The sequence below is a fragment of the Jhaorihella thermophila genome (assembly GCF_900108275.1).
GTDB lineage: Bacteria > Pseudomonadota > Alphaproteobacteria > Rhodobacterales > Rhodobacteraceae > Jhaorihella > Jhaorihella thermophila.
Window position 1 is genome coordinate 1 of sequence record NZ_FNVD01000008.1, and the last position, 110,303, is coordinate 110,303.

The 110,303-nt window shown below is 66.3% G+C and carries 113 protein-coding genes, 2 tRNA genes and 2 pseudogenes (1 of these 117 running past the window's edge); 45 read left to right on the forward strand and 72 right to left on the reverse strand.

Going from position 1 to position 110,303, the window contains the following annotated elements:
- Together C4S70_RS10605 and C4S70_RS19115 are read right to left on the reverse strand one after the other, a co-directional pair.
- A partial coding sequence (locus tag C4S70_RS10605; RefSeq protein WP_160114869.1) for an IS3 family transposase occupies window positions 1–257 on the reverse strand: 257 nt, incomplete at its 3' end.
- Window positions 258–265: 8 nt separating this feature from the next.
- Complete coding sequence (locus tag C4S70_RS19115; protein ID WP_160114870.1) at window positions 266–559, reverse strand: transposase; 294 nt, start codon at window positions 557–559, stop codon at window positions 266–268.
- A 208-nt stretch (window positions 560–767) separates the two neighbouring features.
- On the opposite strand from C4S70_RS19115, the pseudogene C4S70_RS19530 reads away from it, so the two are divergent.
- A pseudogene (locus C4S70_RS19530) lies at window positions 768–923 on the forward strand (IS256 family transposase); the annotation flags it as partial.
- Between the two features lie 317 nt (window positions 924–1,240).
- Here the strand turns inward: C4S70_RS19530 and C4S70_RS10615 are convergent.
- Window positions 1,241–1,317 (reverse strand) — tRNA-Pro (locus tag C4S70_RS10615).
- Window positions 1,318–1,447: 130 nt separating this feature from the next.
- On the opposite strand from C4S70_RS10615, the gene C4S70_RS10620 reads away from it, so the two are divergent.
- On the forward strand, window positions 1,448–3,058 hold the full coding sequence (locus tag C4S70_RS10620; protein WP_104008094.1) for a Na/Pi cotransporter family protein: 1,611 nt from the start codon (window positions 1,448–1,450) through the stop codon (window positions 3,056–3,058).
- Window positions 3,059–3,095: 37 nt separating this feature from the next.
- On the opposite strand, the gene leuB is transcribed toward C4S70_RS10620, so the two are convergent.
- From leuB to C4S70_RS18830, 9 genes are all read right to left on the reverse strand, one after another.
- Window positions 3,096–4,202 (reverse strand): 3-isopropylmalate dehydrogenase, encoded by a 1,107-nt coding sequence (leuB, locus tag C4S70_RS10625; protein ID WP_104008095.1) that lies wholly within the window; start codon window positions 4,200–4,202, stop codon window positions 3,096–3,098.
- Window positions 4,203–4,451: 249 nt separating this feature from the next.
- Window positions 4,452–4,925 carry an Hsp20 family protein gene (locus C4S70_RS10630; RefSeq protein WP_104008241.1) on the reverse strand — a complete coding sequence of 158 codons (474 nt, stop codon included), beginning with the start codon at window positions 4,923–4,925 and terminating at the stop codon, window positions 4,452–4,454.
- A 121-nt stretch (window positions 4,926–5,046) separates the two neighbouring features.
- Window positions 5,047–5,880 carry a trypsin-like serine peptidase gene (locus C4S70_RS10635; protein ID WP_104008096.1) on the reverse strand — a complete coding sequence of 278 codons (834 nt, stop codon included), beginning with the start codon at window positions 5,878–5,880 and terminating at the stop codon, window positions 5,047–5,049.
- A 72-nt stretch (window positions 5,881–5,952) separates the two neighbouring features.
- Window positions 5,953–7,263 (reverse strand): glycolate oxidase subunit GlcF, encoded by a 1,311-nt coding sequence (gene glcF, locus C4S70_RS10640; protein ID WP_104008097.1) that lies wholly within the window; start codon window positions 7,261–7,263, stop codon window positions 5,953–5,955.
- 5 nt (window positions 7,264–7,268) lie between these two features.
- On the reverse strand, window positions 7,269–8,402 hold the full coding sequence (locus C4S70_RS10645) for an FAD-binding protein (protein ID WP_104008242.1): 1,134 nt from the start codon (window positions 8,400–8,402) through the stop codon (window positions 7,269–7,271).
- Window positions 8,403–8,484: 82 nt separating this feature from the next.
- Entirely contained in the window at window positions 8,485–9,933 is a 1,449-nt protein-coding gene (locus C4S70_RS10650; RefSeq protein WP_104008098.1) for an FAD-linked oxidase C-terminal domain-containing protein, read from the reverse strand.
- A gap of 272 nt (window positions 9,934–10,205) precedes the next feature.
- The gene (rlmH, locus tag C4S70_RS10655; RefSeq protein WP_104008099.1) at window positions 10,206–10,676 is read right to left on the reverse strand and encodes a 23S rRNA (pseudouridine(1915)-N(3))-methyltransferase RlmH; all 471 of its coding nucleotides are present in this window, start codon (window positions 10,674–10,676) and stop codon (window positions 10,206–10,208) included.
- A gap of 47 nt (window positions 10,677–10,723) precedes the next feature.
- Complete coding sequence (rsfS, locus tag C4S70_RS10660) at window positions 10,724–11,086, reverse strand: ribosome silencing factor (protein ID WP_104008243.1); 363 nt, start codon at window positions 11,084–11,086, stop codon at window positions 10,724–10,726.
- 315 nt (window positions 11,087–11,401) lie between these two features.
- Window positions 11,402–11,629 (reverse strand): hypothetical protein, encoded by a 228-nt coding sequence (locus C4S70_RS18830; RefSeq protein ID WP_200822753.1) that lies wholly within the window; start codon window positions 11,627–11,629, stop codon window positions 11,402–11,404.
- Window positions 11,630–11,748: 119 nt separating this feature from the next.
- Here C4S70_RS18830 and leuC point away from each other — a divergent pair, with 119 nt between their 5' ends.
- The 5 genes from leuC (at window position 11,749) to C4S70_RS10685 (ending at window position 16,035) form a co-directional block, all read left to right on the forward strand.
- Window positions 11,749–13,155, forward strand: a complete 1,407-nt coding sequence (gene leuC / locus C4S70_RS10665) for a 3-isopropylmalate dehydratase large subunit (RefSeq protein WP_104008100.1) — start codon at window positions 11,749–11,751, stop codon at window positions 13,153–13,155.
- A gap of 37 nt (window positions 13,156–13,192) precedes the next feature.
- Window positions 13,193–13,714, forward strand: coding sequence for an HdeD family acid-resistance protein (locus tag C4S70_RS10670; RefSeq protein ID WP_104008101.1), 522 nt, complete (start codon window positions 13,193–13,195; stop codon window positions 13,712–13,714).
- A gap of 41 nt (window positions 13,715–13,755) precedes the next feature.
- On the forward strand, window positions 13,756–14,361 hold the full coding sequence (gene leuD, locus C4S70_RS10675) for a 3-isopropylmalate dehydratase small subunit (protein ID WP_104008102.1): 606 nt from the start codon (window positions 13,756–13,758) through the stop codon (window positions 14,359–14,361).
- A gap of 173 nt (window positions 14,362–14,534) precedes the next feature.
- Complete coding sequence (locus C4S70_RS18505; protein ID WP_146064201.1) at window positions 14,535–15,041, forward strand: hypothetical protein; 507 nt, start codon at window positions 14,535–14,537, stop codon at window positions 15,039–15,041.
- A 208-nt stretch (window positions 15,042–15,249) separates the two neighbouring features.
- Window positions 15,250–16,035 (forward strand): hypothetical protein, encoded by a 786-nt coding sequence (locus C4S70_RS10685; RefSeq protein ID WP_235003805.1) that lies wholly within the window; start codon window positions 15,250–15,252, stop codon window positions 16,033–16,035.
- A gap of 42 nt (window positions 16,036–16,077) precedes the next feature.
- Here C4S70_RS10685 and C4S70_RS10690 read toward each other — a convergent pair whose 3' ends face one another.
- The 15 genes from C4S70_RS10690 to pyrC all read right to left on the reverse strand — a co-directional run bounded on the left by C4S70_RS10690 (window position 16,078) and on the right by pyrC (window position 30,257).
- Window positions 16,078–17,235, reverse strand: a complete 1,158-nt coding sequence (locus tag C4S70_RS10690) for a peptidoglycan DD-metalloendopeptidase family protein (protein ID WP_104008105.1) — start codon at window positions 17,233–17,235, stop codon at window positions 16,078–16,080.
- 59 nt (window positions 17,236–17,294) lie between these two features.
- A complete protein-coding gene (locus C4S70_RS10695; protein WP_104008106.1) occupies window positions 17,295–17,942 on the reverse strand; it encodes a protein-L-isoaspartate(D-aspartate) O-methyltransferase in 648 nt (215 codons plus the stop codon).
- Window positions 17,939–18,721, reverse strand: coding sequence for a 5'/3'-nucleotidase SurE (gene surE / locus C4S70_RS10700; RefSeq protein WP_104008244.1), 783 nt, complete (start codon window positions 18,719–18,721; stop codon window positions 17,939–17,941). Before surE ends, C4S70_RS10695 begins: the two co-directional genes overlap by 4 nt.
- A 114-nt stretch (window positions 18,722–18,835) precedes the next feature.
- On the reverse strand, window positions 18,836–19,471 hold the full coding sequence (locus C4S70_RS10705; protein ID WP_104008107.1) for an SDR family NAD(P)-dependent oxidoreductase: 636 nt from the start codon (window positions 19,469–19,471) through the stop codon (window positions 18,836–18,838).
- 42 nt (window positions 19,472–19,513) lie between these two features.
- Entirely contained in the window at window positions 19,514–19,786 is a 273-nt protein-coding gene (locus C4S70_RS10710) for a hypothetical protein (protein ID WP_104008108.1), read from the reverse strand.
- Between the two features lie 160 nt (window positions 19,787–19,946).
- Complete coding sequence (purF, locus tag C4S70_RS10715; RefSeq protein WP_104008245.1) at window positions 19,947–21,404, reverse strand: amidophosphoribosyltransferase; 1,458 nt, start codon at window positions 21,402–21,404, stop codon at window positions 19,947–19,949.
- Window positions 21,405–21,554: 150 nt separating this feature from the next.
- A complete protein-coding gene (locus C4S70_RS10720) occupies window positions 21,555–22,112 on the reverse strand; it encodes a CvpA family protein (protein WP_104008109.1) in 558 nt (185 codons plus the stop codon).
- A 46-nt stretch (window positions 22,113–22,158) separates the two neighbouring features.
- Entirely contained in the window at window positions 22,159–23,523 is a 1,365-nt protein-coding gene (radA, locus tag C4S70_RS10725; protein ID WP_104008110.1) for a DNA repair protein RadA, read from the reverse strand.
- The gene (locus C4S70_RS10730) at window positions 23,520–23,951 is read right to left on the reverse strand and encodes a paraquat-inducible protein A (RefSeq protein ID WP_104008246.1); all 432 of its coding nucleotides are present in this window, start codon (window positions 23,949–23,951) and stop codon (window positions 23,520–23,522) included. Before C4S70_RS10730 ends, radA begins: the two co-directional genes overlap by 4 nt.
- 109 nt (window positions 23,952–24,060) lie before the next feature.
- On the reverse strand, window positions 24,061–24,807 hold the full coding sequence (locus C4S70_RS10735; RefSeq protein ID WP_104008111.1) for an ABC transporter ATP-binding protein: 747 nt from the start codon (window positions 24,805–24,807) through the stop codon (window positions 24,061–24,063).
- Window positions 24,804–25,586 (reverse strand): MlaE family ABC transporter permease, encoded by a 783-nt coding sequence (locus tag C4S70_RS10740; protein ID WP_104008112.1) that lies wholly within the window; start codon window positions 25,584–25,586, stop codon window positions 24,804–24,806. Before C4S70_RS10740 ends, C4S70_RS10735 begins: the two co-directional genes overlap by 4 nt.
- A complete protein-coding gene (gene alr / locus C4S70_RS10745) occupies window positions 25,583–26,617 on the reverse strand; it encodes an alanine racemase (RefSeq protein WP_104008113.1) in 1,035 nt (344 codons plus the stop codon). Before alr ends, C4S70_RS10740 begins: the two co-directional genes overlap by 4 nt.
- Window positions 26,618–26,720: 103 nt before the next feature.
- On the reverse strand, window positions 26,721–28,214 hold the full coding sequence (locus C4S70_RS10750) for a replicative DNA helicase (protein ID WP_104008114.1): 1,494 nt from the start codon (window positions 28,212–28,214) through the stop codon (window positions 26,721–26,723).
- A 251-nt stretch (window positions 28,215–28,465) separates the two neighbouring features.
- Window positions 28,466–29,143 carry an orotate phosphoribosyltransferase gene (locus C4S70_RS10755; RefSeq protein WP_104008115.1) on the reverse strand — a complete coding sequence of 226 codons (678 nt, stop codon included), beginning with the start codon at window positions 29,141–29,143 and terminating at the stop codon, window positions 28,466–28,468.
- 76 nt (window positions 29,144–29,219) lie between these two features.
- Window positions 29,220–30,257: a dihydroorotase gene (pyrC, locus tag C4S70_RS10760; protein ID WP_104008116.1), complete on the reverse strand. Its 1,038-nt coding sequence runs from the start codon at window positions 30,255–30,257 to the stop codon at window positions 29,220–29,222.
- Window positions 30,258–30,371: 114 nt separating this feature from the next.
- Here pyrC and C4S70_RS10765 point away from each other — a divergent pair, with 114 nt between their 5' ends.
- Complete coding sequence (locus C4S70_RS10765; RefSeq protein WP_104008117.1) at window positions 30,372–30,818, forward strand: SRPBCC family protein; 447 nt, start codon at window positions 30,372–30,374, stop codon at window positions 30,816–30,818.
- A 3-nt stretch (window positions 30,819–30,821) separates the two neighbouring features.
- Here the strand turns inward: C4S70_RS10765 and C4S70_RS10770 are convergent, their stop codons facing one another.
- The 4 genes from C4S70_RS10770 to C4S70_RS10785 all read right to left on the reverse strand — a co-directional run bounded on the left by C4S70_RS10770 (window position 30,822) and on the right by C4S70_RS10785 (window position 36,379).
- Complete coding sequence (locus C4S70_RS10770; RefSeq protein WP_104008118.1) at window positions 30,822–31,781, reverse strand: phosphoadenosine phosphosulfate reductase; 960 nt, start codon at window positions 31,779–31,781, stop codon at window positions 30,822–30,824.
- A 131-nt stretch (window positions 31,782–31,912) separates the two neighbouring features.
- On the reverse strand, window positions 31,913–32,977 hold the full coding sequence (locus C4S70_RS10775) for a glycosyltransferase family 2 protein (RefSeq protein ID WP_104008119.1): 1,065 nt from the start codon (window positions 32,975–32,977) through the stop codon (window positions 31,913–31,915).
- A gap of 4 nt (window positions 32,978–32,981) precedes the next feature.
- A complete protein-coding gene (locus C4S70_RS10780) occupies window positions 32,982–35,342 on the reverse strand; it encodes a glycosyltransferase family 2 protein (protein WP_104008120.1) in 2,361 nt (786 codons plus the stop codon).
- On the reverse strand, window positions 35,339–36,379 hold the full coding sequence (locus C4S70_RS10785) for a glycosyltransferase family 2 protein (protein WP_104008247.1): 1,041 nt from the start codon (window positions 36,377–36,379) through the stop codon (window positions 35,339–35,341). The genes C4S70_RS10780 and C4S70_RS10785 overlap by 4 nt, the downstream gene beginning before the upstream one ends.
- A 224-nt stretch (window positions 36,380–36,603) precedes the next feature.
- Here C4S70_RS10785 and C4S70_RS10790 point away from each other — a divergent pair, with 224 nt between their 5' ends.
- Both C4S70_RS10790 and C4S70_RS10795 read left to right on the forward strand, forming a co-directional pair.
- Window positions 36,604–37,512 (forward strand): AAA family ATPase, encoded by a 909-nt coding sequence (locus C4S70_RS10790; RefSeq protein WP_104008121.1) that lies wholly within the window; start codon window positions 36,604–36,606, stop codon window positions 37,510–37,512.
- Between the two features lie 68 nt (window positions 37,513–37,580).
- On the forward strand, window positions 37,581–38,840 hold the full coding sequence (locus C4S70_RS10795; protein ID WP_104008122.1) for a vWA domain-containing protein: 1,260 nt from the start codon (window positions 37,581–37,583) through the stop codon (window positions 38,838–38,840).
- A 123-nt stretch (window positions 38,841–38,963) separates the two neighbouring features.
- Here the strand turns inward: C4S70_RS10795 and C4S70_RS10800 are convergent, their stop codons facing one another.
- On the reverse strand, window positions 38,964–39,791 hold the full coding sequence (locus tag C4S70_RS10800) for a ferritin-like domain-containing protein (protein WP_104008123.1): 828 nt from the start codon (window positions 39,789–39,791) through the stop codon (window positions 38,964–38,966).
- Entirely contained in the window at window positions 39,788–40,249 is a 462-nt protein-coding gene (locus C4S70_RS10805) for a peroxiredoxin (protein WP_104008124.1), read from the reverse strand. Before C4S70_RS10805 ends, C4S70_RS10800 begins: the two co-directional genes overlap by 4 nt.
- 81 nt (window positions 40,250–40,330) lie before the next feature.
- Here C4S70_RS10805 and C4S70_RS10810 point away from each other — a divergent pair, with 81 nt between their 5' ends.
- The 4 genes from C4S70_RS10810 to C4S70_RS10825 all read left to right on the forward strand — a co-directional run bounded on the left by C4S70_RS10810 (window position 40,331) and on the right by C4S70_RS10825 (window position 46,899).
- The gene (locus C4S70_RS10810; RefSeq protein ID WP_104008125.1) at window positions 40,331–43,681 is read left to right on the forward strand and encodes a YhdP family protein; all 3,351 of its coding nucleotides are present in this window, start codon (window positions 40,331–40,333) and stop codon (window positions 43,679–43,681) included.
- 46 nt (window positions 43,682–43,727) lie between these two features.
- Window positions 43,728–44,774 (forward strand): tRNA preQ1(34) S-adenosylmethionine ribosyltransferase-isomerase QueA, encoded by a 1,047-nt coding sequence (queA, locus tag C4S70_RS10815; RefSeq protein ID WP_104008126.1) that lies wholly within the window; start codon window positions 43,728–43,730, stop codon window positions 44,772–44,774.
- Between the two features lie 121 nt (window positions 44,775–44,895).
- Window positions 44,896–46,164, forward strand: a complete 1,269-nt coding sequence (locus C4S70_RS10820) for an MFS transporter (protein ID WP_104008248.1) — start codon at window positions 44,896–44,898, stop codon at window positions 46,162–46,164.
- 156 nt (window positions 46,165–46,320) lie between these two features.
- Window positions 46,321–46,899, forward strand: a complete 579-nt coding sequence (locus tag C4S70_RS10825) for a DUF924 family protein (protein ID WP_104008127.1) — start codon at window positions 46,321–46,323, stop codon at window positions 46,897–46,899.
- Between the two features lie 19 nt (window positions 46,900–46,918).
- Here C4S70_RS10825 and C4S70_RS10830 read toward each other — a convergent pair whose 3' ends face one another.
- The 3 genes from C4S70_RS10830 to hpt form a co-directional block, all read right to left on the reverse strand.
- Complete coding sequence (locus tag C4S70_RS10830) at window positions 46,919–47,188, reverse strand: hypothetical protein (RefSeq protein WP_146064202.1); 270 nt, start codon at window positions 47,186–47,188, stop codon at window positions 46,919–46,921.
- Between the two features lie 204 nt (window positions 47,189–47,392).
- Complete coding sequence (locus C4S70_RS18835) at window positions 47,393–47,557, reverse strand: hypothetical protein (protein WP_200822754.1); 165 nt, start codon at window positions 47,555–47,557, stop codon at window positions 47,393–47,395.
- A complete protein-coding gene (hpt, locus tag C4S70_RS10835) occupies window positions 47,554–48,093 on the reverse strand; it encodes a hypoxanthine phosphoribosyltransferase (protein ID WP_104008249.1) in 540 nt (179 codons plus the stop codon). Before hpt ends, C4S70_RS18835 begins: the two co-directional genes overlap by 4 nt.
- Window positions 48,094–48,165: 72 nt before the next feature.
- Here hpt and C4S70_RS10840 point away from each other — a divergent pair, with 72 nt between their 5' ends.
- From C4S70_RS10840 to C4S70_RS10855, 4 genes are all read left to right on the forward strand, one after another.
- Window positions 48,166–48,621, forward strand: a complete 456-nt coding sequence (locus tag C4S70_RS10840) for a type II toxin-antitoxin system RatA family toxin (RefSeq protein WP_104008129.1) — start codon at window positions 48,166–48,168, stop codon at window positions 48,619–48,621.
- A 31-nt stretch (window positions 48,622–48,652) separates the two neighbouring features.
- Window positions 48,653–49,210: a DUF4453 domain-containing protein gene (locus C4S70_RS10845; RefSeq protein WP_104008130.1), complete on the forward strand. Its 558-nt coding sequence runs from the start codon at window positions 48,653–48,655 to the stop codon at window positions 49,208–49,210.
- Window positions 49,211–49,265: 55 nt separating this feature from the next.
- The gene (locus C4S70_RS10850) at window positions 49,266–50,558 is read left to right on the forward strand and encodes an MmgE/PrpD family protein (RefSeq protein WP_104008131.1); all 1,293 of its coding nucleotides are present in this window, start codon (window positions 49,266–49,268) and stop codon (window positions 50,556–50,558) included.
- Window positions 50,559–50,752: 194 nt separating this feature from the next.
- A complete protein-coding gene (locus C4S70_RS10855) occupies window positions 50,753–50,941 on the forward strand; it encodes a hypothetical protein (RefSeq protein ID WP_146064203.1) in 189 nt (62 codons plus the stop codon).
- On the opposite strand, the gene C4S70_RS10860 is transcribed toward C4S70_RS10855, so the two are convergent.
- From C4S70_RS10860 to C4S70_RS10875, 4 genes are all read right to left on the reverse strand, one after another.
- Window positions 50,938–51,639, reverse strand: a complete 702-nt coding sequence (locus C4S70_RS10860) for an RlmE family RNA methyltransferase (RefSeq protein ID WP_200822755.1) — start codon at window positions 51,637–51,639, stop codon at window positions 50,938–50,940. The two genes, C4S70_RS10855 and C4S70_RS10860, sit on opposite strands and share 4 nt — an antisense overlap.
- Before the next feature lie 652 nt (window positions 51,640–52,291).
- Window positions 52,292–53,482, reverse strand: coding sequence for a phosphoglycerate kinase (locus tag C4S70_RS10865; protein WP_104008134.1), 1,191 nt, complete (start codon window positions 53,480–53,482; stop codon window positions 52,292–52,294).
- Window positions 53,483–53,614: 132 nt separating this feature from the next.
- A complete protein-coding gene (locus C4S70_RS10870; protein ID WP_104008135.1) occupies window positions 53,615–54,739 on the reverse strand; it encodes a carboxylate-amine ligase in 1,125 nt (374 codons plus the stop codon).
- Between the two features lie 135 nt (window positions 54,740–54,874).
- Window positions 54,875–55,216, reverse strand: coding sequence for a TfoX/Sxy family protein (locus C4S70_RS10875; RefSeq protein ID WP_104008136.1), 342 nt, complete (start codon window positions 55,214–55,216; stop codon window positions 54,875–54,877).
- An 83-nt stretch (window positions 55,217–55,299) separates the two neighbouring features.
- On the opposite strand from C4S70_RS10875, the gene C4S70_RS10880 reads away from it, so the two are divergent.
- A complete protein-coding gene (locus tag C4S70_RS10880) occupies window positions 55,300–55,731 on the forward strand; it encodes a DUF6314 family protein (protein WP_104008137.1) in 432 nt (143 codons plus the stop codon).
- Window positions 55,732–55,735: 4 nt separating this feature from the next.
- Here C4S70_RS10880 and C4S70_RS10885 read toward each other — a convergent pair whose 3' ends face one another.
- Entirely contained in the window at window positions 55,736–55,993 is a 258-nt protein-coding gene (locus C4S70_RS10885) for a DUF6455 family protein (protein WP_104008138.1), read from the reverse strand.
- 194 nt (window positions 55,994–56,187) lie between these two features.
- On the opposite strand from C4S70_RS10885, the gene C4S70_RS10890 reads away from it, so the two are divergent.
- The 3 genes from C4S70_RS10890 (at window position 56,188) to C4S70_RS10900 (ending at window position 57,788) form a co-directional block, all read left to right on the forward strand.
- Entirely contained in the window at window positions 56,188–56,787 is a 600-nt protein-coding gene (locus C4S70_RS10890) for a biotin transporter BioY (protein WP_104008139.1), read from the forward strand.
- A gap of 285 nt (window positions 56,788–57,072) precedes the next feature.
- Window positions 57,073–57,507: a hypothetical protein gene (locus C4S70_RS10895; RefSeq protein ID WP_104008140.1), complete on the forward strand. Its 435-nt coding sequence runs from the start codon at window positions 57,073–57,075 to the stop codon at window positions 57,505–57,507.
- Between the two features lie 14 nt (window positions 57,508–57,521).
- Window positions 57,522–57,788, forward strand: a complete 267-nt coding sequence (locus C4S70_RS10900) for a hypothetical protein (RefSeq protein ID WP_146064204.1) — start codon at window positions 57,522–57,524, stop codon at window positions 57,786–57,788.
- A gap of 6 nt (window positions 57,789–57,794) precedes the next feature.
- On the opposite strand, the gene C4S70_RS10905 is transcribed toward C4S70_RS10900, so the two are convergent.
- Complete coding sequence (locus C4S70_RS10905; protein WP_104008142.1) at window positions 57,795–59,009, reverse strand: bifunctional alpha/beta hydrolase/OsmC family protein; 1,215 nt, start codon at window positions 59,007–59,009, stop codon at window positions 57,795–57,797.
- A gap of 224 nt (window positions 59,010–59,233) precedes the next feature.
- Between C4S70_RS10905 and C4S70_RS10910 the strand changes: the two genes are divergently transcribed.
- Complete coding sequence (locus C4S70_RS10910; RefSeq protein WP_146064205.1) at window positions 59,234–59,683, forward strand: cupredoxin domain-containing protein; 450 nt, start codon at window positions 59,234–59,236, stop codon at window positions 59,681–59,683.
- A gap of 81 nt (window positions 59,684–59,764) precedes the next feature.
- On the opposite strand, the gene dddP is transcribed toward C4S70_RS10910, so the two are convergent.
- Window positions 59,765–61,111 (reverse strand): dimethylsulfonioproprionate lyase DddP, encoded by a 1,347-nt coding sequence (gene dddP, locus C4S70_RS10915; RefSeq protein WP_104008144.1) that lies wholly within the window; start codon window positions 61,109–61,111, stop codon window positions 59,765–59,767.
- Between the two features lie 113 nt (window positions 61,112–61,224).
- Here dddP and C4S70_RS10920 point away from each other — a divergent pair, with 113 nt between their 5' ends.
- From C4S70_RS10920 to ccmD, 5 genes are all read left to right on the forward strand, one after another.
- Entirely contained in the window at window positions 61,225–61,983 is a 759-nt protein-coding gene (locus C4S70_RS10920) for a heme-dependent oxidative N-demethylase family protein (RefSeq protein WP_104008145.1), read from the forward strand.
- Window positions 61,984–62,144: 161 nt separating this feature from the next.
- Complete coding sequence (gene ccmA / locus C4S70_RS10925) at window positions 62,145–62,759, forward strand: heme ABC exporter ATP-binding protein CcmA (RefSeq protein WP_104008146.1); 615 nt, start codon at window positions 62,145–62,147, stop codon at window positions 62,757–62,759.
- A complete protein-coding gene (gene ccmB / locus C4S70_RS10930; RefSeq protein ID WP_104008147.1) occupies window positions 62,756–63,412 on the forward strand; it encodes a heme exporter protein CcmB in 657 nt (218 codons plus the stop codon). Before ccmA ends, ccmB begins: the two co-directional genes overlap by 4 nt.
- A 47-nt stretch (window positions 63,413–63,459) precedes the next feature.
- Entirely contained in the window at window positions 63,460–64,212 is a 753-nt protein-coding gene (locus C4S70_RS10935; protein ID WP_104008148.1) for a heme ABC transporter permease, read from the forward strand.
- A gap of 2 nt (window positions 64,213–64,214) precedes the next feature.
- Window positions 64,215–64,373, forward strand: a complete 159-nt coding sequence (gene ccmD, locus C4S70_RS10940) for a heme exporter protein CcmD (protein ID WP_200822756.1) — start codon at window positions 64,215–64,217, stop codon at window positions 64,371–64,373.
- A gap of 128 nt (window positions 64,374–64,501) precedes the next feature.
- Here the strand turns inward: ccmD and C4S70_RS10945 are convergent, their stop codons facing one another.
- From C4S70_RS10945 to C4S70_RS10965, 5 genes are all read right to left on the reverse strand, one after another.
- Window positions 64,502–65,818 (reverse strand): pyruvate dehydrogenase complex dihydrolipoamide acetyltransferase, encoded by a 1,317-nt coding sequence (locus tag C4S70_RS10945; protein ID WP_104008149.1) that lies wholly within the window; start codon window positions 65,816–65,818, stop codon window positions 64,502–64,504.
- 95 nt (window positions 65,819–65,913) lie between these two features.
- A complete protein-coding gene (locus C4S70_RS10950) occupies window positions 65,914–67,320 on the reverse strand; it encodes a pyruvate dehydrogenase complex E1 component subunit beta (protein WP_104008150.1) in 1,407 nt (468 codons plus the stop codon).
- 3 nt (window positions 67,321–67,323) lie between these two features.
- Window positions 67,324–67,713 carry a VOC family protein gene (locus tag C4S70_RS10955; protein ID WP_104008151.1) on the reverse strand — a complete coding sequence of 130 codons (390 nt, stop codon included), beginning with the start codon at window positions 67,711–67,713 and terminating at the stop codon, window positions 67,324–67,326.
- Between the two features lie 8 nt (window positions 67,714–67,721).
- Window positions 67,722–68,711 (reverse strand): pyruvate dehydrogenase (acetyl-transferring) E1 component subunit alpha, encoded by a 990-nt coding sequence (gene pdhA, locus C4S70_RS10960; RefSeq protein WP_104008152.1) that lies wholly within the window; start codon window positions 68,709–68,711, stop codon window positions 67,722–67,724.
- A gap of 143 nt (window positions 68,712–68,854) precedes the next feature.
- Window positions 68,855–69,154: an FtsB family cell division protein gene (locus C4S70_RS10965; protein WP_104008153.1), complete on the reverse strand. Its 300-nt coding sequence runs from the start codon at window positions 69,152–69,154 to the stop codon at window positions 68,855–68,857.
- 200 nt (window positions 69,155–69,354) lie between these two features.
- Here C4S70_RS10965 and C4S70_RS10970 point away from each other — a divergent pair, with 200 nt between their 5' ends.
- Window positions 69,355–70,977: an acyl-CoA dehydrogenase family protein gene (locus C4S70_RS10970; RefSeq protein WP_104008154.1), complete on the forward strand. Its 1,623-nt coding sequence runs from the start codon at window positions 69,355–69,357 to the stop codon at window positions 70,975–70,977.
- Window positions 70,978–71,130: 153 nt separating this feature from the next.
- On the opposite strand, the gene C4S70_RS10975 is transcribed toward C4S70_RS10970, so the two are convergent.
- The 10 genes from C4S70_RS10975 to C4S70_RS11020 form a co-directional block, all read right to left on the reverse strand.
- Window positions 71,131–72,051 (reverse strand): manganese-dependent inorganic pyrophosphatase, encoded by a 921-nt coding sequence (locus C4S70_RS10975; protein ID WP_104008155.1) that lies wholly within the window; start codon window positions 72,049–72,051, stop codon window positions 71,131–71,133.
- Between the two features lie 113 nt (window positions 72,052–72,164).
- Window positions 72,165–73,481: a glycosyltransferase family 4 protein gene (locus C4S70_RS10980; RefSeq protein WP_104008251.1), complete on the reverse strand. Its 1,317-nt coding sequence runs from the start codon at window positions 73,479–73,481 to the stop codon at window positions 72,165–72,167.
- 107 nt (window positions 73,482–73,588) lie between these two features.
- Window positions 73,589–74,395, reverse strand: a complete 807-nt coding sequence (locus C4S70_RS10985) for a glycosyltransferase family 25 protein (RefSeq protein WP_104008156.1) — start codon at window positions 74,393–74,395, stop codon at window positions 73,589–73,591.
- Window positions 74,392–75,468 (reverse strand): glycosyltransferase, encoded by a 1,077-nt coding sequence (locus C4S70_RS10990; protein WP_160114871.1) that lies wholly within the window; start codon window positions 75,466–75,468, stop codon window positions 74,392–74,394. The genes C4S70_RS10985 and C4S70_RS10990 overlap by 4 nt, the downstream gene beginning before the upstream one ends.
- Window positions 75,465–76,229: a glycosyltransferase family 25 protein gene (locus C4S70_RS10995; RefSeq protein ID WP_104008158.1), complete on the reverse strand. Its 765-nt coding sequence runs from the start codon at window positions 76,227–76,229 to the stop codon at window positions 75,465–75,467. Before C4S70_RS10995 ends, C4S70_RS10990 begins: the two co-directional genes overlap by 4 nt.
- 10 nt (window positions 76,230–76,239) lie before the next feature.
- Entirely contained in the window at window positions 76,240–76,920 is a 681-nt protein-coding gene (locus C4S70_RS11000; protein ID WP_104008159.1) for an FkbM family methyltransferase, read from the reverse strand.
- Window positions 76,921–77,026: 106 nt separating this feature from the next.
- Window positions 77,027–77,728: a class I SAM-dependent methyltransferase gene (locus C4S70_RS11005; protein ID WP_104008160.1), complete on the reverse strand. Its 702-nt coding sequence runs from the start codon at window positions 77,726–77,728 to the stop codon at window positions 77,027–77,029.
- A 30-nt stretch (window positions 77,729–77,758) separates the two neighbouring features.
- Complete coding sequence (locus C4S70_RS11010) at window positions 77,759–78,493, reverse strand: hypothetical protein (protein WP_104008161.1); 735 nt, start codon at window positions 78,491–78,493, stop codon at window positions 77,759–77,761.
- A gap of 30 nt (window positions 78,494–78,523) precedes the next feature.
- On the reverse strand, window positions 78,524–79,594 hold the full coding sequence (locus C4S70_RS11015; protein WP_104008162.1) for a glycosyltransferase family 4 protein: 1,071 nt from the start codon (window positions 79,592–79,594) through the stop codon (window positions 78,524–78,526).
- 88 nt (window positions 79,595–79,682) lie between these two features.
- Window positions 79,683–80,468 carry a crotonase/enoyl-CoA hydratase family protein gene (locus C4S70_RS11020; protein ID WP_104008163.1) on the reverse strand — a complete coding sequence of 262 codons (786 nt, stop codon included), beginning with the start codon at window positions 80,466–80,468 and terminating at the stop codon, window positions 79,683–79,685.
- Between the two features lie 109 nt (window positions 80,469–80,577).
- Between C4S70_RS11020 and C4S70_RS11025 the strand changes: the two genes are divergently transcribed.
- On the forward strand, window positions 80,578–81,687 hold the full coding sequence (locus tag C4S70_RS11025; protein WP_104008164.1) for a pyridoxal phosphate-dependent aminotransferase: 1,110 nt from the start codon (window positions 80,578–80,580) through the stop codon (window positions 81,685–81,687).
- Window positions 81,688–81,756: 69 nt separating this feature from the next.
- Here the strand turns inward: C4S70_RS11025 and C4S70_RS11030 are convergent, their stop codons facing one another.
- The 4 genes from C4S70_RS11030 to hemB all read right to left on the reverse strand — a co-directional run bounded on the left by C4S70_RS11030 (window position 81,757) and on the right by hemB (window position 86,604).
- Window positions 81,757–81,948 (reverse strand): CTP synthetase, encoded by a 192-nt coding sequence (locus C4S70_RS11030; RefSeq protein ID WP_104008165.1) that lies wholly within the window; start codon window positions 81,946–81,948, stop codon window positions 81,757–81,759.
- Between the two features lie 210 nt (window positions 81,949–82,158).
- A complete protein-coding gene (locus tag C4S70_RS11035; protein WP_104008166.1) occupies window positions 82,159–84,624 on the reverse strand; it encodes a penicillin acylase family protein in 2,466 nt (821 codons plus the stop codon).
- Between the two features lie 276 nt (window positions 84,625–84,900).
- Window positions 84,901–85,473 carry a lipid-binding SYLF domain-containing protein gene (locus C4S70_RS11040; protein ID WP_104008167.1) on the reverse strand — a complete coding sequence of 191 codons (573 nt, stop codon included), beginning with the start codon at window positions 85,471–85,473 and terminating at the stop codon, window positions 84,901–84,903.
- Window positions 85,474–85,605: 132 nt separating this feature from the next.
- The gene (hemB, locus tag C4S70_RS11045; protein WP_104008168.1) at window positions 85,606–86,604 is read right to left on the reverse strand and encodes a porphobilinogen synthase; all 999 of its coding nucleotides are present in this window, start codon (window positions 86,602–86,604) and stop codon (window positions 85,606–85,608) included.
- A 140-nt stretch (window positions 86,605–86,744) separates the two neighbouring features.
- On the opposite strand from hemB, the gene C4S70_RS11050 reads away from it, so the two are divergent.
- The 5 genes and pseudogenes from C4S70_RS11050 to C4S70_RS11070 form a co-directional block, all read left to right on the forward strand.
- Window positions 86,745–87,269: a component of SufBCD complex gene (locus tag C4S70_RS11050; RefSeq protein ID WP_104008169.1), complete on the forward strand. Its 525-nt coding sequence runs from the start codon at window positions 86,745–86,747 to the stop codon at window positions 87,267–87,269.
- Between the two features lie 21 nt (window positions 87,270–87,290).
- The gene (gene mfd, locus C4S70_RS11055) at window positions 87,291–90,752 is read left to right on the forward strand and encodes a transcription-repair coupling factor (RefSeq protein WP_104008170.1); all 3,462 of its coding nucleotides are present in this window, start codon (window positions 87,291–87,293) and stop codon (window positions 90,750–90,752) included.
- A 236-nt stretch (window positions 90,753–90,988) separates the two neighbouring features.
- Complete coding sequence (locus C4S70_RS11060; RefSeq protein WP_104008252.1) at window positions 90,989–91,333, forward strand: hypothetical protein; 345 nt, start codon at window positions 90,989–90,991, stop codon at window positions 91,331–91,333.
- Complete coding sequence (locus C4S70_RS11065; RefSeq protein WP_104008171.1) at window positions 91,242–92,612, forward strand: DNA-packaging protein; 1,371 nt, start codon at window positions 91,242–91,244, stop codon at window positions 92,610–92,612. The genes C4S70_RS11060 and C4S70_RS11065 overlap by 92 nt, the downstream gene beginning before the upstream one ends.
- A 124-nt stretch (window positions 92,613–92,736) precedes the next feature.
- Window positions 92,737–93,014 (forward strand): annotated as a pseudogene (locus C4S70_RS11070) (RuBisCO large subunit C-terminal-like domain-containing protein); the annotation flags it as partial.
- Here the strand turns inward: C4S70_RS11070 and C4S70_RS18510 are convergent.
- The gene (locus C4S70_RS18510; RefSeq protein ID WP_146064206.1) at window positions 92,989–93,402 is read right to left on the reverse strand and encodes a hypothetical protein; all 414 of its coding nucleotides are present in this window, start codon (window positions 93,400–93,402) and stop codon (window positions 92,989–92,991) included. The pseudogene C4S70_RS11070 and the gene C4S70_RS18510 overlap by 26 nt on opposite strands.
- Between C4S70_RS18510 and C4S70_RS11075 the strand changes: the two genes are divergently transcribed.
- Window positions 93,401–93,598, forward strand: a complete 198-nt coding sequence (locus C4S70_RS11075; protein WP_146064207.1) for a hypothetical protein — start codon at window positions 93,401–93,403, stop codon at window positions 93,596–93,598. The genes C4S70_RS18510 and C4S70_RS11075 overlap by 2 nt on opposite strands.
- 155 nt (window positions 93,599–93,753) lie before the next feature.
- Here C4S70_RS11075 and C4S70_RS11080 read toward each other — a convergent pair.
- Window positions 93,754–93,829: transfer RNA gene (locus tag C4S70_RS11080), tRNA-Ile, on the reverse strand.
- Window positions 93,830–93,938: 109 nt separating this feature from the next.
- On the opposite strand from C4S70_RS11080, the gene purM reads away from it, so the two are divergent.
- From purM to rnd, 3 genes are all read left to right on the forward strand, one after another.
- Complete coding sequence (gene purM / locus C4S70_RS11085) at window positions 93,939–94,985, forward strand: phosphoribosylformylglycinamidine cyclo-ligase (protein WP_104008173.1); 1,047 nt, start codon at window positions 93,939–93,941, stop codon at window positions 94,983–94,985.
- Window positions 94,982–95,578, forward strand: coding sequence for a phosphoribosylglycinamide formyltransferase (gene purN / locus C4S70_RS11090; protein WP_104008174.1), 597 nt, complete (start codon window positions 94,982–94,984; stop codon window positions 95,576–95,578). Before purM ends, purN begins: the two co-directional genes overlap by 4 nt.
- Before the next feature lie 94 nt (window positions 95,579–95,672).
- The gene (gene rnd / locus C4S70_RS11095; RefSeq protein ID WP_104008253.1) at window positions 95,673–96,830 is read left to right on the forward strand and encodes a ribonuclease D; all 1,158 of its coding nucleotides are present in this window, start codon (window positions 95,673–95,675) and stop codon (window positions 96,828–96,830) included.
- Window positions 96,831–96,840: 10 nt separating this feature from the next.
- Here rnd and C4S70_RS11100 read toward each other — a convergent pair whose 3' ends face one another.
- Window positions 96,841–97,347, reverse strand: coding sequence for a hypothetical protein (locus C4S70_RS11100; RefSeq protein ID WP_104008254.1), 507 nt, complete (start codon window positions 97,345–97,347; stop codon window positions 96,841–96,843).
- A 149-nt stretch (window positions 97,348–97,496) separates the two neighbouring features.
- On the opposite strand from C4S70_RS11100, the gene C4S70_RS11105 reads away from it, so the two are divergent.
- Complete coding sequence (locus C4S70_RS11105; RefSeq protein ID WP_104008175.1) at window positions 97,497–97,907, forward strand: SufE family protein; 411 nt, start codon at window positions 97,497–97,499, stop codon at window positions 97,905–97,907.
- Window positions 97,908–98,031: 124 nt separating this feature from the next.
- Here the strand turns inward: C4S70_RS11105 and trpS are convergent, their stop codons facing one another.
- On the reverse strand, window positions 98,032–99,063 hold the full coding sequence (trpS, locus tag C4S70_RS11110) for a tryptophan--tRNA ligase (protein WP_104008176.1): 1,032 nt from the start codon (window positions 99,061–99,063) through the stop codon (window positions 98,032–98,034).
- Between the two features lie 111 nt (window positions 99,064–99,174).
- Here trpS and C4S70_RS11115 point away from each other — a divergent pair, with 111 nt between their 5' ends.
- Window positions 99,175–99,864, forward strand: a complete 690-nt coding sequence (locus C4S70_RS11115) for a rhomboid family intramembrane serine protease (RefSeq protein WP_104008177.1) — start codon at window positions 99,175–99,177, stop codon at window positions 99,862–99,864.
- Window positions 99,865–99,904: 40 nt separating this feature from the next.
- Here C4S70_RS11115 and C4S70_RS11120 read toward each other — a convergent pair whose 3' ends face one another.
- The 5 genes from C4S70_RS11120 to C4S70_RS11140 all read right to left on the reverse strand — a co-directional run bounded on the left by C4S70_RS11120 (window position 99,905) and on the right by C4S70_RS11140 (window position 106,541).
- On the reverse strand, window positions 99,905–100,102 hold the full coding sequence (locus C4S70_RS11120) for a YgaP family membrane protein (protein ID WP_104008178.1): 198 nt from the start codon (window positions 100,100–100,102) through the stop codon (window positions 99,905–99,907).
- Window positions 100,103–100,198: 96 nt separating this feature from the next.
- Window positions 100,199–100,798 carry a Crp/Fnr family transcriptional regulator gene (locus C4S70_RS11125; RefSeq protein WP_104008179.1) on the reverse strand — a complete coding sequence of 200 codons (600 nt, stop codon included), beginning with the start codon at window positions 100,796–100,798 and terminating at the stop codon, window positions 100,199–100,201.
- Window positions 100,795–102,345: a murein biosynthesis integral membrane protein MurJ gene (gene murJ / locus C4S70_RS11130; protein ID WP_104008180.1), complete on the reverse strand. Its 1,551-nt coding sequence runs from the start codon at window positions 102,343–102,345 to the stop codon at window positions 100,795–100,797. The genes C4S70_RS11125 and murJ overlap by 4 nt, the downstream gene beginning before the upstream one ends.
- Window positions 102,346–102,583: 238 nt before the next feature.
- The gene (locus C4S70_RS11135; RefSeq protein WP_104008181.1) at window positions 102,584–105,412 is read right to left on the reverse strand and encodes a [protein-PII] uridylyltransferase; all 2,829 of its coding nucleotides are present in this window, start codon (window positions 105,410–105,412) and stop codon (window positions 102,584–102,586) included.
- Window positions 105,372–106,541 carry a penicillin-binding protein activator gene (locus C4S70_RS11140; RefSeq protein WP_104008182.1) on the reverse strand — a complete coding sequence of 390 codons (1,170 nt, stop codon included), beginning with the start codon at window positions 106,539–106,541 and terminating at the stop codon, window positions 105,372–105,374. The genes C4S70_RS11135 and C4S70_RS11140 overlap by 41 nt, the downstream gene beginning before the upstream one ends.
- Window positions 106,542–106,648: 107 nt before the next feature.
- Here C4S70_RS11140 and rsmI point away from each other — a divergent pair, with 107 nt between their 5' ends.
- The 4 genes from rsmI to C4S70_RS11160 all read left to right on the forward strand — a co-directional run bounded on the left by rsmI (window position 106,649) and on the right by C4S70_RS11160 (window position 109,778).
- Complete coding sequence (gene rsmI / locus C4S70_RS11145; protein WP_407656730.1) at window positions 106,649–107,485, forward strand: 16S rRNA (cytidine(1402)-2'-O)-methyltransferase; 837 nt, start codon at window positions 106,649–106,651, stop codon at window positions 107,483–107,485.
- Between the two features lie 3 nt (window positions 107,486–107,488).
- Window positions 107,489–107,857 carry a YraN family protein gene (locus C4S70_RS11150; RefSeq protein WP_104008184.1) on the forward strand — a complete coding sequence of 123 codons (369 nt, stop codon included), beginning with the start codon at window positions 107,489–107,491 and terminating at the stop codon, window positions 107,855–107,857.
- Between the two features lie 74 nt (window positions 107,858–107,931).
- Complete coding sequence (gshB, locus tag C4S70_RS11155) at window positions 107,932–108,867, forward strand: glutathione synthase (RefSeq protein WP_104008255.1); 936 nt, start codon at window positions 107,932–107,934, stop codon at window positions 108,865–108,867.
- 5 nt (window positions 108,868–108,872) lie between these two features.
- Complete coding sequence (locus tag C4S70_RS11160) at window positions 108,873–109,778, forward strand: alpha/beta hydrolase (RefSeq protein WP_327315462.1); 906 nt, start codon at window positions 108,873–108,875, stop codon at window positions 109,776–109,778.
- Here C4S70_RS11160 and C4S70_RS11165 read toward each other — a convergent pair.
- Window positions 109,744–110,303, reverse strand: the final stretch of a protein-coding gene (locus C4S70_RS11165; protein WP_104008186.1) for a YifB family Mg chelatase-like AAA ATPase. 955 nt of this gene lie beyond the right edge of the window; 560 of the gene's 1,515 nt are visible here — the last part of the coding sequence; the start codon falls outside the window, past its right edge; the stop codon is at window positions 109,744–109,746. The genes C4S70_RS11160 and C4S70_RS11165 overlap by 35 nt on opposite strands.

Sequence of the window (110,303 nt, forward strand, 5' to 3'; positions counted from 1 at the left end):
ATCGGCATCAGGCCCATCAGCCGCATAAGCCGGCGGATGCGCTTCTCGTTGACCAGATGGCCCTCGTTGCGCAAATGCCAGGTCATCTGCCGCACTCCGAAGAACGGCGTTTCCAGGAACTGTTCGTCGATCTGGCGCATCAGCGTCAGGTTCAGCGCCGTCTCGCCCTTGGGCTGGTAGTAAAACGACGACCGCGAGATCGACAGCAGCTTGCACTGTTTGCCAATCGACAGCTCGGGGTTGGCGGGCTCAACCATCTTCCGTCTCACTTGCCGGTCCATGGCTTGAGCTTTCTGGACAAAAAATCATTGGCCACAGCCAGCTCCCCGATCTTGGCATGCAGTTCCTTCACGTGTTCCTCGTCAACCTCGGGCTTCTTCGCGCCACCGCGCTCGAACACACCGGACGCCCCTTCCAGCAGCGCCCGCTTCCAGCTGTGGATCATCGTCGGGTGAACCCCGAACCGGCTCGCCAGCTCAGCGACCGTCTGCTCACCCTTCAGCGCCTCAAGCGCTACCTTCGCCTTGAACTCCGGCGAATGCTGCTTCCGTTTCGACATCTCTGATCTCATCTTCGTCGAAGATCAGCAGACAGCAATTTGTAGCCTACGTCAGCGTCCGATTTTCGGGGAGTAGCTCAGAACAAGCACTGGCCACCGCCGGCCTCCGCCGAGAAATAGCCGAAAGCTGGTGATGGCCCGTGAGGGGCGGCATATCATGGCGGTTTTCACGCGCCGTCAATTCTTTGGAGATAAAGGGATATGCCACATGAGGAAGCCTGCCATCACGTCGATGCCCGATCCATCGGGATTTTCGCCCGATCCGTTGACGGAGATCCTGCGCTCCAGCGCGCGTCGGCTGATCGAGCAGGCCGAGGAAGCGGAACTGGCCGCTCTGCTTGCCGCCCGTGCCGATGAGAGGACCGCAGCTACCGGTTGCTCAACCTGCGCCAATCGGCGTATCAAACCAGAGGACTCAAGTTCCGGCTGGATGAAACTTCAGTGGCAGGTCAGAAGCAGTGAACCGCGGCGGGCGAATCTCTGCCTGATGGTATACGGGGGTCACGATTTTCTTCCCGTCGCCTCGCAAGGGCGGAGGAGTTGCCTTTTTGCGGGGGGAGAATCAGCCGGAACACAGCTTGTGCAGTCGGGACGTCATGCTTTCACGGGGTATTTCTGGGATGGGCCCCGAAAATACCGACCGACTCGATACGCCAAAAGGGCCCGAGAACCCTTTTTCATTGGTCGGAGTGAGAGGATTCGAACCTCCGGCCCCTGCCTCCCGAAGACAGTGCTCTACCAGGCTGAGCTACACTCCGACCGTGCGGCGTGGATTATACGCAGGCTCCGGGATTTGCAAGGGGGTTCGAAAGAGGGGTGGCGGATTTCTTTAAGGGCTTGCCCCGGGGCTCTGGAGCGGCCAATCTGGGGTCCGGACAAGACCTCGGAATGACCCAGCAAGCCTTCATTCTCATCGGTGGCGTCGGCATGTTCCTTCTGGGCATGGACGTGATGACGCGCGCCCTCAAGGAAGCCGCCGGCGGCAACCTGCGCCGCATCCTGGCGCGATTCACCGCGACGCCGCTGCAGGGGGTGCTGACCGGGGCGGCGGCGACGGCGGTGATCCAGTCCTCCAGCGCGACAACGGTGATGACGGTCGGGTTCGTCGGCGCCGGGCTGATGAGCCTGATGCAGGCGCTGGGCGTGATGTTCGGCGCCAATATCGGCACCACCGTCACCGGCTGGCTGGTGGCGATTCTGGGCTTCAAGATGCATCTGGAAGAGGTGGCGATGCTGGTGCTGCTGCCGGCGAGCCTGAGCATCCTGCTTCTGTCCGGCGCGGCGGCGCGTGCGGGGCGGGTGGTGGCGGGACTGTGCGTGATACTGATCGGGCTGGACCTCATGCAGTCGGCCACCGGAAACGCTACCGAATGGCTGACACCCGACAGATTGCCCGATACCGGCGCGTTGGGGATCCTTTTGCTGGCGGCCAGCGGGCTGGTCCTGACCGTGGCGATCCAGTCCTCCAGCGCGGCTGTGGCGCTGGCGCTGGTGATGCTGCAGGGCGGGGCGATCTCGGTGCCGCAGGGGGCGGCGATGGTGGTGGGGATGAATATCGGCACCACCTTTACCGCGCTTCTGGCTTCGGTCGGGGGGTCGCGGCCGATGCGGCAGGCCGCGGTTGCGAATCTGCTGTTCAACCTCGGCACGGCCGCAATCGCCTTTCCCTTTCTTCTGTATGGCGGGGGCACGCTCGAGGCGATTCGCGCGGCCTCTGGCGACCTCACGGCGCTGCTGCTTTTTCACACGGGTTTCAACGTGGTGGGCACGGCGGTGTTTCTGCCCTTTGCCGAACGGTTCGCGCAGCTGGTGGCCCGGCTCGTGCCCGAACGCGAGGCGGACCGCCTGATCTGCCTTGATCGCGGGCTTCTGTCCAACCCCGACGCGGCTCTGATGGCGGCACATGCGGCGGCGGTGGCTATCGTGCAGCGGGTCGAGGGCGCGCTGGCGCGGGCGCTGCGCGAGCCGCAGGATTTGCGCGCGATCGCCGCGCTGGAGCCGGCGACCAGCGCCGCGCTGGATGATCTGAGCGATTTCCTCGCCGCGATCCGGCTTCCCGCCGATCGAAAGGGGGACAACCAGCTCTACAGCGCGCTTCTGCACATGGCGGATCATGCGCGGCGTCTGCTGTGGCGGACGCGGCAGAAGGCGCGCATGGGGACGCTGATGGAGGATTGGGCGCTGCGGCGGCCGGCGCTGGTGATGGGCGCAATCTTCGCGCGATCGGCGCAGAAGGGGGCGCCGGGTTTCGACCCGGAGAGGCTGGAAAGGCTGCAAGAGATCGTCGCCCATCGGGTCGGGCGGCACCGAAGGGCGCTGCTGCTGGGCGAGCACGCGGGGCTCTATTCCGTGCAGGAGGTGTTCGCGCACACCGACGCGATGCGCTGGCTGACGCGGGTTCTGCATCACGCCGAGCGCATCGCCCATTACGACGCGCTGGCCCGGCAGGTGCTGCGGCAGGGCCGCAAGGTGGCAAAGGAAAACCCCGACGCGGCCTGAGCGCGCCGGGGTTCGGCAGAGTCGGTTTGCGAGGGGCTTACAGGCCGGCGTCCAGCGCCGCCAAGATGGCATCGCCCATCTGCGCGGTCGAGACGGGCTCCACCCCTTCCTGGGCCAGCAGGTCGGCGGTGCGCACGCCATCGGCCAGCACCTTGTTCACGGCCGCCTCCAGCCGGTCGGCCTCGCCCCCCTGGTCGAAGGAATAGCGCAGCGCCATGGCAAAGCTCAGGATGCAGGCGATCGGGTTGGCCTTGCCCTGGCCGGCGATATCGGGAGCCGAGCCATGCACGGGTTCATAGAGCGCCTTGGGCCGGCCGTTCTCCATCGGCGCGCCGAGGCTGGCGGACGGCAGCATGCCCAGCGAGCCGGTCAGCATCGCCGCGGCGTCCGACAGGATGTCGCCAAAGAGGTTGTCGGTCACGATCACGTCGAACTGTTTGGGATTGCGCACCAGCTGCATCGCGCCGTTGTCGGCATACATGTGGCTGAGCTCGACATCCGGGTAATCTTCGTCATGCACCTTCTGGACGACTTCGCGCCACAGGATGCCCGATTCCATGACATTCGCCTTTTCCATCGAGCAGACCTTGTTCCCACGCTTGCGCGCAAGCTCGAAAGCCGCCCGCGCCACGCGGTCGATTTCGGATTCGGTGTAACGCTGGGTGTTGATGCCGACCCGTTCGTTGCCTTCCTCGAAGATGCCGCGCGGTTCACCGAAATAGATGCCGCTGGTCAGTTCGCGCACGATGATGATGTCGAGTCCGGCGACCACCTCGCGCTTCAGCGAGGAGAAATCGGCCAGCGCGTCGAAGCAGACCGCCGGGCGCAGGTTGGCAAAGAGGTCCATTTCCTTGCGCAGGCGCAGCAGGCCGCGTTCGGGTTTGACGCTGAAATCCAGATCGTCGTATTTCGGTCCGCCCACCGCGCCCAGCAGCACCGCGTCCACCTCTTGCGCGCGCGCCATGGTTTCGTCGGCCAGCGGCGTGCCGTGCCTGTCATAGGCCGCGCCGCCGACAAGGTCTTCCTCCACGTCGAAGGCCAGGCCGCGTTTGGCGCCGAACCAGTCGATGATCTTGCGCACCTCGGCCATGACTTCGGGGCCGATCCCGTCACCGGGCAGGATGAGAAGCGATGGGTTGGACATGGACGTCTCCTTGCTGACAGCTCAGGCGCGGGGTAGCGCGCGGGGGCTGCAGCGTCAACGTCGGCTCATGGGTATTTTTTGACCAGAAAGAAGCAGGAATGGCGCCGAACATCGCGGAGGAGCCGCGCGGGGCTGCGGGGGGATGCGGCGGCATCGGGCCTGCGGTCCGGCCCTGCGAGGGATGCAGCCGGGCATCAAAAAGCCCGCGACGGGATGTCGCGGGCCAGGCGGAATTGACGGCTTGGCCGATCAGTTGACCGGCTTGGCCTCGACAAGCTCGGGCTGATCCTTCGACAGCGCCTTGATCTCGATCCGGCGCGGTTTCAGCGCCTCGGGGATCTCGCGCTTGAGGTCGATATGGAGCATGCCGTTTTCATAGGTCGCCCCCGTCACCACGATGTGGTCGGCCAGCGTGAAGCGGCGTTCGAACGCACGGGTCGCGATCCCGCGATAGAGATAGGTGCGTTCCTTGTCCTCCTCCTCGGCCTTTCGGCCCGAGACGATCAGGTTGTTCTCTTTCACTTCGACGGTCAGGTCGCTTTCGGAGAAGCCGGCGACCGCGAAGGAGATGCGATACGCGTCCTGCCCGACCTTTTCGATGTTGTAGGGCGGGTAGGTGGGCTGTTCGACATCGGAACTGAGAACCCGATCCAGAAGGTCCGCGAACTGGTCAAAGCCGATCGCTGCCCGGTGAAGCGGGGTAAAGTCAAAGCTGGTACGCATTTTCGTCATCCTCATCTTGAGCGATTCACGATTTGGTGCCCTCCATGCGGACGGGCGAGTGTTACGGGTTCCAAAACAGGCAACCCGGCACCGATTCAGATGGGTTAGGGATTTTCGGGTTTCAACCCCCCGAACCGGCGGGTTTGACGCGGATGAAGCGGGCTCCGGTGCGGTTGCGCGCGCCGTTCACCCTGACGCGGTTTGCGCCGGGCGCGGCAATGACGGCGTGGCTGCGGCCCGAGCTCAGTTGCGCCTGCAGAAGCGCGATCTGCCCCTCGATCTCGGACCCCAGCGCGACCCGGGCGCCGCGCATCTCGGCCTTGGCCGAGACCACCGACACGATCCGCGGCACGCCGCCGTCGAAGGAAAAGACCGGCGCGCCGGACGATCCGAAATCCACGTCGCAGGACATCACGACCACGCCCTGCTGTCGGGCCATCACGTCGCAGACGCGCTGCAGCGACGGGGCCTCGGCTCGGCCCTTGGCGTAGGAGACGACGCCCACCCGCGCACCCCGGCGCGGCTGGCCGGCGATGGTAAAGGGCAGGACGGTCGTGTTGCGCACCGGGCGATCCAGTTCCAGAAGCGCCACGTCGTGCCGCACCCGGTCGGCCGAGACCGCCCCGTCATAGACGTAACCGGGATGCGCCACCGCCTGCCGCACCCGGCGATAGGCCGAGGCGCGCCCGTTGCGCCAGCCGGCGCGGAACTCCATCGCCGCCGGGTCGATCCTGCGGCCCGTTCTCTTGTCGTAAAGACAATGCGCGGCGGTCAGCACCAGGTCGGGCGCGATCAGCGTGCCGGTGCAGAACCCCGCGCCGTTGATGTCGAGCCGCCCGACCGCCTCCCACGCGCGGCCGGTATCGGTGGTGTCGAGGCTTTGCAGACGCGAGTTTTCCGCCGCCCCGAGAACCGGGAGCAGCGCAATCGCCAGTCCTGCCAGAAATGCCCTCATGGATCGGCCCCTGTTGCCCTTTCGTCCCGGCCTAACAGCCGGTTGGGGCGAAACTGGGGCGCCCCGGTGGCATCAGCGCAGCGCCGGCGGCGCATCCATGTTGAACAGGGCAGGGGGCTTCGGTCCCCCCGTGGCCCAGTCCAGCAACTCGACGGTATGCACCACCGGCACAGCGGTGCCCGACCCGATCTGCACCATGCAGCCGATATTGCCCGCGGCAATGACGTCCGGGCGCTTCGCCTCGAGCGTGCGCACCTTGCGCTCCTTCAGCCGGGCCGAGATCTCGGGTTGCATCAGGTTGTAGGTGCCCGCGCTGCCACAGCACAGGTGGCTGTCGGCGGGTTCCACCACCTCGAAGCCCGCGCGTTTCAGCAACGTCTTGGGGTGGGTCTTGATCTTCTGCCCGTGCTGCAACGAGCATGCCGCGTGATAGGCCACCTTCAGTCCCTTGTCGTCGCCTTGCGGCAGATCGAGCTTCATCAGGACTTCGCTCACGTCCATCGCGATGGCGGCAACTCGCGCGGCGTCGTCGGCCAGCGGGTCGTTTTGGAACATGTGGCCGTAATCCTTGACCGTGGTGCCGCAGCCGGAGGTGTTGATGACGATCGCATCCAGCCCCGCGCCGTCCATCTCGCGCGTCCAGGCGCGGATGTTCCGCGCCGCCGTTGCGTGACTTTCCGCGGTCTTTCCCATGTGATGGGTCAACGCCCCGCAGCAGCCGGCACCCTCGGCCACCACGACCTCGCAGCCCAGCCGGGTCAGCAGCCGAATCGTGGCGTCGTTGATGTCGGTGTTCAATGCCTTCTGGGCGCAGCCGGTCATCAGCGCCACGCGCATCCGGCGCGCGTCTTGCGGCGCAAAGCTCTGCGGGTCGTCGTTGCGGGAAACCGGCGGGATCCGCTTCGGCGCCATCTCCAGCATCGCCCGCAGCCGGGCGTCGGGCATCAGCCTCCGGAACGGGCGGCCGATCTTCGCGCCCAGCAGGGCCAGCCGGAACCGCCCCGGATATGGCAGGATCTGCGCCAGAACCCAGCGCAGGGCGCGGTCCATGAACGGCCGACGATGGTGCCGTTCGACATAATCCCGCGCGTAATCGATCAGGTGCATGTAATGCACACCCGACGGACAGGTGGTCATGCAGGCAAGACAGCTCAGGCAGCGGTCGATGTGGCGAACGGTCTTTTCGTCCGGGACGCGTTCGTTTTCCAGCATGTCCTTGATGAGGTAGATCCGCCCGCGCGGGGAATCCAGTTCATCCCCCAGCACCTGATAGGTGGGGCAGGTCGCGGTGCAAAATCCGCAATGCACGCAGGCGCGCAGGATCTCGTTGGCCCGCGCGATCCCTGGATCCTCCAGTTGTTCCTCGGTGAAATTGGTCTGCATGGCGCTCAGGCCTCCACGGGGGCGTCCATGAGCCCGGGGTTGAAAATGCCGCGCGGGTCGAATTTCGCCCGCAGCCCGCGGGAGAGCGCCGCGACCGTTGCCGGTTCGGGCTGAAACATGCCCAGACGCGAACACGTGTCCACGCTGGCGCGGATGATCGTGGCATGGCCATCGAACGCCCCCGCCCGCGCCCGCAGGTTGGTGCCCTCGGGCACACGCGCCCAGATCAGCCCGCCGCCCCAGTCGAACAGCAGTGCATCCGCCTGCAGCCGCTCGGCGATCTCCGGCGCCTCCGACGGCTTCACGGACAGCCGCCAGACATCGCCAGGCTTGCCGTGGAACGCGGCCACATCCCGGATGTCCCGCCAGATCACGGCCGACGCATCGGGATCGTCCAGAACCGACACGTCGCCAAAAATCCTCAAAACCTCCGTCAGTCGCGCGCAGCGATAGGCGACCGAGGCCTCGAACCCCTCGATTCGCACCATCACGACCGGCCCTTCGGCCGCAGCCGGATCATGGGCCGCCCCGGTCACCTCGAAGGGCGACCCCAGCGCCGCCGCCATCGCCTTCACGGCCACTTTCACATCGACCCCATGCAGCCGCACCGTCGCCTGGGTCTCGGCTCGCGGCAGAACCTTCAGCGACACTTCGCTCAGCACCCCCAGCGTGCCCCAGCTGCCCGCCATCAGCTTGACCAGGTCATAGCCGGTGACGTTTTTCATCACGCGTCCGCCATTGCGGATTACCCTGCCCCCCCCGTCCACATATCGCACACCCAGCAGGAAATCCCGCGCAGCCCCCGCCTGCACCCGGCGCGGCCCGCTGACATTGGCCGCGAACACGCCCCCGATGGTCGGTTCTCCTTTCGTGCCCAGCAAGCCACGAAGATCCATCGGCTCGAAAGCCAGCCGCTGGTTTTCCCCGGCCAGCAATTGTTCCACCTCCGCCAGCGGCGTTCCCGCCTTCACCACCAGGGTCAACGCCCCCGGCTCATACAGTTCCACGCCGCGCAATCCGGCCACGCTCAGTATGTCGCCCACGACCGGCACGCCACGCGTGTTCCCGCCCCGCGGCGCGAGCGGGCCATATGCCCCGGCCACCAGTTCGGCCAGTTCGGCTTCCGTCGCAGGTGTCATGATCTTCATCTTGCCTCAAATACTCCGGGGGTGAATTGGCCGTCAGGCCAAGAGGGGGCTGGCCCCCTCATCCACACGACCACTATTCCGCGGCCACCGCCATTGCGCGCCGCTCTTCGGTCAACGAGAGGGGAAATACCTTGGCCGGGTTCAGCAACCATGCCGGATCGAACACGTCCTTGACCGCCATCTGCGCCTCGAGATCCTCGCGCGAATACTGGTGCAGCATCAATTCACGCTTCTCCACGCCCACGCCATGCTCCCCGGTCAGGCATCCGCCAACCTCGACGCAGAGCTTCAGAATTTCCGCCCCGAACGCCTCGCAGGTTTCCAGATCGCCGGGCTTGTTGGCGTCGAACAGGATCAGCGGATGCATGTTGCCATCGCCGGCGTGGAACACGTTGGCCACCTCCAGTCCGAATTTCTTGCTCATTTCGCCGATGCGCCTCAGCACTTGGGGCAGGGCGGTCACCGGAATCGTCCCGTCAAGGCACATGTAGTCGTTGATCTGCCCCATCGCGCCAAAGGCCGACTTGCGCCCCAGCCAGATCCGCGCCGCCTCGTCCTCGTCGGCAGCCTCGCGCAGCTCGACCGGGTCATGCCTGCGGGCAATCTCCTTGATCTTCGCCAACTGAAAGTCGATCTCCGCCTCGCTGCCCTCGACCTCGACGATCAGCAGCGCCTCGCACATCGGATAGCCGGCATGGGCAAAGGCCTCGGTCGCCTCGATGCAGGGGCGGTCCATGAACTCGATCGCCACCGGCAGGACGCCGGCCTTGATGATGTCGCTCACGCAGGCGCCGGCCACCTCGTTGCTGTCGAACCCCATCAGCACCGGCCGCGCGCCCTCGGGCTTGTGCAGGATCCGCAGCGTGGCCTCGGTCACCACGCCCAGCTGCCCCTCCGAGCCGCAGATCACTCCCAGCAGATCCAGCCCGCCGGCATCCAGATGCGCCCCGCCGATCTCGACCACGGTGCCATCCATCAACACCATCGTCACGCCCAGCAGATTGTTCGTGGTGACCCCGTATTTCAGGCAATGCGCCCCGCCTGAATTCATCGCGATGTTGCCCGCGATCGCACAGGCCAGCTGGCTCGACGGATCGGGGGCATAAAAAAACCCCTCTTCCTCCACCGCGCCGGTGACCGACAGATTGGTGCGCCCGCTCTGCACGCGGATGAACCGGTTCTCGTAATCGACCTCCAGCACGTCGTTCATCCGCGCCACACCCAGGATCACGCTGTCGGCGGTGGGCAGCGCCCCGCCGGCCAGCGACGTGCCCGACCCGCGCGGCACCACCGGGACGCCCTCCTCGTGGCAGATCCGCAAAACATCTGAAACCTCCTGCGTCGAGCCGGGCAGAACCGCCAGCATCGGCGGACACTTGTAGGCGGTCAGCGCGTCGCATTCATAAACGCGCGTTTCGCTGTCGTCATCGATCACGGCATCCGGCGGCAAGACCTCCCGCAAGCGTTGCGCCACACGCGCCTTTCTGGCAAGGATCGCGGGATCGGGACGGGGCATTTCCATTGGCAGAACTCCTTTGGTAAATTGATATTACCAATTCGCCGGATTGGCAATGGCGAACACTCTGGTAAAGGCCGCCCCTTTCAAATCACCGACGAGCCCCGCTGCAACGCCGACAAAGGGTCAGGCGCAGGCCATCCGGCGCACATCCTCAAATCATCTTCATCTTGCCGCAAATACTCACAAGCTCCGGTTTTCCGGCCCCGGAAAACCGGAGAGAATAGCCTTGGCGGGAGCAGCCCGCCGCATTTAAAAAACCCGCCTCCAGGTTCCGATCAGGCCCGATGATAGGGCGCGCCCGTCAGGATCGTCGCCGCACGATACAGCTGTTCGGCCAGCATCACCCGCACCAGCATGTGCGGCCAGACCATCCGCCCCAGCGACACGCTGAAATCCGCCTCGGCGCGCAGGGCGGGGTCGATGCCGTCGGCGCCGCCGATCACCAATGCCAGATCCGACCGCCCCGCATCCCGCCAGCGCTCCAGCTTGCCCGCAAATTCGGGCGAACTCAGAACCTTTCCCCGCTCATCCAGGGCGCACATCAAGGCGCCGCGGGGCAGGGCCTTGCGCAACAGCGCCGCCTCGGCGGCCATGCCGCCCCCTCTGCGGTCCTCGACCTCGACCACCGAAGCCGGACCAAGGCCCAAGGCCCGACCGGTCCGGTCAAACCGGGTCAGATAGTCGTCGATCAGGGTCTTTTCCGGGCCCGAGCGCAACCGCCCGACCGCACAGATCGTCACGCGCATGTCCGCTCAGCCGGGTGTTCCCGCCGTCAGGCGGCGCCGGGCGCTGCTCACGCCGTCGGGGTGGCGCCGGCCGGCATCCACATCTTTTCCAGCTGGTAGAATTCGCGCACCTCGGGGCGGAAAATGTGAACGATCACATCGCCGGTGTCGATCAACACCCAGTCGCCCGCCTCCTTGCCCTCGACGCGACTGGAAAAGCCGAACGCCTGCTTGAGCCGGTCGATCAGCTTGTCCGCCATCGACGACACCTGCCGGGTCGACCGGCCCGAGGCGATCACCATGTAGTCGCCGATCGCCGTCTTGCCGCGCAGGTCGATCTGCACGACGTCTTCGGCCTTGTCGTCTTCGAGCGAGGAAAGAACACGCGCCAGCACGTCTTCGCTGGCGGGGTGTGGCAGGCCGGGTATCATGCCGGCCGTTTCATCAGCGGCCCTTGCCGCTTCTGGTTGGGGTGACAGGACCAGGTCCTCCATTCTGCACGCCGCCAATCCCCGGCGCCGGGATATTTCAAAGGTAACAACGAGGCGGCTCCATTTCAACGAATCCGCCGCCGCGTCAAGATCACACGATTGCGTCAGTGACCCTCTTGCCGCACCTCGACCGCGAGAACCGGCATCAAGTGCCCGGGATCCTGATGGCATCGGATTGCTGTGGCGGCGGCCCGAACCGGGCCGGCCAGTCTTGCGGGAACATGCGGTCCTCTGTGGGGAGGGGGCCGTGTCGTTTCAATGATCGCCGTCCCCTTTTTTCGCTTCCTGTACGGCCTGATCGGCCGCTGCCTTTCCGACCTTGCCTTGCTGCGCCATGCCGGTTCCGCCCTCGGATTTGCGCAGCAGGCGGGGGCGGCGGCGTGTCAGGGCAATCAAGGAATGCTTCGCGGCTTGAATGCAACGGGTCTCGGCTGTATCTGAACATCCATGAAACCGGTTCCGCCCCTGCGTCTGGATCTGCAAGACCGCGCCCGCCTGCGCGAGCGGTTCTTTGGCGCGGCCCGCACGGTTCTGGCCCGGCCATAGGCCGCGCCCCTCTGACGCCCTGCCAATTTTCACCTGCAAACGGGAGAGGACCACCCATGTCCCCCAAGACGCTCTACGACAAGATCTGGGATGCCCATGTCGCCCACGAGGCCGAGGACGGCACCTGCCTTCTGTATATCGACCGCCATCTGGTGCACGAGGTGACCAGCCCGCAGGCCTTTGAGGGGCTGCGCATGGCCGGCCGCAAGGTGCATGCGCCGGACAAGACCATTGCCGTGCCGGACCACAACGTGCCCACCACCGAGGGGCGCGAGGATCCCGCCCAGATGACCGAGGACAGCCGCATCCAGGTCGAGGCACTGGACCGCAACGCGCGCGACTTCGGCATCCACTACTACCCGGTGACCGACATCCGCCAGGGCATCGTGCATATCGTCGGCCCCGAACAGGGCTGGACCCTGCCGGGCATGACCGTGGTCTGCGGCGACAGCCACACCGCGACCCACGGCGCGTTCGGTGCGCTGGCCCATGGCATCGGCACGTCAGAGGTGGAGCATGTGCTCGCCACCCAGACGCTGATCCAGAAGAAGTCCAAGAACATGAAGGTCGAGATCACCGGCAAGCTGCGCCCCGGCGTGACGCCCAAAGACGTGACGCTGGCCGTGATCGGCGCGACCGGAACCGCCGGCGGCACAGGCCATGTGATCGAATATTGCGGCGAAGTGATCGAGAACATGTCGATGGAAGGCCGCATGACCGTCTGCAACATGGCGATCGAAGGCGGCGCACGCGCCGGGCTGATCGCCCCGGACGAGACGACCTTTGAATACCTCAAGGGCCGTCCGCACGCCCCCAAGGGCGCGCTGTGGGAACAGGCGGTCGAATACTGGAAGACGCTCTATACCGACGAAGGCGCCCATTTCGACAAGGTCGTCACCATCCGCGGCGAAGACATCGAACCGGTGGTGACCTGGGGCACCAGCCCCGAGGACGTGCTGCCGATCACCGCGACCGTGCCCAACCCCGAGGATTTCGAGGGCGGCAAGGTCGAGGCCGCGCGCCGGTCGCTGGAATACATGGGGCTGGAGCCCGGCACGCCGCTGACCGAGATCAGGATCGACACGGTATTCATCGGCTCCTGCACCAACGGCCGGATCGAGGACCTGCGCGCCGCGGCCGCGATCCTCAAGGGCCGCAAGATCGCCGAAGGCGTGCGCGCGCTGGTCGTGCCCGGATCGGGGCTCGTGCGCGAACAGGCCGAGGAAGAGGGGCTTGCCGACATCTTCCGCGAGGCGGGCGCCGAATGGCGGCTGGCGGGCTGTTCCATGTGCCTGGCGATGAACCCCGACCAGCTGGCGCCGGGCGAACGCTGCGCCTCGACCAGCAACCGCAACTTCGAAGGCCGTCAGGGCCGGGGCGGGCGCACCCACTTGGTCAGCCCGGCGATGGCCGCGGCGGCGGCGGTGACGGGAAAGCTGACGGATGTGAGGGAGTTGATGTAGGCTCCGCTCATTGAATGTTCGTCAGGGAGTTTTTCAAATGAGCGAATGGCTGAAGTGGTTCCTTCTGGGCCTTTTGTCGGTGGTGTTCGGCGTGATCGTCCTTGGCGCTCCGGTCGTGGCGTCGGTGTCGGTTACCCTGCTGACCGGCGTCCTGCTGCTGGCAAGCGGCGTGTTGCAGGTGATCGGCGGTTTCACCACCACCGGCGCCGGCAACCGGCTGCTGGCGTGGCTCATGGGTCTGCTGATGATCCTTCTCGGCTGGTCGTTCCTGAAAAACCCCCTCGCGGGCCTGCTGGCCCTGTCGACCGTGGTGCTGATCCTGCTGGCCGCCAGCGGCATCGTCCGCATCATCCTGGCGCTACAGATGCGCGGCACCCAGTTCTTCTGGCCGACGCTGTTTTCCGGCGTCGTGTCGCTGGGCCTGGCGATCTTCGTCTGGGGCAGCCCGGGCGCGACGCTTGCGCTTCTGGGCGTGCTGCTGGGCGTGGAAATGCTGGTCAACGGGTTCGGCCTGATCTTCCTGGCGTTCTTCCTCAAGGACGTCGAAACCAAAGCCTGACATGCGGGGCAGGGCGTCCGCCCGCCTCGCCGGAGAAAGACATGGAAAAGTTCACCAAACTCACCGGGGTCGCCGCGCCGCTTCCCCTGATCAACGTCGATACCGACATGATCATCCCCAAGCAGTTCCTCAAGACCATCAAGCGGTCGGGACTGGGAAAGAACCTGTTCGACGAGATGCGCTACGATGCCGACGGCAACGAAATCCCCGATTTCGTGCTGAATCAGCCGGCCTATCGCAACGCGCAGATTCTGGTCGCGGGCGACAATTTCGGCTGTGGTTCGTCGCGCGAACACGCGCCTTGGGCGCTGCTGGACTTCGGCATCCGCTGCGTGATCTCCACCAGCTTCGCCGACATCTTCTACAACAACTGCTTCAAGAACGGCATTCTGCCGATCGTGGTCAAGCCGGAAGAACTGGAAAAGCTCATGGACGACGCCAGCCGCGGCGCGAATGCCGTTCTGACCGTGGACCTGGAAGAGCAGACCATCACTGGCCCGGATGGCGGGACGATCCATTTCGACATCGACCCGTTCAAGAAGCACTGCCTGCTGAACGGGCTCGACGATATCGGGCTGACGCTGGAAAAGGCCGACGCGATCGCCGCCTATGAAGCCCGCGCCGCGGTCGAGCGTCCCTGGGTCTGAACCGGGCGAAACGATTCGGCAATCTACGATCATTCGGGCGCCGGTTCCTGCGGACCGGCGCCGTTTTCATGCCTCGGCGCCGGCCAGCAGGCGGCTTGCGGCTCCAAAGGCCAGCGCCCGCGCCCCGACCGGGAAACGATGCGTCGGTTGCACCGCCAGGGCGAGAGGTCGGCATGTCCCGCAATCAGATCCGCAAGTATCTCGCAGATGAAATATTCCGAAATCGTCGGTTGCGGCAGCAAAACCTCGTGACAGGGGCGCGCATGGCCTTCCTCGACCCGCGGGATCATGGCGCGCGCGATGTTCGCGCTCCGCGGAACGCAGTTGACGGTGTCATCGGTGGCAAAACCGGAATCCACGGGGATGCGCGGGCAACGCGCCGCCGCCTGATTCCATCCGCGGTGCGGGTCTCCGGCGGGTCGGGCTGGTCGGCAGACCCAGGTTTTCGGGCTCGTTCCCGGTCGTCATGGAAATGTCACCTGCCCGTTGTTGCGGCTGCGGGATTTGAAGGGGTCGACGCCAATTCAACCTGCCTTGCGGTATCCTGTGCGATCCGGGGCTTGGCTTCTTGTGGTCGGCCGCTGGTGCGCCACAAGATGTTGCAATCTTTGGGGCGGCGACGAAATTTGGCCACGGTGATGATGCAACTTCGCACCAGTCTTTCCATTTTTCTGCCTTGAATCAGCGATTTCGTGGTCGGGCCGCTTGAGCGCATGGCCGAAGGTCGGCACAAATGAGGCCAAATTGAGGCAGTCCGCCGACCGAGGCGGGTTCAAGTTGGCACAAAGGTTCGGCAATGCACCGGCCTGTCCAGTTTGAAGGGATCGGACAGTGTTTGCACGCATGACAGGCGCGGCCCTGCGCGGGGCATTGGTTGCGGCGATGGTGATGACACCATCCTTCATCCTGCCCGAATACACCTCGGACGCGCCCGAAGTCTCGATGCTGATGGCACTGCTCGCGGCGTTGCTGACATTTTCGGAATACAGATCCGACTCTCCCAGCTTCGTGGAGTTCCGCGACGCGCCCCCCTACAACAGGATCCGTTTCGTGGCGCTGTTCGCGATGGTTCTGGTGACGTCGCTGATCGTCCTGCATCGCTATGAGCCCGCCGGTCTGAACCTGATCGTGTCCGGGCTGTCCGCCGTTGTCTCCGGATGGTTGGATTTCCCGTATTCGCCGGTCAGGCTTCTGGTCCTTGTGGTCGGGGAAGGCAACCGCGGACTCGGCGTCGAGACGATCCGCGCAGCGGCGGGTATCACCTATGTGATCGGCATGGCCGGCGTGCTGGCGTTGCTGATGGCGATCCGGCTGCATGGTTGGCCGGCCGGCAAGGGGGCGTTCAATGTCTGGGTGAACCTGCCGCTCTTTGACCCGACCGTCGGAGGAGACGTGGTGGCCCGGCTGCGCCGCGATGGCCGGATCAACGTCGCGCTGGGCCTCGTGCTGCCCTTCCTGCTGCCGGGGGTCTTGGTTCTGTTCGGCGATCGCGTGGGGCCGATCCGGTTCTCGGATCCGCACACGATCATCTGGATGATCGTTGCATGGGCCTTTCTGCCGGCCAGCACGGTGATGCGAGGGATTGCCACGATTCAGGTGGCGCGCCTGATCGAGATGAAGCGGCGCCGCGCCTATGCCAGCGCCATGGCCGAAGAGGCGATCCAGGCGGCGTGAGGCCAACGGGGCGCTTTCCGGCACGGCTGCCTTTGTTTCGGCCTACTTGAGATAAGGCATCGGATCGACGCTGTCGAAGCCCTTGCGGACCTCGAAATGCACATAGGCCTCGGAACCGCCCCGCAGGCTCGCCAGCCTGTCGCCGCGCTTCACCCTGTCGCCCTTGCCGACGCTGATCTTGTCCAGATTGGCGTAGACGGTCAGCAGGTTGTCGCCGTGGTCTATGACGATGATCGGCACCTTGTCGGCATCCGCCGTCACGGCCCGGACCGTCCCGTCCGCCGCGGCGACGACCGGCGCACCGGGATCGCCGGCGATGTCGATTCCGTCGTTTTCATTCCTGGCATAACCGCGGATGATCTTGCCCTGAACCGGCATCGTCATGCGGGAATCGTTGCGGGTCGGCTCGCCGAGCGATACCGGCGGCGGGGGCGGCGCGGCGGCCTCGATCTTCTCGTCCGGCAGCGGCTCGGCCGCGCTGGGCGGCGGCGGCGTCGGCGATCCCTGGCCCGGTGCGGTCACAGCGGCCGGGGCGGTGCTGGCTGGCGCCTCGCCGGTCTTGATCGGGATCAGCAGATACTGCCCTTCGCGGATCGTGAAGTCAGGCCCCAGCCCGTTCCATTCCGCCAGAGCCTCCACCGGCACTTGATAGAGGCGCGAGATCGTATAGGCGGTTTCGCCCCGCTTTACCTTGTGCCGGACCGGCTCCTGTGGTTTGGGGGCGGGCTTTTGCGCAGGCGGCAGCGGCTGGCTGCTGACCGACGTATCCGGCGCGCTGTCGATCGCGCTGCCGGCCAGCGCGGCGATGTCCACGCCACCGGGCGCGCCGGTCGCGGCCGATGGCTCGGCCACGCGGCGGGGCAGGGCGAGAATCTCGTCCTCGCGCAGGGTGTCGCCCGGGTGCAGGCCGTTGAAACGGGCCAGATCCGCCGCAGGCAAACCGACCCGCGCCGCGACATCGGCCACCGTGTCGCCGCGGCGTGCCACCGCGACCTGATAGTGAGGATATGAAATGACCCCGCGGTTGTCCGGTGCGGGCCGGTCCGCCGTCTGCACCGAGCGCGCGGCATCCTCGGTGCTGAACCCGCCGATGGTGCCGCGCAGGTCGAAATCCACCCCGTCGCTGCAGCCGGACAGGGCGACGGCCCCAATCAGCGCGGCGCTCAGGCGCAACTGGATCGAAAACCGGGATGTGCTCATGTCTCTGTCCTCGTTGCGTCCCCCCCCTTGTGGTCCGGGGGGTGGCGTGTGTCGTTTGCTCAGCCGTCCTTGCCCAGCCCCTCGACCAGCGGCACGAACCGCACCGGGTTCAGTTCGTCATAATCGAACCCGTCCTCGGTGCGCCGCACGCGGATCAGGCGCTGCACCGTGTCCGACTGGCCGACCGGCAGAACCATGATACCGCCGATCCGCAACTGCGCCAAGAGAGGCCCCGGCGGATCCTCGGCGGCCGCCGTCACCAGGATCCGGTCAAAGGGCGCCTGATCGGGCAGGCCGAAGGACCCGTCCGCCAGGATCGCGGTGATGTTGACCAGACCGAGCGTTTCAAACAGCTCGCGCGCCTCGCGCACCAGCCGACGATAGCGGTCCACCGTATAGACCCGCCGCGCCAGCCGCGACAGAATCGCGGCCTGATAGCCGGACCCGGTGCCCACCTCCAGCACCTTGTCGCGCGGAGTGATCTCAAGCGCCTGCGTCATCAGCCCCACGACGGATGGCTGGCTGATCGTCTGCCCGCAGGCGATCGGCAGCGGCATGTCCTCATAGGCCCGTTCGGCGAACAACCCGCGTACGAAGCGCCCCCGGTCGATCGCCTCCATCGCCTCGAGCACGCGCGTGTCCGTCACGCCCTTGGATCGCAGCGCGAACAGGAACTGCATCTTGGTTTCGGCCGAGAGCTCCGTCATTCGATCGCCTTCATGGCCTCCAGCGCGTCATGCGCGGTCAAATCCGCCCGCATCGGAGTGACCGAGATGTAACCGTCCAGATTGGCCGCCGCATCGCTGCCGGGCGCGGTTTCGACATGCTGGTTGCCACCCTTGATCCACAGAAACCGCCGCCCCGAAGGCGAGGTATGCGGCTCGACCGCGAAACAGGTGTCCGGCCGCCAACCCTGCCGGGTGACGCGGATGCCCTTGACCTCATTCGCCGGCACCGGCGGAAAGTTGATGTTGAAAAACAGCCGGTATTCGGCGTCTTCCGCCGGCATCGCCTCCAGAACCTTGCGCACCACATCCGCGCCATGCCCGATCGCGGCATCGAAAGGATTGTCCAGCCCCAGATTGCGCGGCCCGAAATACTGCGACAGCGCCATTGCCGGGATGCCCTGCAGCGCCGCCTCCATCGCCCCGCCCAGAGTCCCGGAATAAAGCGCGTTCTCGGCCGAGTTGTTGCCGCGATTGACCCCGGACAGCACAAGGTCGGGCGGCGCATCGCGCATCACGTCATGCAGCCCCGCCAGCACGCAGTCGGCCGGGCTGCCCTCGGCGGCATGGCGGCGGTGACCAAGCCGGGTGACCATCATCGGATGGGTATAGCTGATCGCATGCGCCACGCCCGACTGTTCAAAGGCGGGTGCCACGACCCAGACCTCGCCGTCCGGTCCTGCGACCTCGGCCGCGATCGCCTCCAGCACCTGAAGCCCCGGCGCGTTGATCCCGTCATCGTTGGTCAGAAGTATGCGCATGCCGTCCTGCCTCGTTTCGGTCTTGATAGACCCCGCGGCGATGGCGGGCAAGAATCGCCGCTTCATCTTGCGAAAAATACTCCCGCCGGAGGCATGGCCCGGAGGGCCATTCCCTCACAGCATCGCCAGCAGGCGCTTCGCCTCGTCGGCGGGCGGGGTCAGAGCCGACCGATCCTCGCCCGGAAAGAACCGCGCCCGGGTGGCGGTCGGCATCGGATCGGGTTGCAGAACGTGCACCTTCGGCCCGGTATTGGCCGTTTCCGCCGCCCAGCTGTGGGCAAGCGCGATCTGCGCGGCCTTGGTCGCACCGTAGATGCCAAAGAATTTATGCCCCGCGCGCGGGTCGTCGAAAAACACCGCCCGTCCGTCCTGCCGCAACAGCGGCGCGACATAGGGGATCAGCACCGAAACCGCCGTGACGTTGATCGCCACCGCTTTCTCCCAGTCCTTAGGGTCGATCGACGGCACCGGGCACAACAGGGGCGCGTGAATCGCCGTGTGCATCCACAGATCCAGATGGCCCCAGCGGTCGTGGATGCCGCGGCAGAGCGTGGCCATCGCCTCTTTCACGGTGATGTCCATCGGCGCAAGCGTGGCGCTGCCGCCGCGTTCGCGGATGCGGTCGTCCAGATCCTCCAGCCCGCCGGTGGTGCGGGCCACGGCGACGACGTGATGGGTGGGGGCAAGCGCTTCGGCCAGCGCGAATCCCAGTCCGCGCGAGGCTCCGGTGATGAGAGCTACCTTGGTCATGGGCGCGGTTTGAACCGGCCCCGCCCCGCCGTCAAGAGCGGATCACCCGCCGGGGAGGCCAAGGCGCCGGGTCGTGCCGCCTCTCTCCACAACGATCCCCTTCCGGTCGATGCCGGCGACCCGACCGACCGGTAACCGGCTGCCGGGCCTGACCCGCTTGATCCGGCCGCCCGGCGCGCGCACCAGCGCCTCGAACCGATCGCCCCGGCCGACCAGACCGATCACGACCGTCTCCTCGTGCTTCAAGGCACCGGGGATCGTGGCGGCACGCGCCACGGTTTCGGGCGTCGCGCCCGCGCGTTTCAGAAACCCCATGACGTTACCCGCGCCTCTGGCCGGCGCGCCTCGTGTTACTGCTTGCGTGTCGGGGCGTCGCGCTATCAGCCGGCACGGTAAAGGAAAAGGACGTTTTCTGCGCTGCGGCATGATCCTGCCGCCCGCCCTTGCGACATGGGCGGGAAATGGCCGGGACGCGCTATTCGGCCGCCGTCTTCAGCCGAAAACCCTTTTCGATCATGTCGGCGGGTTCCACCGGATAATCGCCGGAAAAACAGGCATCGCAATATTGCGGGCAGGCGTTGTCGCGGCCCTGCGCCTCGCCCACCGCGCGATAGAGGCCGTCAAGCGAGATGAACTTTAGACTGTCCACGGCAAGATGGTCGCGCATCTCTTCCTCGGTCATGGTCGCGGCCAGCAGCTTTTCGCGCTGCGGCGTGTCCACGCCGTAGAAACAGGGCCAGGCCGTGGGGGGGGAAGCGATGCGGAAATGCACCTCTTTCGCGCCGGCATCCAGGATCATTTCCTTGATCTTGCGGCTGGTGGTGCCGCGCACCACCGAATCGTCCACCAGGATCACCCGCTTGCCCCGGATCAGGGCGCGGTTGACGTTCAGCTTCAGCCGCACGCCCATGTTGCGGATCTGCTCGGTGGGTTCGATGAAGGTCCGCCCCATGTATTGATTGCGGATGATCCCCATAGCGTAGGGGATGCCCGATTCCAGCGAATACCCGATCGCCGCGGGCGTGCCGCTGTCGGGCACCGGGCAGACGATATCGGCCTCCACCGGCGCTTCCTTGGCCAGTTCGCGCCCGATCGCCTCGCGCGTTTCATAGACCGACCGGCCGCCGAGGATCGAATCGGGGCGCGAGAAATAGACATGTTCAAAGATGCAGAAACGCGGCCGCCGGGCGCGGAACGGGTGGCGGCTTTCCACGCCGCTTTCGTCGATCACGACCATTTCTCCCGGTTCGATCTCGCGCTGGAACTCGGCGCCGATGATGTCCAGCGCGCAGGTCTCCGAGGCCAGCACCCAGGCCTCTCCCAGCCGGCCCAGCACCAGCGGCCGCACGCCCAGCGGGTCGCGCACGCCGATCAGCTGGTTTGCGGTCATGGCGACGACCGAAAACGCCCCCTCGACCCGGCGCAGCGCGTCCTCCATCCGTTCGGGGATGTCGCGTTGCAGCGACCGGGCCATCAGATGGATGATGCATTCGCTGTCCGACGAGGACTGGAAGATCGAGCCGCGCTCGATCAACTCGCGCCGCAGCGCCTCGGCATTGGTGATGTTGCCGTTATGCGCGATCGCCGCGCCGCCCATGGAGAACTCGCCAAAGAACGGCTGCACGTCGCGCATCGCCGTCTGTCCCTTGGATCCGGCGGTGGAATAGCGCACATGGCCGATCGCGATCGGACCGGGCAGAGCCTCCATCACCTTCGCGCTGGTAAAATTGTCGCGGACATAGCCGAACCGGCGGACGCTGTTGAACCCCTGTTCGGGATCGTGGGCGACGATACCGCCGGCCTCCTGCCCCCTGTGTTGCAGCGCGTGCAGGCCCAGCGCCACGAAATTGGCGGCGTCGGCAACGCCGATGATGCCGAATATGCCGCACTCCTCTTTCAGTTTGTCGTCATCGAAAGGGTGGGCGGGGGGCATCTGGCGCATGACGGGCGGCTCCGAATCCCGGCAGTTGGTGTCGCCCCCTATTAACGCCTGATCCGCGGGCTGTCACGAAACTATCATGAAATGATTGCCGCAGGGACAGCCGATGCCCCGCGCCATGCTCGGCGCGTTGAGCAACGGCGGTTATTGCTGGTCGCAGATGCCGACCAGCTGATCATATTGAGTGGTGATCCAACCCAGCGCCTGTTCGGGGTCCTGCTCGGCAATCTTCTGGTTCATCTGGGAAAACACCCGGGCCGAACGGCTTTCATCGACGATCGTGTAGGACTGGCCCGGCATCACGTTGTCATAGACGAAAAAGGCGATGGCCACGAGGATCACCCCGCGCGCCACGCCGAACAGGAAGCCCAGTCCCTGATCGATCCCGCCCAGGGCCGAGCGTTGCACCACCGACGAAAAGAGCGGCGTCAAGAACGACATCACGATCAGCGCCACGGCAAAGACCGCGGCGAAGGCACCGATGACGCTGAGCTCGCAGCTGTCGCCGATGAATTCGCCCACCACCGGGATCTCGCGGATCAGCGGTTCCACTTTCGGGGCAAAGATGAAGGCCAGCACCGCCGCGACGACCCAGCCGGCAATGGCAAGGATTTCCCGAACGATGCCGCGCGAATAGGCCAGAATCGCCGACAGCACGACGATCAGCGCAACCACGCCGTCTATGATGGTAAAGCCTTCCATGTCCCCTGCCTGTCTTTGCGTTTCAGCTCTGCCCCGCGCGGCGATCTTAACCGGCTCCGAAGGTTTCGCCAACAAAGCGCGTCAAATCCGGCATTTTCGTCAGCGTCAGACCGCCGGCCGTGACCGGTTTGCCACCCGCGGGCGCGATTGCCCGCGTGAAACCAAGTTTCTCTGCCTCTTTCAACCTGTTTTCCGTCTGCGACGCGGGCCGCAGGGCGCCCGAGAGGCTGATTTCGCCGAAAATCACCGTCTCTCCGGGCAAGGCGGCATCTTCCCGCGCACTCAGCAGCGCCGCCGCGGCGGCAAGGTCGGCGGCCGGTTCGGTGACCTTCATGCCCCCGGCCACGTTCAGATAGACGTCGAGCCCGGCAAAGGGGATGCCGCAGCGCGCCTCGAGCACGGCGAGAATCATTGCCAGCCGGCCGGAATCCCAGCCCACCACCGACCGGCGCGGCTGGCTGAGCGACGACGGCGCAACCAGCGCCTGAAACTCGACCAGAACCGGCCGGGTGCCCTCGATCCCGGCAAAGACCACCGATCCGGCGCTGGGCTCGCCGCGTTCGCTGAGAAACAGCGCCGAAGGGTTGGCGACTTCGGCCAGCCCGCCACCGGTCATCTCGAATACGCCGATTTCGTCGGCCGGGCCGAACCGGTTTTTCACCGCGCGAAGGATGCGGAACTGGTGGCCGCGCTCGCCTTCGAAGTAGAGCACCGTGTCCACCATGTGTTCGACCACGCGGGGGCCGGCGATTTGGCCGTCCTTGGTGACGTGCCCCACCATCACCACCGACACGCCGCGCCGTTTGGCGAAGGTGGTCAGTTCATGCGCGGCGGCGCGGACCTGAGAGACGCTGCCCGGCGCGCTGTCCACGGTGTCGGCCCACATGGTCTGGATCGAATCGATCACGACAAGCTGCGGCTTTTCGGATTCCAGCGTGGTGAGGATGTCGCGCAGGTTGGTTTCGGCGGCCAGTTGCACGGGCGCGTCGGAAAGCCCCAGCCGGCGGGCGCGCATCCGCACCTGGGCGCTGGCCTCTTCGCCCGAGACGTAGAGGGTCTTCAGCCCGGCCCGGGCGAACCGGGCGGCGGCTTGGAGCAGCAGGGTGGATTTGCCGATGCCCGGATCGCCGCCCACCAGGATGGCCGAGGCCGGCACCAGTCCGCCGCCCAGCACCCGGTCAAGCTCGGCCAGCCCGCTTTGCGTGCGGGGCGGGGGGGCTTCGTCGGTGGCCAGATCCGTGAGTGCGATCGAGCGGCCGCGCCTAGCGCCCAGCGATTTCGAACCCGCGCCGGTGGACAGGCCCGCGTCCTCGGTGATCGTGTTCCATTCGCCGCAGGCGTCGCAGCGGCCGGACCACTTGTTGTAGCTGGCACCGCAGGCGGTGCAGGTGAAGCCGGCGGGTTTCTTCATCTGACGGACCTTGCGCTGAGGATCGACAGGAGCAGCGAGGCGAGGATGCAGCCGGTGAAGAACCACAGGCCCCAGGCGACCTCGACCGTGGCGTAGCCGATGCCGCGCACCACGACGATGTAGAGCGCGATCAGGAACACGTCGGCCATGGCGAGCTTGCCCAGCCATGTGAGCGCGGGAAGCGTGCGGGGCGAGAGCAGGCCGAAATGGATGAGCGCGAGGCCGATGGTTTTCAGGTAGGGGGCGAAGATCGCGAAGAAGGTGACGAAAAGAGCCAGTGCCACGTCGGCATCCCACAGCGCCTGCAAGCCGGAGATCACCGAAATCTCGCTGAGGCCGAAGAGAGGAAGGAGACCCGCGCGCATCAGCGGCACGAACCAGGCCAACGGGAACAGCACTAGAAGCGCCGCGTTGGCGAGGGTGAGTATCGGTTTCAGCATCGGCGCGCGGCCTGGGGGCGGGCAGGGGGGCTGTCTGCCCCCCGCCGCCTGCGGCGGCTCCCCCCGAGGATATTTCGGGCAAGAGGAAGGGGCGGGGTCATCGCACGGCCTCGATCGGGCCCTCGGCGCGGCCGTGGATGAACTGGTCCACGTAAGGATCGCCGGAATGGTCGAGTTCGGAGACCGGGCCGGTCCATTTGATGACGCCGTCATGCAGCATGGCGACAGTGTCAGCGATGGCGCGGACGCTGGTCATGTCATGGGTGATGGTCATGGCGGTCGCGCCCATTTCCACCACGATTTCGCGGATCAGGTCGTTGATGACCCCGGCCATGATCGGGTCGAGCCCCGTTGTGGGTTCGTCGAAGAAGATGATTTCGGGTTCGGCGGCGATGGCGCGGGCGAGGCCTACGCGTTTCTGCATGCCGCCCGAAAGCTCGGCGGGGTAGCGGTCGGCCACGTCCGGTTTCAGCCCGACCCGGCGCAGTTTTTCCAGAGCGATGGCACGGGCTTCGTCTGCGGGGCGTTTCAGCGAGCCGCGCAGCAGGCGGAAGGCCACGTTCTGCCAGACGGTGAGCGAATCGAACAGCGCGCCGCCCTGGAACAACATGCCGAAGCGCGACAGGAAGGCGTCGCGGTCGGCGGTTTCGGCGTCCTGGCCATCGACGTAGATCTTGCCGGAATCGGGCTTGATGAGGCCGAGGATGCATTTCAGCGCCACCGACTTGCCCGTGCCCGAGCCGCCGATGATCACCATCGACGTGCCCTTTTCGACGGTCAGCGTCATGCCGCGCAGAACGTGGTTGTCGCCGAAGCTCTTGCAGACGTTCTCCATCCGGATCATAGCGAGAAGAACACCCCCGTGAGGACGAAATTGGCGGCAAGGATCATCACTGCGGCGGCTTCGACGCTGCTCTTGGTGGCGCGGCCGACCCCTTGGGCGCCACGGCCGGAGTTCATGCCGTAGTAGCATCCCATCGTGGCGGCGATCACGCCGAAGGCGGCCCCCTTGGCCAGCGAAGAGACGATGTCGCGCATCTCGAGGAAATCGACGGTGTTCTTGAGATAGGCCGCAGGGTTGAAGCCGAGGTTCTGCACGCCCACTGCATAGCCTCCGGCGATGCCGATCACGTCGCCCACCGCGACCAGCGCCGGCACCACCAGAAGCGCGGCCAGAACGCGCGGGGTGACGAGGTATTTCGTCGGGTTGGTGGAGAGCGTGACAAGCGCGTCGATCTGTTCGGTCACCTTCATCGTGGCGATTTCGGCCGCGATCGAAGAGGTGACGCGGGCCGCGATCATCAGCCCCACCATGACGGGGCCCAGTTCGCGCACCATGCCGATGGCGACGATCTGCGGCACGATCGCCTCGGCATTGAAGCGGGCGCCGCCGGAATAGGTTTGCAGCGCCAGCGCGCCACCGGTGAAGATCGTGGTCAGCCCCACCACCGGCAGCGACAGCCAGCCGATATTCATCAGCGCCATCCCGAATTCGCGCAGATAGAAGGGGGGCCGGAACACATGGGACAGCGACAGAATCGCGAACAGCGTCATCCGGCCGATCGTGCCGAGCGTGTTCAGAACCGCGTTGCCGAGCCGTTCAAGCGCCGTGACCGGGTTCATTTCAGATAGGTCCGTTCATAGCGGTCGCCCAGCGAGGTGAGGATTTCATAGCCGATGGTGCCGGCCGCCTGTGCCAGATCGTCCACGCCCTGCTGCGGCCCGAGGATCGTCAGGCTCTCGGGGTCATGGGCGAGGCCGGTGACATCGACGGTGATGAGATCCATCGAAACGCGCCCGGCCACCGGGCAGGCCGTGTCGCCGTGATAGAGCCACCCGTTCGGCCCCATCGCCCGGATCAGCCCGTCGGCATAGCCCGCCGCGACGGTGGCGATGCGGGTATGGCGGCGCGCGGTGAAGGCGTTGCCGTAACCCACCGTTTCGCCCGGCCGCAGGTCGCGGACCTGAATCACCGGCAGATCGAGCGCGACGACGCGTTGTGCATCCACATAGGGCAGCCCGCCGTAAAGGCCGATGCCGGGACGCGTGAGGTCAAAGTGGTAGTCTGGACCCAGCAGAATGCCGCCCGTGGCGGCAAGCGAACGCGGCACGTCAATTCCGGCGGTCAACTCGTTGAAAAGTTTGAGTTGCTTGGCGTTCATCGGATGATCGGGCTCGTCCGCGCAGGCCAGGTGCGACATGATCAGCACCGGCATCTGGCCGATCGCGATGTCGCGCAGGGCGGCCCACTCCTCGGGCTCGATCCCCAGCCGGTTCATGCCGGTATCGAGCTGGATCCCGAAACCCTGCCGCGGGGTATTCTCGACATGGCGCAGCATCTGGTCCACCGAATTGATCATGGGCGTGAGATCATGATCGCGGATCAAGTCGCTGTCGCCCTCCATATGGCCCGAGAACACAGCGATAGTCGGGCCGGTCCCGACGGCCTTGCGGACGTCGGCCCCTTCCTCGGCGACGGCCACGAAAAATTTGCGCGCGCCGGCGCGGGCCAGCGCATGGGCGACCTCGCCCGCACCCAGCCCGTAGGCGTTTGCCTTGACGACGGCGCCGGTTTCGCAATCCGTCATTGCATCAAGCGCGTGCCAGTTGGCGACAATGGCGGAAAGGTCGATGGTCAGCTTGCCCGTGCTCATGCGGCGTTTTTGACAGGATAGGGGCCAAGGTCAAGGGCGGCGGCGCGGCAAGGCGCGTTGCCGCGCGCGAAAAATTGCGTGCCGCAGCGGAGAGCGGGCGGGTTCAGAACCCGTCGTCGTGCCCCTGTTGCCACGGTTTCACGAGGTTGCCGAAGCGGGTGAACTTGCCCTCGAAGGACAACTCCACCGTGCCGATCGGACCGTGGCGCTGCTTGCCGATGATGACCTCGGCCTTGCCGTGCAGGCGCTCCATCCGTTCCTGCCAGGCGGCGATCTCGTCCAAGCGATCGTCCGAGGGCTTTTCCCGTTCGACATAGTATTCTTCGCGGAACACGAACATCACCACGTCGGCGTCTTGCTCGATCGAGCCCGATTCGCGCAGGTCCGACAGTTGCGGCCGCTTGTCCTCGCGCGCCTCGACTTGGCGCGACAGCTGCGACAGGGCGATCACGGGGATGTCCAGTTCCTTGGCGATGGCCTTCAGACCTTGCGTGATCTCGCTGACCTCGTTCACGCGGCTGTCCTTGGCGGTCGCGGGACGGACCAGCTGCAGATAGTCCACGATCAACAGGTCCAGCCCGTGGGTGCGCTTCAGCCGGCGCGCCCGCGCGGCCAGCTGGCTGATCGGCAGGGCCGGCGTGTCGTCGATATAGAGCGGGCAGGATTCCAGCGCCTTGGCGGCATCGACGAAGCGGCGGAACTCGGCCTCGGTCATGTCGCCGCGACGGATGTTTTCAGATGGAATTTCAGCGGCTTCCGAAAGGATCCTCGCAGCCAGCTGCTCGGCGCTCATCTCCAGCGAGTAGAAACCGACCACGCCGCCTTCGACCGCGCCCTCGGTGCCGTCGGGCAGTGTCCCGCGCTTGTAGGCCTTGGCCACGTTGAAGGCGATGTTGGTGGCCAGCGAGGTCTTGCCCATCGACGGCCGACCGGCAAGGATCAGAAGGTCCGACCGGTGCAGGCCGCCCAGCTTCTTGTCCATGTCGATCAGGCCGGTCGAGATCCCGGCCAGCCCTCCATCGCGTTGATAGGCGGCGTTGGCGACATTAACGGCATCCGTTACTGCCTTGAGAAAGCTCTGAAAACCGCCTTCGGCCTTGCCCTGTTCGCTGAGCTTGTAGAGCTTCTGTTCGGCCTCGACGATCTGTTCGCGCGGCTCGCTGGAGATGTCCACCCGCGCCGCCTTGTCGGCGATGTCGTGACCCAGCCGGATCAGTTCGCGCCTGATCGCGAGGTCATAGATCAACTGGGCATAGTCGCGCACCGCGAAAGAGCTGATCGCCGCGCCGGCCAGCCGCGCCAGATAGGCCGGGCCGCCCAGTTCCTTGAGCCCCTCGTCGTCCTCCATGAACGCCTTGAGCGTCACAGGCGAGGCCAGCGCGTTCTTGGCGATCCGCGCAGCGGCGATTTCGTAGATGCGGGCGTGGACGGGGTCGTAGAAATGCTGCGGCCCGATGATGCTGGCCACGCGGTCATAGACGTCGTTGTTGGTCAGGATCGCGCCCAGCAACTGCTGTTCGGCCTCCACCGAGTGGGGCATCGTGTCCGCGTCCTGAATCTCGGTCTTGCCTGCCTCGAAATTCGCAATCTCGTTCATCTGCTGTCCCATCCCCTGGCGCCCTTGGTCTGTGACAGACCCTGCGGCGGGGTTCCATCGGGAAATCTCTGTGGATTACCCTGTGTATCGGCATGTGGATGCGTGTTGCCTGTGGCAGATAGAGTAGCACGTCCTGCGCAGGCGACAAGATGTAGGTTCGATACACGATTCGCTGGAAGGTTGCGCACAGCTTGTCCCGTGCCGCGCCGATCAGATGATCGCGCGGTGTTGCAGCAATGTCGCGGCCGGGGTCAGCGCCTGTGCGCCTCCTGCCATTCGCGGGGGGCATTGAGGAAGTTTTCCACCTCGGCCAGCGTTTCCGCGTCGAAGGCCCCGGCGGCGCGCGCCTCGGCCAGAACGTCCCACCAGGTGCAGAGATGGTGCAGGCGCACGCCGTGGTCGCCCAGCGTCTTTTCGGTTTCCGGAAAGATGCCGTAATAGAAGATCACCGCCGTATGGGCGCAGGTGGCACCGGTCTGCCGGATCGCGTCCACGAAGGACAGTTTCGAGCCGCCGTCGGTCGTCAGATCCTCGACCAGCAGCACGCGTTGGCCCTCGCTCATGGCGCCTTCGATCCGGGCGTTGCGACCGTAATCTTTGGGTTTCTTGCGCACATAGGTCATCGGCAGGCCCATGCGCTCGGCCACAAGCGCGGCGAAGGGGATGCCGGCGGTTTCGCCGCCGGCGATGTTGTCGAAGGCCTCGAAACCTGCGTCGCGCATCACGGTGACGGTCAGGAAATCCATCAGCGTCGAGCGGATGCGGGGATAGGAGATCAGCTTGCGGCAGTCGATGTAGCTGGGCGAGGGCAGGCCCGAAGCCAGCGTGTAGGGCTCGCGCGTGTTGAAGTTCACCGCGCCGATTTCCAGCAGCATGCGCGCGGTCAGGCGGGCGATCTCTTCGCGGGGGGGAAAGGAGGTGGGGATCATGCGGCAACCTTTCGGACGTTGGAGCGCGCGGAGAGTGCGGGAGCCTCCGGCGGGAGTATTTGGAGCAAGATGAAGATCAGGTGACGGACCAGTGCAGCGGGAAGCCGGGATCGAACACGGTCACCGGGCCATCGCCGGTTTCGATTTTCGCCGGGTAGGTGACCGGGGCGCCCTTGGTCAGGGTGACCTTGTCGTCGTTGGGGGGCAGGCGGTAGAAGGCGGGGCCGTTCAGCGAGGCGAAGGCCTCGAGCCGGTCGAGCGCGCCTTGGCGGTCGAAGACCTCGGCCAGCACCGACAGGGTGTTGGTGGCGGTGAAGCAGCCGGCGCAGCCGCAGGCGCTTTCCTTGTTGGCGTCCGTGTGCGGAGCGCTGTCGGTGCCGAGAAAGAAACGCGCATCGCCTGAAGTGGCGGCCTCGACCAGCGCCTTGCGGTGGGTTTCGCGCTTGGCCACCGGCAGGCAGTAATAGTGCGGCTTGATCCCGCCCACGAGAATGTGGTTGCGGTTGATGACGAGGTGATGCGCGGTAATGGTGGCGCCGAGGTCGTTTTCGGCCGATCGCACATAGGCCACCGCGTCGGCGGTGGTGACGTGTTCCATCACCACGCGCAGCCCCGGCGTGGCGCGGCGGATCGGGTCGAGCACGCGGTCGATGAACGCGGCCTCTCGGTCGAAGATGTCGATCTCGGGGTCGGTGACCTCGCCATGCACGCAGAGTGGCAGGCCGATCTCGGCCATCTTTTCCAGCACGTCGCGCACCCGGTCGAAATCGCGCACGCCCGAGGCCGAATTGGTCGTGGCGCCGGCCGGGTAGAGCTTGACCGCGCGCACCAGCCCGCTGGCGGCGGCCTGCGCCACGTCCTGCGGGTCGGTGTCTTCGGTCAGATAGAGCGTCATCAGCGGCTCGAAGCTCATGCCGTCGGGCAGGGCGGCGAGGATGCGGTCGCGATAGGCGGCGGCCTGGGCACCCGTCACCACCGGCGGCACGAGGTTCGGCATGATGATGGCGCGGGCGAAATGGCGGGCGGTTTCCGGCAGCACGGCGGCCAGCATCGCGCCGTCGCGCAGATGCAGGTGCCAGTCGTCGGGGCGGCGGATCGTGAGCTTTGTCGTCATGCGCCCCCGCTAGCACAAGTGCGACGATCCGGCCAGAGGGGCGAGACACTTTGCGCGGTTCCTTTATGCAAGGCTGCGCGGCAGGTTGGTTGCGTTGACGAGCGACGGAAACGCATGAGCCGAACGCTGACATTCGAACACCGCTATGCCGCGGATCCCGACCGGGTTTTCGCGCTGGCCACCGATCTGGACACGCTCGAGGCGGTGACGCGGCCCTGGGTGCAGATCCACCACCTGCCGTCCGGGCCAGTGCGGCCGGGGCAGGTGATCGACGTGGGTCTTTCGCTGTTCAGCCTGTTGCCGGTGCGGCCCTATACGATTCGGATCGAGGCCTGCGATGCGCGGGCGCGCCGGATGCGGTCGGTCGAAGAGGGCGCGGGCGTGCGGCGTCTGGTGCATGATCTTGAGGTGCGCTCCGACGGCTCCGGGGCCTGCCTGATCGACCGGGTCGAGGTGGAGGCGGGGTGGATGACACCGCTTGCGGCTCTGTTCGCCCGCTTCATCTATCGCTGGCGCCACCATGTGCGCCAACGGCTGCTGCACGAGGGCGTGGCGTCCTGAGCCTCAGTCGCCGTTGGGCGGCATGGTGAATTCGCCGGCATCGGCGCGTTTCTGCAACCCGCGCAGGCGGCGGCGGAAGTGGCGGGCGTTGATCCGCGAGATCACGTTCTTGCACAGAACCGCCGTCAGGTATGGGCGGTCGCGCGACTCGAGCAGATCGGCCAGCCCGCGCAGATAGGCGATGTTGTCGCGCCGGGCGCGGTAGAGCTGGTAGAAACTGCGTTCGTTCAGGCGGTTCTTTCCGGCCATCACGATGGTGCGGTAGAGGATCCGCATCTCCAGCATGCTGGTCTGCAGGGCCGACCCCATGTGGCGCATCCGCAGGCGGGTCACGTTGGGGCGCTCAAACAGGGTGGCGTGCATCGCGTCCAGCTCCTGCGCTGGGTCGTAGAGGATGAAGGCCTGACCGGCGGCGTCCAGCATGTCGGGGGCATAGCCGTAGCGGTCGGTGAACGAGGTACGGCGCATTTCGGGGAAACGGTCATCCCATTCGGTCATGCGCGGATCCAGCGTCGCCTGCGGCTGGATCGCGACCACCGTCGCGCCGGGGGCGGCCACCGAAAACGCCGCCGCGGCATAGCCGCAGGGGCCCGCGCCGTAGAAGATCACGCGGTCGAAATCCTCGAAGAACCCGTCATCGACGAGCTGGTCGAAGAAGCCATAGACCCGGTGGTCGCGGAACCAAGTGTCGCCGTCGGAGATCAGGCACAGATGCGACCAGCCCTGCGCCTCAACCATCTGAAAGCCGAAGGGCTGGGCGGTTTCCGACAGCGCCCGGATGCCCTGCACGGTCTCGAAGGTCACCAGCAGCGTGCTGTTCTGGTCGATGAACGTGGCAAAGTGCCGGTCGCCCAGCAGCTGCGACATGCCGTTGGCATCCGCCTGGGCGATCAGGCGCTGTTTCCACTCGGCCTTGGAAAGCCCGTCCAGCGACGTCTCCAGACTGTTTTCCGCGTCCTGCATTGCACTGTTCCTCGATCCCGGCCGCGTTTCGTGCCGGTTGCCTCGGAGATAGGACTAGATGGGGATTCAGGCCAAAATTGGAAGAAGCCGGGGCCGTTTCGCGCAAGCGCGGGGACGGGCGCGGAAAGGCGTCAGGACTTTGCCTTCATTCGGCCCAGATTGGCGAAATGCATCAGCGTCCGCGCCGTCTGCTGGTCCACCGGCCGCGAGGGCGGGGTCATCAGGAGCCGGGCGAACAGGGCGCGGAAGGGTTCCTGCTCCATCAGCTCCAGAAAGCGCGACTTGCGCCACAGCACCGCCTGGCGGTGCAGCTTGTCCAGCACCGGGTCGGCGTGCAACTCGTCGCGCAGCGGCGTGCTGAGCGGGGACATGCGGGCGATGGTGGTGTCGGTGTCGGTGCAGAAGTTGCGCTCGACCCAGTAATCCACGTCCAGCATGTGGTCGGAATGCACCGCGCGGCCCCGGTCGGCCTTGACCACGAAGCTTTCCATCGCGCCCAGCGGATAGTGGTTCAGCTGCGCCAGCCCGTAATTTGGACGGCCATAGTTTGAAAAGATCCGGCGGGTCTTGAACTGGTCGTCCAGCTCGCGCCCTTCGCCGTCGAACCAGCGCGCCTGCGCCAGCCGGTCGGGATCGGGGCTGCGGGGGCGGTGCACGCCCAGTTTGCGATAGGTGCCGTCATTGCGGTAGAGCGTCTTGAACATGGCCGCCCGCCACGGCCAATACATGACCTCGGGGGCGCAGCGGGTGAAGGTTTCGGTCACCGGGGCGTCCGCGTAGCGCACCACGCCACCATTGCCGAAGAGCCGCCAGGTCAGGGTGATCGCGGTGGCCTGCGGCAGCGCCTCCAGCAGATCCGTCAGCGTGCCGTCGCCGGCATGGATGTTGACGAATTCGTCCACGTCCAGCGGCAGGATCCAGTCGGCCCGGGCGACGATCTCCATCCGGTCGGCGCGTTTCAGTGCGGTGAACTGGATGCCGCCCTTGTCATGGGGGCCGTCATTGCGGACATGGGTGAGCCAGCCCAGTTCGGCCAGCCGGTCCAGCATCGCGTCGGTGCCGTCCTGGCAGTCGTTCGAAAAGACCAGAAAATCGGTGAACCCCACGGCGCGGTGATGGGCCAGCCATTCCAGCAGAAAGGCGCCTTCGTTGCGGACCGTCAGAACCGCGAGGAACCTGCGGGGACCGCCGCCCACTGGCTCAGCTTTCCATGTCGAGCGCCAGTGCCCAGGCCGCGCGCTCGGTTTCGTTGAGACGCAGTTTCAGGGCCTGCTGGTAGAGCTCTTCGAATTCGGGGATGCGGTGCAATTCGTCGGCCTTGGCCCTGTGCCAGTCCAGCCCCTGCCGGTGCAGGTCGCGCAGCCGGTCGTCGGCCATCAGCCGATCGTATTCGGCGCGCAGGCGGGGAATGTTGCGCTGGATCGTGATGTCGCGGTGATCCGACCAGTCCATGCGGATCCAGTAGTTCAGCCCGATCGACCGGTCCACGTGCAGCGCCCGGCCGCGCTGGCGCTTGATGAGGAAGCTTTCCGCGCTGCGCAGGGCATAGTGGTTCAGCTGCAAAAGGTCGTAGCCGATCGATTTCTTCGAATTGCGCCAGCCGTTCCTTGCCACCTCGCGCGTCATGTCCTGCCCCGAGCCGTTGACCCAGCGCACCTTGTCCTCGAATTCGGGCGCCAGCTTGTTGGGGCGGTGGCAACTGATCTTGGCATAGGCGCCGATATTGCGGAACATGGTCTTGAAGCCCCAGACCGTGTGCGGTTTGGGGCAAAACCGCGGGGCGCAGCGGTCGAACTGGGCGATCACGAATTCGTCGCGCAGCTCGCGCACGCCGTTGTTGCCGAAAAGCCGCCAGGTCATCGCGATATTCGTCGCATTCGGCACCCGGTCCAGGAAATCCTGCACCGTGCCGTTGCCGCAGCGCACGTTTATGAATTCGTCCACGTCGATATGGGCGATCCATTCGGCGTTGCGGATCACATCTTCTTTCAGCGACCGGTTCAGCGCGTGTTGCTGGGGCGAGTTGCCTTTCCAGTCGTCATTGTTGCGGTGTTGCAGGACGCCCATTTCCTGCAGCCGGTCGAGGATCGCGTCGGTGCCGTCCTCGCAGCCATTGGTGTAGATCAGGAAATTGTCCACGCCGATGGCGCGGTGAGAGGCGACCCATTCCACGATATAGGGCGCTTCGTTCTTCATGCAGCCCACGATCACCGTGCCGGTGGAGCCCGGCGGCAATTCGCGGCGCGGCATTTCGGGGTAGGGCGGCGCGGGCAGGTCTTCGTCGGTGCGGCCGATGCCGTTGTGGGGGACATAGCTGCTGCGGATGAGATCGCGGAACTTCTCCTGCGCCAGCGGCGGCAGGATCGCGGCGGCCTCGGGCGACAGCTCCGCCACCTTCGCCAGCCGGCCATTCGCGGCCCGCGCGGTCAGCGCCGCGATCGCCTCGGCCTTGCTTTCGCGCTCTTCGCTTGTGGCCGCGTCGATCCGCGGCAGGAAGGCGGCGAAATACTGCGTGGCGCGGAACCCGTAGCCGGGATCCGGCTCGGCCCAGTCGCCGACGGGCGCGGGCGCCTCCAGGATCGGCGCCAGCGCCGGGTATCGGTCGGCCAGCCGGGCATTCGCCGTGGCAAAGCGGTCGCTGACCGGGGTCAGCTGGCCCGGATCCACGGGCGCGCCGTTCACGTCGAGATGTCCCAGCAGCCGCCGCCGCAGCTGGCGGGGGATGATGCGGCCGGCGTGCAGCGCGCGTTCCATCAGCGCGTTCATCTGCCGCGCGCGGGCGAGGAAGGCGGCAGAGGGCTCCGCTGTGGCTTCGGCCTCGGGCACGCGGCCCGGCGCGCGCTCCAGATCGAAGGCTTCGATCAGTTCGGCCCGGATCGCGTCGCCCGCGAATGTTTGCGGATCAAAGGCGCGTGGACGCACCGCCTCGTCTCCGAACACTGCCCGCCAGTCCTCCAGCAGTGCAGCGTAATCCAGCCAGAAGGGCGGCGCCTGCACCTCGGGCATGGCGTTCAGCATCGGATTCGGCGGAGGCACGTCAGCAAGGATTGTCGCGCGCCAGTCCTTGCCCGAGCGCGCAAGATCAAGCTCGGCCCGCAGATCCGCCGTGCGCCCTTCGAGCACCTGTTCGGCATAGTGCCGGGCCAGAACGCGCGCCGGTTCGTCCAGATGCACCACCACGCGGATGCCCCGCGCAAATTCCGCCAGCAGGTCGCGCAGCCGTTCCAGCTCGGACCGGCGCGAGAGCGTCGCAAGCTGCATCGCCGACAGGATCGCGCGGTCGGCGCCGTGCTTGTCCAACTCGGCGGCAAGCCGTGTCCGCACCTCCTCGCGCAGCCGCGCCTGCGCCTGCGCCGTCGCATGGCCCCGGTTCCAGCGCAGCGGGTCCACATGGTCGGGATCGGTCACCGCCATATACAGCCGCGTGTGATTGCGTCGCCCCGAGGACCTGGGCAGCAGAACCCCGTCGCGCAACAGCGGCTCGCGCCAGGCGTCCAGCACCTGCTGAATGCGCTCCGCTCCGCAGCCGGGCAGGCCGATATGCAGGTCGATCCGTCTCATGCCGGCTCCAGCCCCCGATCCAGCCGCGCGATCAGCTCTTCCTCGGCGCGTGGGATGCGCGGCAGGTTCAGCAGGCGGTTGCGCAACGCGGCAAAGGCGGGATCGGCCTTCAGCCGCTCGATCTTGGCCCTGTGCAGGCGCACGCAGGTGTCATGCGCCTCCGCCACGCCCGACAGCGCCTTGAGCGCGGCGATCTCCTCGCGCAGCGCGGGCAGATAGCGCCGGATCGAAAGATCCTCCCACGCGTCGTCGTTGCGGTCCTGCCAGTAGCCGTCATCGAAGAAGCGGTGCTCGCGGTTCACGTCGCCGCGATCGTTCTTGACCAGATAGCTGTCGAGCGACCGCAGCGCATAGTGATTGAGCGTCGCCAGATCGCGCGCGCCGCGGGCGGGAAACTTGCGGATGAACCTGGGATCGGCCGCCACCAGAAAGCGATGCGGCACCTTGCGGCCGGAGCCGTCGGTCCAGTCCGGCCGCTTCCGGGGCGGCAGGGTTTTCCTGAAGAACGGCCGGTGGGCGCCGAAATATTGCAGGGGAAAATCGCGCCGGACCAGCGTCTTGACCTCGGCCGACAGATCGTCGCACCAGATGTCGGGATTGTGCGACCGGGTGAACTGGGCGATCACCGGTTCGTCTTCGAAGGTCTTGATCCCGCAATTGGCGAAGAACTGGAAACTGACCGAAATCGCCTGCGGATTGCCGCAGGCCGCGATCAGCGCGGGGATGGTGTGATCGCCGACATGGATGTTGAGAAACTCGTCCACATCCGCCACCCAGACCCAGTCGGCTTGCCGCACGACATCCTGATGCGCGGCGTCCTTCAGCGCCTCCATCTGATAGTTGCGCCCCTTGGCCGGGTTCGGCAGATGGTGAACGATGCCGTGATCGCGCAACAGGTCCAGCAGCTCGTCCGACCCGTCATCGCAGTCGTTGGAATAGAACAGGAAATCGGTCACGCCGATCAGACGGTTGAAGGCGATCCATTCCAGAAGAAAGGGGCCTTCGTTCTTGATGCAGGTCACCGCGGTGATCCGCATGGGTGCCGTCCCCGCGCCGCCGTCCGTCCCGCTCATGTCGCCTGTCCCGCTCTGCCCCGCGCGTTGGCGGATGATGCCGCTCGATTGTTTCCCGATTAATGACACCGGGGCGAGTCTCCGTCAACGCCGCCGCCCGCTTCCGCGACAACTCCGACCTAAGTCCACCCCAAGGCGCGCTTGACCTCGGCCGCGCGACGTGACCTGTTGGGTGCGGGAGAGTTCACATGCAGATACCACAATCCATCGACGGCGTTCAGTCGCTCCTGGCTGGCCAGGGCTATGTCTGCGGCCGGGCCTTGGCCACGGTCGTGTTCCTCGCGCTGAAACTGGGCCGGCCGCTCTTTCTCGAAGGCGAGGCCGGCGTCGGCAAGACCGAGATCGCCAAGGCGCTCAGCGCCGCGCTGGGCCGTCGTCTGATCCGCCTGCAATGCTACGAGGGGCTGGATGCGGCCTCCGCCGTCTACGAATGGAACTTCCCCGCGCAGATGGTGGCGATCCGTACCGCCGAGGCCGCCGGTGGATCCGACCGCAAATCGCTGCAAGAGGAACTCTTCAGCGGCGACTTTCTGATCCGCAGGCCGCTGCTCGAGGCGATGGAGCCCGACCCCGCCGGCCCGCCTGTGCTGCTGATCGACGAGATCGACCGCACCGACGAGCCGTTCGAGGCCTTCCTGCTCGAGGCGCTGTCGGACTTTCAGGTCACGATCCCCGAGATCGGCACGATCAAGGCGCCCGAGCCGCCGATCGCGATTCTCACCTCCAATCGCACGCGCGAAGTGCATGATGCGCTGAAACGCCGCTGCCTCTATCACTGGGTCGACTACCCCAGTTTCGACCGCGAGGTGGAAATCCTCCACGCCCGCGCGCCGGAGGCCACCGAACGGCTCAGCCGCGAGGTGGTCGCCTTCGTGCAACGCTTGCGCACCGAGGATCTGTTCAAGAAACCCGGCGTCGCCGAAACCATCGACTGGGCCAAATGCCTTCTGGCGCTGGACGTGCTCGAACTCAGCCCCGAGGTGATCGCCGACACGCTGGGCGCGATCCTGAAGTATCAGGACGATATCCAGAAACTTCAGGGTTCCGAGGCCAAGCGCATCCTCGACGAAGCCCGCGCCAACCTGGAGCCGGCCTGATGCCCCTTCATCTTGCCGCAAATACTCTCGGGGGGTGCGGGGGGCAGACAGCCCCCCGCTGACCGCATATGCCCGAATACGCTCCGCTTGAACTCCCCGACAATCCGCGGCTCGCGCAGAACATCATCCATTTTGCGCGCGCGCTCAGAAAGGCAGGCCTGCCGATCGGACCGGGCCGGGTGATCGACGCGATCCGCGCCGTGGCGGCGGCGGGGTTCACCTCGCGCACCGATTTCTACTGGACGCTGCACGCCTGTTTCGTGAACCGGCCCGAACATCGCGTCATCTTCGCCCAGGTGTTCCGGCTTTACTGGCGCGATCCGCGGTATCTGGAACACATGATGGCGATGATGCTGCCGGCGATCCGCGGCGTGCAGGAGGAGCGCACCGCCAAGGCGGGCGAGAAGCGCGCGGCCGAGGCGCTTCTGCAAGGCGTGGAACGCGACCTGCCCGAGATGCCGCAGGACGAACCCGACGGCACCGAAATCGAGATCGACGCGTCGCTGACCATGTCCTCCGAGGAACGACTGCGCACCCTCGACTTCGAACAGATGAGCACCGACGAGATGGCCCAGGCCAGGCGGATGCTGGCGCGGCTGGAACTGCCGGTGGACCCGATCCCCTCGCGCCGTCGCCGGGCAAGCCATGTCGGCCGCCGGTATGATCTGCGCCGAGCGCTCCGCAGCGCCATGCGCACGGGCGGCGAGATGAACAAGTTGCACCGGCAGGAGCCGCGCCCGCGCTGGCCCAACCTGGTGGTGCTTTGCGACATTTCCGGATCTATGAGCCAATACAGCCGCGTGATACTGCATTTCCTGCATACGGTCATGAACGCCAAGGGGCAGGGCTGGGCGAAGGTCCATGCGTTTACCTTCGGTACCCGGTTGACCAACATCACGCGCCACCTGAACCAGCGCGACGTGGATGCGGCGCTGGCCGCGGCCGGGGCGGAGGCGCAGGACTGGGAAGGCGGCACGCGCATCGGCGCCTGTCTGCACGAGTTCAACCGCGACTGGTCGCGGCGCGTGATGGGGCAGGGTGCGGTCGTTCTGCTCATCACGGACGGGCTGGACCGCGACGATCCCGGCCAGCTTGCCCGCGAGATAGAGCGGCTGCATCTTTCGGCGCGGCGGTTGGTGTGGCTCAATCCGCTGTTGCGCTGGGACGGGTTTGCGCCCAAGGCTCAGGGCATCCGTGCAATGTTGCCACATGTGGACAGCTTCCGTGCGGGACATTCGATTGCATCGCTGGAAGACCTGGCCCGCGTGATTTCGCGCCCCGACGACTGTGGCGAAAAGGCGCGATTGATGGCCATGCTGGAGGCCTGATGGAAACGTGGATTTTCGGATTGGCTGCGCCAATCCGACCGGTGCGAGGGGGCGCTGCCCCCTCGCGCTCCCCCGGAGTATTTTCGGCAAGATGAAGAAGTCGATGCGCGGCTTGTCCCGCGCTCACTCCCGGATGTTGCTTCCCTCGGCCAGCGGCCAGTAGAAGTCCGGCGGCAGGCCGGCCTCGGCGCGCTTCGCTTCGTTGAAGGGCGGCTTCAGCGCCCCCTTGAAATAGCGTCGCACAAGTTCGTGGAACCGTTCCTTGGGGTCGGCGTTTTCGCGTCCGCAAAGGAAGTTGAACCATTTGGAGCCGTAGGCGACGTGGCCGACTTCCTCGGCATAGATCACTTCGAGCGCGGCGACCACGTCGGGCAGGTCCGCCTTGCGGAAGATCTCGATCATGCCGGGCGTCACGTCGAGGCCGCGCGCCTCGAGAACCATGGGCACCACCGCCAGCCGGCCCATGATGTCGTCGGCCGTGCCCTCGGCTGCCCGCCACATCCCGGCATGGGCGGGCAGGGCGCCGTAGTGGCTGCCCAGGCCTTCCAGGCAGTCGCAGACCAGGTTGAAATGCTTCGATTCCTCATCCGCCGCCTTGACCCAGTCGTCGTAGAAACCCGCGGGCATCGGGATGTGGCCAAAGCGCGCGACGATGTCCCAGTGCAGATCCACCGCGTTCAGTTCGATATGCGCTACCGCGTGCAGCAGTGCGATGCGTCCCGCGGGCGAGCCGGGTTTCCGCTTGGGCACGTCGCGGGGATTCAGCAGTTCCGGCTTGGCCGGGCGGGCCGGGCGCAGCGGCGGGTCGGCGGTGCCAACAGGGATCGGATCCGCCCGGCCCGCGCGCGCGGCGAACCAGGCGGCCGCGTGGCGGCGCGACAGCGCGGTCTTTTCGCGACCGTCCGCGGTGGTCAGCACCTCCACCGCCATCTGCGTCAGCGTCCGGGTCATAGCGCGCGCACCGCTTGCAGCACCTCTTCGACATGGCCGGGCACGCGGACCTTGCGCCAGACCCGCGCGATCCGCCCGTCGCCGTCGATCAGGAAGGTGGACCGTTCGATCCCCATGTAGCGCTTGCCGTAGTTCACCTTTTCTTTCCACACGCCGTAATCTTCGCAGACATGGGATTCGGCGTCCGACAGAAGCGGCACGGCGAGCCCGTGCTTGGCGGCGAATTTCTCGTGCCGGGCCAGCGTGTCCTTGGAAATGCCGAAGACCTGCGCGCCGGCCTCGGCAAAGGATTGCAGATGTTCGGAAAACCCGATGGATTCCTTCGTGCAGCCCGGCGTATCATCGCGTGGGTAGAAGAACAGCACGACCGGCCTGCCGCGCAGCGCCGAGAGGGTGACATCGCCGCCCCCCGCGCGGGGCAGCGTGAAATCGGGGGCGATATCGTTGACATCAGGCATGGCACATTTCCTTTCAGGCTCTGGCGGTTCAGTTCCATATCGGGCCGGAACAGGCAAGTTTGAAGCGGCGGATGGCGCGGGATGGGCGACGAGAACACCAACGACAAGCCGCGCCTGACCCCGGCACAGGTGGCCCACAGGACGCTGCTGCATGCCCGGCGCGTCAGCATCTGGTCCATGCGCATCACCGTGGTGCTGGCGTCCACGGTTCTGGTCGCCGTCATCATGCTGCTTGGGCAGAAGCTGCACATGCCGGAATATGTGCGCGCGCGGCTGGAGGAACGGGTGGAGCAGGCCGTCGCCGGGCTGCAAGCGACGTTCGGAGACATGCAGTTCGTGCTCGACGAGGACTGGCACCCGCGGCTGCAACTGCTGGATTTCGAGATGCGCGACGCCGAGGGCCGATCCCTTCTGAGGGTCGCCGACGTGCAGGTCAGCCTGGCGCTCGCGTCGATCCTGCAGGGGCGGATCGAACCGGATGACATTGCGTTCAGCGGCGTGCAGGCCACATTGCGCCGCAATCGGGACGGCAAGGTGGAGCTCAGCCTTGGCGGCGGTATCCCCCTGGGGCAGGCGGCAAGCGTCCCCGATCTGATTCGGTCCTTCGAGAGCAACTGGGACAGGCCGCAGCTTGCGGCGCTGGACGAGATCACCATGGACAGCCTGACCCTGCGGTATGAGGATCTGCGCCAGGGGCGGGCCTGGACGCTCGACGGCGGGGTCGTGCGCGTGTTGCGGGAAGGGCGCGATATCGGCATATCCGCAGCCTTTTCTCTTCTCAGCGGCCGCGATTCCGCGGGTTCCGTGGAATTGAGCTATTCCAGCACGATTGGCGAATTGGGGGCGCGGTTCGGCGCCTCGGTCAGCGACATCCTGGCCCAGGACATTGCCGCGCAAAGCCCGGCGCTGGCCTGGCTGGGGGTGCTTCGGGCGCCGATTTCGGGCGCGTTGCGAAGCGGGCTGGACGAAACCGGCGCGCTGGCGCCCCTCTCGGCCACCCTTCAGATCGGCGCGGGCGTGATCCAGCCCACCGAACGGACCCGCCCGATCCCGTTTCATGGCGCGCGCAGCTACTTTACCTATGATCCGGAGGAGCAGACGCTCACCTTTGACGAGCTGGCGGTAGAGAGCGCCTGGGCCTCCGGCGCGGCGGTGGGGCGAGCCTTTCTGAACACCGGCCCTGACGGGGCGCTGGTGGACATGGAAGCGCAGTTTTCAGTCAGCAGGCTGAGGCTCGATCCCGAGGGGCAGCTCGCGCAGCCGCTGGAATTCCGGGAGGTGGGCCTCGACTTCCGGCTCGTCCCCGCGCCGTTTCGGTTCACGCTGGGGGAGCTGCGCGTGAACGATGGCGACAACACCTTTCGGGTCGGCGGGGATCTGACGGCCGAACTGGAGGGATGGCGTCTGCTGTTGCAGGGGCAGGCGGAGAGGCTGACGCCGGAACGCGCAGTGGACCTCTGGCCGCTTCGGCTTGCGCCGAAGCCGCGGAAGTGGGTTTCCGAAAATCTTTGGGGCGGGCGCCTTGTGGATCTCGACTTTGCCCTGCGCCGCCTGCCGGGAAAAAAGCCCGAGATCGCCGCGGATTTCGATTTTGATGGGGTTTCGGTCCGGTTTCTGAAAACCATGCCGCCCATCGCGGGCGCGCGAGGCCACGCTTCGCTGGTCGGCAAGCGGTTTTCGGTGACGGCGACCGGCGGGCGGATCCCCGCCGACAAGGGCGGCGCGATAGAGATCGCGGGCACGTCCTTCATCATCCCCGACGTGTCGATCAAGAAGGCCGCGCCTGCGCGGGTTCGCCTGGCCGGAAGCGGCTCGGTCACTGCGGTGATGTCGCTTTTGAACCGGCCGCCGCTGAACGTCCTGAAGGGCACGCCGCTGCCGGTGGACCTTGCCGACGGGCTGGTGCGGGCAACCGGCACGCTGGATCTGCCATTGAAGAAGGGCGCGCAGTTCGAGGAAATGGACCTGCGGGTCGAGGGCGACATCGTCGCTCCGCGCAGCACGGTTCTGGTTCCCGGCCACGTCCTCGCGGCCCCGGTGATGTCGGTCCGGATCGCTGATCGGGAGGTGTCGATTTCGGGCGGGGCGCGAATCGACGAGGTTCCGGTTCGCGCGGTCTGGCGGCAGCGGATCGGCAAGGGCGTGCCCAAGAAGAGCCGGCTTGAAGGCGAGATCGAACTGTCGCCCAGGCTGTTGCAGACCTTTGCCGTGGGGCTGCCGCCCGGCAGCGTGTCGGGCAAGGGCAAGGGGAGGTTCCAGCTGGATTTCGCGCCGGGCCAGCCGCCCGCCCTGTCGCTGAGCTCCGATCTGGTGGGCGTCGGGCTGCGGATCCCGCAGGTGAACTGGTCCAAGCCGAAAACCACGCCAGGGCGGCTGGAACTGCGCGGCGTGCTGGGAGAGCGGACCCGTATCGACAGGCTGGAATTGCAGGCGCCGGGGCTCAACGCCACCGGCACGGTTCTGAACCGGCCCGGCGGGGGGCTGGAGCAGGCGCAGTTCGATCGGGTGCGTCTGGGGGGATGGCTGGATTCGCCGATTACCATGATCGGACGCGGCGACCGCACGCCCGAGATCCGCATCGAAGGTGGCACCGTGGACTTGCGCCGCGCCACCTTTGGCGGCGGGGAAAACGGCGAAGACGTGCCGTTGACCATCCGGCTGTCCCGGCTGCAGGTAACCGACAGCATCGCCTTGACCGATTTCGCGGGCACGTTTTCGACTGGGGGCGGGTTCAATGGCATTTTCGAGGGCCTGCTGAACGGACAGGTCAAGGTGGAGGGCACCGTCGTGCCCCGCAACGGGCGCAGCGCGGTGCGGGTGCGGTCCGGCGACGGCGGTGCGGTCATGCGCGCGGCCGGCATTTTGAAAAAGGCCTGGGGCGGGCAGTTCACGATGACCCTGATCCCCGTGGAATCCGAGGGCACCTATGAGGGCACGCTGAAGATCGAGAACACCCGGATCAAGGACGCGCCGGCCATCGCCGCGCTGCTGAACGCGATCAGCGTGGTGGGCCTGATCAACGAACTCGCCGGGCAGGGGATCCTGTTCTCGACCGTCGAAGCGCGGTTCCGGCTCGATCCGCAGCGGCTGACGCTCTATCAGGGCAGCGCCGAAGGCGCATCGATGGGGCTGTCGATGGACGGCACCTATGACTTTGAAGCCGAAAACTTGGACATGCGCGGAGTCGTCTCCCCGGTCTACGTCCTGAATGCGCTCGGCAGTATCCTGACACGGCGAGGCGAAGGTCTTCTGGGCTTCAGCTATCGGCTGACGGGGCCGGCCGAATCGCCCCGTGTCCAGGTGAACCCGTTGTCGGCGCTGGCACCGGGCATGTTCCGCGATATCTTCCGCGGCGCGCCGCCCGCCGACCCCAACAGGCCACGGCCCGACAGGGGGGACGGGACACAAGGCCCGGCGGGCGGGGACCGATGAGGCGCCCTGTGGTCAATCCGCCGCCAAGCGGCTATATCGCGACGCCATGAAACTCAGTGACTTCGATTTCGACCTGCCCGAGGACCTGATCGCCACGCGGCCCGTGACGCCGCGCAGTTCGGCGCGGCTCTTGGTGGCCGAAGGCGACGCCATCACCGACGCGATCGTGCGCGATCTTGGCAACTGGCTGCGCCCCGGCGACCGGCTGGTGCTGAACGACACCCGCGTGATCCCGGCCCGCCTGAGTGGCCGGCGTCACCGCGCCACGCCGCAAGGCGAGGTTTCGGCGCGGATCGAGGTGACGCTGCTCGAGCCGCGGGCAGGCGGCGGCTGGGCGGCGCTGCTGAAGCCGCTGAAGAAGGTGAAGCCGGGCGAGGAGATCGCCTTTGAAGGCGGGCTTTCGGCGCGGCTCGGGTCGGTCGAGGGCGGACAGGGTATTCTGCGCTTCAATCTGGAGGGCGACGATTTCGATGCGGCGCTGGCGCGGGCGGGCCAGATGCCGCTGCCGCCCTACATCGCCGCGCGCCGCCCCGCGGACGAGCGCGACCGCGAGGATTACCAGACCGTGTTCGCGCGTCATTCCGGTTCCGTGGCCGCCCCCACCGCTTCGCTGCATTTCGACGAACCGCTGCTGGCGCGGCTGCGCGGGATGGGTGTGCAGTTCACTCATGTCACGCTGCATGTGGGGGCGGGCACCTTTCTGCCGGTCAAGGTCGAGGACGTGACCACCCACAAGATGCACGCCGAATGGGGCAGGGTCACCGAACAGGCCGCCGCCGAGATCACAGCCACCCGCGCCAGCGGCGGCCGGATCATCCCGGTCGGCACCACCGCGCTGCGCCTGATCGAAAGCGCTGCCCGCGACGGCGTGATCCGGCCGTGGGAGGGCAAGACCGACATCTTCATCTATCCCGGTTTCCGGTTCCAGGTGACCGACGCGCTGATGACCAACTTCCACCTGCCGAAATCCACGCTGATGATGCTGGTGTCGGCGCTGATGGGGCAGGAACGGATCCGCCGAATCTACGACCACGCGATCCGCGAAAGGTATCGGTTCTTTTCCTATGGGGACGCGTCGCTTCTGATCCCCTGATTCGGCGGCCCGGAAACAGTGGCGGAAAACGGCATGAGATTGTCGTGGACAGGCCGCCTGGGGCCGCATCGCATCGGATAGGATGATCGGAACAGAAATCGGCGGCGACGGAGGCGCGCGGATGCTACAGGTTCTGGCGGGCGCCTGGGCGCTGCTGTTGGGCGTGGGGCTGCTGATGGTCGGCAACGGCCTTCAGGGCACGCTGCTGGGTGTGCGCGGGCAGATCGAGGGGTTTTCCACGCTCGAGATGTCCACGGTCATGTCGGCCTATTTCATCGGCTTCCTGGGCGGGTCGCGCATGGCCCCCGACATGATCCGGCGGGTGGGGCACGTCCGGGTGTTCGCGGCGCTGGCGTCCTTCATCTCGGCGGTGATGATCCTCTATCCGATGTTTGCCACGCCGGTGACCTGGTTTCTCGGCCGCGTCATCATCGGGTTCTGTTTCTCCGGCGTCTATGTCACCGCCGAAAGCTGGCTGAACAATGCCGCCAGCAATGAAAACCGCGGCAAGGCGCTGTCGCTTTACATGATCGTTCAGATGCTGGGCATCGTGTCGGCGCAGGCGCTGCTGCTGGTGGGCGACCCGGCGGGATACGAAACCTTCGTGATCGCGTCCGTGCTGATCTCGATCTCGTTCGGACCGATCCTTCTGTCGATCAGCCCGACGCCGGCCTTTGAGACCGTCAAGCCGCTGAGCCTGAAGGAACTGATGGCGATTTCGCCCCTGGGCTGTGTCGGTATGTTCTTGCTGGGCGGCGTTTTTTCCGCCCAGTTCGGGATGAGCGCGGTCTATGGCGCGGCCGCCGGACTGACGCTGGCACAGATCTCGACCTTTGTGGCGGCCTTCTATGTGGGGGCGCTGATCCTGCAATATCCGCTGGGCTGGGTCAGCGACCGGATGGACCGGCGCGCCCTGGTCCTGATCGTGTCGGGCCTGGGTGGTGCAGGGGCGCTGATCGCGATGACGATGGGGGACCGGTTTCCCGTCCTTCTGGGCACGGCTTTCCTGATCGGGGGGATGACGAACCCGCTCTATTCGCTGCTGATTGCCTATACCAATGATTATCTCGAACCGGACGACATGGCCGCGGCGTCGGGCGGGCTGGTCTTCATCAACGGGCTGGGCGCGATTGCGGGGCCGCTGATTACCGGCTGGGTGATGGACGATGCCGTGTTCGGGCCGGCGGGCTTTTTCATGTTCATGGCTGCACTGCTGTTCGGGCTGGTGGCCTATGGTCTCTACCGGACCACCCAGCGCGCGCCAACCCCGGTCGAGGAAACCAGCTCCTTTGCGCCGGTCTATCCGACGGCATCGCCGGTGGCCGTCGAACTGGCCCAGGAATACGCCGCCGAGGCGCAGCTGGAAGACGAAGCCGAAGCGACCGGATAGGGGAAAATGTTCACGAAAGGCGACAAGGCGACAGCTGCGACATGTCGCATTCTTGCAATATTTCCGCGGCGTCACAAATTTTTACTATCAGGCGCATCAAATCGGCGCTTAACGTTTTTTCATGATCCTGGGGCATGAAGGACTGGAGAAGGGCAGATGGTTGGTCCCGAAGAGGTATTGAGTTTCTGGTTGGATGAGGTCGGAGAGTCCGGCTGGTATGTATCGGACCCGGCGCTGGATGCGCAGGTGCGCGAACGGTTTCTTGAGACGTGGGAAGGGGCGTGCGAAGGGCGGTTTTCGCTGTGGCTGACCTATCCCAGCGGCACCTTGGCTTACATCATTCTGATGGATCAGTTCCCGCGCAACATGTTCCGCGGCGAGGGGCGCGCCTTTGCCTCGGACCGGGCGGCGCTGGCGGCGGCCAAGGCGGCGATCGACAAGGGCTGGGACATGCGCATCGACGAACCGGCGCGGCAGTTCTTCTATCTGCCGCTGATGCATTCGGAAAACCTGTGCGATCAGGACCGGTGCGTGCGGCTGTTGTGCGAACGGATGCCGCTGACCGGCGAGAGCAACCTGCTACACGCTCGCGCCCACCGCGAGGTGATCCGTCAATTCGGCCGCTTCCCCTATCGGAACGAGGCCCTGCATCGCGCGACGACCGGGGCCGAGGCAGAATACGTCGAACTCGGCGGCTATGGCGCAACCCTGCGCAGGTTGCAGGCGGCCGGCTGAGCCGTCGTAGCCCCGCGCGTCAGCCCTCTGCGGGCACGCAGGTGCGGATGTCGTTGACGGCCGCGGAAAACGCTCTGGCGGCGGATTGCATCGACGTTTCGATCGCCTGATCGACCAGTTCGCGCGGCGCCGCTTTCAGCGCGTCGATCCTGTCGCCGGCCTGGACCACGCGCGCCTCCATCTTCGCCACCCGCGCCTGCACCGCCTGCAACGCGGCCGAGTTGACCTCCCCCGTTTGCGACTTGAGCGCGACCAGATCGGTCCGCAGCGCGGCCAGTTCCGTGGTCATGGCCTGCACATCCTGACGCAGAGGGGCGACCACCTGCAAGTTGGAGGCAAACGTTCCCACCATCCCGTCGACGGTTGCGGTCAGCCGTCATGCGAAGAACAGGCAAAGCGCCGCCAGCAGCAGGGTCGCGTTCACCAGCGCCAGCGCGAGATCCTTCAGCAGTTTGGCCATGTAATAATCCTTCTCTGTCCCGACGCCCTGGCATCACGGGCGCATCTTGCCGGTCTTCGCCCAGTCCGGCCACAGCCCCAGCCATTCGATCCCGTAGATGATCAGGACAATGGCGATGATCGCCAGCACCAGCTTGACCCGCGCCTCGGACGGCGGACGGTGCGCCCATTTCGCCATGCGCAGGAACCATCGGGTCATTCGACAAAGCTCACCTTGCCGATGAAGGGCAGGTTGCGGTTGCGCTGGGCAAAGTCGATCCCATAGCCCACGACGAATTCGTCGGGGATCTCAAAGCCGATCCAGTCGGCCACGAATTCGACCTCGCGCCGGCTGGGCTTGTTCAACAGCGCGATGGTCTTGAGCCGCGCAGGTTCGCGGCTGAGCAGCAGGTTGGTGACGTGGTTCAGCGTGTGCCCGGTGTCGATGATGTCCTCGACCACCAGCACGTCGCGGCCCTCGATCGCGCCGCGCAGATCCTTGAGGATGCGCACTTCGCGGCTCGATTCCATCGAATCGCCATAGGAGGAGGCCTCGATGAAATCGACCTCGATCGGCAGGTCCAGTTCGCGCACCAGATCGGCGATGAACACGAAGCTGCCACGCAGGAGCCCCACGACCACCAGCTTGTCGGTGTCCTCGAATTCCTCGGCGATTTCCCGGCTCAGTTCCTCGATCCGCGCCGCGATCGCCTTGGCCGAGATCATTTCCTCTATGACATAAGGCCGCTTCGGCATGATGCCCCCCTTGATCTTCGCGCCCAACCATACGACATGGGGCGCCACTGTCACCACTCAAACGGTTGCCAGATGCCGCGCCATTCGGAAACACGACGCCTGCCTTATACCGCCCGCCAGATGTATGACCTTGTGGCCGATGTGGCGTCCTATCCGAAATTCCTGCCCTGGTGCGCGGCGGCCCGGATCCGTCGGCGCGTGCCGCAGGACGACCACGAACTGATGGAGGCCGATCTGGTGATCAGCTTCAAGGTGTTCCGCGAACGATTCGGCAGCCGGGTGACGCTGTGGCCAGCGCAATTGAAGATCGACACCGAATATCTCGATGGCCCGTTCCGGTATCTCAAGTCGAACTGGACCTTTCGCGATTGCGATGAGGGCGGGTGCGAGGTGTCGTTTTACGTCGATTTCGAGTTCCGCAACGCCATTCTGCAAAAGGTGATCGGCGCGGTGTTCAACGAGGCAATGCAGCGCATCGTCCGCGCGTTCGAGACCCGCGCGGCCGAGCTTTACCCGCGGGGCGCTTGACGAACCCTTCTTTCGCCCTCATCATCGGGACATGCTGCGTGCGATGTTCCTGTTCGCCTGGCTGGCGGGGTCGGCCGCCGCCGGTACCGGCTGCAAGGAATTGTGGTTCACCCGAAACCTGATCATGGACCGCGCCGGTCATTGCTTTTCCACGCCGCTGGGGCAGGCGCTGTTCGACAATGCCGACTGCACCGGGGTGCAGCCCCGGCTCGCGTCGCCGGAGGCGGCGCTGGTGGCCCGGATCCGGCAGATCGAGGCGCGCCACGGCTGCCGGGTCGATACCTCGCGCCGCTGGCTCGATCTGCCCGACATCGCGTTCCGCCGGGTGCTTCAGGATCTGCCGATCCCGGACGAGCTGGGCTGGGGCTGTCTCGGCTGGACCGGCCCGGTCACCCCGCTCTATTCCGGCCATCGCGGGCCGTTCCACGCGATCGGCCAGGTGACAGCGGGCGACTACGTGTCCTTTTCCCACCTTCCCGTCGGCGACTGGGCATATGTCCAGGTCCACGCACCGGTATGGGGCCCGTTCAAGAGCGCGGGCTGGCTCTACTGGCCGGGCCCGGTGCCTTGCGCCGCCGAGGCCGGCTGAGCGCGCCTGCCGTATCGGCGCTTTCATTGCGGCGCGCTTGCGCTAATGTCGGCGCATGATGCTTGCGACGTCACTTGCCGAATTCGCGACCGCCCCGGTTCGGGCCAGCGACGCCGCGCGCGTCGTGATCCGGCTCTCGGCGCTCGACTGGCTCGCCGTCGGGAGGGCCGGCGCGGACGAGCCGGTGTCCCGCATCCTGCGCGCCCAGGCCGAAGAGGAGGGCGGCGCGCGGCAGGCGCATCTTTTTGGTGGCGGCATGGCCCCGGCGCGGATGGCGGCGCTGGTCAACGGCACCATCTCGCACGCCCTCGACTATGACGACACGCATTTCGCGCATATCGGCCACCCGTCCGTCGCGGTATTCCCCGCGGCGCTGGCCGTGGCCGAGCTGTTCGACCGGTCGCTGTCCGAGCTGCTCGAGGCCGCGCTGGTCGGTGCGGAACTGTCGATCCGGGTCGGCCTGTGGCTGGGGCGCGATCACTACCAGCGAGGGTTTCACCAGACCGCCACCGCAGGCGCCTTCGGCGCGACTGCGGCGGCGGGGCGGCTGGCCGGGCTGGATGCGGGTGGGATGGCCCATGCGCTGGGCCTGACCGCCACCCGCGCGGCGGGGCTCAAGGCGCAGTTCGGCACCATGGGCAAGCCGTTCAACGCGGGCCTTGCCGCATCGGCCGGGGTCGAGGCCGCGCTTCTGGTGCGCCGCGGCCTGATCGCCAACCCGGAGGCGCTGGACGGCGCGCAGGGCTTCGGCGCGACCCATCACGGAGCGGGGGACAGCGTCGCCGCCACCGGGGGGCTGGGCGAACGCTGGCTGTTCGAAGACGTCAGCCACAAGTTTCACGCCTGCTGCCACGGGCTGCATGCGGCGCTCGAGGCGGCGCGGGAACTGGACATTGCGGGTCGGGACGTGGCGGCGATCCATGTCCGCACCCATCCCCGCTGGATGAGCGTCTGCAACCAGCCCGCACCCACCACGGGACTGGGGGCCAAGTTCAGCTATCGCACGGTTCTGGCCATGGCGGCGGCGGGCATGGACACGGCGCGGCTGGACAGCTTCTCGGACGCCATCTGCGCCGACCCGCGCGTCGTTGCGCTGCGCGACCGGGTCACGGTCGAGTCCGACGATGCGCTTTCCGAAACGGCGGCCGAACTGGAACTCACCCTGCGCGACGGCCGCCGCCTGACTGCGCGCCGCGACCTTCTGCACCCGATCCACCTGTCCGAAAGGCAGACGCGCGTTCGCGCCAAGGCCGCGGCGCTGATCGGCCCGGACAGGGCCGACGCCGTCTGGGCCTGTCTGCATGCAAATGCCGGCGCCGGAGACTTCGCCACATTTCTCCGGCCCTGATTCTGCACATATTGCCGCATTGATCCGATCATGCGTAGCTGGTGGAAGAAAAACTGCAAAGCTCGCCCGGGACCATTCTCCGGGCTGCGCCCGCGCCAAAATGCTGACACGGAGTGGCCGCGTTTTGCGCAAAATTTCCTGCGAGGCTTTCGTTCCGCTGCCAATAGACGGAAATTCGCAAGATGGATACGCGCATGCCTCGCCAGGATCCGCGCCACGCAGTTCTCTTCGAACTGCTGCGCCAGCAAAGCCTGTCCGCCCGGATCACCGACCGCCAGCGGTGGCGGGCCCGGATCGACCGGCGCGACACGGCGTTCGCTCGTCTCAAGGATCAGGCCGAACGCTCCTGGCGTCGCCCGCCTGAGCCGCCGCGAGCCGGCTAACCCCGGAACCCCGTCGCCACCACGAATTTCTCGGAACTGTCGGCCCGCGATGCCGGCGGCTTCACGTTCTGAACCTTGGCGAATTTCTGTTTCAGCAGCTTCTGCAACTCGCCTTCGGCCCCGCCGGCCAGAACCTTGGCCACGAAGGTGCCGCCCTCGTCCAGCACGTCAAAGGCAAAATACGCCGCAGCCTCGCACAGCGCGATGATGCGCAGATGATCGGTCTGCTTGTGCCCCGAGGAGGCCGCCGCCATGTCCGACATCACCACGTCGGCCTTGCCACCCAGCCATTCCTTGACCTTGTCGTCGGCGCCTTCGGACATGAAATCCAGCTGGTGGATCTCGGCGCCTGGGATCGGCTCGACCTCCTGCAAATCCACACCCAGAACCGAGCCCACGGCCTTGCCCTTCTTCTCGCCCAGCGCGTTGACCCGCTTCACCGCCACCTGACACCACCCGCCCGGCGCGCAGCCCAGATCCACCACCCGCGCCCCCGGCACCAGAAAGCGGAACTTGTCGTCCAGCTCCAGGATCTTGAACGCAGCGCGGCCGCGATAGCCTTCGGCCTTGGCGCGCTTGACATATGGGTCGTTCAGCTGCCGCTGCAGCCAGCGGGTCGAACTCAGCTTGCGCCCCCGCGCGGTCTTCACCTTGACCTTCAGATCGCGCTGTCCGCGCCCGGAAGTATTCTTGGCCATGGCCCCGGTCTCCATTCAGACCAAGGGAGATACGCGTTCGATGCGCGGCCGGCAAGGGTTCTCATGCCATGGCCCATCGTTCAGCTTTCCCTCGCTTCTTCAGCTTGTCTGAAATACCCCCGGGAGGCCTCGGCGAAAGGCGCCGTTTTCGGGAGTTCCGACTGTGCGCGGGCATTTGCGGTTGTTTTCGAATGGGCGGACGCGCCGGGTTGGGCGGGGTGTCGCCACGGTTCGACGCGAAGAGAACGGCTCGGGGGGGCGATCAGCCGAACTTGCCATGAGGCGCGCGTCTTTGGCGAGGTTCCAGGCGATCGCGGCCGGTTGCCGCTGGCAGCGGCTAGCATCAGCGTCAGCGCCGGATAGCCGGGCCGGCCCTTCTCCTTTGCCGCTTGAGGCAGAAGCGGTTCGATCCGCGACCAGTGGGTCGCCGCCTCGATCCCGTCAAGGGCGTGACCGCAAGGGCGTGACCGCGGGGTGATCCTCAAGTTCGGGACCGACGAAAGGGGCGCGCCGGGAGATGAATTCCTTGCGCATGACCCCAAATGTCGCCGCTTTCGACACAACCGGAATCCGCGCCTTTCGCTGAGACCTCCCGGGGGGGGGCGGGGGCTGGTTCCCGGTCCCGTCACCGCCGCGTGCGGACCTCCGCCGCTCAGCCCTCGAGCGCGGCCACGCCGGGCAGGGTCTTGCCCTCCATCCATTCCAGGAACGCGCCGCCGGCGGTCGAGACATAGGTGAAGTCACCCGCCACCCCGGCCTTGTTCAGCGCGGCCACCGTGTCGCCTCCGCCGGCCACGGTCTTGAGCTTGCCGGCCTTGGTCAGTTCGGCAGCCTTGCGCGCCGCCGCATTGGTGGCCGCGTCAAAGGGTTCGATCTCGAAGGCGCCCAGCGGGCCGTTCCAGATCAGCGTCTTCGCCCCTTCCATCACGGCCCCGATCCGCGCCACGGTTTCCGGACCCGCATCCAGGATCATCGCGTCCACCGGGCAGGCATTGGCGGCCACCACCTCATGCGCCGCGCCCGCCTTGAATTCGCGTGCCACCACCACGTCCACCGGCAGCAGGATCTCGCAGCCTTCCTTGTCGGCCTTGGCCATGATGTCCACCGCCGTCGCCGCCATGTCGTGCTCGCACAGCGACTTGCCCACGTCGAGGCCCTGCGCGGCAAGAAACGTGTTGGCCATCCCTCCGCCGATCACCAGGTGATCCACCTTTTCCACGAGATTGCCCAGCAGATCCAGCTTGGTGGACACTTTGGCCCCGCCCACCACGGCGATCACCGGACGTTCAGGGTTGCCCAGCGCGCCTTCCAGCGCCGACAGCTCCGCCTGCATCAGCCGTCCCGCGCAGGAGGGCAGCAACCGCGCCACGCCTTCGGTCGAGGCATGCGCCCGGTGCGCGGCGGAAAAGGCGTCGTTGACATAGACGTCGCCCAGCTTCGCGAACTCGGCCGCCAGCTCGGGGTCGTTCTTCTCTTCGCCGGGGCAGAACCGCGTGTTTTCAAGCAGCAGAACCTGGCCTTCCTTCAGAGCCTCGACCGCGGCCTCGGCCGCGGGGCCTCGGCAGTCGGCGCAGAACAGGACCGGCACGCCAAAGGCCGCCTCAAGCGCGGAAACCAGCGGCCGCAGCGACATCTCGGGCACCACCTTGCCCTTGGGCCGGCCGAAATGGGCCAGAAGGATTGGCTTGCCACCGGCCTTGAGGATATCGGCCACCGTCGGCGCCACCCGGCGGATGCGGGTGTCGTCGGTCACCTGGCCATCCTTGACAGGCACGTTGATATCCACCCGCACCAGAACCCGCTTGCCCGCAAGGTCCATGTCGTCCAGCGTCTTCCAGCCCATCGGCTCCCCCTGTCGAGAATTGAAATCGCCCGCTGTTTCACGGGATTCCGCATCCTGGTCAATGCGTCACATCACCCGCGACCCCGAACCGCCGCCGCAGCGCGGCGCGGATCCGGCCGGGCCGGGGCGGCCTCAGAGATCGGCGTGGAACTCCTCGATCAGGTGCAGCACCACGTCGCGCAGCGCCGCGTCGTGGGGCTTCTCGGCCTCGATCGATTCGCGATAGACCCGCCTTTGCCGGTCGGCGCTGGTGCCGGTTTCGATCGCCGTGCGCGCGGCTTCGACCTCTTTCAGACATCCCAGCGCCTCGGCGTCCTCGGCCACCAGTTCGATGATCTCGTCAAGCAGTTCGGCAAAGGGAACGACTTCGCGCCGGCCAAAGTCGATCAGTCCGCCGCCGATGCCATAGCGCTGGGCGCGCCAGCGGTTTTCGGCCACGAGGAAATTGTCGTAGATCCGCCAGCGCTGGTTGCGGCCCTTGAGCCGCCACAGGAACCGCGTCAGCGACTGGATCAGCGCGGCGATGGACAGGGTCGTTTCCAGCCGGGGCGACACGTCGCAGATCCGCGCCTCGATGGTGGGAAAGCGCGCCGAAGGGCGCAGATCCCACCAGATCTTGGAACTGTCCTCGATTAGGCCAAGGTCAACGAGGATCCGCACCGTGCGTTCATATTCGCCCCAGGAATTGAAGCGGGGCGGCAGGCCGGTCCGCGGCAGGTTGTCGAACACCGTCAGCCGGTAGGAGGCAAGCCCCGTGTCATCGCCCTGCCAGAACGGAGAGGATGCGGACATGGCCAGCAGGTGCGGCAGAAAATAGGTCAGCTGGTTGACGATGTCGGTGCGCAATTCGGGGGCTTCCAGGCCGACATGGACGTGCATGCCGCAGATCAACAGCCTGCGCGCGACGCCGCCCAGATCGCGGCGCAGTTCGTTGTAGCGGGGTTTGTTCGTGTGATGCTGCTCGCGCCAGGCCGAGAAGGGGTGGCAGGAGGCCGCGATCGGCGCAAGGCCGTATTCGGCGGCGTTTTTCGCGATCGTGCTGCGAAGACGCCGCAGGTCGGCGCGCGCTGCGTGGATGTCGGCGCAGACGGCGGTGCCGATCTCGATCTGGCATTGCAGGAATTCCGGGCTGACCTGGCCTTCGATATCGCGCTGGCAGGCCTCCATCAGCCCCTCGGGCGCGATGGCGAGATCGAGGGTTTCCCGATCGACGAGAAGGTATTCCTCTTCGATGCCGAGCGTAAAGTCTTGGGGCATGGGTTGTTCCTCCGTCCTGGGAGGCAGTGAACCGCGTTCGGGCGGGGTTGCCAAGCCTTTGATGGTGCGACCGAAAGCGCGCCTGCGGCGCGCTGCCTCCGGCGGGAGTATTTGCGGGCAAGATGAAGAGGGGGGTCAGCCGCGGGAAACGGGGCGTTCGATCACGCCGATCGCGTCGAGCGTGGCCTCGAATTCCGAGCGGTGGGGATCGAAGGCGCGGGCGCGGATCGCGTCGAACCGGGCGCGCAGGGCCTGTTTCTCGGCCCCCTTGCAATCGTTCCAGGGGCGGCCCTGCAATCCCATCACCAGAACGTAGTAGCCGATGAAATGCGGTTTCGTGCCGCTTTGCAGCAGGCGCGCGTAGGTTTCGTCGGCGCCCAGCGCGCGCAGATCTTCGGCCGAGTGGATGCCGGCGCGCGCGCAGGCCGCTTCGAAGGCCGGGCCGAGATTGCGGATCGAGGAGGCGGGTTCGGGCATGGCGCGACTGTAGCGGGCGCAGGCGGCGAAGGAAACCGGCAGGTGGGATTGACAGCGCTGCCCGTTCGGCGGAAAGGGCGAGCATGGCGGTTCCTGAGGGTATCGAGGATTTTGCGGGCCACTGGCGGATCAAGCGCCGGATCGACGACCTGCGGGCGGGGCAGGTGATCCGCGGGCAAGGCACGGCGACCTTCGTGGCCGTCGGGGCGCGGCGGCTGACCTGTGACGAGGCGTTGACGCTGGAGCTGACCGGTCAGAAACCCTTGCAGGGCCAGAGGCGCTATCTTTGGGAAGGTGACGAGGGTGCCATCAATGTCCTTTTCGACGACGGCCGGTTCTTTCACCGCATCGCGCTGGGTGCTTTGCGGTCCGAGGATCTGCACGATTGTCCGCCCGATCTCTATGCGGGAGACTACGATTTCTCGAACTGGCCGCTGTGGCGCGCGCGCTGGCGTGTGCGCGGGCCGCGCAAGGATTACGTGATGGTCACGGACTACCGCCGCGCCGCGGGCTGATCGGTCAGCCCCGGGCGAGATGTTCCAGGTAGTCCTTGTTCATGCAGTAGTCGGGCGCGTGGTCCAGGTGTGCCCGGCCCTGCTGAAGCGCCGCGCAGCCTTCCTGATCACGGCAGGCGGCGCAGCGGATCACGAGGCTGCGCATATTCGTGGCGTTCATGTCGGGGTTTTCCAACAGGTCGGACGCGATGTCCGCGCCCAGGCGGCGCGCCATGCCGCTGACCAGATCGCTGCTGTTGAAGACCTTGGAAAAGATGCCCATGGGTATTCCTCCTTGCGCGGGGTCGATGCATCGAAGTGACACCAGACTGACGCGCAGGTCGGGGGAGCGGCCTTGATTTCGGTCAAACGGCGGAAGCCTTCGATTGCTGCGTGTGCAAATCCGGGTTGCGGCAGCGCAGAGATTGCGGCATTCAGTTGCGAACGGTTCACGACTGAGGAAAGGGAGAACGTGACATGAGCCTGGCTGCGACCAAGGGTGTTCTGGCCGAGGTGCTGGGGCCGCAAGAGGGGGCCGCGTTGCGCGTGAAGCAGGTGGCGCTGGTGGTTCTGGGCATCGCCGCGCTGGCAATTTCGGCCAAGATCAAGGTGCCGATGTGGCCGGTGCCGATCACGATGGGCACCTTCGCCGTGCTGTCGATCGGGGCGGCCTATGGCGCGCGGCTGGGGCTGGCGACGATCCTGGGCTATCTGCTGGTGGGCGCGCTGGGCTTTGACGTCTTTGCCGGATCGTCGGCCGAGAAATACGGCCTGACCTACATGATGGGCGGCACCGGCGGCTATCTGGTGGGCTATGTGCTGGCCACCGTGGCACTGGGCGCGCTGGCCGCGCGCGGCTGGGATCGGTCCTTCGGCAAGATGGCGCTGGCCATGCTGATCGGCAACGTGCTGATCTATGTTCCCGGCCTGCTGTGGCTGGGGCAGCTCTACGGCTGGGACAAGCCGATCCTGCAATGGGGCCTGACGCCGTTCCTGGTGGGCGATGCGATCAAGCTGGCGCTGGCGGCGGTTCTGATGCCGACCCTGTGGAAGCTGGTGGGCAACGCCCGCGCCTGAGGCGAGAGAATTCGAAGATGGGGCCCGGGCCAAGCGTCCGGGCCTTTTTCGTTCCGCGTGCGGCGGCCCGACAGTGCGTTGCGCGTCTCGACAGGCGGAGGACATCCCGCTAGCCTGACGGCATTTCTTTTCGGGGTTTTCGGGGACTGCTGGATGTTTCAATCTGCACTGCACAGGATTTTGCGAACCCTGCCGGCCGGTTTGGCAGTTCTCGCGGCGGGCGCGGCCTTTGCCGGGATGCCGGTGACCTAAAAGGACGGCGAGCGGGCGCTGTTTCGTGTCGAGGTGCCCGATTTCTGGACCGTGCGCAGCGGCGGCGAACGCGTGCTGACGCCGCCCTCGCGGGATGAGCCGCGCCTTGTGCAGCGGGTGATCGGGCTGCAGCCGACCGCCGAGCCCAGGGTCTGGGTGGGCTTCGTCTCTCCCGAAGGCGTGTCCGACTTTGCCGCAGCCACGGCATATCTGAGGGATATCAGCCCGTTTCTGGTCAAGAATCCGCAAACCTCTCCGGGCCGGCGGCTGCGGATCGGCGGGCTGCCCGCGCTCAGCTTCAGCGGCAGCGGCACCCGCGACGGCCATTCCGTTTCGTTTGTGGCGACCGTGATCGACCTTCCGGGCGGGCGCATGGCGGTTTCGGTGGCGGTGATGGAGCCGGGCGTCAGCGAAACGGCCATCGACGAGGTGAACGCGATCTACCGGTCATTCCGCGTCGCGCGATGAAGGAGACAGCACCGATGATGTTGCCGCGCCGATTGAGTCTTGGTCTGGGGGTCATGGGGGCTGCCCTGTTGCTCGCCGCCTGCGATCCCGATGCTCAGCCGTCATCCTCGAGCGTCTATTACGATTCGCTGCTGTGGAACGACTATTATTACGGCTGTCCCGGCTGTCCGCCGCCGGGCTATCGGCCGGCGCCGCCACGCCCGCCGATCGGCACCGTGCCGCCCCGGCCGACCCCGCCGATCCACCGGCCGAGGCCCACACCGCTGCCGGCGCGGCACTGAGGCCGGTCAGTCGGCCAGTTCGGTTTCGACCCGCGCGCCTTGGGTCAGCGTGCCATGCACGGGGCATTTGTCCGCGATCTCCAGAAGGCGCGCGCGCTGCGCGTCATCCAGATCCCCAGACAGGCGGATGCGGCGGGTGAAACGGTCGATCTTGACGGGCCGGCCCGATGCCGCGTCCTCGGCATGGATCTTGTCATGGGTGACATCGACGCTGATGCCGGTCAGCGGCCAGCCCTTGCGGCGGGCATACATGCGGATCGTCATCGAGGTGCAGGCCCCCAGCCCCGCTGCGAGAAAGCCGTAGGGGGTCATGCCCCGGTTGGTTCCGCCGAAATCCGTGGGTTCGTCGGCCAGAACATGGTGCCACGGCCCGTCCTGCACGTCCTGCAGAAAGCCGTCCGGGTCGGTCTCCGTGACGCGCACGACGCCCTCGGGCGCGCCGGGGGGTGGGGCGGGCGGTTGCAGGTCGAGATAGCGCCGCGACCATGTCGCGATCACGTCGGCGGCGTATTCGGCGTCCTCCGCGCGCGAGATCAGGTGATCGGCGGTGTCCAGCGTGACGAAGCTCTTGGGATGTTTCGCGGCCTTGAAAATGGCGGTGGCGGCGTCGATGGCGACCACTTCGTCGCGCGGCGCGTGCATGACCAGAAGCGCGGCCTTGAGGTTGGCCAGCGCATCGGTCAGCGATTCGCGCGATACGTCTTCCACGAATGCCTTGCCGATGCGGAACGGGCGGCCGGCCAGAGTCACCTCGGCCACGCCCTCGCGCGCGATGTCGGGCAGGGCTTCGGCAAAGTGGCGGGTCACGCGCGCGACATCGAATGGCGCGTTCAGCGTCGCCACCGCGCGGGCCGACGGGATGCGCGCGCGCGCCTTGAGCACCGCCGCCCCGCCGAGCGAGTGCCCCACCAGCAGGGCAGGGGCCATGCCGCGCCCGGCAAGGTAGTGTGCGGCGGCGACCAGATCCCCGACATTCGAGGCGAAGGTGGTGTTGGCGAACTCGCCGCCGGAATGGCCCAGCCCGGTGAAATCGAACCGCAATACGGCGATCCCCATCGCGGCCAGCCGCCCCGCAATCCTTCGCGCGGCGGGGATGTCCTTGCCGCAGGTAAAGCAATGCGCGAACAGCGCCGTGGCCAGAACCGGACCGTCCGGCAGATCCAGCCGCGCGGCCAGATTGCCGCCGTCGTGGCCGGAAAAGGTGATCTTTTCGATTGGCATTTTTCGTCTCCGTCCCTTGGCATGAGCGCGAGATCCAATCTGAGCGCCGCCGCATTCTCCGGCAACCCATGTCGCGCCTTCGTGAAGCGGCACAGGACGCCTCTCTCCGCAGCGCCTTTTTTCAATTTGATCTGGCGCATGGAAGCGCGCGCGAATGAGCAATTGCTCGATTCGTGAGGTGGGATGGTGGCGGTCACCACCCCGCGCAAGAGGAGACCAACGGAATGAAAAGTATTCTTGTCACTGCGGTGGTTGTCACACTGGGAACTGCCGGGGCGGGTTGGGCCGCCGGTGATCTGAGCCGCGCAAACGTCCAGACCGTGCGATTGGAGATGGGGACGAATGACGATGGGATGTATTTCAAGCCCAATGACCTGACCTTTGAAACCGGCAAGGCCTACAAGCTGGAAATGGTCAACGTGGACGACATCAAGCACGAGGTGTCGCTGAACGAACTGACCGAGCGTATCTTTACACGCAAGGTCGAGATCGAGACCCCCGACGGCGATCTGATCGCCGAGATCAAGGGCCAGATCCACGAAGTCGAGATCGGCCCTCACAAGACGGTGGATTGGTTCTTTGTGCCGGTTCAGACCGTGGACGATGCCGAGATCACCTGCGAGATCGAGGGCCACAAGGAAGCCGGCATGTGGGCCAAGGCCCGCATCAAGTAATCCAGACATAGAGAGCGGAGCCATCCGCCCCGCTCTCCGTCTATTGGGCCGCGCCGAGCGATCGGACGCGGCCTGGGGGCGTCATTCCTCGCCCATCAATGCCGGATCAAAGGGGTAGGTGGTCAGGTTCTCATACCCGTTTTCGGTGATCAGCACCTGATCCTCGAGCTTGATCGAGAAATCGCCCCCCACTTCGCCCACGCAGGCCTCGACGCACAGAACCATGCCGGGCTCCAGCGCATAATCGAACGCGCCCGGCACCGCCTTGTCCGGATAGGCCACGAGCGGCCATTCATCGCACAGGCCCACCCCGTGCATCAGGCAGCCATATTTGAGCTTCTGATAACGGTCGTCGAGCCTGTGGGCATTGGCCGTCAGTTCGGGGATGGTGACGCCGGGGCGCAGCATCTCCATGTTGGTCATGATGTGTTCATGGGCGTGCCGCATCGCATAGATCATGTCGGCGCGCGGTTTTCGATCGCCGATCCACCAGGTGCGCGAGATGTCCACGCAGATGCCGTAGCTGCCGATGAGATCGGTGTCGAAGGCCAGGATTTCATTGTTCCGGACGATCCTCGGCCCGCATTCCTGAAACCACGGATTGGTGCGCGGCCCGCTGGTCAAGAGCCGGGTCTCGATCCATTCGCCGCCGCGGCGGATGTTTTCGGCATGCAGCACCGCCCAGATGTCGTCTTCGCTGGTCTCGCCCCGCGGCACGTTCTCGCGCGCGAACCGCTCCATCTCGGCAACCGATTTCTCGCAGGCATACATGGCGCAGCGCATGGCCAGGATCTCGTCCGGGCCCTTCACCGCGCGGGCCTTCTCGGTCACCTCCTCGCCCTCCATGATCTGCAACCGCTGCGCCTCCAGCGCGCGCAGCCCGTGCAGCATCACCTTGTCCACCGCCAGCCGCCGGTTGCCGGGTGCGTGTTCGGCCAGCAGGATGCGCACCTCGTTGCTGAACGCATCCGCGGCTACGTCGATCTTGTCGCCCCGGTCGAAATAGAACAGATCCGCCCCCGACCGCGCCTCTCGTACCAGCGGGTTGAAGGCGGTCAGGAAGGGCGAGTTCTTGTAGTCCCAGATCACCATGTAGCCATCGGCGCACAGCAGCACCGCGCGGAACGGGTTGTGGGTGTTCCACAACTGCATGTTGGTGCTGTCGGTAGCGTAACGGATGTTGAGCGGATCGAACATCAAAAGCCCCGCATAGTCGCGCTCCACGATGTGCCGGGTCAGCCGCCTCCAGCGATGTTCGCGCATGCGCGGCAGGTCGGGCAACTCCAGCCCCGCCTCGGCCCATTCGGCAAAGGCGAGCCGAGTCGGCCCGATCTCGATCCGGTTGCCGTCGTTCGGCGTGCCGTCCCCCAGCCGGTCGCCCCGCGTCGGGTCGATCTTGCGCATGTCGCGGTAATGGCTCGTCTGCATCTCGCGCCTCCCGTGGCCGTCTCCAGCACTCTGGGCGCGCCGCGCGACCTGTGCCGTCCCGCAAGCGACACTTTTTCATGTCGTTTTCCGGCCTCCGCGTGTAACCGGGGGCCATGACCGCGATCTTGCAGAAAACGATTCCCTACGACGCCTTCGCCCCCCGCCGCCTGCCGGGGATCGCGCCGCTGGACTCCTCGGATTGGTTGATCCGGGATGAGGCCTTCGCCGGCCAGATGGCGCTGCGCGACGAGCTTGTCGCGACCCGCCGGGATGCGGTGATCGCGCTGGACGCGGCGGCGGAACCGGCTGCGCAGGAGCTTCTCGATACGGCTCTTACCCACGCCTACGCCGGCGCCGCAGAGCGGGTCACCCGGCCCGACGGCGCCACCGTGCCGATCGACCGGGCCGACCCGATGGGCACGCTGGCCCGGCTGGTGCAGGAAGACCTCTGCATTCTCGAAAAACGCGGCGGCGAACACATGCTCACCGCCGCCGCCCTTTGTTTTCCCGCCAGCTGGTCCCTGGCCGAGAAGTTCCGGCGCCCGCTCACCACGATTCACGACCCCGTCGCCGACTACGACCCGAATATCGCCGCCCGGGTCCAGCGGCTCTTCGACGGCATCCAGCCGGGCCGCCCGCTCTGGCGCTTCAACGCGCTGTGGTATGACGATCCCGCCCTGCATCAGCCCCGCGGCGAACGCGACGGCCGAGATCCGGTCGATTCCGCCACGGCGCCCTTCTTCCGCAGCGAACGCCAGTGCCTGATGCGCCTTCCGCAAACCCGCGCCGTGGTCTTTTCCATCCACACCTATGTTCTGACCCGTGCCGACGCCTTGGCCCTTGAACAAACGTCCCAGCCTTCATCCCCATGAGCCGTCCCCCGCCCCTGCTTCTTTCTGGTCCGAAATACCCCGGGGAGCGGGAGGGGCAGCGCCCCTCGCATGGGTCGTTTTTCCGCGCTTCCGGCGCGAGGGGCAGCGTTCCTCGCAAATCCGCTCTTCCTCCCCCCATCCCGATCGGCTAAGCCGCTGCCATGACACTCACGGTGACCGATCTCAGCATCGCCCGAGGCGGCGTGCCGGTGCTCGAAGGGCTGAGCTTCACGCTCGATGCCGGCCGGGCGCTGATCCTGCGCGGCCCCAACGGGATCGGCAAGACGACGCTCTTGCGCACCGTGGCCGGCCTCCAGCCCGCAATCTCCGGGCGGATCAAGGGGGCCGAGGACCGCATCGCCTATGCCGGCCATTCCGACGGCATCAAGCCGACTCTCACGGTGGCCGAGAACCTGACCTTCTGGGCGCGCGTGTTCGGTGCGGGGTCGATACAGCCCGCGCTGGACGCCTATGACCTGGGCGACCTGACCGACCGCCACGCCGGCAATCTCTCGGCAGGGCAGAAACGCCGGCTGGGCCTGTCGCGGCTGCTGGTCACGGGCCGCCCGATCTGGGTGCTGGACGAACCCACCGTGTCGCTGGACAAAAGCGCGGTGGCCATGTTCGCCGATGCCGTGCGCGCGCACCTGGCCAAGGGCGGCAGCGCGCTCATCGCCACCCATATCGAACTGGGGCTCGAGGGCGAGACGCTGGACGTTGGCCCCTTCAAGGCCACGCCCCCGCCCATCGAGGATTTCGACGGAGGCTTCCTGTGATCGCCCTGCTGTCGCGCGACCTGAAACTGGCCTTCCGCGCAGGCGGCGGCTTCGGTCTGGGGCTGGCCTTCTTCCTGATCGTGACCACGCTGGTTCCGTTCAGTGTGGGCCCGCAATCCGCGCTTTTGCAGTCCATCGCGCCGGGCGTGCTGTGGCTGGGCGCGCTGCTGGCCTGCCTGCTGTCGCTCGACCGGCTGTTGGCGCTCGACTGGGAGGACGGATCGCTGGACCTGCTGGCCACAGCGCCGCTGCCGCTGGAGGGCGTGGTGACGATCAAGGCGCTGGCGCACTGGCTGACCACCGGCCTGCCGCTGGTGCTGGCCGCGCCGGTGCTGGGGATTCTCCTGAACCTGCCGCAGGCGGGCTATGCATGGCTGTTGATCTCGCTGGCGCTGGGCACCCCCGCGCTTAGCGTCATCGGCACCTTCGGCGCGGCGCTGACCGTGGGGCTCAAACGCGGCGGGCTGCTGCTCAGCTTGCTGGTGCTGCCGCTCTATGTGCCCACGCTCATCTTCGGGGCCGAGGTCGCCCGGCGCGGGGCGCTGGGCATGGACACTGCAACGTCGCTTCTCATGCTCGCGGGCATTACGGCCGCAGTAATCGCGCTGCTGCCGTTCGCCAGCGCGGCGGTGTTGCGGATCAACCTGCGGTGAGCAGCGAATGAATTGCCGGCGGTGAAAAGAAGGGCTAGATAGCACCCATGTCGATCTCGCAGAAAATGAACGCGCTCTGGGAATACGCCAACCCGCGCAAGTTCCTGGCCACGACCGAGCGCGCGCTGCCCTTCTTCTGGACCACCGCCGCGATCGCCACGGTTGCGGGACTGGTCTGGGGCTTCTTCTTTACCCCGGATGACTACCGGCAGGGATCCACGGTAAAGATCATTTACCTGCATGTCCCGGCGGCGATGCTGGCGATCAACTGCTGGCTGATGATGCTGGTGACCTCGCTGGTCTGGCTGGTGCGTCGCCACCATGTCAGCGCGCTGGCCGCCCGCGCCGCCGCGCCGATCGGGGCGACGATGACGGTGATCGCGCTGATCACCGGGGCGATCTGGGGACAGCCGATGTGGGGCACCTGGTGGGCCTGGGATCCACGGCTGACGTCATTTCTGATCCTGTTCCTGTTCTACCTGGGCTACATCGCGCTCTGGGAGGCGATCGAGAACCCCGATACCGCCGCCGATCTGACGGCCGTCCTGTGCATCGTCGGCTCGGTCTTTGCCGTGCTGAGCCGATACGCGGTGAATTTCTGGAACCAGGGGCTGCATCAGGGCGCATCGCTCAGCCTCGACAAGGAAGAGCACGTCGCGGACGTGTTCTATTATCCGCTGGTGCTGACCATCGCTGGTTTCGTGCTGCTGTTCATCGCGCTGGTGCTCTACCGCACCGGCACCGAGATCCGCGCCCGGCGCACCAAGGCGCTGCTGGCGCGCGAAAGGGTGGGAGCCTGATCATGATTCCCGATCTTGGCAAATATGCCGATACGGTTCTGTCGGCCTATGCCATCTCGATCCTGCTGCTGGTCGCGCTTGTGGTTCTTAGCCTGCGCCGGGGGCGCAAGGTCCGCGAAGAGATGGAGCGGACCGAAGCACGCCTGACCAGTCGGCGCTGAGGCCGCAGTTTCGCGGCCGGCGACTTCACGTCGAAATCGCCGGACCGAGCGCATGAATTGCGGCCTGCGGCCCGCCTTTGTCCCGCTGCGGGCAAGACGGGCAGGAGGCCGGAATACGGTGGGTTGCCTCAGGCGAGCATCGCCACGGGGTTTTCAAGATTGTCCTTGATCGCCTGAAGAAGTTGCGCGCCAAGCGCGCCGTCGATCACGCGGTGATCCACCGACAGCGTCACCGACATGACCGTGGCGACGGTCAGTTCCCCGTCATCCCCCACGACCGGTTTCTTCACGCCCGCACCCACCGCAAGGATCGCGGCATGGGGAGGGTTGATGACCGCGTCGAAATTGTCGATCCCGAACATGCCGAGATTGGAAATCGCAAAGCTGCCGCCCTGGTATTCATGCGGGGTAAGCTTTCGGTCGCGGGCGCGGGTGGCAAGATCCTTCATCTCGGCCGAAAGGGCCGAAAGCGACTTCTTGTCGGCATCCTGAAGGACCGGGGTAAACAGGCCACCCTCGACGGCCACGGCGACGGCCACATCCGAGGGCTTGAGCCTCAGGATCCGGTCGCCGGCCCAGACGGCATTGGCATCGGGCACCTGTTGCAGCGCCTGGGCGCAGGCCTTGATGATGAAGTCGTTGACACTGAGCTTGATCCCGCGATCGGCCAGCTGCGCGTTGAGCTCGGCGCGGAACTTAAGCAGCGCGTCCAGCCGGATGTCGCGGCGCAGGTAGAAATGCGGGATCGTCTGCTTGGCCTCGGTGAGCCGCGCGGCGATTGTCTTGCGCATGCCGTCCAGCGTGACCTCTTCGTAGTCGCGGCCTTCGTACATGCGCGCGACGGCATCGGCCGAGACCGCCGGAGCAGGCGCTGCGGCGGGTGCGGCGGCGGCGGTCGCGGGCGCTGCGGCGGGTTGCGGGGCCGGGGCAGGGGCCGCTGCCGTGGCGGCCAGAACGTCCGCCTTGACGATCCGCCCGTGCGGGCCGGAGCCCTGGATCGCGGACAGGTCCAGCCCCTTTTCGGCGGCAATGCGGCGGGCGAGCGGCGAGGCGAAGATGCGCGCGCCGCCGGCGGTCGCCGGAGCTGCCGGAGCCGGCGCTGCGGCGGTCGGAGCAGGCGGTGTTGCCGGGGCAGGGGACGGCGCAGCCGGTGCGGCGGCCGGTGCCGGGGCCGCGGGGGCGCTCGCGTCTCCGACCTCTTCGCCCTCTTCCACGAGGATGGCGATGGGCGTGTTGACCTTCACGCCCTCGGTGCCTTCGGGGATCAGGATCTTGCCGATCACCCCTTCATCGACGGCCTCGAACTCCATCGTGGCCTTGTCGGTTTCGATCTCGGCGATCACGTCGCCGCTGGAGACGGTATCGCCTTCCTTGACCAGCCATTTGGCCAGCGTGCCTTCCTCCATGGTCGGAGACAGGGCGGGCATCAGGATTTCGGTGGGCATGGGCTATGCTCCTGGATAGGTCCGGGTGCGAGGGGCGCTGCCCCTCGCGCTCCCCGGGATATTTTCAGCAAGAGGAAGGGGAAAGGTCGCGCCGATCACCGATAGGTCACCTCGTGGACGGCGGCGACCACCTCGTCGGTGGTGACCAGCGCGTGACGTTCCAGGTTCGCCGCATAGGGCATCGGCACGTCCTTGCCGGTGCAGTTGATGACCGGCGCGTCGAGCCAGTCGAACGCCTCGCGCATGATGACCGAGCCGATGTAGTTCCCGACCGAGCCCTGCGGCCAGCCTTCCTCGACCGTGACGCAGCGGTTGGTCTTCATCACCGAGCGGATGACGGTGCCGGTGTCCATCGGGCGCAGGGTGCGCAGGTCGATCACCTCGGCCGAGATGCCGTCGGCGGCGAGCCGGTCGGCGGCTTCGAGCGCGTAGGTCATGCCGATGCCGAAGCTGACGATGGTGACGTCCGACCCTTCGCGCCAGATCCGCGCCTTGCCGAAGGGGATGGTGAAGTCGTCCAGCACCGGCACCTCGAAGCTGCGGCCGTAGAGGATTTCGTTTTCCAGGAACACCACGGGGTTGGGATCGCGGATCGCCGATTTCAGCAGGCCCTTGGCGTCGGCGGCGGAATAGGGCATCGCCACCTTGAGGCCGGGGATCTGCATGTACCAGGCGGCATAGTCCTGGCTGTGCTGGGCGGCGACGCGGGCGGCGGCGCCGTTGGGGCCGCGGAACACGATCGGGCAGTTCATCTGACCGCCGGACATGTAGAGCGTCTTGGCCGCCGAGTTGATGATGTGGTCGATCCCCTGCATCGCGAAGTTCCACGTCATGAACTCGACGATCGGCCTGAGCCCGCCGAAGGCCGAACCGACGCCGATCCCGGCAAAGCCGTTTTCCGTGATCGGCGTGTCGATCACCCGGCGGGATCCGAATTCGTCCAGAAGCCCCTGGCTGACCTTGTAGGCGCCCTGATATTCGGCGACTTCCTCGCCCATCAGATAGACGCTTTCATCTGCGCGCATCTCTTCGGCCATCGCGTCGCGCAGGGCCTCGCGCACGGTCTGAGCCTTCATCGGGGTGCCCTCGGGCCAGTCCGGGGTCAGGTCGGCGGCGGGAGGTTCCGGCGCGGCGGGGGCCTGAGGTGCGGCGGCGGCTGGTGCGGCCGGGGCGGCAGGCGCCGTTTCCGCCGGGGCTGCGGCGGGGGCCGAAGCCGGGGCCGGGGCCGGGGCCGGGGCGCTGGCGTCGCCGACCTCTTCACCTTCCTCGACCAGAATGGCGATGGGCGTGTTGACCTTCACGCCCTCGGTGCCCTCGGGCACGAGGATCTTGCCGATCACCCCTTCATCGACGGCCTCGAATTCCATCGTGGCCTTGTCGGTTTCGATCTCGGCGATCACGTCGCCGCTGGAGACGGTATCGCCTTCCTTGACCAGCCATTTGGCCAGCGTGCCTTCCTCCATGGTCGGAGACAGGGCGGGCATCAGGATTTCGGTTGCCATGCTTCAGTTTCCTTCCTGTGCCGGGGTAATCATCCCGACGATGTTTCCTTGTCCGTCTTCGACATAGGCGCAGCGCCCGATGCCGGGGTAGTCGGCGGGCGGCAGCGCCTCGGCGCCGCCATTGGCCAGCGCCCATGCATATCGCGCGTCGCAGTCGTCAACTTCAAAGGTCATGGTGCATCCCCGCACGGGGCTTCCCGGCTCGGGCGCGGTGCCGATCCGCTGCATCATTCCTCCGGTCAGATCCTTGCCGTGACCGATCGCTTCGCTTTCGATCAGGTGGTAGCCGACTTCTTCTCCGCCGGGCATCGGGGCAAAGTTCCACCCGAAGAGGCCGGCGTAAAATGCCTTGGCCTGCGCCACGTCGCTGACATGTATTTCGAAATGCGGCATGCCGGGTCTCAGGCGTAGACGTCGGTCCAGAGCTCGTCCAGCGGCGGCTCGGGGCTTTCCCTGGCGAAATCGGCGGCCTCGTTGACGATCTGCTTGATCTCTCTGTCGATCGCCTTCAGGTCGTCCTCGGTTGCGTGTTTGCCCTCCAGCAGCAGGTGGCGGACATGTTCGATCGCGTCGCGGGTTTCGCGCACCTTCTGCACCTCTTCGCGGGTGCGGTATTTCGCCGGGTCGGACATCGAGTGGCCGCGATAGCGGTAGGTCTTCATCTCGAGGATATACGGCCCCTTGCCCGCGCGGCAGTGAGCAACAGCCTTTTCGCCGGCCGCCTTGACCGCCAGCACGTCCATGCCGTCCACCGCCTCGCCGGGAATGTTGAAGGCCGCGCCGCGGGTCCACAGCTCCGGCGTGGCCGAGGCACGCTTGACCGCGGTGCCCATGGCATACTGGTTGTTCTCGATCACGAAGATCACCGGCAGCTGCCACAGTTCGGCCATGTTGAAGGTTTCGTAGACCTGACCCTGGTTGGCGGCGCCATCGCCGAAATAGGTGAAGGTGACCCGGTCGGTGCCGCGATATTTGTCGGCAAAGGCCAGCCCCGCGCCCAGCGGCACCTGCGCGCCGACGATGCCGTGCCCGCCGTAGAAGTCCTTTTCCTTCGAGAACATGTGCATCGAGCCGCCCTTGCCCTTGGAATAGCCGCCGATGCGGCCGGTCAGCTCGGCCATGACACCCTTGGGATCCATGCCGCAGGCCAGCATATGGCCATGATCGCGGTAGGAAGTGATCCGCTTGTCGCCCTCTTCGGCAGCGGCCTCGAGCCCCACGACCACGGCCTCCTGGCCGATGTAGAGATGGCAGAACCCTCCGATCAGGCCCATGCCATAGAGCTGGCCCGCCTTTTCCTCGAATCGGCGGATCAACAGCATCTCGCGGTAATATCTCTTGAGTTCCTCGGCGGAAACATTTGGTTTCCTTGTGCTTTTTCGGGCAGCCATGGCGGGGATGCCTCCTCTGGAGATAGATAGTTTAGCGTTAAACTATCTAATAGAAGATTTTTCCCGGTCTGGCGAGTGCAAATCTTACGCGACGGAAGCGCCCCGACATGCGCCGGACGCATGGCGGGCGTTTCAGAGATGTTTCAGCGAATGACGATTTCGTCGGAGCGCAGCATGCCCAGCACGGACCGCGCCTGTTCGTCCAGCAGATCAAGGTCGAGATAATCGTCCGAAAGCCGCCGGGTCAGGTTCTCCATCCGGGCGATCTCGGCGTTGAGGCGATCAAGCTCGCCTTGCAGCGCCTTTCGCTCCGCCTGCAGCTCGACCCGGCGGAACAGCCCGTAATCCCCCTGCACGGCGGCAAAGGTGAAATAGCCACCGATGGCGAAAGCCAGGGTAAAGAACAGAAGCGAGCCAAAACTGCGGCGGGTGGAACGGGTCACGGGTGAAACTGCCTCTGCCTCGATGTCCGGTCGCGGCCTCTTGCCGGGCCGCTGGCGGAGAGCTTGCCATATTCGGTTCGCAAGGGGAATCCCCATTTGGTGCACCGGGCGAATTTTTCCCGCTGGTGACGCAATGGCGCGCTGGCGCGGGCGGCGCGGCGGGTGCATCCTGTGGCCGAAAAACAGGAGGAGGAACAGCCATGACCCGCGCACGTCCGCGATCCGATCTTGGCACGCATGAGGTTCTGAATCAGCCCGTGCCCCGCAGCGCCGCCGATCTGTGGCAGACCGATGCCCCTCTGCGCGGCGCGGTTGAATGGGCCGGCGGACGGACCGACATGCTGGCCCGGGCCGGTGCCCGCTATGGCAGCGAGGAACTGCAGCAGGCAGCGTTGGAGGCCCGCCGCGACACCCCGCGCCTGAAGCTTTTCGACCGTTCCGGCCGGCGCCTGGACGAGGTCGCGTTTCACCCCGGCTATCACGCCTGCATGGCGGCGGGGATGGAGCTGGGCTATGCCCACGCCGCCTGGGACGGGCGCCCGGGCGGGCATGTCACCCATGCGGCGCTCGTCTACATGCAGATGCAGGTCGAGCCGGGCGTTGGCTGTCCGCTGACCATGACCTATGCCGCGGTGCCCGCGCTGGGCGTGAATCCCGATCTGGAAAGGCTGTGGCGGCCCAAACTGACATCGGCCACCTACGACCCCTCGGTGCGCCCGGTGGGGGAAAAGGCTGGCGCGACCATGGGCATGGCCATGACCGAAAAGCAAGGCGGGTCGGATGTGCGCGTCAATACCACCCGCGCGGTGCGCGACGGCGATGCCTGGCGGCTGACCGGGCACAAATGGTTCTGCTCGGCGCCCATGTCGGACGGCTTCCTGACGCTGGCGCAGGCGCCGGGCGGGCTGACCTGTTTCCTCGTGCCGCGCTGGCTGCCCGACGGCGAGCGCAACGGCATCCGCATCCAGCGGCTCAAGGACAAGCTGGGCGACCGCGCCAATGCCAGTTCCGAGATCGAATATGTCGATGCGCTGGCGTATCAGCTGGGCGAAGAGGGGGCCGGCGTGCGCACCATCATCGAGATGGTGCATCATACACGGCTGGATACCGCGATCGCGCCGGCGGGGCTGATGCACGCGGCTCTGGCCGAGGCGCATTGGTGGGTGCAGGGCCGCTCGGCCTTTCAGCGCCGCCTGATCGACCAGCCGCTGATGCGCGCGGTGCTGGCCGATCTGGCGCTGGACTGGGAGGCCTCGGTCGCGGTCGGGTTCCTTGTCGCCCGCGCCTTCGACGGCACTGACGACGGGGCGCGCGCGCTCGCCCGGATCGGCGTGGCGCTGGCCAAGTTTCTCAACAACAAGCGCTGCGTGCCCGTGGTGGCCGAGGCGATGGAGGTGCTGGGCGGCATGGGCTATGTCGAAGAGACGCCGATGCCCATGTTCTTCCGTCAGTCGCCGCTCAACGGAATCTGGGAAGGCTCGGGGAACGTGATCTGCCTGGACATCCTGCGCTCGCTGACACGCGAACCCCGCGCCGACGAGGCGCTGCAGACGGTCTTCGATCAGGTGCGCGGCACGGATGCCCGGCTCGACGCCGCCGTGGCCGCCCATCATGACCGCTGGCCGACCCTGCCGCCCGAGGCCGAGGCCCGCTGGTTCGCCGAAAGCCTCGGCACGCTGCTTTCAGCGGCCGCACTGGTGCAGATGGCGCCAAACGCGGTTGCGGATGGCTACATCGCCACGCGGGTCGAGGGCCGGCGCGGTTCGGTGCACGGCGCAGTCACCGGCTTGGACGCCGAGGCAATTCTTTCGCGACTGGGCTGAACCACCCGCCACTTACGGGGCAACTCCACCCGTTTCCTTCATCTTGCTTCAAATACTCTGGGGGGTGCGGGGGGCAACGCCCCCCGCATCGGTCGGATCGCGCAAGCGATCCGAAACCGCCAACGGTTCCCTGACAATCGGGGCCGGCCTGTCTCAGACCTTGAGGTTAGGGATGATCTGCTTCTTCCGGCTGACCACGCCGGGTAGCGCCACGGTGTCGCCCTCGGCCTCGGCGCCAAAGCTCTTCTTTGCCACCGTCCGCACAAGATCGTTCGGCACGATCAGAGTCGATTCCTCGTTCAGGATGTCCACCACGAACAGCAGAACCTGGTCCACGCCATCCTCTTCGGCCACGGCCTTCATGGCCTCCATCAGGCTGTCCTTGCGGTTCAGCACGGTGGCAGGCGACGTGGTTTCCAGAACCGAAACCCGGAACTTGACCCCGTCCACCTCGTATTCTTTCGAATCCATCCGCAGCAGTTCCGCGTCCGAGAAGGCCGAGATGTCCGACTTTGCCGCGAACATCTCCTCGGCATAGTCGGGGATCGAGATGCCCAACTCGGCGGCCAGCTTTTCCGCCACTTCGCGGTCATGGTCCGTGGTGGTGGGCGAACGGAATTCCAGCGTGTCCGACAGGATGCAGGTCAGCATGGCGCATTTGATCGCCTCGGGCATCTTGTCCATATCCGCGCCGATCAGGTCATGCATGATCGTCGCGGTGCAGGCTACGGGGCGGATGGTCACCTCGATGGGGCCGCGGGTCTCCAGCCCGCCGACCAGCTTGTGATGGTCGATGATGGCGCGCACATCCGCGCCGTTGATGTTGGCCGGCAACTCGGCGGGGTTGTTGGTGTCCACCACCACGCAGGCCTGCCCGTCGGCCACGTCCTCGATGATCTCGGGCTTGTCCAGCGACCAGCGTTGCAGCATGAAGGCCGCCTCGGTGTTCGGCTCGCCCAGCAGGACCGGCTTGGCCGGGACGCCCTGAACCTCGTTCATGTACCAGGCCCAGATGATCGGCGAGCCGGTGGAATCGGTGTCGGGCGACTTGTGCCCGAAAACAAGAGTGGTCATGGCTGTGTCCTCGATGTGAAATGACGAATCCGGGGGTTCGCCGCGCTTATAGCGGGGGGATTTTCGCATTGCAGCAGCGAATTTGTCGCAAACGTCCCGATGGCGCAGCGGCGTCAACCGGGGAAGGGGAATGCCGGTATTTCGTCCGGATCCCCGCCGGCACGCAGCCAGTCGTGGACTTGAATGACCTGTTCGGCCTTGGCGTCCCAAGTGAACATTGACCGCACCAGCGCGCGCGCGCGCATCGCCTTGCCCGGCAGTTCCGACGGATCATCGCAGATGGTTTCCAGTTGACGGCGCAGGGCCCGGACGATCTCGTCCCGAGTTCCCAAGGGCACCTTGAAACCGGTTTCTTCGCTGACCAGCTCACCGGGGCCGGCGTAGTCCACCACCACCGGCACGACCCCCAGCGCCATCGCCTCGAGCACGACCCCGCCGCCGAATTCACGGATCGAGGGAAAGGTCAGCAGGTGGCAGCGGCTCGCGATTTCCTGAATGCGGTCGTGCGGCATCCAGCCATGCAGGCGCACGGCCTCTTGCAGGCGCAGATCCTTGAGCCGGGTTTCGATCTCGGCCCGCTCAGGTCCGTCTCCCATCACGTCAAGTGTCACCCGCCCCGCCCGGAGCAGAGGCGCCGCGGCGTCGAGCAGCAGCCGGAGCCCCTTGTAGGGCACAAGTCGACCGATGAAGCAGGCGCGAAGGACGCCGTCGGTCGGGGGGCGGGCGATCAGGTTGAACCGGGCCGGGTCGATCGCATTTTCCGGCATGTATATGATTTTTGCCTGCTGGCGTTGGGCGATTTCGGACTGCGTATGACGGGAACCGACGAGGATTGCGTCCGCATTCGTCAGGGTGGACCGATGACCCGGAATCAGCCGGTGCAGGCCGCGCAGATAGGCCAGCCATTCCCGTTCGTCATGCAATTCCCGCAGAAATCCCCCGGGCCAGGGCGCACCGCCGTTGATCGGGCCGATCAGAAAGGGAATGCCGGCAGAACGGCATCGCCGCGCCAGAGAACCAAAGGCAGTCGGGCTGAGAGGTGTGATGCGATGCACAACGGAAAATTCGCCCGACCGGATTCGGTCGCCAAAGCATTGCCAGACCTTGCGCTCGAACCAGGGATAGGTGAGCGAGCTGAGCGCCGTGACGACCGTCCAGCCGCGTCCGGCACCCATCCTCAGTCGCTCGGCCAACCAATTCGCGCGGGCGGCGATGGCCTCGGTGTCAATGGCGGTAAAGTCGCGTCCCTCCACCAGTCCCGCCCGCAGGATTGCGTCCCGATTGCGGACTTGCGTAACGATATGCGCGCCGGTCCTTTCCTGTACGGCACGCGCAAGCGACCAGCCGACCAGAGGCACGCTCACCCATTCGGGATTGGCGGCTTCGGCGATCAGCAGCGGGACGGGCTGGCGCGACCGATGGGACGGCAAGAGCGGTGTTCCTCGGGTGGCGACGGTCTTGCTTTCGGTATCACCAATGATGCGATCTCGCAATCAGGGCGGGGTGGCTGGAGGACCCGGCGTCTGAAATGGCGCCGTCAGTCCGCGGCGCGCGCCGACGTGTCGCCCGGCGCGAGCCGTGGCCATGGCCCGATCGGCGCGAGATCTTCCCGCATCGCCAGCGGATGGGCCAGCCGCCGCAGCCCCATCCGCGCCTGCGCCCCGATCCGGCGCAGTTTCTGGCCCGCATTCTTGCGGTGCGGGCTGCGCGCGCCCTTGGGGGCGATGGCCGAAACCGTCCGCATCGGCGGGGCGATGGCATAATGCGCGCAGGTGTCGAGCTGCACCGCCAGCGGCGGGTCGGCCTGCAGCGAGACCATCTCGTAGGCCGCGCAGATCACCCCGTCCGCGATCGCTGGCGCCTTGTCCGAGCGCACCAGTAGCTTGCGCGCCCCGGAGGGCCAGAGTACATAGGCCGCCGCCCCGGTGCGATCCTGGTAGAGCCGGCGCAGCCCCGCCATGCCGCGCCAAGACCTCCGGGCCAGAAGTTTCCTGCGGCCCCGCGTTTCAAGCGTTACATGATCTGCGCCGCGCAAGTCTTCAAGGAATATCAGAAATTCCGGTGTCCGCGTGGACAGGTACGCGTCGTCTTCGAGCACCAGCATCGGCGCGCCCTCATCAACGATCCGCTGCCATGCAGCGCGGTGTGACAGAAGCACCGCCTTCTCCACGGGGGTCATCGGCCGTTCCCAGTGGTCCCACCAAGGGGCGTCATGGGGCGGAACAAGACGATCGGGCGTGCACGCCGGCAGGCGCTCGTATTCGATCCCCAGGGCTTCCAGCTGCGCCCGCTGAAAGTCCATCCGCGCCGTTTCGCGGTCCAGATTTATGACCAGCGCCTTCACGTCCTGGCCCGCTTCAGCCCGTCGGCAAACAGTTCGAGATACTGGTCGATGATCGCGTCCGGCGCGAACATGCCCTGCAGTTTGGCAGCCCCCCCCGCCCGCACGCGGTCGGCCAGCGCGGGGTCGGCGGCCAGCCGTTGCAGACCGGCGCGAAAGGCGTCGAGATCGTCGATATCCACCAGGAGCCCGTCGCCTTCATGCTCCATGTACCAGTCAGGCCCCTCCGAGCGGGTGGAGACCACCGGCACACCCGCCCGCCAGGCATCCAGCACCGCGTTGCCCAACGGTTCATGGCGCGAGGGCATCCCGAATAGGTCGGCGGCGGCGATGTAATGCACCGGCTCTTCGACCCAGCCGATGAACCGGGTGCGGTCGGCCATGCCCAATTCGCGCACCAGTGCCTCGAGCGCGGGACGTTCCTTGCCGTCGCCGATCAGCCAAAGCCAGGCTCCGGGGATCCCGGCCACCGCCCGCACCAGCAGGTCCATCCCCTTGCGCGGCACGAACCGCCCCGCACCGGCGATCAGCAGCGCGTCATCGGGGGTGTCAAAGCGCGCGCGGTCCACTGGTGCGGGCGTCACCTCGCGTGCGAAATTGGTGATCGTCGCGGTGCGCCCGGTCCAGCCCAGATCTTCGACCCGGCGGGCGATTCCGGGGACGTTGCCAAGCACTACGTCGCAGTTTCGGAAATGCCGGACATGCACCGGAAAATCCCCCAGCCGGACGAGTTTGAAAGGCCTTTCCCAAAGCCCGATCAGGCGCGCGCCGCGCGGCATCCAACCCATCACGACATCGGGCTGCCAGTCGGCCACGTAGCGCGTCATGCGCCATTCCAGCAGCTTCGAAAACAGCGACACCCGGCGGTAATTGTGCTCGATCACCCGTCCGGGGGGCAGTTCGTCCCTCCAGATGCGGCGCGGGCGGATGACATAGCTCTGTTCGATTCCGCGCGCGGCAAACCCCTGGGCGAGATTGACAAAGAACCGCTCGGCCCCGCCGTCCTTGCCAAAGTGGAAATGCAGGATGCGGCGGATGCCCATGTTTCCGCCCCGGGCTTGCGTCTGATCTGTCATCGGTTCAACCCCGTCCCGCGCCAGCGGTGCCATCGCAGAAGCACGCGATAGCGCAGCTGGTAGAGCGCCCCGTGCAGCCCTTGCCGCAGCCGCGACCGTCCCGCGGTGGCCGCGCGGCGGGCATTGCCGATGGTGCCGGTTTCGGCCTGCTGATCGCCCACCTCGATCGGCGGCGGCAGGACCAGCGCCACGCGCAACCCCGTTTCCCAGAAGAATTTCTGATCCTCGTCCACGGGGCGGAAAAAGGGCAGGGCGCGCGAAGCCAGATGCGCCGCCGCCTCGCGCCTGAGCCCATAGCCGATCAGGCAGGTGGGCACCTTGTCGGGCACCACGATGCGGAAATCCCGCCCCAGCGGGCGGCTGGCATGGATGCGTGGATTGGCGTCGAAGGAAAACAGCTTCACCATGTCCCAGTCTCGCGGCTCGTCCTCGACCAGCGCCCGCAGGACCGGTCCCAGTGTGCCGTTCGCGGCAAAGTCGTCCTCGAAGATGAACCCGCCCGGCTGGTCCGAGGCCGCGATCGCGCGCCAAGCTTCGATATGGCTGAGGTAACAGCCGATCTCGGCCGGGACCAGCGGATACTTGCCCCGTCGCGCATTCGCCCTGGCATCATAGACGCGGGCGATCTCGTCCTCGCTCAACTCCCAGCCGTTGACCGCGTCGATGCGCCGCCAGGGCAGGCCCTGCGCCTCAAGCTGCCGGGCCGAATTGCGCATCCTTTCGACATTCGGCGCGAGGTTGATGACATAGGAGGTCCACATGCCGGGAATGTCAGGCAGAGGGCCGTTTGAAGAGATATGTCTTGTGCCGCGTGGCAAGCAAGCCAAAGCCCCGCGCGACCAAGTCGTCGCAGAGCGCGCGCACGCGGTTCTCGCCGATGATATGGGGGTGCATCTCGATGATCATGGTCTGCACGGCGGACAGATCCGCGGCAGGCAGCAATTCCTCTTCGGCGCCTTCGACATCCATGATCACGACATTGGCCTTCGCGGCGGCCAGCGCGTCATTGATCGCGGTCGAGGGAATGGTGATCTGCTGGGCGCCCAGCCCCCGGTCGTAGATCGACGAGGACAGGACATTGTCCTGGCGATGAAAGGTCAGATCGCGCCCATCCGCCGTGACCGCCCGCATGGTCAGGTTCGGCGTGAGCCCGTTCAACGCATAATTGGCGCGGATGACCTGTTCCATCTCGGGGTTGGCCTCATGGCTGAAGACATTGCCTTCGCCGCAGACCTTCGTCGCCAAGATGCTGACCAGCCCGATGCCGCAGCCGATTTCCAGAACGCGGTCGCCGGGCCGAAGATGCGCCTTTACCAGTTCGCACTCATGCTGTTCGTAAGTGCCCTTGAACAGCGCGTTTCGAACCGACCGAGGCACGTCGGCCTGCCCGGTCCTGACCTTGACCCCGTAATGCGACATGGTCTGGACGTTGCGCAGCCTGCGCCAATGCATCAGGACATTTCCCACCTTGTCCCATTCCTTTCCATCAAGGCCATTTCGGCCGTGTTAGCACATGCGCGGCCCGGTTGGGACCGTCGCCGCGCGGGTTCCCGCAGGTCTATTTCCGGGCCGTCATGAACCAGCCCATCGAAACGCCGCAGATCGAATCGCCCCGCCGTCCGTCATAGACGCCCGAGGGAAAGCGGAGTTTCGCATATAATGTGTCTTTCACATGCGCCCAATAGGCGGCCAGTTGCCTTGGCATCAACCCCGATCCGGAAATCGAAAAGGCCGTTGAGTTGCGCCCCCAGACCAGCGGTAAAACGCTGGCCGAAGTGAAACCCGTCTGTTGAAAGGCTTCGCGCCACCAACTGGGGGTCAAGCGGTTGTAGTCGTCCGGGTGGGCGTGGATGCGAAACATCCAGGGAACCGCTATGACCATCGTGCCGCCCGACTTGAGGACGCGAAAGGTTTCGGTCAGCGTGGGGCGCGGGTCGAAAATATGCTCGAGCGTGTTGAAGCTGACGACCCAGTCGAAGCTTTCGTCCTCTGCGGGCAAGGGATCTCCCGGCCGAATCAGCCATGTGGGTTCGATCTTGGGGTCGATATTGACTGAATGATATTCGATTCCGGCAGACAGGTGTTCGCGATATCTCGCGTTTGCGCCGCCACCGATGTCCAGCACCCGTCCCGTCATGCGGACGCGGGCAATCGCTTCGTATTCCATCATCCGCAACAGGCTGTTGCCCGGAAAACGCCGGTGAAGGTCTCGCCATCGCGCGAAAGATGGCAGGGGGGGGCGTTCAAATCGGTATTCCATGATGCGGTTCCTTGTATGCGAAATGCAAGCCTACGCGACCGGATCGTTGAAAAAGACATTTCGGGTCGCACTCGTATCGAAGTCGAAGCCGAAGAAATCAATATCTTCCGCATACCAGTCGGCAACGATCTGGCGCGTGCGGTCCTCGTAATAGTCGCGCCAGGGCTTGTCGGATGCTGCCGTGGACCGATTGCGAACTGGCAGAGGCTTTTTCAGTCCGAAATAGCGGGTCGCCTCGGCCGCTAGGTTTTCCTGCCGCAGGACATGCGCGCCCAGCTCTCCGGCCTCGTCCACGACATAGTCCTTTTGCGGATACCAGCCCCGGATCGCGCGGTGCCAGTAAAAGGGCAGGTCGCCGTAGACGTGGCGCTCTTCGAGAAACGCCTCGAAGGTGGGCGCGACATAGTCGGCGTCGGCGGTGCCGATCTCGATCGCTGTCCTGGCAAAGCGATAGCGCGACACCACCCGCGCCCAGGGGTTGCGCACCACCGCGACCGGCTGAAGGCGCGCGCGTACGTCGGCGCGGATGTCGCGCAGGCGGGCGTGCTGGAAGCCGTGATGTTCGCCCCGTTCGGCCATGTAGGCGGCAAGTTCGCGGGTATAGTCCCTGCTGACATGGAACCACGGGTCGGCGCCCACGAGGCGGGTCGAAAGTTCCGGGTTCTTGCGGATCGCGACGCCGGCGTTCTTGGGGATGTGGATGAACAGCCAGCGCGCCAGCCCAAGCTTGTAGATCGTGATCGCGCTCAGTTCACGTAGGTTCATGTCGTCGTCCCGTGGCCCCGATCAGTCCGGTCAGGCCTGTTCCAGAAGCCGGCGGTAGACGCCGACGATGGCGCGGGCCTCGTCCTCGATGCGAAAGCGGTTCAGGACATGGGCCCGCCCTGCGGCGCCTTCTCGCGCCAAACGGTCGGGGTCGTCAAGATATGCGGCGGCTGCCTCGGCCATTTGCTGCGCGTCGCCCGGCGCGATCAGCGTGCCCGTGGTGCCCTGCGCCAGAAGTTCGGGAAAGGCGCCGACGGTGGTCGCGATCACCGGAACCCCGCAAGCCATCGCCTCGAGCGGGGTCAGCCCGAAGCCTTCCCACCGCTGCGGCGCGATGAAGAGGTCCAGCGCCGCATACCAGTCCGCCACCCGGTCCACCGGGACTTCCTCGGGAAAGAGGATCCGGTCGGACAGGCCGGCCTGTGCCACCCTGTCCTTGAGCCCGGCGAGAAAGTCGCGGTGCTTGGCCGTGGCGCGCCCCAGCACCACGCCGATCACGTCCGGGCGATCGCGGGCGACTTCGATCATCGCGTCCACGAAGACATCCGTCCCCTTCTGCGCCCGGATGCGGCCGATGCAGCCGACGATTCGCGCCTCCGCAGGCAGGCCGAGCCGCGCGCGCAGCGCCGCGCGGTCGGCGGCGGGGGCAAAGCGGTCGGTGTCGATGCCGTGCAGGATGACCGTCGCGGGAACGGACAGATAGCTTTCGGTTGCCTTCGAAGTGGCGATCACCGCGTCCATCCGGTTGAGCAGAAGCCGTGTCCAGCCGGTGTGGTGGCGTTGCGAGGCCGAGGTAAACACCAGCCGCAGCCGCCGCCGGAACAGCCCGCGCAGGACAAGACCGGCGAGCATCTCGACATTGCGCCTTGCGTGCCAGACTCGCCAGACGGGCCGTCCGTCGCGGCTGCGGGGCAGGCTGAGGCACTGCCACAGAGGCATGTGCGGAACATCGGCGGGCAGACCCGGCCCGGTGGCGCGGATGCCGATCATGCGGGCCTGAAGCGGCACCAGCCGGGCGATGGTCGCCGTCACACCGGACAGGCGGCGCTTGAAATTCGGCGCGATCACCTCGATCTCGTCCGGCCGGGCCGTTTCGGTCATGTTGTTCCGCCCGTTCCTGCGTGCCAAGGGGTGAGCGGAGTTATAGGGTGCGACGAAAGACGTTGCAATCTGGCGCGCCGGCCCGTGCCTATTTGAAGACCGGCTTGCGGCCCTGCATTTGCGCGGCGATCACCTCCATCTGCTCGGGCTTGCCGATCAGATCCACCTGTTCGCGGGATTCGGCCATCAGCACCTCGGCCTGATCGGCGCGTTCGGCCAGCCCGATCAGCCGCTTGGCAGCACGGATCGCGTTCGGACCCTTGCCCGCGATCTGATTCGCCAGATCCATCGCCGCGGCCAGCGGATCCTCGGCCAGCCGCGTCACCAGCCCCCAGCGTTCTGCCTGTTCGCCGTCGATCGGGGCCGCGGTGTAGGTCAGCAGCCGAAGCACGTCCGACCGCACCAGTTTCGGCAGCAGGACCATCCCGCCCATGTCGGGCACGATGCCCCATTTCATCTCCATCACCGCAAGTTTTGCGTCGGGGCGCGCGATGCGGATATCGGCCCCCAGCGCGATCTGCAGCCCGCCGCCATAGACCGCCCCGTGCAGAGCCGCGATCACCGGGATCGGCAGGCGGCGCCACAGCATCGCCAGTTCCTGCATCTCGTTGGCGTCCTCGTGGGTGCGCTCCAGCAGCCAGTCGGCGGCGTTCATGCCGCCCCCCATCGCCGCGAAGCTGGCGATGTCCAGCCCCGCGCAGAAGCTCTTGCCTTCGCCCGACAGCACCACCACGCGGGCGTCCGTGGCCGCGACCTCCTCGCCAGCGGCGAGGATCGCCTGAACCATGTCGCGGTCCAGCGCGTTCATCTTGTCCGGCCGGGTCAGGGTGACGCGGGCGATGTGGTTGTCGAACTTGACGGATACGCGTGCCATGCGGGGCCTCCCTTGACGTTTGCGGGCACGTTACCCGGCCACGCCCGCTCCGTTCCAGCGGAACGTGGGGGCACTTGCCGCCGTCCCCGGCTTGGGCTTATCTGCGCCTATGACGACACCACGCTATACCCCGCTCGCCGCCAGCCTGCCCGCCACCGTGCCCTTTGTCGGCCCCGAAACGCAGGAACGCCAGCGCGGCGCGCCGTTCCGCGCCCGCATCGGCGCGAATGAAAGCGTCTTCGGTCCTTCGCCCAGGGCGGTCGAAGCCATGGCGCGCGCGGCAGCGGATGTGTGGATGTATGGCGATCCCGAAAACCACGACCTGCGGCACGCGCTGGCCGCCCATCACGGGGTGCGCCCCGAAAACGTGATGGTGGGCGAAGGCATCGACGGGTTGCTGGGCTATCTGGTGCGGCTCATGGTGGGGCCGGGGGACCGGGTGGTGACGTCGCTGGGGGCCTATCCCACCTTCAACTACCACGTCACGGGCTATGGCGGAGAGATCCACACCGTCCCGTACCGAGATGATCTCGAAGATCCGCAGGCGCTATTCGCCAGGGCGGTCGAGGTGGACGCCAAGCTGGTCTATCTTGCCAACCCCGACAACCCGATGGGCAGCTGGCATTCGGGTGAGGCGATCGTTCGGGCGATGGACGCGCTGCCCGATGGCACGCTGCTGGTGCTGGACGAGGCCTATGTCGAATGCGCCCCCGAAGGCTCCGCCGCGCCGGTGGAGATCGACGACCCGCGCGTGGTGCGGATGCGCACCTTTTCCAAGGTCTATGGCATGGCCGGCGCGCGCGTGGGCTATGCGCTGGGCGCGCCGGACCTGATTTCGGCCTTCAACAAGGTGCGCAACCATTTCGGGATGAGCCGGATTTCCCAGGCCGGCGCGCTGGCCGCGCTGGCCGATCGGGACTGGCTTGCGCATGTGCAGGAGCAGATCGCCGCCTCGCGCGAGCGGCTGTCGCAGATTGCCCGCGACAACGGGCTTGTGCCGCTGGCCTCGGCCACGAATTTCGTGACCATGGATTGCGGCCGCGACGGAGAATTCGCGCGTGCCGTGGTGGACGGCCTGATCGCGCGCGGGATCTTCGTGCGGATGCCCTTCGCCGCGCCCCAGAACCGCTGTATCCGCGTCAGTTGCGGGCGCGAGGCCGACATGGCTGCCTTTGCCGAGGCTCTGCCGGGCGCGCTGGCCGAAGCGCAGGCTCGATGAGGGCGCCAAGACCCGGCGAGGGCCGCGGCGCGCCCACCGGCGCGGGGCGCCGCCGACCGGCGTTTGGGTTCAGCCTCTCTTGGCGTTATTGATCCGCTTCGCGGCAACCCACGAGGCTGGAATCGCGACGAGAAATCCGGCGGCGGCCGCGATGATCAAGGGTTGCGCGGTGGTGTAGCCGAGCGTCAGCGCCACCACCATTGCCGACCCCGCCAGCGTCACACCCAGGAAAATGAAGATCAAAAGAGCCAAGGGAATCATCGTTTGGCCTCCGTTCAAGAATCTTTCTTTGTGAATATGATGGCTTGGCCGTGCATGCCTTGCGGCAGATCAAATTGCCACTTTTGGTCTGTGATCCCGAAACCGTCGGCGGGCGGGAGCGCGGCGGGCGCGGCGCTCGGCACATCGACCGCGCCGGTCGGTCGGGCCACGCGCAATTGCGCGTGATGGATCGGTTCCGAACTGTCCCGCCTAGCGCGCCGGGATCAGGCGGGTCACGCCATCTGCGGCGGCGCGCGCTAGATCCAGGTCCAGGGACATCGGGATATACTCCCCTCGCCGCCACAGCTGCGCCAGGTCATCGTAGTGGCGCGACAAGAAATGCCCGGACTGTCCGGTCGAGATGATGAACACCGAACTGTCGGGGTCCGCGAAGTCGTAGACGCCGCGATAGGCCCCTGCATGGACGTTTCGGAACGGGTCGGGATCTTCGCCCGAGGTCCGTCCCCGCTGCAGGGTATTGTCGCCGCCGCTGGTGGACTGGTGGATGTTGATGAAATACCGCAGCACGGGCACCTTTCCCAGCGTCGGGTGATCATGCGTTGCCTGATGGGCGTCGCCCCAGCGCAGCGTGGCCAGATCGGTCCCGTATTTCTCGCCGATCCAGACCAGCGCTTCGTCCAGCGCCAGCCGCGCGATTTCGGTGCAGGTTTCCCTTGGCGCGCTCTGCCGGATGTCGCACCAGGCGCTGGCGCCGTCGATGTCGCGAAAGACCCGCTCGATGAACAACGGCTGCATCCGCGTGAATTCATCGGCCAGCGGCCCGAGATCGTCCTCGATCAGGCGCTTTTGCAGAAACCGCATCCAGGCGGCATAGATCAGCGGTTCCGGCAGATGTTCGTTCATCTCGCCGTTCCATTCGGCCAGCAGGGTCAGCGCAATCTGGCGCTGCCGTTCGGGCGTGCCTTCGGGCGCGGCGTTGCCGGTGAACCACAGATCCGCCCCCACCAGCGGCAGCAGGGTCCGGGCCGAGAAGCTCACCCGATCCAGCTGCGCCTCGACAAAGCTGTCGCGGGTATGCACGCGGCGTTCCTGCATCAGCTTTTGCCAGCGATGGATGCGCTGCGTGTCGCCCCAGAGATACGAGACATGGTTGGGAAACGGGCGTTCCACGATCTTGTTGTTGGTGTTGCCGACAATGCCGCCGCGCGGATCGACGAATTCGGGATTGGCGGCATAGGGCAGGATCCCCAGCCAGCGGTTTTCGGGGCGCCAGCCCGGGCTGGGCATTCGGCCCTGCGTCTGATGACGCGGGTCGCGTCGGGGCATCGCGCCCACCGTCTTGAGCGCGATCGAGCGGTGATCCGCCACGGTCAGGTTCTGCGAGGGTGCGACGTAATCCTTTGCCGCCTCCAGCGCCTCGGGCACCGATTTGGCCCGCATCATGTTGTAGGCGGCGGTATAGGTCGTGTCGGCATCGCTCAGCGCCGTCCAGGACAGAGAGGCGACATGGCCCGGCGGCGTGATCGTGGCAAGGTTGTAAAGCGTGCCGGGCAGGACCGGGCCGTTCTCGGTCCAGCGCAGGGTCAGCGTGACCGGCGCCGCGCCCTTGATTTCGATGATCGAGGGGCGCGTCTCGAACCGCTTGTAACCGTCCGGGGTGAGGTATTCCTCGGGGTTCTGGGGGTTCAGCTTCTCGATATGGACATCCTGATCGTCCAGATAGGACGACGTCACCCCCCAGCCCAGATCGGCGCTGCGCCCGGCCAGGACCGCCGGGATGCCGGGAATGGTGCCGCCGATCACGCCGCCCGAACTCAACTCCAGCCGGGCCAGATACCAGATCGACGGCGCGGTCAGTCCCAGATGCGGGTCATTGGCCAGAAGCGTCCCGCCCGACGCCGACCGGGACGGCGCGGCGGCCCAGGCGTTCGAGGCCCCGGCCAGCCCGCGGCGTGGAAACGGCCAGAGCGGGTCTTCGGGCGCGGGTGTGCCGGCGGCGTATCGCTTCACGCCGGGGAACAGATCGGCATATTCCGGCAGTGCGGCGATGCCCTGACCCGGCGCGTCGGGCAGGATGTCGGCAACGCGCGCCGGGTCGTCCAGCGTCAGCATCGTTCGCGCCCGCAGCACTTCGTCTTCCAAATGCCCCGACAGCTGCAGCGCCATCAGCTTGATGAGCGCAAGCGAATCCGCCGGCTGCCAAGGGGCGACGGGGGCGTCGAACAGGAACATCTCGGGCGCGCCGCGCCCCAGCGCTTCGTCGTTGATTTCCTTCAGCCGCGCGTTGACCCCTGCCGCATAGGCGCGCAGCGCGGCCTGCGCCGCCGGCGATTGCGCCGCGACCGATTCCTGTGCGAGGCGGTAAAAATCCAGCCGCCGCAGCAGCTTGTCGATCGTCAGCGTGCGGTTTCCGAACACTTCGGACAGCCGCCCCTGCGCGGTGCGGCGCATGATCGTCATCTGCCACAGCCGATCCTGCGCATGGGCGTAGCCCAGCCCAAAGAACACGTCTTCGTCGGTCTGGCCTAGGATATGCGGCACAGCCGACTGGTCGCGGATGATCTCGACCGGTGCCGAGATCCCGGATACCTGCAGGGTCTGATCGTAATCGGGCAAGGATTGCGCGGCAAAGTAATAGGCCAGAAGCACGCTCGCCGCGACCAGTGCAACCAAAGCGCTGGCGATACGAAAGAGCCAGCGGAATAGAAGTCTCATGCGCCCCTCGATCCCGATTGTCCGCAGCCGTTTATCCGCAGCCGTCCCGCGCCCGGCCCGCGCTGCAGCCTAGACCAGGTTCCGGGACGATGGAACCGCCTGCGGACGCGGCGGCAACCGGTTCCCGCCCTTCATCTTGCCGAAAATACTCCGGGGAGCGCGAGGGGCGGCGCCCCTCGCATCGCTTTGCCAGAAGCAACGCAATTCGTGTTGCGTCCAGGCCGGGACTGTTTGCAGCGTTGCGACCGCGGTCCAGGCCACCGGATCCTGTGCGCGTCAGGGTATGATACGGGTGTATTTCGCCCCTTCCAGCGAGGCGCCGGCATACAGCCCTGCCTGCCCGAACACGGCTGCGATGATCGGCGACGTCAGCGTGTTGGTGTCCGCCGACACCGAGTCGCCCTGATCCTTGAGCACATAGACCGCATCCGCGCCAAGCGCCCAGCCGGACGAACGACGGAAGTCGGCCAGCGCGTCCTGGGTCATGAAAAACAGAACATGGGCGTATTGCTGCGCGCCCAGCTGAAAGCCCGCGCTGCCCTTGACCGCCGAGTAGTAATCGACCGTCACTCCGTCCACCCGCAACGCGCCGCGCCCATAGGCACCGCCCAGACCGAACGCCGCCTCGGTCATCACCGGCATCACCAGCAGGCCCGCGGCCTTGTCCGCCAATTCGCGCGTATTGGGATACATGTCGAACATCTGCTGCAGCGTGACGTCCACGCGCGCATCGATCTTGGCGGCATTGTTGCTGCCGACACCGTTGCCGCAGGCCGTCAGACCCAGCGCAGAGACGGCGCTGAGCGCAAAGGCACGGCGGCTGAGCCCTGTGGAGAGAGGTTTGTTCATCTGGTTTCTGCCCGTCTTTTACCGTATCTGGCCGGTTGAGCCGACCTTGGCACGAGATATACGGGAAAGCCAAGGCCCTGTCACGCGGCAAAGGGATCCGGTTCGGCGGGATGCCGCCGGTTTTTCGGCGGATCACCCGTTCAAAAGTTTGGCCGCCGCCGGGGCAAAATAGGTCAGGATCCCGTCGCAGCCCGCCCGCTTGAAGGACAGAAGGCTTTCCAGCATCACCTTTTCCCCGTCGAGCCACCCGTTCTGCGCCGCCGCCTGCAGCATCGCGTATTCGCCGCTGACCTGATAGGCATAAGTGGGCACGCCGAAGGTGTCCTTCACCCGCCGGCATACATCCAGGTAGGGCATGCCGGGCTTGACCATCACCATGTCAGCACCCTCCATCAGGTCGCGTTCGATCAGGCGCAACGCCTCGTCGCTGTTGGCCGGATCCATCTGATAGGTTTTCTTGTCGCCCTTGAGGGCCGCCGAGGCGCCGACCGCGTCTCGGAACGGGCCATAGAAGGAACTGGCATATTTGGCCGAATAGCTCAGGATCATCACTTTGTGATGGCCTTCCGCCTCCAGTGCTCGCCGCATCGCGCCGATCCGGCCATCCATCATGTCGCTGGGGCCGATGATGTCGGCGCCCGCCTCGGCCTGGGCCAGCGTCATCTTCACCAGCGCCTCGACGGTGCGGTCATTGACGATCTCGCCATCCACCACGAAGCCGTCATGGCCGTTGATGTTGTAGGGATCCAACGCCACATCGGTCATCACGGCGATTTCCGGCACCGCATCCTTGATCGCCCGGATCGCCTGGTTCGACAGGTTGTCGGGATCCCAGGCCATCGCGCAATCTTCGGTGCGCTGCTCCATCGGCGTGTATGGAAAGATGCAGATCGCCGGAATGCCCAGATCCGCGGCCTCGCGCGCAGCCTTGGCGATCAGGTCCACGCTGCGACGCATCACGCCCGGCATGGACGGCACGGGTTCCTCTTCACCGCGGCCGTCGCGGACGAAGACCGGCCAGATCAGGTCGTCCACGGACAGGCTGTTTTCGCGCACCAATGCCCGGATCGCAGGAGACTGGCGGGTGCGGCGCAGCCGGGCGGCGGGGAAGGGGGCGACGGTCGGTTTCATCTGACGGACTCCTTGAACAATCGGTCACTGGGTGGCATGGAAAGCCATCCACCCGCAAGGGGATCGATGGCCGCGCGGGTGCGGATGACGCGGCAGCGGCGCATGGGCACAGAACGCGAGCACAGGCGGAAGGCAGGCAGTTGGACTGGTATTCCTCGATATTCGAACTGATCGACCTGCGGTCCTTTTCCAATCTCTGGTACTGGATCGCACTGGCGGTGACGTGGTCCTCGGCCAGCCACTGGGTGCTGGGGGTGCCTTTCGACATGGTGCACCGCGCGCGCAAGGCAGGCGGCCAGGCCGAAGAGGATCTGGAAGCGATCGCCTGGATCAACGTGCGCCGGATCCTTTATATCGCGCGCGTTTCGGGGCTGTGGCTGCTGGGGCTGGGGTCGTTCCTGCTGACGGTGCTGGCGATGCTGGGGTTCTTCTACCGTGTGGAATTCGCCCAGGCCGTGTTCCTGATCGCCTTTCCGATGTCGCTGGTGGGCTTGCTCAACATCTCGACCGCGCGGCTGATCGAAAGCGAGGGCGCGTCCGGGGAATTGCTGCGCAAGAGGTTGACGCGCTGCAGGCTCTATACCCAGATGATCGGCATGGTGTCGATCTTCGTCACTTCCCTTTGGGGGATGTATGTGAACCAGACGGTCGGCGTGCTGGGCTGAACCCGTCGGCAAGGAACTGCCATGAGCGGAGTGGAAACGATCACCGTCGGCGGCGCGCCCGAAGGGTTTGACGCACGGCTGATCCTGAACGAGATCGAGCGCAGCGGCGCCCCGGTCCTGCATGTCGCCCGCGACGACAAGCGGGCCGAGGCGATGCGCGCGGCGCTGGCCTTCTTTGCGCCCGACATGCCGGTGTTCCTGTTTCCGGGCTGGGATTGCCTGCCCTATGACCGGGTCTCTCCGAACCCCGAAGTGTCGGCCGCGCGGATGGCGACGCTGGCCGCGCTGGTGCATCAGATGCCGCAACGGTTCGTCCTGCTCACGACGCTGAACGCCGCCACCCAGCGCGTCCCGGCACGGGAGGTGCTGCGCGAGGCCGCCTTTACCGCCCGCGTGGGCCAGCGCATCGACGAAGAAGCGCTGCGCGCCTTTCTGGTCCGCATGGGGTTCGTTCAGGCCCCGACCGTGACCGAGCCCGGAGACTATGCGATCCGCGGCGGCATCATCGACATCTACCCGCCCGGCGCGGCCGGCCCGGTGCGGTTGGACCTGTTCGGCGACATCCTCGACGGCGCGCGCCGGTTCGACCCCGCGACCCAGCGCACCACCGAGCGGCTCGAGGTGTTGGAACTTGCCCCCGTTTCCGAGGTCATCCTGGACGAGCCTGCGATCCTTCGTTTCCGCCAGAACTACCGGATCGAGTTCGGCGCGGCCGGCAGCGACGATCCGCTCTACGAAGCGGTCAGCGCGGGGCGCAAGCATCAGGGGGTGGAGCACTGGCTGCCCTTTTTCCACGACCGGCTCGAAACCCTGTTCGATTACCTGCCTCAGGCCACGGTTACCTTGGACGATCAGGTGACGCCCGCGCGGCTGGCCCGATGGGAGAGCATCGCCGACCAGTATGAAACCCGTGTCCATGCGATGCAGCAGAAGAACCGAATGGATACCATCTACAAGCCGGTGCCGCCGGGTTTGCTGTATCTGGACGACGACGCGTGGCGGCAGGCGATCGAGGGCCGCCGGGTGATGCAGTTCCACCCGTTGCCGCAGGCCTCGGGTCCCGGCGTGATCGATGCGGGCGGCCGGATCGGTCGCAATTTCGCGCCCGAGCGCCAACAGGAAAACGTCCATCTTTTCAGTTCTCTGGCGGATCATATTCGCGCGAAGATGGAGCAGGGGCCGGTGGTCATCGCGTCCTATTCCGAAGGCGCGCGCGACCGGTTGTCGGGACTGATTGAGGACGAGGGTCTGGTCGAAACCATCCACATCCGCGACGCCACCGGCATCGGCAAGCGCGGCCTGCACCTGGCGGTGTGGGCGCTGGAGCACGGGTTCGAAACCCCCGACATGACGGTGATTGCCGAACAGGATGTGCTGGGCGACCGGCTGATCCGCGCCCCCAAGAAGCGCCGCCGGGCCGAGAACTTCCTGACCGAACACCAGTCGCTCAGCCCCGGCGACCTAGTGGTGCATGTGGATCACGGGATCGGCCGGTATCACGGGCTCGAGGTCATCACAGCCGCCGGCGCGGCCCATGAATGCCTGAGCCTGGAATACGCCGAGGGCGCGCGGCTCTATCTGCCGGTGGAAAATATCGAGCTGCTGTCGAAATACGGCCACGAAGAGGGGCTGCTGGACCGGCTCGGCGGCGGCGCCTGGCAGGCGAAGAAGGCCAAACTCAAGCAGCGCATCCGCGAGATGGCCGACCGGTTGATCCGGGTCGCCGCCGAACGCGCGCTGCGCAAGGCGCCGGTACTGGAGCCCGAGCATCACGCGTGGGAAAGCTTCTGCGCCCGGTTTCCCTATCAGGAAACCGATGACCAGTTGCGGGCGATCGCGGACGTGCTGGACGATCTGTCCAGCGGCACGCCGATGGATCGGCTGGTCTGCGGCGACGTGGGGTTCGGCAAGACCGAGGTGGCGATGCGTGCGGCCTTCGTTGCCGCCATGTCCGGGGTGCAGGTGGCGGTGATCGCGCCGACCACGCTGCTGGCGCGGCAGCATTACGCGAGCTTCGCCGAACGCTTCCGCGGCTTTCCGGTCAATGTGCGGCAATTGTCGCGCTTCGTCTCGGCGGGGGAGGCGCGCGAGACCCGCAAGGGGCTGGCCGACGGTTCGGTGGACATCGTGATCGGCACCCACGCGCTGTTGGCCAAGGGGATCCGGTTCGCCAATCTGGGCCTTTTGATCGTGGACGAGGAACAGCATTTCGGCGTCGCCCACAAGGAACGGCTGAAGCAGTTGCGTTCGGACGTGCATGTATTGACGCTGACCGCCACCCCGATTCCGCGCACGCTGCAGCTGTCGCTGTCGGGGGTGCGGGATCTGTCCATCATCGGCACCCCGCCGGTGGACCGGCTGTCGATCCGCACCTATGTCAGCGAATTAGACGCCGTGACGATCCGCGAGGCGCTGCTGCGGGAACATTACCGGGGCGGGCAGAGCTTCTATGTCGTGCCGCGTATTTCGGACCTGGCCGAGATCGAGACGTTCCTGCGCGAACAGGTGCCCGAAGTGTCTTATGTCGTGGCGCACGGGCAGATGGCGGCGGGCGAGCTCGACGACCGGATGAATGCCTTTTACGACGGCAAATACGACGTGCTGCTGGCCACGACCATCGTGGAATCGGGGCTGGACATTCCGCGGGCCAACACGATGATCATTCACCGCGCGGACATGTTCGGGCTGGCGCAGCTCTACCAGATCCGCGGCCGGGTGGGCCGGTCCAAGACGCGCGCCTATGCCTATCTCACTACCCGCCCGCGCATCCCCCTGACGCCCGCGGCCGAAAAGCGCCTGCGTGTACTGGGCAGTCTCGATACGCTCGGGGCGGGCTTTACGCTCGCGTCACAGGATCTGGACATTCGCGGTGCGGGCAACCTGCTGGGCGAGGAACAGTCGGGTCAGATGCGGGACGTGGGCTATGAACTCTATCAATCCATGCTGGAAGAGGCGATCGCCAAGATCAAGGCGGGCGAGCTGGAGGGGCTGACCGAGGCCGACGACCAGTGGGCGCCGCAGATCAATCTGGGCGTGCCGGTGCTGATCCCCGAAACTTACGTGCCCGATCTGGACGTGCGGCTTGGGCTTTACCGCCGCCTATCGGCGCTGCACACCAAGGTCGAGCTGGAAGGCTTTGCCGCCGAGCTGATCGACCGTTTCGGCAAACTGCCGAAGGAGGTCAACACGCTGCTGCTGGTGGTGCGGATCAAGGACATGTGCAAACGCGCCGGGATCGCGCGGCTGGATGGTGGACCCAAGGGCGCGACGATCCAGTTCCACAACGACAAGTTCGCCTCGCCCGAAGGACTGGTGGAATTCATCCAGGCACAGAACGGGTTGGCCAAGGTCAAGGACAACAAGATCGTCATCCGCCGCGACTGGCGCCGCGACAGCGACAAGATCAAGGGCGCCTATGCGATCGCGAGCGATCTGGCGCAAAAGGTCGCGGCGGCCAAGAAGAAGGCCAGGCAGAAGTCCTGAGCCGGCGAGGGCCGCCGTCCGCCGCGCGTCTTGCCTCCAATGCAGCGCAGGCCGGCGGGGGGCGTTCGCCGGTCCGTTGCGGTTCCGTTGCAAAAGAACTTGACATGGCGCGCAATTTCCCGTATAGGTTGTGTCATGCTGGAAGAAGTGGGTAAACGGCCCGGGGCGTCTCCCCCCGGGCCGTTTGCCGTTTCTCTCGTGCGGAGATCACTCACGCATGAGGTGTATCACGACACATGACTTTGGTGACCCCGGAAGAGCGGGTTTCACGGACGGCCGATCTGCTTCGGTCGCTCGAGGACTCGGTGCGGGAGCTGCGACAGATGGCCGAAGCCCTGAAGCGGCAGATCGAGGCGGGGGAAGATGCGGCCCTCGCGGAAGGAAGCAGGCAGGTCGAGCAGGCGGTGCGCCTGATCCGGTCCTGCCAGAAAGTGGAGGAGTGCTTTGTCGAACAACGAGAAAGACAGGCGGGAATCGTCCGGGGAGGCTATGCGCTCGACCTGGACCGGGCTCGGCTTGAGATCGGGTGCCGGCTGGCTCGCCTCCGCGCCTGCGGAGATTCGCGAGCGGTTTCTGAGTGACATCGGGGAGGGGGGGCTTCTGGCCCTCCCTTTTCTGTTCGAGTTCTGGGCGCACGAGCATCAGTTGCCGCCCGAGGGAGACTGGCGGTCCTGGGTCATCCTGGGCGGGCGCGGCGCGGGCAAGACGCGGGCCGGGGCGGAATGGGTGCGGGCCCAGGTCGAGGGGGCGAAGCCGCTGGATGCGGGGCGGTGCCGGCGGGTGGCGCTGCTGGGCGAGACCTATGACCAGGTGCGCGACGTGATGGTGATGGGCGACAGCGGGATCCTGGCCTGTTCGCCTCCCGACCGGCGGCCGGTATGGAAGGCGACTGAGCGGCGGCTGATCTGGCCGAACGGAGCCGAAGCGCAGGCGTTTTCCGCGCAGGATCCCGAAGCGTTGCGGGGCCCGCAGTTCGACGCGGCCTGGGCGGATGAGCTGGCCAAATGGAAGCGGGCGGCCGAGGCTTGGGACATGCTGCAGTTTGCGCTGCGGCTGGGTGACCGCCCGCGCGTCTGCGTGACGACGACGCCGCGCAACGTGGGGGTGCTCAAGCGGCTGTTGGGGGCGCCGTCCACGATGGTGACGCATGCGCCGACCGAAGCGAACCGGGCGAATCTGGCGCAGTCCTTTCTGGAGGAGGTCAGGGCCCGTTATGCGGGCACGCGGCTTGGCCGTCAGGAACTGGACGGGGTCCTGTTGGCAGATGCCGAAGGTGCATTATGGACCGGCGAAATGCTGGACAGGTGCCGCGCGACGCAGGCGCCGGCGCTGGATCGTGTGGTTGTTGCGATGGATCCGTCCGTGAGCGGCGGCGCGGGGGCCGATGAATGCGGAATCGTTGTGGCCGGCGTGCAGATGAAGGGGCCACCCCAGGACTGGCTGGCATGGGTTCTGGCGGACAGGACGGTGCAGGGGGTGGGGCCTTCGGGATGGGCCCGGGCGGCGGTGGCTGCGATGGATGAATTCGGGGCCGAGCGGCTGGTTGCCGAGGTGAACCAGGGGGGACAGCTGGTGGAGGAGGTCTTGCGGCAGGTGAATCCGCTGGTGCCGTTCCGCGCCGTGAGGGCGACGCGAGGAAAGGCTGCTCGGGCAGAGCCGGTGGCGGCTCTCTACGAACAGGGGCGTGTGCGGCATCTGCCCGAGCTGGATCTGCTGGAAGAGCAGATGTCCCAGATGACGGCGCATGGTTTCGAAGGGTCTGGATCCCCGGACAGGGTAGATGCGTTGGTCTGGGCCTTGCACGAGCTGGTGATCGCGCCGGCGGCGGCCTGGCGGCGGCCGCGGGTCCGGGTCTTGTGAACGGCCAGCGGTGGATCGGGCTGATGAGGGCGTGCAAATGGGTATTTGAAACCAGAAAGAAGCAGGATTCGGGCAAGGGCGAGCTTTTGCCGATGTTCGGGCCGGGGGCAGGTATGCGCGGTTTTCGGCCAAGAACTATGGGCGCGCGGTGTATGAGCGTCTGCGCGGCGGGCTCGACTTCACCAAGGGCGACGAGAACGTCAACTCGCAGCCCTTCATGCGCGGGCGCGACCGCTTCCTGTTCTACCAGGAGGCGATCGACAAGACCGTTGCCGAGACTGGCGAGAAGAAGGGCCACTACATGAACGTCACCGCGCCGACGGTGGAGGGAATGTTCAAGCGCGCTGAGTTCGGCAAGGAACTGGCGCGCCGATCATCATGTCGGACTACCTTGCGCTCGGCTGCCGCCGAGTTCATGCTGCGTCTGCCCGATGCGCTGGACGACTGGCACGGCATCCCGGGGCTCGACCTCTACCGCGCGCAGGCGGCGCATCTGGCGGCGCATCCCGACGCGCTCACCGCGCCCATTCGCGCCGAGGAATTCACCGCGCTGGAACTGGCCTGCGTCGGCCTGATCGAGGATGCCCGCGCCGAGGAACGCGCCATCCACCGCTTCCCCCAGCTGCGCCCCTTCCGGGCGCGGTTCCACGTGGCGACCGGCCCCGGCATGGCCGAACAATTCGACCGCATCGCCCGTGCGCTGATCGATCCCGAAAGCGCGCCCGAGGACGAGCGCCTCGCGCCGGCTGCTTCTGGTGCTGACCGATGGCGAGCCGGCGGATATCGACATGCGAGATCCCTTCTACCTGCGCCACGACGCCCGCCACGCGGTCGATACGGCAAAGCGGCAAGGCATGATCCCCTTCTGCCTGACGCTCGATCCCGCGGCCGATGCCTATGCCCGACGCATCTTCGGCGCACGCAACGTGCAGGTGTTGGAGCGCGTCGAGCGCCTGCCGCAGCTTTACGCGCGCCTCACCGGTTGAAGCGTCCGGCCGGTCGCCGAGGCCGCGGCAGGAAAGCGCCGTTCATCACGCGGAACTTGTCGGCAACCTTGCGCGGCGTGTCGGACCGCCCCTGCGCGCGCCGCCGGCCCATTTCACGCCTCGTCCGGAACTCCGGTGGCCCCGATCCGAAATTCTGGTAGGCCCGGCAGGATTCGAACCTGCAACCAAAGCGTTATGAGCGCTCTGCTCTAACCGTTGAGCTACGGGCCCGCCGCAGCTCTGGGTATCACGTTGGGGGGCCGCGTCAAGTGAGACATTGCAAGGCGGGCCGCAATGGCTTAACCCGCCGGCAACCGACAGCCAGAAGGATTACAACGCCATGACAGCGGGCAAGACCGGATTGACCTATTCGCAGGCGGGCGTGGACATCGACGCCGGCAACGCGCTGGTAGAGCGGATCAAGCCCGCGGCGAAACGCACCACCCGCCCCGGCGTGTCCGGGGGGTTGGGCGGTTTCGGCGCGCTGTTCGACCTGCGCGCGGCGGGGTATTCCGACCCGATCCTCGTCGGCGCCACCGACGGGGTGGGCACCAAGCTGCGCATCGCCATCGACACCGGCTTGGTGGACGGCGTCGGCATCGACTTGGTGGCCATGTGCGTCAACGATCTGGTCTGCCAAGGGGCCGAGCCGCTGTTCTTCCTCGACTATTTCGCCACCGGAAAGCTCGACGCCGACACCGCCGCGCGGATCATCGAAGGCATCGCCGAGGGCTGTGTCCGGTCGGGCTGTGCGCTGATCGGCGGCGAGACGGCCGAGATGCCGGGCATGTATCCGCCGGGCGACTTCGACCTTGCCGGTTTCGCCGTCGGCGCGATGGAGCGCGGTCAGGGCTTGCCGGCGGGGGTGGGGCAGGGCGACGTGCTGCTGGGGCTGGCATCGGACGGTGTCCATTCCAACGGCTATTCGCTGGTGCGCCGGCTGGTGGAGCTTTCCGGGTGGGGATGGGACGCCGACAGTCCCTTCGGCCCCGGCACGCTGGGCGAGGCGTTTTTGACGCCCACGCGGCTCTATGTCCGGCAGGTGCTGGAGGCGATCCGCGCGGGCGGCGTCCATGCGCTGGCGCACATCACCGGCGGCGGGCTGACCGAGAACCTGCCGCGGGTGCTGCCCGAGGGGCTGGGCGCCCGGATCGATCTGGACGCGTGGGATCTGCCCCCGGTCTTTGACTGGATGGCCCAAACCGGCAACATCGCCGAGGCCGAGATGCTCAAGACCTTCAACTGCGGCATCGGTATGGTGGCGGTCTGTGCCGCCGATCGGGCCGATGCGCTGGCCGAACTGCTGTCGGGTGCGGGCGAAACCGTGCACCGGCTGGGCGAGGTCGTTGCCGGCCGGGGCGTCAGCTATACGGGCCGCCTGCGGTGAAGAAGCGAGTCGCGATCCTGATCTCGGGCGGCGGGTCGAACATGGTGCGGCTGGTCGAGGATATGGCCGACCCCGACCACCCGGCCGAACCCGTTCTGGTTCTGGCCAACGATCCTGCCGCCGGCGGGCTGGAGAAGGCCCGCGCGCTGGGCGTGCCCACGGCGGTGGTGGATCACCGCCCATTCCGGGGCGACCGCGCGGCGTTCGAGGCCGCGCTTCAGGCAGAGCTTGAAAAGGCGCGACCGGATATCATCTGTCTGGCAGGCTTCATGCGGGTTCTTACCGAAGGCTTCGTGCGCAAATGGCAGGGGCGGATGCTGAACATCCATCCCTCGCTGCTGCCCAAATACCGGGGCCTGCACACCCATGCCCGCGCGCTGCAAGCCGGCGATGTCGAACATGGCTGCACGGTTCACGAGGTCACGCCCGAACTGGACGACGGCCCGATCCTGGGGCAGGCCCGCGTCCCCGTAAAGCCCGGCGATACGCCCGAGACGCTCGCCGCGCGGGTGCTGAGACAGGAGCATCGGCTTTACCCCGCGGTGCTGCGCCGCTTCGCCGCCGGGGACCGGACGCCGGTGATGCTGGATTGAGGGCGGTTCGAATAGATGAAAGGGTAGCGAAATTTCCATGAGAAAACGCGATAGCGGCACGCCCGACCACGGGAAGACGCCCGGAAAGCAGGCAATGAAGACACTGACGACGACGCAGGAGTTGCAGGCGTTCTGCACCGCCGCCCGTGCGCACCCTTACGTCACCGTCGACACCGAATTTCTGCGCGAACGGACGTATTATTCGCAGCTGTGCCTGGTGCAGCTCGCCGTGCCCGGCGACGATCCCGACAGCGCGGTGCTGGTCGATCCGCTGGTGGGCGAGACGTCGCTGGAGCCGCTCTATGACCTTTTCCGCGACGAATCCGTGGTCAAGGTCTTCCACGCCGCCCGGCAGGATCTGGAGATCTTCTGGGTCGATGGCGGGGTGATCCCGAAACCGCTTTTCGACACCCAGCTGGCCGCGATGGTCTGCGGTTTTGGCGAGCAGGTGGGCTATGAAACCCTGGTGCGCAAGATCGTGAAGAAGCCGCTCGACAAGACCTCGCGCTTTACCGACTGGTCGCGGCGGCCGCTGACCGAGGCGCAGAAATCCTATGCCCTGGGCGACGTGACCCATTTGCGGAAGATCTACGAGTTTCTCGCCGCCGAACTGAAGCGCACCGGCCGCGCGCATTGGGTCGAGGAAGAGCTGCAGACGCTGACCGACCCCGCCAATTACGTGGTGCGTCCCGAGGACGCCTGGAAGCGGGTCAAGACGCGCACCCAGACGCCGAAATTCCTGGCCGTGGTGCGCGAGCTGGCGGCCTTTCGCGAACGATACGCGCAAGAGAAGAACATCCCGCGCAACCGGGTGTTCAAGGACGACGCGCTGGTGGAGCTTGCTTCGACCAAGCCGCGCACCCATGCCGATCTGAGCGCCTCGCGGCTGTTGCTGCGCGAGGCGCGCAAGGGGGCCATCGCCGAGGGCATTCTGCAGGCGGTGGAGCGCGGGCTGTCCTGCCCGCCCGAGAACATGCCAAAGCCCGACAGGTCGCGTGACAAGTTGCAAGTCAACCCCGCGCTGGCGGACCTGCTGCGCGTGCTTCTGAAGGCCAAGACCGAAAGCGCGGGCGTGGCAGGGCGGCTGGTGGCGTCCAGTTCCGACCTGGATGCCATTGCGGCGGGGGAACGTGACGTGCCCGCTCTGCGGGGCTGGCGGCGCGAGCTGTTCGGCGCGGACGCGCTGCGGCTCTGCGCGGGCAAGATCGGACTGGTGGCCCGAGGGCAGACGGTCGACGTGATCGAACTCTGAGCCGCGGCGATCAGCGGCGGCGCGATTCCAGCGCGTTTTCACGGGCCTCAACCCGGATCGTGCGGATCCGGGAGGCGTCCTGTTTCGAGATGTAATGCGCCTCGTGCACGGTGCGCGACCGTTCGTTGCCCACCGGTGTGGGCTGCGCGGGATAGGTCACGCGGAAAGACAGCACCAGCAGCCCGTCGGCGATCTGTTCGGGGGTGCTGACGGGGCGCAGGCTGGTGGCATAGGGGCCCTGACGCGTGGCCACGCCTTTGGCATAGATGATCGCGCCGGTGGTGGTGGGTTCGACCCGCAATTCGGTGATGCGGGCGATCGGCACGCTCAGGTCTTCGGCCTCGGGTCGGCTGAGCAGCCCGCTGCGCTGGGGCGGCATCAGCGGGTTCGCGTCCCCTGCCGAGGCGGGCTGACTGTTTCCGAACCAGTTCTTCGGGTTGAAGCCGGAGGTCTTCCAGCCGCTGCAGCCGGACAGGATCAGTCCGGCCGTCAGAAGGACTGCGATAGGTTTGTGCATCTTGCCTTGCCCCGGATCGAGTTTCCGCATCCGGGTTACCGTATCCAGCCGCGGTTGAAAAGCCGCAAGCCGAACCGGCCCCCGGGGGTGGACAGGGCGGTCGCGGAGGCTTACCTGAGGGCGAGCGCAACAAGTCCGAGGATTGACGCATGGCCAGCCCCGCCTTCGAGGAGATCGTGGAGGATTTCGAATTCCTGGACGACTGGGAGGACCGCTATCGCCATGTGATCGAGCTGGGCAAGGCCATGGAGCCGCTGGACGAGGCATTGAAGGTGCCCGCAAACAAGGTGCATGGCTGTGCCAGCCAGGTATGGCTGCATCCGACGATCGAGGATGGCGTGTTCCGGTTCGACGGCGACAGCGACGCGATGATCGTGCGCGGGCTGATCGCGGTCCTGCGCGCGCTCTACAACGGCCTGCCGGTCGGCGAGGTTGCGCAGGTGGACGCCAAGGCGGAATTGGCGCGGCTGGGGCTGAACGATCACCTGTCGTCGCAGCGATCCAACGGTTTGAAGTCGATGGTGGAGCGGATCCGGACCGTCGCGTTGGAACACGCCTGACGGAATGGCGCCGGGTCGGCGGGGGGGGGCGCTGCCCCCTCGGCCCTGGCGGGCCTCACCCCCGGAGTATTTGCCGGCAAGATGAAGGCATGAGGCGGTGTTTGAACCGCCGAGCAGGGGCGTATCACGCGCGCGTCGGGCCGACCATGCCGACGATGTCGTAGGTGCGCCGCAGGATCGGCGCGGCGATTTCGCGGGCGCGTTCCGCGCCGCGGGTCAGGATCCGGTCGATCTCGGCGGGATCGTCCATGAGGCGGGCCATCTCGGTCGAGATGGGGCCGAGTTTCGCCACCGCGAGATCCGCCAGCATCGGCTTGAACTCGGAAAACTGTCTGCCGCCGATCTCGGCCAGCACGTCCTCGACGGTGCGGTCGGCGAGCGCGGCGTAGATGTTGACGAGGTTGCGCGCCTCGGGGCGCCCCTCCAGCCCCTTGGGATCCTCCGGCAGCGGCTCGGGGTCCGTCTTTGCCTTGCGGATCTTCCTTGCGATCGTGTCGGCGTCGTCGGTCAGGTTGATCCGGCTCATGTCCGAGGGGTCGGACTTGGACATCTTCTTGGAGCCGTCGCGCAGACTCATGACCCGGGTGGCGGCGCCTTCGATCACCGGTTCGCAGACGGGGAAGAAGTCCACCTTGTAGTCGTGGTTGAACTTGATTGCGATGTCGCGGGTCAGTTCCACATGCTGTTTCTGGTCCTCGCCCACGGGGACGTGGGTGGCGTGGTAGAGCAGGATGTCCGCCGCCATCAGCGCAGGATACGCAAACAGCCCCAGCGAGGCGTTCTGGGCGTTCTTGCCCACCTTGTCCTTGAACTGGGTCATCCGCTGCATCCAGCCCATTCGGGCGACGCAGTTGAATATCCAGGCCAGCTGCGCGTGCTCGGCCACCTGGGACTGGTTGAACAGCACCGATTTTTCCGGGTCGATCCCGGCGGCGATGTAGCCCGCACAGAGTTCTCGCGTGTTGCGGGTCAGCGCGGCAGGGTCCTGCCAGACGGTGATCGCGTGCAGATCGACGATGCAGTAGATGGTTTCATATTCGCCCGCCTCCTGCATCTCGACAAAGCGTTTCATGGCGCCCAGGTAGTTGCCCAGCGTCAGCCCGCCCGAGGGCTGGATGCCCGAAAAGACGCGCGGGGTGAAACTCGTTTCGCTCATTGTGGCGACTCCCGTCTGGTAAAAAGGCCGCGTGTCGCTTACCCATGGGGCGGGGTATCGTCAACCGGCGCAGTCAAGACGCCGCAGCAGGCCGGGAACCGGAAAAACGCCATGAGCAGTCATCAACCGCCGCATCCGCCCGTCAATCCGCTGCCGCCGGTGGTGGCGGCGCTGTTTCTGGTGATCCTGGGGATCGAGGTCGCGTTCTCGCTGGGCGCGCGCGGGATCGTCGGCGGGCCGGCGGCGGTGGGCTGGCGGCTGGGGGCGATCCAGGACTATGCCTTTTCCGGCGAGATCCTGGACTGGATGTGGGAAAACGGACGCTGGCCGCTGCGGCATGTGATCCGCTTCGTCACCTATCCCTTTGTGCATACGTCGTTCACGCATGCGCTGTTCGTGGGCGTGTTCCTGCTGGCCATGGGCAAGATGGTGGGCGAGGTCTTCGGCAACGTGGCGACGCTGGCGGTGTTCGTGCTGTCGGGCATCGGCGGCGCGCTGGCTTATGGGGTCCTGTTGGACGACCCGATGCCGCTGATCGGCGGATTTCCGGCGGTCTATGGCCTGATCGGCGCGTTCACATGGCTGTTGCAGTTCTCTCTGGCGCGGATTGGCGCGAACCAGGTGCGGGCCTTCTACCTGATCGCCTTTCTGATGGGGTTCCAACTGCTGTTCGGGCTTCTGTTCGGCGGCAGCCGCGACTGGGTGGCCGATCTGGCCGGGTTCGCCACCGGCTACGGCCTGTCCTTTGTCGTCAGCCCCGGCGGGTGGGCGCGGATCCGGTCGCGGATCCGGCACGATTGACCGGCCCGCGGCGGTCGGCCACGGGCCGTTGGACGCGGGCTTACTTGCCCGGCTTCATCGGGCAGGTGCTGATGCCCAGAATGCTGTAGAGCGGGCAGATGCCCACCAGCCCCGTCAACAGCGGGATGAGGCCGATCCAGCCCCAGGGCGTCTGCGGGCCGACGAACACGATCGAAATCAGCGCCAGCCCCAGAATGACGCGGAGGATGCGGTCAAGGGTGCCTTCGTTGCGGGTCATGGGAATTCTCCTTTGCGAATCGCGATTGCCTGTCTTGACGAACCGACTATCGCACGAGCCGCGGCCCGCCGTCGGTGACAGAGTCACGAAAGCCGCTCAGCGATCGTCATCGGCAACCCGTTCAAGCGCCGCCCGGTCCAGGATCCGGATGCGTCCCCGTCCCGGCCGGATCAGGCCAAGGCGGGCGAACTCGGCCAGTCGCCGCGACACGAAGGCCCGGCCCGAGGCGGTCTCGGCCGCAAGCGCCTCGTGCGTGGTTTCAATCCCTTCGCCGCCCCGCGCCAGTCGCAGCAGGGCACGGGCCAGCCGCGCATCGAACCCGGTCAACGCCACGTCCTCGACCAACTTTTCGTAATCGGCAAAGCGGCGGGCCACGGCGGCCATCACCTCTTCGCGAAAGGCGGCGTCCTCGGCCATGCGCCGGCGAAAAACGGCATGGGGGATGACCTCGCCTTCGACATCCGCCTCGGCTACACCCTCGGCGGAATAGCTGCGCCCGTCGGTCAGGCAGGCAAAGGTCTGAAGGCACACGTCACCCGGTTCCACGCGATACAGAACCACCTCGCGCCCGTTCGGGGCGGTCAGGGTGACGCGGATCGTGCCGCGGGTGAGGCGGACAAAGCCGGGGCAGTCCTCGCCGGCGCGGAATATCACCGTGCCTGCGGGACAGGAGAGGGGCAGCGCATCGCGGCTCATCGTGCCCCCCGCCGGGACAGGGCGGCGCGGAATTCCGCCAGCCGGAAGGCACCGATCGCCTGACCGGCGGCGAAATAGACGGCCATGCCGGCCAGCACCAGCACCGCCAGCGCCGGATAGCGCCAGCCGGCGGCGAACAGCGCCCCCTCCAGCGCCCGCGCCAGCCCCCACAGCGCCGCGCCCATGATCGCCGAGGCCGCGCAGATGCGCCAGATCCGGCCGTGAAGCCGCGCGTCGAACCGGGCGACATCCCCGAACCGCCGCGCGCCGATGGCCAGCAGCCCGGCCATGGCCCAGCCCGCCGCGGAGGTGGCGATCGCCGGGGCGATCCAGCCGATCAGCGGGGCCAGCCCGATCGCCAGCACCGCGTTCACCACCATCGCCACCAGCGCATAGCGGAACGGGGTCCGCGTATCCTCGCGCGCGAAAAAGACCGGCTGAAGGATCTTCTGCAGCACGAAGGCCGGCAACCCCAGCCCGTAGATCGCGACGGCGAGCGCGATGGCGATGCTGTCGGTCCGGGTGGTTGCGCCACGCTCGAACAGCACCGATACCAGCGGCAGCGGGATCACCACCAGCGCCACCGCGGCCGGAACGGTCAGCGCCAGCGACACCTCGGCCGCCCGGCTCAGCGCATCGCGCCCGCCCGTGTCGTCCCGCGCCGCCAGCCTGCGCGACAGGTCGGGCAGCAACACCACGCCGATGGCGATGCCGACCACGCCCAACGGCAACTGATACAGCCGATCGGCGGCGAACAGCCAGCCCACGGCGCGGTCGAAATAGCTCGCAACCTGCTGGCCCACCAGAAGGTTCACCTGCACCACCCCGCCGGCCAGCGCCGCCGGCACCGCGATCGCGACCAGCCGCTTCAGCTCCGGCGTCAGGCGCGGCCGGCGCGGACGCAGCGCGAACCCCGCCCGCGCCGCCACGATCCAGACCAGCGCGAACTGCGCAACGCCCGCCACCGGAATCGTCCAGATCAGCGCGCGCGCCACGTCCACCCCGGCCAGCGCCGCCGCGGCCATGCCGCCGATCACCATGACGTTCAGCAGCACGGGCGCGGCGGCGGCGGCGGCAAACCGCCCGGTTGCGTTCAGCACGCCCGACAGCAGCGCGGCCAGCGAGATGAAAAGGATATAGGGAAAGGTGATGCGGCCGAACTCCACCGACAGCGCGAACTGCTCCTGCCCGGCAAAGCCCGAGGCCAGCCCCCAGATCAGCCAGGGCATTCCCGCCTGCGCGGCCAGCGTCAGCGCGATCAGCACCGAGGCCAGCCCCGCCATCGCCTCCTCGGCAAATCCCCCGGCATCCTCGCCTGTTTCCAGTTTCCTGGAAAACATAGGGATGAAGGCCATGTTGAACGCCCCTTCGGCAAAGAAGCGGCGGAACATGTTGGGCAGACGAAAGGCGACGACAAAAGCCTCGTAGGCCGGCCCCGTTCCCAGAAAGGCCAGGATCATCGCGTCGCGGACAAAGCCCAGGATGCGGCTCGCCAACGTCCAGACCCCCACCGTGAGAAATCCGGAGATCAGGCGGATCGGTTTCATGCGCGGGCCTCGGTTTGGTGGAAAGGCTGCTCGGTGCAGTTTCGCGGTTCATAAACCGTTTGCGCCCGCCGGGAAAGCCGAACCCTGCGCCCTTGTGCCGCACCACCCGCGCCCGTGGATACGCGCATTCCAGCATCTTCATCTTGCAGAAAATACTCCGGGGGTGAGGCCCGCCAGGGCCGAGGGGGCAGCGCCCCCTACCATTTGGGATCGGCGCGGCGGATCCGAAATGGCCCCGTCACCCCAGCGCCCGTTCCGCCCCTTTCTCGATCGCCTTGCGCAACTTCTTCTCCAGCGCCTTCTGCTTGGCCTTGGAGTGATATTTCAGCCCGAACATGTCCTTGACATAGAAGGTATCCACAACCTGCTCGCCATAGGTCGCGATCACCGCGTTGGCGATATAGACGTTGTTTGCCGCGAATGTCCGCGCCAGATCGTATAGCAACCCTGGCCGGTCACGGGTATCGACCTCGACGATCGTGTAGATGTCCGACCCTTCATTGTCGAAAGTGATATGCGTCGGCCGCTCGAAGGCCTTTTCCCGCTTTTTCACCCTGTCGCGCGACTTCAGGGCCTCGCGGGCGATCACCTCGCCCTTCAGCGTCTTGTGGATCATCTGCGTCAGCCGCGGCAGGCGGCTGGCCTCATAGGGCTTGCCCTCGGAATCCTGGATCCAGAAGGCATCGGTCACATAGCCGTCCCGGGTGGTGTAACTGCGCGCGTCCACCACATTCGCCCCCACCAGCGCCAGCGCGCCGGCGAGCCGGGCGAAAATGCCCGGATGGTCGGCCATCACGAAACAGACCCGCGTCGCGTCCCGATCCTCGTCGGGGTAGAGATCGATCATCACCGCCCCCGGATCGCCCTCTTCCTCGAGCTTCCGCAACAGCCGTGCAAAAACCACATGCGCCGTGGTGTGCAGCCCCTGCCAGTAGGGCGGATAGTGCCGCGCGATCTCCCGCTCCACCAGTTCCTGCGGCCAGTCCGACAAGGCCTCGCGCAGCGCCTTCTGCGCCTCGGCGCCGCGGTTCTCGCGGTTGAGCGCCTCCATCCCCTCCTCAAGCGCCACCCGCGTCTGCCGATAGAGCGCCCGCAACAGCACCGCCTTCCAGTTGTTCCAGGTATCGGGGCCCACGCCGCGGATGTCGCAGACCGTCAGCACGGTCAGCAGGTCCAGCCGCTCGACCGTCTTGACCGCCTTGGCGAAATCCCGAACCGTGCGCGGGTCGGCGATGTCGCGCTTCTGCGCCATGTCCGACATCAGCAGGTGATAGCGCACCAGCCATTCCACCGTGCGGCTTTCCTCTTCATCCAGTCCCAGCCGCGGCGCAACCTTGCGCGCGATCTGCGCGCCCAGGATCGAATGATCCGCCGGTTGCCCCTTGGCGATGTCGTGCAGCAACAGCGCCACATACAGCACCCGCCGGTTCACGCCGCTCTCGAGGATGCCCGAGGCGATCGGCAGATCCTCGATCAGCTCGCGCCGCTCGATCTGCGCCAGTTGCGAGATGCACTGGATCGTGTGCTCGTCCACCGTATAGCTGTGATACATGTTGAACTGCATCAGCGCGACGACCGGCTTGAATTCGGGGATGAAGGCGGCAAGGAATCCAAGCTCGTTCATCCGCCTGAGCGCCCGCTCGGGGTTGCCGTGCTCCAGCAGCAGGTCGAGAAAGATCTTCTGTGCCCTGGGATCGTTGCGCATCTCGTCATCGACCAGATGCAGGTTGTGCGCCACCAGCCGCATCGCGTCGGGGTGGATCAGCATACCGGTGCGCAGGCCCTCCTCGAACAGCCGCAACAGGTTGATCCTGTCCTTGAGGAATTCGTCGGGGTCGGCGACGTCCAGCCGATTGTGCACCACGCGAAAGCCCTTGCGCACCCGCGGGCGGCGCTTGAAGATCCGCTCCAGCAGGGGGGGCTTCTTGACATGGGCCTCTTCCAGCTTGGTCAGAAAGATCCGCGTCAGTTCGCCCACCGCCGTCGCCTCGCGGAAATAGCGTTGCATGAACACCTCGACGGCACGCCGCCCGGCTTGATCCTTGTAGCCCATGCGTTCGGCCACCTCGACCTGAAGGTCAAAGGTCAGCTGTTCGGTGGCGCGGCCCGTGATCAGGTGCATGTGCGCCCGCACCGCCCACAGAAAGTCCTCGGCCCGGCGGAAGGTTTCGAACTCGTCGGGCAGGAACAGGCCCAGCTCCACGAGTTCGGCCGCGTCTTGGACGCCGTAGATGTATTTGGCGATCCAGAACAGCGATTGCAGGTCGCGCAGCCCGCCCTTGCCTTCCTTGACGTTGGGCTCGACCATGTAGCGCTGGCCGAATTTCGCGTGCCGAGCGGCGCGCTCTTCCAGTTTGGCCTCGACGAATTCCTTCTCGGTTCCCTTGAACAGGTCGTTGCGCAGATGCCTGTCCAGTTCCTCGGCCAGGTCCCGGTCGCCGGCAAGAAAGCGATGCTCCAGCAGCGCGGTGCGGATCGTGAAATCTTCGCCCCCCAGCCGGATGCAATCGGCGATGGTGCGCGAGGAATGCCCGACCTTCAGCCGCAAATCCCACAGCATGTAGAGCATGGATTCGATCACGCTCTCGGCCCAGGGGGTCAGCTTCCAAGGCGTCAAAAACAGCAGGTCCACGTCCGAAAACGGCGCCATCTCGCCCCTGCCGTAGCCGCCCACGGCAATGACCGCGATGCGCTCGCCCGAGGTGGGGTTGGGCAGCGGGTGCAGCCATGTCCGGGCCACGTCCAGAACCGTCCGGACAAGGTTGTCTGTCAGCCAGGTGTAGGACCGCGCCAGGGGGCGGGCGGCAAAGGGACGTTCGGCAAAGGCCTTGGCAATGGCCGCGCGGCCTGTCTTCATCGCTTCGCGCAGGATGGCCACGGTCTCTGCCTGCAGGGCGGCGGCGTCGCGCGCCTCCTGCGCCGCCACCGCGATCCGGTCCCGGATCGTGGGTGCATCAAAAATCCTCTGCGGATCGCAGATCAGTTCCTGCGCCCGATCGGAAGCCGGATGACCGGCGAGGGCCGGTTCAGAATCCGGCGCTGGAGAAGCTTGTCGGGGCAGGGTCAATCACAACCACCTGTCTGTTCTGGATCGTGGCCACGGCAAGGCCGCGTTCGTTGGTGCCGTCGGGGCGCAGCCGGAAGATGCCGCCGACGCCCTGGAAACCCGCAGGTTGCGTCAGCGCCGCGCCGGTCAGCGCGTCGGCCTTGCCCGCCGACACCAGCGCGCCGATGGCGGCGATGCCGTCATAGGCCAGCCCGCCGATCGGATGCGGGGCAGCGCCATAGGCCGCCTGGTAGCGGGCCCGGAACTGCTGATCCTTGGCCGGATCGGGCAGGGCGAACCACCCGCCCTGCACCCCCGGAAGTTCCAGCGTCTGGGTCGGGATGTCCCAGCGGGTCAGGCCGATGAACTGGACCTCTTCGGTGGAAACCCCGGCCTCGGGCAGAATCTGGCTGAAAAGCGGCAGCGCGCCTGCGGTTGTCGAGGTAAAGAAGATGGCCTGCGCCCCGGTGCTGGCCACCATGTCGCGGATCACCGGCACCGACGCGATCACGCTTTCCTGCGAGAGATCGTAGGAAACCGTGCCGGCAAGCGTGCCCCCGTTGGCGGCGATCGCCTTCCTGATCGCCTCGAGCCCCACCCGGCCGGCCTCGTCGGTGGAATGCACGATCAGGATGTTGCCCTTGCCCCGGGCCTGGGCGAAGGACACCAGCCGTTGCGCCGTGTTGTCGAAGGTCGGGCCCAGCACGAACACGTTGCCGCCGGCGATCTTGGTGTTGTTCGAGAACGACAGGACATTGACCCGGCTGTTCAGCACGGCCAGACCCGCCGCGTTCGACGCCTGTGCATAGACCGGGCCCAGGATGATTTTGGCCCCCTCGCCGACCGCCTTTTTCGCTGCGGCCGCTGCCGCATCGGCTTCGCCGGCCGTGTCATAGACCCTCAGGTCGATCCGGACATTGCCCAGGTCCGCGATGGCCAGCCGGGCAGCGTTCTCGAGGCTCTGGGCCAGCACGGAATCGCCCGGTTGCGCCGATCCCTTGGGGACCAGCAGCGCGACCGGCACGGGTTTCGACGTGTCGATCGACGGACCGCCCAACGTGACCGGTTCGCATGCCGAAAGGACGATCGCCGTCACAAGGCTGAGCAGAAGCAAGGCGATCTTGCGGAACGGGTTGAAAAAGGCAAACATCCGAACGAGTTCTCCCTGAATGCGTCGGCGCGCGCCGCATTGGCCGTTGCGGGGGATAATAGACGACAGGAAAGTCGGGTCCAGCGTTGAATTATCGGCATGTCACCTTGCCCCCGGGGCTGTATTTCGTCGGAACGCCGATCGGGTCGGCGCGGGACATCACGCTGCGGGCGCTGGACGTCCTGGCCTCGGCCGACGTGATCGCGGCCGAAGACACGCGCAGCCTGCGGCGGCTCTTGGATATTCACGGGGTGCCACTGAACGGTCGGGCGCTCGTTTCCTATCACGACCACAGCGGTGCCGGGGCACGGGAACGGCTGCTGCGTGCGCTGGAGCAGGGGCAGTCGGTGGCCTATGCCTCGGAGGCCGGGATGCCCCTGATTGCCGATCCGGGCTATGATCTGAGCCGTGCGGCCGCCGAGGCCGGCCATATGGTGACCTGTGCGCCGGGCCCGTCCGCGGTTCTGACGGCGCTGACCCTTGCCGGGCTGCCGACGGATTCCTTCTTTTTCGCGGGGTTTCTTCCCAGTGCAGCCGCGGCCCGCCGCAAGCGGCTCGAATCGTTGCGCGACGTGCCCGGCACGCTGGTCTTCTACGAATCCCCCAAGCGGGCTGCAGCCAGCCTGGCGGACATGGCTGCCGTGCTGGGAGAGAACCGTCAGGCAGCCTTGTGCCGGGAACTGACAAAGAAATTCGAGGAAGTTCGGCGCGCCGCCTTGGGAGACCTTGCCGAAATCATAAAGGCCCTAGAACCAAGAGGTGAAATCGTGATCGTGGTCGATCGCGGCCGTTCGGAAAAAATTAGGGAAGAGGATTTAGAGTCAGATCTGAAGAGGGCGTTAATGGACCATTCGGTGCGGGATGCGGCAGACATCGTTGCCGGATTGCATGGCGTGCCGCGGCGAAAGGTCTACCAGATGGCGCTGAAACTGGGAAAGGACTGACCGATGACCCGATCCTCAGCGGGACGGATGGCGTATCATTCGGGCGAGGCCGCGGAGCGGCAGATCGCGCAGGACTATGAACGGCGCGGCTTTGCGGTGGCACGCCGGCGCTGGCGGGTTGCAGGTGGGGAAATCGACCTGATCACGCGCAATGAAGAGGGCATCGTTTTTGTCGAGGTCAAGCAGGCGCGCGACATATCGACGGCCGCCCGGAGACTCAGCCCCCGGCAGATGCGCCGGATCTGCGCTTCGGCCGCGCAGTTTCTGGATGGTGAGCCGGACGGACAGTTGACCAATGTCCGCTTCGACGTGGCACTGGTGGATCGCAGTGGGGCATTTGAAATCATAGAGAATGCCTTTGGTCTGGCCTGATCGGCATTGAACTCGGCATTGAACCTTGGCTTTGGGTGGTCCATGTATCGGGCGATCTTGCAGGGGACATGCCGATGAAGATTGCCTTTCAGATGGACCCGATCCTGTCCGTCGACGTCAACGCCGACAGCACGTTCCGGCTCGCGGAAGAAGCGCAAAACCGGGGGCACGAGCTGTTCTATTATGACCCCGACCAGCTCGCCTATCAGGAGGGGCGGATCACGGCGCGCGGGCACTTCATGCAGATCCAGCGGGTCGTGGGGCAACCGGCGGTGCTCGGCGAGCAGAAAGAGGTCGATCTGGCCGATTTCGACGTCGTGTGGCTGCGCCAGGATCCTCCTTTCGACATGCATTACATCACGTCGACCCATCTTCTGGACCGGCTCCGGGGACAGACGCTGGTCGTGAACGATCCGTTCTGGGTGCGCAATTATCCCGAAAAACTTCTGGTGCTGGATTTTCCCGACCTGACGCCGCCCACCACCATTGCCCGCGATCTGGCCACGATCCGGGCCTTCAAGGACAGGCACGGGGACATCATTCTGAAGCCGCTTTACGGCAATGGCGGCGCCGGTGTGTTCCGCCTGGATCAGAACGACCGGAACCTGAGCGCGCTTTACGAGCTTTTCACCGGATTTTCGCGCGAGCCGCTGATCGTGCAGAAATTCCTGCCCGATGTCAGCAATGGCGACAAACGCGTGATCCTTGTGGACGGCGAGCCCGCCGGGGCGATCAACCGCGTGCCGGCGGCGGGCGAGACCCGGTCGAACATGCATGTGGGCGGGCGGCCCGAAAAGATTGGCCTGACGGATCGCGACCGGGAAATCTGCGCCGCGATCGGGCCGCTCCTGCGCGAAAAGGGTCAGGTCTTTGTCGGCATCGACATCATCGGCGACTATCTGACCGAGATCAACGTGACCTCGCCCACGGGCATTCAGGAACTGGAGCGGTTCGACGGAATCAATGTCGCCGCCATGATCTGGGATGCGGTGGAGGCGCGGGTCGGGTGAGCGTCATGCGTCCGCTGGTCAATCTCGGCCTGCGCCTGATGGAAAAGCCCTATCTTGCGCGGGTCGAGGATCCGGCGGAAATTCGCGAACGGTTCGAACGCAAGGCCCGGTTCTGGTTCGGCATGCCACGGGATGCGCGCCTGGGGTGGGATCGTCTAGGCGAAAGCGGGGTTCCCGCGCTGTGGGTCCATGAGGCGGAGAGCGCGCCGGTGATCCTGTATTTCCATGGCGGGGGGTATGTCTTTGGCAGTCCGCGGACCCATGCCGCAATGCTCGTGCGGCTGGCGCGCCTGGCCGGGGCAAGCGCCTGCCTGCCGGACTATCGCCTGGCCCCGGAACACCCGTTTCCCGCCGCGATCGAGGATGCGCGGGCCTGTTTCGACGGGCTGATCACGCAAGGCGTGGCGCCGGGCAAGGTCATCATCGGCGGTGACAGCGCGGGCGGCGGGCTGGCGCTGGCGCTGCTGGGAGAGCTGTGTCGGACCGGCGCTCCGATGCCGGCCGGTGCGTTTGCGTTTTCGCCGCTGACGGACATGACCTTTTCCGGGGACAGCTTTCGCGCCAACGCGCAGGCGGACCCGATGCTGCCGGCGCAGCGGGCGGCGGAACTGGTCGGCATGTATCTGCGGTCCGCCGATCCGGCCGATCCACGGGCTTCGCCGCTGTTTGCCGATTTCGCCGGCGCGCCTGCGGTGTTTCTGACTGCCGGCACGACCGAGATCCTGCTGGACGATACGCGCCGGATGGCCCAACGGTTGCGCGCGCAGGGGGTCGCGGTGGAGGTCCGTATCGGAGATCGCCTGCCGCATGTCTGGCCGCTGTTCGCCCGGATCCTGCCCGAAGGGCGGGCGACGATGCGGGATCTGGCCGACTGGATCACGCGGCTGCCAGCGCTGTCAGGCGGTAGCTGAGCGCCTCGGCCACTTGCGGCCGGCGCACGGTTTCCGACCCGTCGAGGTCGGCGATCGTTCGCGCCACCCGCAGCACGCGGTGGTAGCCGCGCGCCGAGAGTCCGAACCGTTCGGCCATTCGCGTCAGCAGATCGCGCCCCTCTGCGTCGGGGGTGGCGATCTCTTCGAGCAGCCGGCCTTCGGCATCGGCGTTCTGGTGCAGCTCGGGATGGGCGGCGAACCGCGTCGCCTGCACGGCGCGGGCAGCCGCGACGCGGGCCGCGACGGTGGCAGAGCTGTCGCCCGAGGGCGGCAGGTCCAGATCGGAGAAGGCCACGGGGGGCACCTCGATGCGCAGATCGAACCGATCAAGAAGCGGTCCGGAGATCCGGCCCAGGTAGTCTTCGCCACAGGCGGGCGCGCGGGCGCAGGCGCGCGAGGGATCGCTGAGATAACCGCACCGGCACGGATTGGCGGCCGCCACCAGCATGAAGCGGCAGGGATATTTCACATGGGCATTGGCGCGGGCGACGATGACCTCGCCGG

Bases quoted from the DNA above. Each gene is read 5' to 3' on its own strand.
- purM (WP_104008173.1), top strand. From the start codon at position 93,939: ATGACAGCGGGCAAGACCGGATTGACCTATTCGCAGGCGGGCGTGGAC.
- radA (WP_104008110.1), bottom strand. From the start codon at position 23,523: ATGAAGAAACCCGCCGGCTTCACCTGCACCGCCTGCGGTGCCAGCTAC.
- queA (WP_104008126.1), top strand. From the start codon at position 43,728: ATGAAACTCAGTGACTTCGATTTCGACCTGCCCGAGGACCTGATCGCC.
- hemB (WP_104008168.1), bottom strand. From the start codon at position 86,604: ATGAAACCGACCGTCGCCCCCTTCCCCGCCGCCCGGCTGCGCCGCACC.
- C4S70_RS10785 (WP_104008247.1), bottom strand. From the start codon at position 36,379: ATGCGGATCACCGCGGTGACCTGCATCAAGAACGAAGGCCCCTTTCTT.
- C4S70_RS10955 (WP_104008151.1), bottom strand. From the start codon at position 67,713: ATGCCGCATTTCGAAATACATGTCAGCGACGTGGCGCAGGCCAAGGCA.
- C4S70_RS10900 (WP_146064204.1), top strand. From the start codon at position 57,522: ATGATGTTGCCGCGCCGATTGAGTCTTGGTCTGGGGGTCATGGGGGCT.
- ccmD (WP_200822756.1), top strand. From the start codon at position 64,215: ATGATTCCCGATCTTGGCAAATATGCCGATACGGTTCTGTCGGCCTAT.
- C4S70_RS10990 (WP_160114871.1), bottom strand. From the start codon at position 75,468: ATGACAGATCAGACGCAAGCCCGGGGCGGAAACATGGGCATCCGCCGC.
- C4S70_RS10840 (WP_104008129.1), top strand. From the start codon at position 48,166: ATGCCGCGCCATTCGGAAACACGACGCCTGCCTTATACCGCCCGCCAG.
- C4S70_RS10635 (WP_104008096.1), bottom strand. From the start codon at position 5,880: ATGAGGGCATTTCTGGCAGGACTGGCGATTGCGCTGCTCCCGGTTCTC.
- C4S70_RS10645 (WP_104008242.1), bottom strand. From the start codon at position 8,402: ATGACACCTGCGACGGAAGCCGAACTGGCCGAACTGGTGGCCGGGGCA.
- C4S70_RS10910 (WP_146064205.1), top strand. From the start codon at position 59,234: ATGAAAAGTATTCTTGTCACTGCGGTGGTTGTCACACTGGGAACTGCC.
- C4S70_RS10950 (WP_104008150.1), bottom strand. From the start codon at position 67,320: ATGGCAACCGAAATCCTGATGCCCGCCCTGTCTCCGACCATGGAGGAA.
- C4S70_RS10720 (WP_104008109.1), bottom strand. From the start codon at position 22,112: ATGGAAGGCTTTACCATCATAGACGGCGTGGTTGCGCTGATCGTCGTG.
- C4S70_RS10735 (WP_104008111.1), bottom strand. From the start codon at position 24,807: ATGATCCGGATGGAGAACGTCTGCAAGAGCTTCGGCGACAACCACGTT.
- murJ (WP_104008180.1), bottom strand. From the start codon at position 102,345: ATGAAACCGATCCGCCTGATCTCCGGATTTCTCACGGTGGGGGTCTGG.
- C4S70_RS18835 (WP_200822754.1), bottom strand. From the start codon at position 47,557: ATGACCCGATGGTTCCTGCGCATGGCGAAATGGGCGCACCGTCCGCCG.
- C4S70_RS10795 (WP_104008122.1), top strand. From the start codon at position 37,581: ATGCCCGAATACGCTCCGCTTGAACTCCCCGACAATCCGCGGCTCGCG.
- C4S70_RS10620 (WP_104008094.1), top strand. From the start codon at position 1,448: ATGACCCAGCAAGCCTTCATTCTCATCGGTGGCGTCGGCATGTTCCTT.
- C4S70_RS10780 (WP_104008120.1), bottom strand. From the start codon at position 35,342: ATGAGACGGATCGACCTGCATATCGGCCTGCCCGGCTGCGGAGCGGAG.
- mfd (WP_104008170.1), top strand. From the start codon at position 87,291: ATGAGCGGAGTGGAAACGATCACCGTCGGCGGCGCGCCCGAAGGGTTT.
- C4S70_RS11060 (WP_104008252.1), top strand. From the start codon at position 90,989: ATGACTTTGGTGACCCCGGAAGAGCGGGTTTCACGGACGGCCGATCTG.
- leuB (WP_104008095.1), bottom strand. From the start codon at position 4,202: ATGTCCAACCCATCGCTTCTCATCCTGCCCGGTGACGGGATCGGCCCC.
- C4S70_RS10705 (WP_104008107.1), bottom strand. From the start codon at position 19,471: ATGACCAAGGTAGCTCTCATCACCGGAGCCTCGCGCGGACTGGGATTC.
- hpt (WP_104008249.1), bottom strand. From the start codon at position 48,093: ATGCCGAAGCGGCCTTATGTCATAGAGGAAATGATCTCGGCCAAGGCG.
- C4S70_RS10650 (WP_104008098.1), bottom strand. From the start codon at position 9,933: ATGGAAATGCCCCGTCCCGATCCCGCGATCCTTGCCAGAAAGGCGCGT.
- C4S70_RS10805 (WP_104008124.1), bottom strand. From the start codon at position 40,249: ATGCCTGATGTCAACGATATCGCCCCCGATTTCACGCTGCCCCGCGCG.
- trpS (WP_104008176.1), bottom strand. From the start codon at position 99,063: ATGAGCGAAACGAGTTTCACCCCGCGCGTCTTTTCGGGCATCCAGCCC.
- alr (WP_104008113.1), bottom strand. From the start codon at position 26,617: ATGAGCACGGGCAAGCTGACCATCGACCTTTCCGCCATTGTCGCCAAC.
- C4S70_RS10970 (WP_104008154.1), top strand. From the start codon at position 69,355: ATGACCCGCGCACGTCCGCGATCCGATCTTGGCACGCATGAGGTTCTG.
- C4S70_RS10765 (WP_104008117.1), top strand. From the start codon at position 30,372: ATGAGCCGAACGCTGACATTCGAACACCGCTATGCCGCGGATCCCGAC.
- C4S70_RS10810 (WP_104008125.1), top strand. From the start codon at position 40,331: ATGGGCGACGAGAACACCAACGACAAGCCGCGCCTGACCCCGGCACAG.
- C4S70_RS11120 (WP_104008178.1), bottom strand. From the start codon at position 100,102: ATGACCCGCAACGAAGGCACCCTTGACCGCATCCTCCGCGTCATTCTG.
- pyrC (WP_104008116.1), bottom strand. From the start codon at position 30,257: ATGACGACAAAGCTCACGATCCGCCGCCCCGACGACTGGCACCTGCAT.
- rlmH (WP_104008099.1), bottom strand. From the start codon at position 10,676: ATGCGCGTGACGATCTGTGCGGTCGGGCGGTTGCGCTCGGGCCCGGAA.
- C4S70_RS10845 (WP_104008130.1), top strand. From the start codon at position 48,653: ATGCTGCGTGCGATGTTCCTGTTCGCCTGGCTGGCGGGGTCGGCCGCC.
- leuD (WP_104008102.1), top strand. From the start codon at position 13,756: ATGGAAAAGTTCACCAAACTCACCGGGGTCGCCGCGCCGCTTCCCCTG.
- C4S70_RS11140 (WP_104008182.1), bottom strand. From the start codon at position 106,541: ATGTTTGCCTTTTTCAACCCGTTCCGCAAGATCGCCTTGCTTCTGCTC.
- C4S70_RS11105 (WP_104008175.1), top strand. From the start codon at position 97,497: ATGGCCAGCCCCGCCTTCGAGGAGATCGTGGAGGATTTCGAATTCCTG.
- C4S70_RS11030 (WP_104008165.1), bottom strand. From the start codon at position 81,948: ATGATTCCCTTGGCTCTTTTGATCTTCATTTTCCTGGGTGTGACGCTG.
- C4S70_RS11040 (WP_104008167.1), bottom strand. From the start codon at position 85,473: ATGAACAAACCTCTCTCCACAGGGCTCAGCCGCCGTGCCTTTGCGCTC.
- C4S70_RS10690 (WP_104008105.1), bottom strand. From the start codon at position 17,235: ATGAGCACATCCCGGTTTTCGATCCAGTTGCGCCTGAGCGCCGCGCTG.
- C4S70_RS11020 (WP_104008163.1), bottom strand. From the start codon at position 80,468: ATGGCACGCGTATCCGTCAAGTTCGACAACCACATCGCCCGCGTCACC.
- C4S70_RS11000 (WP_104008159.1), bottom strand. From the start codon at position 76,920: ATGCATTGGCGCAGGCTGCGCAACGTCCAGACCATGTCGCATTACGGG.
- C4S70_RS10740 (WP_104008112.1), bottom strand. From the start codon at position 25,586: ATGAACCCGGTCACGGCGCTTGAACGGCTCGGCAACGCGGTTCTGAAC.
- C4S70_RS10860 (WP_200822755.1), bottom strand. From the start codon at position 51,639: ATGGCCAAGAATACTTCCGGGCGCGGACAGCGCGATCTGAAGGTCAAG.
- C4S70_RS10825 (WP_104008127.1), top strand. From the start codon at position 46,321: ATGGTTGGTCCCGAAGAGGTATTGAGTTTCTGGTTGGATGAGGTCGGA.
- C4S70_RS10920 (WP_104008145.1), top strand. From the start codon at position 61,225: ATGACCGCGATCTTGCAGAAAACGATTCCCTACGACGCCTTCGCCCCC.
- C4S70_RS11115 (WP_104008177.1), top strand. From the start codon at position 99,175: ATGAGCAGTCATCAACCGCCGCATCCGCCCGTCAATCCGCTGCCGCCG.
- C4S70_RS19115 (WP_160114870.1), bottom strand. From the start codon at position 559: ATGTCGAAACGGAAGCAGCATTCGCCGGAGTTCAAGGCGAAGGTAGCG.
- C4S70_RS10880 (WP_104008137.1), top strand. From the start codon at position 55,300: ATGGCGGTTCCTGAGGGTATCGAGGATTTTGCGGGCCACTGGCGGATC.
- C4S70_RS10875 (WP_104008136.1), bottom strand. From the start codon at position 55,216: ATGCCCGAACCCGCCTCCTCGATCCGCAATCTCGGCCCGGCCTTCGAA.
- C4S70_RS11005 (WP_104008160.1), bottom strand. From the start codon at position 77,728: ATGGAATACCGATTTGAACGCCCCCCCCTGCCATCTTTCGCGCGATGG.
- C4S70_RS11075 (WP_146064207.1), top strand. From the start codon at position 93,401: ATGCGAGATCCCTTCTACCTGCGCCACGACGCCCGCCACGCGGTCGAT.
- C4S70_RS10770 (WP_104008118.1), bottom strand. From the start codon at position 31,781: ATGCAGGACGCGGAAAACAGTCTGGAGACGTCGCTGGACGGGCTTTCC.
- C4S70_RS10710 (WP_104008108.1), bottom strand. From the start codon at position 19,786: ATGGGGTTTCTGAAACGCGCGGGCGCGACGCCCGAAACCGTGGCGCGT.
- surE (WP_104008244.1), bottom strand. From the start codon at position 18,721: ATGCGCATACTTCTGACCAACGATGACGGGATCAACGCGCCGGGGCTT.
- C4S70_RS11100 (WP_104008254.1), bottom strand. From the start codon at position 97,347: ATGCACAAACCTATCGCAGTCCTTCTGACGGCCGGACTGATCCTGTCC.
- C4S70_RS10870 (WP_104008135.1), bottom strand. From the start codon at position 54,739: ATGCCCCAAGACTTTACGCTCGGCATCGAAGAGGAATACCTTCTCGTC.
- C4S70_RS10905 (WP_104008142.1), bottom strand. From the start codon at position 59,009: ATGCCAATCGAAAAGATCACCTTTTCCGGCCACGACGGCGGCAATCTG.
- C4S70_RS11125 (WP_104008179.1), bottom strand. From the start codon at position 100,798: ATGAGCCGCGATGCGCTGCCCCTCTCCTGTCCCGCAGGCACGGTGATA.
- ccmA (WP_104008146.1), top strand. From the start codon at position 62,145: ATGACACTCACGGTGACCGATCTCAGCATCGCCCGAGGCGGCGTGCCG.
- pdhA (WP_104008152.1), bottom strand. From the start codon at position 68,711: ATGGCTGCCCGAAAAAGCACAAGGAAACCAAATGTTTCCGCCGAGGAA.
- C4S70_RS11065 (WP_104008171.1), top strand. From the start codon at position 91,242: ATGCGCTCGACCTGGACCGGGCTCGGCTTGAGATCGGGTGCCGGCTGG.
- rsfS (WP_104008243.1), bottom strand. From the start codon at position 11,086: ATGATACCCGGCCTGCCACACCCCGCCAGCGAAGACGTGCTGGCGCGT.
- C4S70_RS10685 (WP_235003805.1), top strand. From the start codon at position 15,250: ATGACACCATCCTTCATCCTGCCCGAATACACCTCGGACGCGCCCGAA.
- C4S70_RS10850 (WP_104008131.1), top strand. From the start codon at position 49,266: ATGATGCTTGCGACGTCACTTGCCGAATTCGCGACCGCCCCGGTTCGG.
- C4S70_RS10995 (WP_104008158.1), bottom strand. From the start codon at position 76,229: ATGTGGACCTCCTATGTCATCAACCTCGCGCCGAATGTCGAAAGGATG.
- dddP (WP_104008144.1), bottom strand. From the start codon at position 61,111: ATGCAGACGAGCCATTACCGCGACATGCGCAAGATCGACCCGACGCGG.
- C4S70_RS10800 (WP_104008123.1), bottom strand. From the start codon at position 39,791: ATGACCCGGACGCTGACGCAGATGGCGGTGGAGGTGCTGACCACCGCG.
- C4S70_RS10830 (WP_146064202.1), bottom strand. From the start codon at position 47,188: ATGACCACGGAACTGGCCGCGCTGCGGACCGATCTGGTCGCGCTCAAG.
- C4S70_RS10820 (WP_104008248.1), top strand. From the start codon at position 44,896: ATGCTACAGGTTCTGGCGGGCGCCTGGGCGCTGCTGTTGGGCGTGGGG.
- gshB (WP_104008255.1), top strand. From the start codon at position 107,932: ATGAAGATTGCCTTTCAGATGGACCCGATCCTGTCCGTCGACGTCAAC.
- C4S70_RS11150 (WP_104008184.1), top strand. From the start codon at position 107,489: ATGACCCGATCCTCAGCGGGACGGATGGCGTATCATTCGGGCGAGGCC.
- C4S70_RS11015 (WP_104008162.1), bottom strand. From the start codon at position 79,594: ATGACCGAAACGGCCCGGCCGGACGAGATCGAGGTGATCGCGCCGAAT.
- C4S70_RS10790 (WP_104008121.1), top strand. From the start codon at position 36,604: ATGCAGATACCACAATCCATCGACGGCGTTCAGTCGCTCCTGGCTGGC.
- C4S70_RS10890 (WP_104008139.1), top strand. From the start codon at position 56,188: ATGAGCCTGGCTGCGACCAAGGGTGTTCTGGCCGAGGTGCTGGGGCCG.
- glcF (WP_104008097.1), bottom strand. From the start codon at position 7,263: ATGCAGACCAATTTCACCGAGGAACAACTGGAGGATCCAGGGATCGCG.
- C4S70_RS10865 (WP_104008134.1), bottom strand. From the start codon at position 53,482: ATGGGCTGGAAGACGCTGGACGACATGGACCTTGCGGGCAAGCGGGTT.
- C4S70_RS18510 (WP_146064206.1), bottom strand. From the start codon at position 93,402: ATGTCGATATCCGCCGGCTCGCCATCGGTCAGCACCAGAAGCAGCCGG.
- C4S70_RS18505 (WP_146064201.1), top strand. From the start codon at position 14,535: ATGTCCCGCAATCAGATCCGCAAGTATCTCGCAGATGAAATATTCCGA.
- C4S70_RS10945 (WP_104008149.1), bottom strand. From the start codon at position 65,818: ATGCCCACCGAAATCCTGATGCCCGCCCTGTCTCCGACCATGGAGGAA.
- leuC (WP_104008100.1), top strand. From the start codon at position 11,749: ATGTCCCCCAAGACGCTCTACGACAAGATCTGGGATGCCCATGTCGCC.
- C4S70_RS10670 (WP_104008101.1), top strand. From the start codon at position 13,193: ATGAGCGAATGGCTGAAGTGGTTCCTTCTGGGCCTTTTGTCGGTGGTG.
- C4S70_RS11035 (WP_104008166.1), bottom strand. From the start codon at position 84,624: ATGAGACTTCTATTCCGCTGGCTCTTTCGTATCGCCAGCGCTTTGGTT.
- C4S70_RS11025 (WP_104008164.1), top strand. From the start codon at position 80,578: ATGACGACACCACGCTATACCCCGCTCGCCGCCAGCCTGCCCGCCACC.
- C4S70_RS10750 (WP_104008114.1), bottom strand. From the start codon at position 28,214: ATGAACGAGATTGCGAATTTCGAGGCAGGCAAGACCGAGATTCAGGAC.
- C4S70_RS11160 (WP_327315462.1), top strand. From the start codon at position 108,873: ATGCGTCCGCTGGTCAATCTCGGCCTGCGCCTGATGGAAAAGCCCTAT.
- C4S70_RS10855 (WP_146064203.1), top strand. From the start codon at position 50,753: ATGCCTCGCCAGGATCCGCGCCACGCAGTTCTCTTCGAACTGCTGCGC.
- rnd (WP_104008253.1), top strand. From the start codon at position 95,673: ATGAAGACACTGACGACGACGCAGGAGTTGCAGGCGTTCTGCACCGCC.
- C4S70_RS10885 (WP_104008138.1), bottom strand. From the start codon at position 55,993: ATGGGCATCTTTTCCAAGGTCTTCAACAGCAGCGATCTGGTCAGCGGC.
- C4S70_RS10695 (WP_104008106.1), bottom strand. From the start codon at position 17,942: ATGACGGAGCTCTCGGCCGAAACCAAGATGCAGTTCCTGTTCGCGCTG.
- purF (WP_104008245.1), bottom strand. From the start codon at position 21,404: ATGCCCCCCGCCCACCCTTTCGATGACGACAAACTGAAAGAGGAGTGC.
- C4S70_RS10975 (WP_104008155.1), bottom strand. From the start codon at position 72,051: ATGACCACTCTTGTTTTCGGGCACAAGTCGCCCGACACCGATTCCACC.
- C4S70_RS11010 (WP_104008161.1), bottom strand. From the start codon at position 78,493: ATGAACCTACGTGAACTGAGCGCGATCACGATCTACAAGCTTGGGCTG.
- C4S70_RS10935 (WP_104008148.1), top strand. From the start codon at position 63,460: ATGTCGATCTCGCAGAAAATGAACGCGCTCTGGGAATACGCCAACCCG.
- C4S70_RS10755 (WP_104008115.1), bottom strand. From the start codon at position 29,143: ATGATCCCCACCTCCTTTCCCCCCCGCGAAGAGATCGCCCGCCTGACC.
- C4S70_RS10630 (WP_104008241.1), bottom strand. From the start codon at position 4,925: ATGCGTACCAGCTTTGACTTTACCCCGCTTCACCGGGCAGCGATCGGC.